The organism is Mycobacterium sp. NGS22 (assembly GCF_059813095.1).
Window position 1 is genome coordinate 1 of record NZ_JCALDY010000007.1, and the last position, 114175, is coordinate 114175.

Here is a 114175-nt window from a genome sequence, read left to right on the forward strand (position 1 = left end):
CTCTCAGTCCTTGTTGCCGGTAAGAGCTTTCGCGTTGGCCGCGAAGTCCGCGAAGGACGAACCGCCTCGGCTGTCCTTGTCGTGGCCCTGCGCCTTGATGGACACGTCGTGCCCCTCGGCGGCTTTGCGCAGCGCACCGACGGTCGCCTGTTCACGCGAGATGTGGGTGAACGGGTCGAACGAGTACCACCGCATGGCGTTCTCGTGGGTCATCTTGTTGATCTCGTCGTCGGGAACATTGTTGAGGGACAACACATCCCACAACTCTTCGGGCGCGCCCGGCCACATCGAGTCGCTGTGCGGGTAGTCGGCTTCCCAGCAGATGTTGTCGATGCCGATCATGTTGCGCAGCGCCACCCCGACCTTGTCGCTGATGAAGCAGGTCAGGAAGTGGTCACGGAAGACTTCGCTGGGCAGCTTGCCCTTGAAGTCCTGGTGCGTCCAGGCGGAGTGCATCTCGTAGGTGCGGTCGGCGCGCTCCAGGAAGTACGGAATCCAACCGGTGCCGCCCTCCGACAAAGCGATCTTCAGGTCGGGGTACTCCTTGATCGGCCGCGACCACAGCAGATCGGCGGCGGCCTGCACGATGTTCATCGGCTGCAGCGTGATCATCACGTCCATCGGGGCATCCGGCGCGGTGATCGCCAACCGGCCCGAGGAACCGATGTGCACGTTCATCACGGTGTCGGTGTCCACCAAGGCTTTCCACAGCGGGTTCCAGTACTCGTCGTGGAAGCTGGGGTAGCCCATCGCGGCCGGGTTCTCGGTGAAGGTCAGTGCGTGCACGCCCTTCTTCGACACCCGGCGCACCTCGGCGGCACACGCCTCGGCATCCCAGATCACCGGGATCGCCATCGGGATGAACCGAGCCGGGTACGCGCCGCACCACTCGTCGATGTGCCAGTCGTTGTAGGCCTGCACCAGCGCGATCGAGAAGTCGTGGTCGTCAGTGGCGAACAGCCGGCCCGCAAAGCCGGGGAACGACGGGAAACAGATCGAGGCCAGGATGCCGCCGGCATTCATGTCCTTGACCCGTTCGTCCACGTTGTAGCAACCGGGCCGGATCTCGTCGAGCCCGGTCGGCTCGATGCCGTACTCCTCCTTGGGCCGGCCGGCGACGGCGTTGAGGGCGACGTTCGGGATCACCGTGTCGCGGAACTTCCACATGTCCGAGCCGTCGGCGTTGTGCACCAGCCGCGGAGCGTCGTCGATGTACTTCTTGGATAGATGATTCTTGAACATGTCCGGCGGCTCGACGGTGTGGTCGTCGACGCTGATCAGAATCATGTCTTCTTTGTTCATGGCTCCCTCGACATTCTCGAATAGATCGTTCTGAGTGCTCGGGTCTGGAACGGGCGGCCCCCAGGCTGGAATCGACGAGCCGCACATAAGCCAAGCTCTTTATAGGATGAAAACTAGCTTCTCATGCAGCGAGAATCAACATCCAGCATAGTCGGCGGGACACGGCTCCGCGGCTTCGCGCACCTGACGACGGGGGCGAATCGACCCCGGGCAGCGGCGACGATCCCGTCGAATCCGGATGACCATGCGCCGACGGCACCGATCCGCTCGCGCCAGGATTGACCAACCGACCGATCCGTGCAAGTCTATTGGTTGGAAATGAGAATAGGATTCTCGCTCAGTGAGAAGAACACCGAGAGGACCGTCGCCGCGATGCGTCTGCCGCCACTGCCCGCCGACCGGTGGGACGAGGCTGTCGAAGGGGCGCTGGCCGTCATGCTGCCCGCCGAACGGCGCAATCCGCGCGACGCCTCCAACATCCTGGCGACCCTGGTCAACCACCCGGTCCTGACCAAGGCGTTCCTCAAGTTCAACGTCCATCTGCTGTTCTCCTCCACCCTGCCGCCACGCATCCGCGAACTGGCCATCCTGCGCGTCGCCCACCGGCGCAAGTGCGCCTACGAATGGACCCACCACGTCGATCTGGCCAAACGGGAGGGCGTGACCGACGCCGAGATCGAGGCGTCGCGCGCACCCGACGTGACCGCCACCGATCTCGACGCTTTCGAGCGCGTGGTACTGGCCGGTGTGGACGAACTCGACGAGCGCTCTGAGTTGTCCGACGAAACCTGGGCAGCGCTCGGCGAGCGCTTCGACGACCGCCAGCGGATGGACTATGTCTTCACGGTCGGCTCCTACACCATGCTGGCCATGGCCCTCAACACTTTTGGCGTACAGCTCGAAAACGACCACGAAGGAAGGTAGAAGTGGCCCACTTCCCCAAGCCAGCCGCCGGCAGCTGGACAGAGAACTATCCCGAACTGGGAACCGAACCAGTCGACTACACCGACTCGATCGACCCGGCGTTCTTCGAGGCCGAACGCGACGCGGTGTTCCGCAAGACCTGGCTCAACGTCGGCAGGGTCGAACGCCTCCCGCGCACCGGCAGCTACTTCACCAGGGAGCTGCCGTCAGCCGGCAAAGGCACTTCGGTGATCATCACCAAGACCAAGGACGGCACCGTCAAGGCCTACCACAACGTGTGCCGGCACCGCGGAAACAAGTTGGTGTGGAACGACTTTCCGCAGGAGGAGACCTCCGGCACCTGCCGGCAGTTCACCTGCAAGTACCACGCCTGGCGCTACAGCCTCGACGGCGATCTGACCTTCGTCCAACAGGAAGACGAGTTCTTCAACCTCGACAAGAGCCAGTTCGGCCTGGCGCCGGTCCGTTGCGAAGTGTGGGAAGGCTTCATCTTCATCAACTTCGACGACAATGCCGCGCCGCTGACCGACTACCTCGGACCGCTGGCCAAGAGCATCGAAGGCTATCCCTTCGGCGAGATGACCGAGACCTACTCCTACCGGGCCGAGGTCGGCAGCAACTGGAAGCTGTTCATCGACGCGTTCGTCGAGTTCTACCACGCGCCGATCCTGCACCAGGGGCAGTACACCAAGGAAGAAGCTGCCAAGATCCAGAAGTTCGGCTACGAGGCGCTGCACTACGAACTGGCCGGACCGCACAACCTGCAGTCGACGTGGGGTGGTCAGGCGCCGCCGTCGGACATGTCCATGGTCAAGCCGATGGACCAGGTGCTGCGCAGCGGTCTGTTCGGCCCGTGGGACAAGCCGGAGATCATCGAAAACCTGGAATTACCACCGGGTGTCAACGTGAAGCGGGTGCCGCAGTGGGGCATCGACTCGTGGCTGTTCTATCCGAACTTCATGCTGCTGATCTGGGAGCCGGGCTGGTACCTGACTTACCACTACTGGCCGACCGCGGTGGACAAACACATCTTCGAATCGTCGCTGTACTTCGTGCCGCCGCGCAATGCGCGGGAACGCCTGGCCCAGGAGCTGGCCGCCGTGACATTCAAGGAGTACGCGTTGCAGGACGCCAACACCCTGGAAGCCACCCAGACCATGATCGGCACCCGGGCGGTCAAGGAATTCCTGCTGTGCGACCAGGAAGTGCTGATCCGCCATCTGCACCACACCACCGCCAACTACGTCAAGGAGCACCAGCGCAATGTCGCTACCGTCTGAATTCGCGGCCCTGGAGCCGTATTTGGATTGGGATCTGGCCACCGAGCCCGAGCGTTACGCCAAGCGGTTGGCCTCGTCGATGTCGGAGATGCAGGACTTCTACGACGTCGCGTTCCCGTTGCTCAACGACGTGATCGCGTACTGCGACAAGTTCCCGATCGACGACTTGCCCGACGATGCCAAGACCCTGATGCACATCATGCAGTCGCTGGTGATGGTGTCGTTCCCGATCGAGGCCTGGAAGCAGCCCCGGGTGCCCGACAGCGGCGCGGCGTGGGTTGAAGTCCTTCGCGAACCGGTGATTTAACCGGTGCTGACGCTCAAGGCCGCCGGGCTGCTCGACGTCGACGCCGGAGATATCGTCCGGCCCGGCATCCTGCGGATCGACGGTGACCGGATCGTCGGCGTCGGAGGTGAACCCGAGGGCGACACAATAGATCTCGGGGATCAGATCCTGCTGCCGGGGCTGATGGACATGGAGGTGAACCTGCTGATGGGTGGTCGCGGCGAGCGGCCGGGACTGTCTCAGGTTCAAGACGACCCGCCGACCCGGGTGCTGCGTGCGGTCGGCAACGCCCGGCGCACGCTGCGTGCCGGGTTCACCACGGTGCGCAACCTCGGGCTGTTCGTCAAGACCGGCGGCTACCTGCTGGATGTGGCACTCGGCAAGGCGATCGACGCGGGCTGGATCGAGGGTCCACGGATTGTGCCTGCCGGACATGCGATTACGCCGACGGGTGGGCATCTGGACCCGACGATGTTCGCCGCGTTTGCGCCGCACGCGCTGGAGCTGACGGTGGAGGAGGGCATCGCCAACGGGGTCGACGAGATCCGCAAAGCGGTGCGCTACCAGATCAAGCACGGCGCGCAGCTGATCAAAGTCTGCGTTTCCGGCGGCGTGATGTCGTTGACCGGTGAGGCCGGCGCACAACACTATTCGGACGAAGAGTTGCGCGCCATCGTCGACGAGGCGCACCGGCGCGGGCTGCGCGTCGCCGCGCACACGCACGGAGCGGAAGCGGTCAAGCACGCCGTTGCCTGCGGTATCGACTGCATCGAACACGGCTTCCTGATGGACGACGAGGCGATCCAGATGCTGGTCGACAACGACCGGTTCCTGGTGACCACCCGTCGGCTCGCCGAGGCGATGGACGTGTCGCACGCCCCGAAAGAGTTGCAGGACAAGGCCGCCGAGATGTTTCCGAAGGCCAAGACGTCGATCAAGGCCGCCTACGAGGCCGGGGTGAAGATCGCGGTCGGCACCGACGCGCCGGCGATACCGCACGGCAAGAACGCCGACGAACTCGTCACCCTGGTGGATTGGGGCCTGCCGCCGTTGGCGGTGCTGCGCGCCGCTACCGTGACGGCAGCGGATCTGATCAATTCCAAAGACCTGGGCAGGCTGGCCGAAGGCATGCTCGCCGACGTCATCGCGGTGCCGGGAAACCCGTTGGAAGACATCACCGTTACCCGTAACGTCAGCTTTGTCATGAAAGGCGGCAAGGTCTATGCCAACCAGAACTGACGATTTGGTCGAGATCCAGCAGCTACTGGCTCGATACGCGGTAACCATCACCCAGGGTGACATCGACGGACTCGTCGGCGTCTTCACCCCGGACGGGACCTACAGCGCGTTCGGCGACACCTACACCCTGGACCGGTTCCCGGAACTGGTGGCCGCCGCACCCAAGGGCCTGTTCATGACCGGCACCTCGTTGGTCGAGAATCTCGATGGCGACACGGCAACCGGCACCCAGCCGCTGTGCTTCATCGAGCACTCGGCACACGACATGCGCATCGGTTACTACCGCGACACCTATCTGCGGACCGCCGATGGCTGGCGGCTGAAAACCCGTGCCATGACATTCATTCGACGTAGCGGGGTGCACGACTCGGGGCGCCCGCACGCCGTCGGTCGCCCTACGCCGTGAATTCTGGCACCGTCACGGTCGAGCAGTTCCGGGCCGATTTGTGCGCGTGGCTCGACGACCATGACCTAACGCCTGGGCCCGACCATTCGCTGCAGGGTCATATGCGGCAATTCGCCCGAGTCAGCGAGGCACTGTACGACGCGGGTTGGATGCGTTACGGCTGGCCGGTCGAAGTCGGCGGGCTGGGTGGGCCCGCTCTGCTGCGCGCGATCGTCGGCGAGGAGGTGGTCGGCCGGCGGTTGGCCGAGCCCGGCCCTTACTCGATGCTGGAGGTCCTCGCCCCGACGATGATCGATTATGCGCCAACCGAACTCGCTGCCGAAATGGTGCCGTTGCTGCTCAGCGGGCGCGAGCAGTGGTGTCAGGGGTTCTCCGAACCGGGGTCGGGAAGCGATCTGGCCTCGCTGACCACGCGCGCCGCCCAGGACGGGGACAACTGGATCGTCAACGGGCAGAAGGTCTGGACCAGTTTCGCGCAGTACTCCACCCGGTGCGTCCTGCTCACCCGCACCGCGCCCGGCCATGACGGCATCACCGCGTTCTTCGTCGACATGGACACACCGGGCATCACCGTCCGGCCGCTGCACACCATGCACGGCGTCGACGAATTCTGCGAGGTCTATTACGACGACGTGGTGGTCCCGTCCAGCCGGATGCTCGGCAAGCCGGGAGACGGCTGGCGCCTGGCGATGGATCTGTTGCCCTATGAACGCTCGACCTGTTTCTGGCAGCGGATCGCCTATCTGTACTCACGTTTCGACGCACTCATATCCGAAGTGACTGCCGCTGACGAATCCGCTTTGGGCGCAGCCTATCTCGCGTTGCATACGCTGCGCTGCCGGTCCCGCGCCACCCAGCACCGGCTGGCCGACGGGGCCAGATTGGGCCCGGACACCTCCATCGACAAGGTGCTGCTGGCCGGCGCCGAGCAGAAGCTCTACGACACCGTGCACGACCTGCTGCCAGGCGCGCTGGAACTCGACGACACGCCGTGGCGGCCCGAGTACCTGTACTCCCGCGCGGCCACCATCTATGGCGGCACCGCCGAGATCCAGCGCAACATCATCGCCCGCCGGCTGTTGGATCTCGGGAAGGAGTGACGGTGTGACCGATCCCGAAGAACTGCGCATGATCGCCGATTCGCTGCGGACCGCGATGAATGCGCATTCCGGTTCGCGACTCGACTCCGCGCTGGCAGAGTTGGGCTGGCTCGACATGCTGGACGAGATCCCCGACACGGCAATACCTTTGGTCTTCGGATTGCTCGGCGAAACCGGCGCGCACGCCTCGGTTCTGAACGACGTCGTAGGGCAGCCGGGTGGCGAGCCGGTGCCGCTGCCCTACGCCGGCGGGTCCTGGGTGGTCTGGGAACGCACCGACCAGGACACGTCAGCCTTGGACGACGACATTCCGATACACCGGGTGCCCACCGGAGAGCCCCTGACGCCCTCGGTGCTGGCCGCGGGTCGACGGGCGCTGGGCTGGTGGCTGGTCGGCACCAGCCGGGCCATGCTGGCGCTGGCCCGTCAGCACGCCCTCGACCGTGTCCAGTTCGGCCGTCCCATCGCCTCTTTCCAGGCCGTGCGGCACCGGCTCGCCGAAACGCTGGTCGCGATCGAGGGCGCCGAGGCCACCCTGCAGGTTGCCGCGGACCATGACGACGAACTGGCCAGCCTGCTGGCCAAAGCCGCTGCCGGTCAGGCGGCGCTGACCGCAGCACGGCATTGCCAGCAGGTGCTCGGTGGCATCGGCTTCACCGCCGAACACCGGTTGCATCGTCACGTCAAGCGGGCGTTGCTGTTCGACGGGCTGCTCGGCAGCTCCCGCGAACTGACCCGCGAGGCGGGGGCGGTACTGCGGCAGCGGGGTTCGGCGCCCCGCCTGGCCCACCTCTAACGCCGAGTGTGAATCCCACGACGTGACACGCCGTCGGCCCGTCGTGAGATTCACACTCGCGCAGGCTGATAACTAATTGCGCGGCAGTCCCAGTATCCGCTCGGCGATGATGTTGCGCTGGATCTCCGAAGTGCCACCTGCGATGGTGCCGGCGAAGCTGCGCGCGTACCGGTCGAACCAGCTGCCGCTGTGGGCGTCGAGGTCCAGCGGCGCGAACTGCGCAGTGACCGCAGGATGTACCAGGCCGTCGGCGCCGGTGGCGTGCAACGCCTCCTCCGAAGCGCGTTGCAGGGCTTCGGATCCCAGCAGCTTGAGCACCGACTGGGCGGGCACGTCCTCCTCGCCGCGGGCGGCACGGGCCGTCGCCGCCGACCCCAGCAGATGCATCGCCCGGGCATCCATCACCAGCGTCGCGTAACGATCCCGTTCCAGCACCCCGGACGGCGTGTAGTCGACCGTCATCTGGTCCAACAGGTTGGCGTAATCCATCCACAGCATGGCGCGTTCGTGGCCCAGCGAACCGGTCGCCACCCGCCAACCGCCGTTGAGGGCGCCCACCAGATTCTCGGCCGGCACCCGCGCATCGGTGAAGAACACCTCGTTGAACTCGACGTCGTCGTGGTCACACACCGACGGAAACGGTCGCCGCACCACGCCGGGTGTATCCGTCGGAATCATCAGGGCACTGATGCCCTTGTGTTTCGGCGCGTCGGGATCGGTGCGCACGAACGTCAGCAACACGTCGGCGTGGTGGGCGCCGGAAGTCCAGACCTTCTGACCGTTGACCACGAAATGGTCTCCGTCGAGCACCGCCTTGGTCTTCAGCGACGCCAGGTCCGACCCCGCGCCGGGCTCGCTCATGCCCAGCGAGGCGGTGATCTCGGCCCGCAGGATCGGCACCGCCCAGCGCCGCTTCTGCTCGTCGGTGCCGAACGACAGCAGCGACGCGGCGATGATCCCCACACCCTGGGGATTGAAGCTGCGGTAGATCCGCCGCCGGGCCAACTCCTCGGCGCACACGTACTGCTGCAGCAAAGTGGCGTTGCGGCCGCCGAATTCCGGCGGATTCCCGGGTAGTAGCCAGCCGTGGTCGAACATTCGGCGTTGCCAGCGCACCGCCCACTCCGGCAGGTGCGAGCACGAGAGCGGCCGCTCGATTCCCTCGGCCCCGTCCGGCAGATGCTCGTCCAGAAACGCAATGAATTCGGCGCGGAATGCCTCGATGTCGGCGTCGAAACTCAGCTGCACGGCGCTCGCTCCTAGCTGTCCAGAGCTCTCCCGAGCCCCTGTTCTCGGAAATCTGCTTCCCAAACACGCGTCAAAGAGAATAGTATTCTCGTCGTGAGGAAGTTACAATCTCCTAGTCACCGTCCGCGAGGAGGTTGAGCACAGCGATGGCGCGGCGTTCTCCGGTACAGTCCAACCATGTTCTCCCAGCGCGACAATCATCTGAGCCGCCCGTGACAAACCCCAGTGAAGAGCCGGCCTGGAAACAGCGCGCCGTCGAACGCTCCATCAAGACCGCGAAATTGCGGGCGGCGCAGCGCGTGCAGCGCTTCCTGGACGCCGCGCAGGCCATCATCATCGAAAAGGGGAGCACGGACTTCACCGTCCAAGAGGTCGTCGACCGGTCGCGCCAGTCGTTGCGCAGCTTCTACCTGCAGTTCGACGGCAAGCACGAGTTGCTGCTCGCCCTGTTCGAGGACGCTCTGAGCCGCTCCGCGGACCAGATCCGTGCCGCGACCGAGAGTCACACCGACGCGCTGGAGCGCCTCAAGGTCGCCGTGGAGTTGCTCTACGAAGCCTCCCGGCCCGACCCCATGGCCAGACGACCGCTGTTCACCGACTTTGCGCCCCGTTTGCTGGTCACGCATCCGACCGAGGTCAAGGTAGCACATGCACCGCTGCTGGCTTTGCTCACCGAGTTGACCGAAGCCGCCGCGGAGGCCGGCAAATTGCGCGCCGACGTCAATCCCAAGCGGGCCGCCGCCATGACCATGCAGACCGTGATGTTCATCGCGCAGTCCAGCGGCGGCGCTGACGAAGATACGGCCCATCCCATCACCGCCGACGAGGTGTGGGACTTCTGCTCACGGGGATTCGCCGGCAAATAATTCCCCGTCGCGGGGCCGGAATTCCACGAGCCCATTTCGCCAATGAGCGAATATCGCACGTTGCTAAATGGACGAGAATGATATTCTCTGATACCAAGAATCGTAAATAGCCAAAATGGATTCCACGTTGACACTCGTTGGTGAGTGATGACAGAGTTCTACAGGCGGCATGACCGCGCTTCCCCGGGGAGCGGGCGCGGTTCCGGCGAGAGGGCAGTTACCCGTGACAGTCAGCGCACCCAACAGCGCACTCAACGATGTCTACTTCGACCCCTACGACGTCGAGCTCAACGCCGACCCCTACCCGATGTTTCGGCGGCTGCGTGAGGAGGTGCCGCTCTACTACAACGAGCAGCACGACTTCTACGCTCTGAGCCGCTTCGCCGACGTCAACGACGCGCTCGTCGACTATCAGACGTTCAGTTCGGCTAGAGGCGCCATCCTCGAACTCATCCGCGCCAACATCGAGATGCCGCCGGGTGTGCTCATCTTCGAAGACCCACCGGTGCACGACATCCACCGCAAGTTGTTGTCCCGCATGTTCACTCCGCGCAAGATCAACGACCTGGAACCCAAGATCCGCGAATTCTGCGCCCGCAGTTTGGATCCGCTGATCGGTACCGGACGTTTCGACTTCGTCAACGATCTGGGCGCGCAGATGCCGATGCGGGTGATCGGGATGCTGCTGGGTGTGCCCGAGGAAGATCAAGAGGCCGCACGCGATTTCGCCAACGCGCAGATGCGTACCGAAGCCGGCAAGCCGATGGAGTTCTCGGCCGAAGCCATGCTCAGCGGCGAGTTCTTCGGGCAGTACATTGACTGGCGCGCGGAGCACCCCTCCAACGATTTGACCACCGAACTGCTCAACGCCGAATTCGAGGACGAGAACGGCGTGGTACGCCGTATGCGCCGCGACGAACTGCTCACCTACATCACGGTCGTATCCGGTGCGGGCAACGAGACCACCACCCGGCTGATCGGCTGGGCGGGCAAGGTGCTCTCCGAGCATCCGGATCAACGCCGTGCGCTGGCGGAGAACCCGGCGTTGATCCCGGCCGCCGTCGAGGAATTGCTGCGCTACGAACCGCCGGCCCCACACGTGGCCCGCTACGTCACGCGGGACGTGGAGTACTACGGCCAAAAGGTGCCCGAAGGCAGCGTCATGATGATGCTCATCGGAGCGGCCAACCGCGACCACCGCCAATTCCCGCCTGACGGAGACGTTTTCGACATTCGGCGGGAGCCGCACCAACACCTGACGTTCAGTGTCGGCACGCACTACTGCCTCGGGTCGGCGCTCGCGCGTCTGGAAGGCCGGATCGCGCTCGAGGAGATCCTGAAGCGTTTCCCCGAGTGGGAGGTCGACCTCACCGAAGCAAAACTTTCCCCGACGTCGACGGTTCGGGGTTGGGAATCCATGCCGGCCGTGCTCGGCTGAGGCCGGTCGAGCCAACTAAGGAGAGAAACATGTCTGGACGTGTAGAAGGCAAAGTCGCCTTCGTCACCGGGGCGGCACTTGGTCAGGGACGCAGCCACGCGGTGCGGTTGGCGCAGGAAGGCGCCGACATCATCGCCATCGACGTCTGTAAGCGGGTCGTGGAGACCAGTCCCATCCCGGCGGCCACCCCGGAGGACCTGGCCGAGACCGCCGATCTGGTCAAAGGTCTCAACCGGCGGATCTTCACCGCCGAAGTGGACGTGCGGGACTACGACGGACTCAAGGCGGCGGTGGATGCCGGCGTCGACGAGTTGGGCCGGCTGGACATCATCGTCGCCAACGCCGGGATCGGTAACGGCGGCGACACCCTGGACCAGTGCAGCGAGCACGACTGGCAGGAAATGATCGACGTGAACCTGTCCGGCGTGTGGAAGACAGTGAAAGCCGGTGTGCCGCATCTCATCAAGGGCGGCAACGGTGGTTCGATCATTTTGACCAGCTCGGTCGGCGGACTGAAGGCGTACCCGCACTGCGGCAACTACGTGGCGGCCAAGCACGGTGTGGTCGGCATCATGCGTTCGTTCGCAGTCGAGTTGGGACACCACATGATTCGGGTCAACACGGTGCATCCCACCCACGTCAGCACCGGGATGATCATGAACGAGGGCACGTGGAAGCTGTTCCGGCCGGACCTGGAGAACCCCGGTCCCGACGACATGGCCCCGATCTGCCAGATGTTCCACACGCTGCCGGTTCCGTGGGTGGATGCCGTGGACATCAGCAACGCGGTGCTGTTCTTCGCCTCTGACGAGTCCCGCTACGTCACCGGTGTCACCCTGCCTGTCGATGCGGGTAGCTGCCTGAAATAGGGTCCGTCCCTATGGGCGGAATTTCTAGCTACGAAGGCCGCGGGGCGGTCGTCACCGGCGGTGCCAGCGGCATCGGCTTGGCCACCGCGACGGAGTTCGCGCGCCGCGGGGCCAAGCTTGTCCTGGCCGACATCGACGGAACCGGTCTGGAACAGGCCGTTGCGCGGCTGCGCGGCGAAGGATTCGAGGCGCACGGCGTGGTGTGCGACGTCCGGCATCTGGACGAGGTCGTGAACCTGGCCGATGAGTCTTTCCAATTGCTCGGGCAGGTCGATGTGCTGTTCAGCAACGCCGGCATCGGCATCGGCGGCCCGATCGCGCAGATGACGCACGAGGACTGGCGCCTGGTGATCGACATCGACCTGTGGGGCGCCATTCACACCGTCGAAGCATTTCTGCCGAGGTTGATCGAGCAAGGGGCGGGGGGCCACATCGCCTTCACCGCGTCCTTCGCCGGACTGGTGCCGAACGCCGGCCTCGGAGTTTACGGAGTTGCCAAGTACGGAGTCGTCGCTCTCGCCGAAGTGCTGGCTCGCGAGCTCACGCCCAACGACATCGGAGTTTCGGTCTTGTGCCCCATGGTGATCGACACCAAGCTGGTGTCCAACTCGGAGCGGATCCGCGGGGCGGATCAGGCACTGGACTCGTCGCCGGACTCGGCCAACGACCTGGGTGCGCTGCCGGCACAGGACGAGACCGTCAACGTCGACAACTTCGCCCGTCTGACCGCCGACGCCATCGCGGCCAACCGCCTCTACGTGCTACCGCACGAGGCGTCCCGGGCCTCCATCCGCCGACGCTTCGAGCGCATCGACCGGACCTTCGACGAGCAGGCCGCCGAGGGCTGGCGCCACTAGCGTGCGGGCGCCCGGCCGATCACACCGTCGGCTTCCAGGTCGGCGATCTCGGTGTCGGTCAATCCCAGCTCGGTCAGCAGTTCGTGATTGTGTTGTCCCAGCAGCGGTGCGGGCCGGGTGTGAAACCGCTGCGGTCCCTCGGATAGTCGCATGGGCACGGTGCTGAGCCTGGCCGGGCCGCACACCGGATGGTCCACGACCTCGAAGAAGTCGCGCGCGGCCAGCTGAGCCAGTTCCGTCTGGCGGTGCGGCTGCATGACCTTGGCCACCGGCACCCCGGCTTCCCACAGCCGGTCGACGATCTCGTCACCGGTGCGGGTCTCACACCAGCGCGCCAGCTGCTTGTCGAGGTAGTCGTGCTGCTCACGTCGCCCCGCCGCGGTGGCCAGCGCGGGATCGGTTGCCCACGAGGGTGATTCGAGCGCCGCGCACAGCCGGTTCCATTGCTGGTCGGTCGCCACCGCGATCGCCACCCAGCTGTCCAGACGACCGAACTCGTCGACGTCTTTGGTTAGGTACAGGTTCTGCGGGGCGGCGGTCGGCCCCCGGTTGCCCGACCGTTGCAGCAGTGCGCCGTAGGCGGAGTATTCGATGAGTTGCTCGGCGGCGATGTTGAGGGCCGCATCCACCATGGCCGCTTCGACCAACACTCCTTGACCCGTGCGGCGGCGGTGTTCCAGTGCCAGCAGCAGCGCGTTGAGCGCGTGCACGCCGGCGTTGGGGTCGCCGACCGAATACGGCTCGAACGGGGTGCGATCGGGGTAGCCGGTCAACCAGCTCACGCCCGAGGCCGATTCGATGACGTAGGCGAATGCCGGGTTGTCGCGCCAGGGTCCGTCGAGGCCGAAGCCCGGCATCCGCATCAGCACCGCGTCGGCCCGAAGGGCCTGCACCGCAGCGAAATCCAGGCCTATCTGATCGAGGACCCGGGGTGTGAAGTTCTCGGCGATCACATCGCAACCGGTGATCAGACGGTGCAGCAGTTCCCGTCCGCGCGGGTGCTGCAGGTCCAGGGTGATGCCCTTCTTGTTGGTGTTGAGGGCGGCGAAGATGGGTGACTTCTCCCACCACAACTCTTCGGTGACGGGTATGCCGGCTATCAGTCGGGTGCCGTCGGGCCGGCGGGTGGATTCGACGTGGATCACCTCAGCACCGAGCATGGCCAGGAAATGTGTGCAGGAGGGTCCCGCCCAGAACGTCGTCAGGTCCAGGACGCGAAGTCCACTCAGCGGCAACGTCTCTCGGCGCCGGAGAGACGGGCGGGCCACCGGGTCGATTTGCCGGTAGCGGGCGGTGTGCTCACCCAGCCGGGGTGCGGGTCCCGGCGGCCGAAGCTGAGCGGGTCGCATCCGGTAGGGATGACCGGGCTGCAAGAACCCATCGCGCGGATTGCGGGTGAACGTGCCCCGCTCGACGAAGTGGTCCAGCGACATGACGTTGGCGCCATTGGCCACCGGTGCATTCGGGATCCGGAAGGCGGTGGCGAGTTCGCGGATGTCGTCCACCCGTTGGCTGCGTACCCAGGCGTAGATCTCGTCGGCATGGATATTGGCCTGCTCGGTGATGGTGAGCGGTGAGTTCTCGTCGATCCACTCCGGGTGCCCGACCATGGCACACAGATCGAACCACTGTTGCGCGGTCCCGCAGCCGAGGTCGACCAGACCGTCCGCCGCGGCGGCCACACCCGGCACTGTGGGCCGCCGCGCATCGCGCCACGGCCGCCCCAGCATCTCGAAGTAGGTGACCGGATAGTAAGTGAGGCCGAGGATCTGGGTCTCCAGCATGGACAGGTCGACGAGTTGGCCGTCGGTGTCGCGCTGGTAGCGCGAGGCCAGGATGGCCGCGCTGGCGTAGGCGCCGGCCAGGTACTCCCCGACCTGCCCGCCGACGAACACCGGCGCGCGGTCGGCCACGCCGCGGCCCAGCCCGATGATTCCCCCGGACCAGGCCTGCAGGGTGAACTCGGTGGCGGCGCGGTCCCGCCACGGGCCGCGTCGGCCGAACGGCGTGATCGAAGTGACCACCAGATGCGGATGACGCTCCCCGATCTGTTCGGGCGGAAAGGCTTCGGCCACGGCCGATCCCGGCGACCAGACCACGGCCTCCGCGGACGCCAGCACCCGGTCGACCAGGTCGATGTCGCCCGTGCTCGCTGGGTCGGCGACGATGCTGGACTTCGACCCGGCCAGGAAGCTGAACAACGCGCCGTCCGTTGCGCCGTCCTTTCCGAGGTCCGCACCCGACGCCGACCAGGATCGCAGCGGATCACCCTCGGGCGGTTCGATTTTGACGACGTCGGCGCCGCCGTCGGCCAGCAGTTTGGTGCAATAACCGCCCGCGATACCGGTGGACAGATCGACCACCGTGAAACCGGTCAACGGCGAATCGACCACTACCGCTTCTTCTTTCGGCCCTGGCCCTTGCGTGCCTTCTTGCTCAACCGCCAGTCGGGCGGAAACTTGTCGTCATTGTCTTTGACCGCGCCGCCGAGACCCCGCTCGATTGCCGCATCGAGGGAGAAGTCGCCGGTGTCGGCCCGGGCAGCGCCGCCGGCCGACTCGAAGAACCCGCCGAGCACACTGCCCAGGTATTCACCCTGGAACTGCTTCATGATCTCGAAGAACGTCTTCTGCATGAACACGGTGTCAGTGGGCCGGTTACGGGCACACGCGAGAGCGTATTTAGCGACCTCGGCTTCGAGTTGCCCGCGCGGCACCACACTGTTCAGGAAATTGCAGTCGTACATCTCCGCGGCGGTGAAAGCCCGTCCAGTGAACACCATTTCCTGGAACTTGCGGATGCCCATGGTCTGCGCCCACCACCACATCCGCGGTCCCCAGCCGTAATACCGGAAGGACGGATGCCCGAACAGCGCATCGTCGCTGGCGATCACCAGGTCGGCGTCGGCGGCCTGATAGAAGTGCCAGCCGTAGCAGTAGCCTTTGGCTTCGACGATGCTGATCTTCTTGAAGTCCTGCAGCCCGCGGATACCGGAGTTCGGATTCGCATACCACTGTCCGATGGCGCCGCCGTGGCGGAACGACCCCTTCGGCGGGTAGGTGACTTCGCCTGCCCCGATACCGAATTCGGCGAGCAACGCCGCCGGGTCCGCCGACTCCTTGGCTGCCATGAACTCCTCGAGGTCGGCACCGGATCCCAGGTCGGCGCCCTCGCCGCGGATCACCACCACCTTCACGTCGTCGTCGACACCGGCGCGGTGCAGCAGGTCGGCGTAGCGCCGCCGGGCAGCGATCGTCGGTGCGTTCAGGTAGTCGGGCCGATCGAAGGTGATGGTGGCGATACGGGTCTCGACGTCTTTGTCATACCGGATGATCTTGGCGGCCTTGCGGTCCGCCTTGTCGGCCATGTTCAACCGTGCCAGGACGGACTGCTGCTCAGCACTTCCGGGCCGTCGCGGGTGATCAGCACCGCTTCGCGTCCGAACACCGCACCGACACCGGGTTCCCAGACATAGCCCGTGACGGCCAACACCATTCCCGGTTCCAGCCGCTCGTCACCGGCTGTGCGCGGCAGCTGAGCGGAGATCACCGGCGGGTCGAAACCCATGCCCAGACCGCGCGCCACCGGCATCGGCGGCGCCGACTCCCCCGCCGCCTGGTAGGCCGCCAGCAGTTCGCCGGCACCGGTACCCGGCCGACAGGCCGCGATCAGCTTGTCCCACAACCGGTCCCATCGCGCGAAGACCGCCGCTGCCCCCGGTACCGACCCGACCGGCCACGTCCTGCCCACCTCGCCGATGTAACCGCGCGCCACGACGCCGGCCGAGAAGGCGACCAGGTCGCCGGTCTGGATCCGGCCGTCACTGTGGGCGCGCCGCCAGGAGTGCTCACGCGAAGTCACCCACGCCACATCCTGATTCGCCGGGGTGCTCACCCCGCCGGCGGCCAGCGCCTCCAGCAACACCCCGGCCAGCGTCTGCTCGGTCACCCCGGCCCGCAGCTCGGAGACCGCGGCGGCCAAACCCCGGTCGGCCACCGCGACGGACTCGCGCAGAGCGGCGATTTCGTCGTCGGTCTTGATGCGCCGGGCCGCGCGCATCGCGAGTTCACCGTCCACCAGCTCGGCGTGCGGAAACGCCGTCGGCAGCAACTGGGCGAAAACCGGTGACAGCGCGTCGGTTCCGACCCGGCGCGCGTCGGCGGCACCCTCGATGCGCTGCAGCGCCGCGATGGTGTTCACCGGGTTCCACGAGATGCCGTACAGGTTCTCGTGCGGGATGTCCTCGGGCACCCCTTCGTCCCAGGTACTGAGCAGGTGGATGGCACCGGTGGCGCGCACCAGTACGCAGGTGGGCCCGAACGGGCGCGTGCCGGCCACCCACAGTTGCGGTGCGCCGGTGACGTATCGGACGTTGGCCTGCCGGCCCAGGACCAGCACGTCGAGGTCGTACTCGGCCATCTGGACCAGCGCGCGTTCCCGACGGCCCAGGCGCAGCGCCCGGTCGTCGGCCAGGACTTCAGTTGCCATAGGGGTCATAGGGGTAGTCGGTCAATATCGTCGAGCCCTCCTCGGTGATCACCAGGACCTCTTCGCTGCGGTAGCCGCCGGTGCCGTCCTCCCACACCACCGGCTCGACCACCAGCACCATGCCCGATTGCAGCACGAAGTTCTCGTCGAACTCGTCGCCCAGATCCGTTCCGATCATGGGCATTTCGGCCGCGTTGACGCCGATGCCGTGGCCCAGGTAGAAGTGCGGGAGCCATGGCCGGGTGCCGTCGTTGGCCGCGATGGCGGCGCGGCCCAAGTCGGCGGCGGTGACTCCGGCACGGGCCACGCCCAGCACCGCGTCCATGATCTGTCGCCATTTGTCGAACTGGGCCTGCTGGCGCGGCGACGGGTCCTGTCCGACGATCCAGGTACGTCCGAAGTCCGAGCAGTAGCCCTGGTAGGTGATGCTGACGTCGGTCCACAGCACGTCGCCCTTGGCCAGCTCGCGTTCGGTGCTCAGCAACGGCAGCGCGAGGTCACCGTGGGTGGTCCACACCCCCTCGGCCCTGCTGTTCGGCATCACCTGCCAGATCGGTTCCAGCATGCTGGCCATCGCCCCGAGTTCGAAGGCGCGGCGCAGGAACCGGCCGGACAGGTCGACCTGGCGGATGCCGGGGGCCAATGCCTGGTGGACCTCGACCATCGCCTCGTCGGTGATCCGGACCGCGGTGCGGATGCAGGCGAGTTCGTCGGGGGTCTTGACCACCTTCGCGGCGCTGACCACGGCGGCCGCGTCGACGGGAGCGCCCCCCGGGAACAACGACTTCCGGGCACGCGACATCGCACCGGTCAACTCGTCGACGGCCACGGTCGAGCCGGCCGGGATCAGCTCGGCCAGACGGCGGGCGAAATCGGCTACGCCCTCGTCGAATTCGAGGTAGACCGGTCCGTGCAGGTGGTCGGTGGGAAGTTCCGACTCGTGCGCGGCACCTTCGCGGAACGGCAGGAACAGGTGCGGCCACGGGTCGTCGACGAGGACCACCGCTACCGGGCGCTCGACGTAGGAAATTCCGGCATCGCCCAGCGGCCAACTCGTCCCGGTGGCATAGACAACGGCGTTGTTGCCCAGCAGCACCAGGGCGTCGACGCCGCGTTCGGCCATCGCGGTGCGCAACCGCGCTCCCGTCTCGCGGCGCAGCCGGGACAGGTCCGGGGTCTCCGGGATGGTCAGACCGTCGGCCGCAAAAGTCGTCACAGGCCCAGGAATTCGGTGATGTTGCCGCTGACGATGCGGGTGGCGCGCTCCGGCCCGACGGCTTCGACGACGGCGGCCAGCGACTTCTCGGAATAGCCGTAGGTGCTTTCGTTGTGCGGGTAGTCACTGGACCACATGACCTTGTCGACCCCGATCCGGTCGATGAGCTCCAGGCCCAGCGGGTCGACCATGAACGAAGCGCTCATGTGGGTGTCCCAGTAGTAGCGGACGTCGTGTTCCAGCGGCCGGTTGAACATGTGCTGATAGGACGCCACCAGATGCTCCGCGTCTTGCAAAGCCCAAGGTACCCAGGCGATTCCACCTTCGAACCAGCCGATCCGCAGACTGGGATGATCGTCGAGGATGCCGGAGAAGAGGTACTTCGCGAACTGCTCCCGGAAGCCGTCGATATTGATCATCATCCCGACGACGACGCTGTTGAACTGGCACGGCGTTTTCGGCGGGGTCTCACCGATGTGATGCGTAACCGGCAGCCCGGCGGCTTCGATCTCGTCCCACACCGGCTTCATCGCGGTGCTGCCGTAGTCGATGATGTTTCCGTCGTCGTCCTTGCCCGGGTTCAGCGGTAGGAGGAATGTCTTGAGTCCCAACGACTTCAACTCGGCCAGTGTCTTGCGGGTGCCCTCCGGGTCCCACCAGTTGATCAACCCGGCGCCGTAGAAGTGACCGTTGGAGCGTTCCTGCAACTCCGCGATGTACTCGTTGTAGATACGGAAGGTGATCTCACGGAGCTTCTTGTCCGGGTAGTGGAACAACGCCAGAACCGCGTTGGGGAAGGCGAGTTCCTTGTCGACACCGTCTTCGCGCAACTCCTGAATGCGCGCTTCGATGTTGGTGCTGGCCGCCCCGGGCAGGTCGTCGTATTGCATTAGCACGGCACTGAAGTCACCGGGCAGGAACGACTGGCCCTTGCGACCCACTTGATACGCGCCGTCCTCGTACCAAATACGGGGTGCCTTGTCCTTCAGGTCTTCCGGGAAGCGCTCGTAGAAGATATCGGCGGCCAGCGAGATGTGATTGTCGGCGGAGAAAACCTCGGTCCCCGCGGGCAGACCCACGTTGCTGCCGATGGCGTGGCCTTTGCGATCCTTGGGTGCGCCAAAGCCTTTCGGTGGGTAGAGCGTGCTTGTCATCATTGACCTCTCTTGGGCTGTGAAAGGGCTTACCAGGTGATCGGCAGTTCGTGCACGCCGTAGGTGAGCCGGTCGTGTTTGAACGGGATCTCCTCGAACGGGACAGCCAACGCCATGGTGGGAATTCGCTGGAACAGGCTACGGAAGACGATCTGCAGTTCCGCGCGCGCCAACTGTTGTCCCACGCACTGGTGCCGGCCGTAGCCGAAGGCCACATGGCGGTCCGCGTTCGAGCGGTGCAGGTACAGCCGGTCCGGTTCGGTGAACGCTTCGGCGTCCCAATTCGCCGGGGCCAGATCGATGATGATGCCCTCGCCGGCGCGGATGACCTCGCCGGCGATCTGGATGTCCTCGCTTGCGACGCGGCGCTGACCGTTCTGGATGATGCTGAGGTAGCGCAGCAATTCCTCCACCGCATTGGCGACGATCTTCGGGTCTTCGGCATCCCGGATGGCCGGCAGCTGGTCGGGATTTTCCAGCAGCGCAAGCACACCGATGCCGATCATGTTGGCGGTGGTCTCGTGGCCGGCCATCAGCAAGCCACTACTCAACTGCGTGGCCTCTTTGAGGCTGAGATCGCCGGCCTTGACCCGTTCGGCCAGATCGGAAACTGCGTCCTCAGCTGGGTTGTCCATCTTGGCCTCGACCAGTTTGGACAGGTACTTGTACAGGCTCATCGCACCCTTGACGGTGTCCTCGCTGGTCGCGTAGCGAGCAAGTCCGACGTTGGCGTGCTCCTGGAACATCTCGGCGTCCTCGTAGGGCACCCCCAACAACTGACTGATCACCAGCGACGGGATCGGCAGGGCGATCGCGGAGACGAGGTCGGCCGGCTGCGGTCCCGCCAACATCTTGTCGATGTGGTCGTCGGTGATCTGCTGAATTGCCGTGCGAAGGCCTTCCACTCGCCGAAAGGTGAAGGGCTTGGACAACATTCGCCGGAAGCGGGTGTGTTCTTCGCCGTCAGAGGTGAAGACCGACCGGGGTCGCTTGTGCACCGTGGACAGCATGCGTTCGTTCCAGTGGGGAAAGCCAGGTATCCGGTCGTCCACGCTGACCCGCGAATCCGAGAAGAGCTCTCGGCACTGTTCGTAACCGGTGATCAGCCAGGGCGTGCTGCCGTCCCAGATCCGCACCCGGGAAAGTGGTTTCGCGTCAGCTAACGACATGACATCCGGCGGTGGGGCGAACGGGCACCCCGCGGCGCGTGCCATCGGATATTCGGGAATACCGGTGTCAGTGCTGTTATCCGTGAGTGTGTCGGACACGGTCACTCCTCGATCTGAATTGCCAGCGCCGGGCAGAAGGCGGCGGCTTTGCGGGCACCCTCGAACTGCTCGGCGGGTGGAGTGGGGTCGAGCAGGACGACGACGCCGTCCTCGTCGCGCTGGTCGAAAACCTCGGGTGCGTTCATCACGCAATTGCCCGACGATGCGCAGATGTCTTGATCGACAGTGATTTTCATATCTTCGGTGCTTCGCTTTCCGGGGTCACGGGAGCCAGCCACAGGCCCACGATCGCGTCGATGAGACCGGTCGCGGCCGCCCGCCAGGACGGGCGGGGCATCGAAGTGCCTTCGGCGAGTGCGCGTTCGAGATCCGCGCAGGTGTGCATCAACAGGTTGCGCGCCATGATGTTTCGCTCGAACCGCACCGCCACCGGCAGGTCCGGCAGGCAGCTGTTGATGCCGTCGATCACCTGGACCAGCGACGACGAGCTCAGCGCGTCCTTGACGACGATGTTGTGGTAGGCGGGATCGGTCATGGCCTGGGCGGCGAACCGGGCATACCAGGTGGGATTGCCCAGATCCTCCAGGTGCTCGGTGAGGGGGCAGACCAGACAGGCCACCCAGTCACGCATCCCCGCGGAATCCGGCAGGCCGGCCACCATCTGCTCGCGCAACTCCTCGACCGGCCCGCGGTGTTTCTGCTCGATCGCGCGCACCAGGTCGGCCTTGGTGCCGAAGTGGTAGCCGACGGCGGCGTTGTTGCCCTGCCCGGCGGCCTCGCTGACCTGACGGTTGGACACCGCGAACACCCCGTGCTCGGCGAACAGTCGCTCGGCGGCGACCAGGATCGCCTCCTGGGTGGAGCTGGCCCGGTCACTGCGCACCGGCCGGCCGACGGTGGTCATGCCGCCCAGTCAACCCCGCCCGGTGCGGTTAAGTCAAGCGATTGATTTAAAGGATCGGCGCCCGCGGAACGTCGATCAGCTCGATGCGGTCAGGTCGGTGGTGGCCGGCCCCTCCAGCAGCGTCCCGTCGGGCGCGAACCGGGACCCGTGCAGCGGGCATTCCCAGGCCCGATCGGCGTCGTTCCAATTGACGATGCCGCCCAGGTGCGGGCATACCGGGGAGACGACGTGTTCGACGCCGTCGACCCGGGACCGGGCCTCGAGATGCCACGGCGGACCGCTGACCACACCGCCTTCGTCGCTGTCGGGGCTGCGGTTGTGCCACCGCGTCGCCGGGGTGACCCAGCCCTTACCCAGGTTGAAGCCGACCTCGAGGTTGGCCTGCAGAGCCGTCGTCAACCCGGCGAGCTCATGCCGGCTCCAGCTGGCGAACGCGCTGGCCCAGTCCATCCGGCCACCGAGGATCCGACTCGACAGCGCCAGCGCCGCGGCAGGACCGTTGGTCATCCCCCACTTGTTGAATCCTGTTGCGATGTAGATCGTTTCGGAGTTCGGCAAGATCGGCCCGACATAGGGCAATTCGTCGATCGGGCTGTAGTCCTGGGCCGACCAGAAATGCGTCTGCTTCGCGCCCGGATAATGCTGGCGGGTCCATGACGACAGTTCTTCCAAAGCCTTGGTCGGGCTTTTCTCCCGGCCCACCGTGTGCCCCGCACCGCCGACGATCAGCAACTCGCCGTCCTTGACCGGCGCATACCGCACCGAGCGGGTCGGTGAGTCGGCGGAAATCATCATCGGCCGAGTGATGGTGCCCGGCACCTGGTAGGCCATGCAATAGGAGCGCTGCGGCTTGACCCGCGCGAAGTAGCCGCCGCGGTCCAGAATCGGCATCCCGGTGGCCAGCACCAACTGCTCGGCGCGCACGTCGACGTCCTGTCGCGACTCATCGTTGACGCGCAGTCGCACACCGTCGCCGCGGGTGGACACGCTGCGCACCCGGGTGCGCTCCACCAGGCGCCCGCCGTGCTCGAGCAGTTCGGTCACCAGCGCGTCCGAGAACTCCATCGGATCGAACTGCGCCTGCTCGGGCAGCCGAACGCCACCGTGGTACGGGAACGGCACGCCGGCGTCGTCCTCCCAGGTGACCGGCAGACCCACCGTTTGGCACGCTTTGAACTCGGCGCGTACCGAGGGGACGCCCTTGGCCGACTGGGCATAGGTGTAGGCGTCCTCCCGCTGCATCGCGACACCGCGCCGTCGGCAGTACTCCAGCACCCACTCCATGCCTTCCCGGTTGCCGTCCACGTAGGCGCGGGCGGTGTCCCGGCCGTGCCGGGGCAGGACCTTCGACAGGTGCGTGGACTGCAACAGGCTGATCTTGGCGGTCGTGTTCCCCGTCGTGCAGGCACCCACCGTCCGGGCTTCCAGCACCAGCACGTCTTTGCCGGCGCGCGCCAGCAGCACGGCGGTGGTCAACCCGGTGATGCCGGCACCGACCACGATGACGTCGGCCGACAACGGGCCGTCATCGAGCCGGCTTGCGGTCCAGGATGTCATTCGATCGGCAAGCCACAGAGAAGTCACGGAGATTTTGTTACCCGCAATCGCCCTCGACAAACGACCTATCGGGTCACAGGATCGGCCTTCCGCCGGTGACTGCCACACGCGCACCAGACACATAACTGGCCTCGTCGGAAGCCAACAGCACGTACACCGGGGCCAGTTCCGCGGGCTGTCCGGCCCGTCCGAGCGGCACGTCGTCCCCGAACGACGCGACCTTCTCGGTGGGCATGGTGGCCGGGATCAACGGCGTCCATATCGGTCCCGGCGCCACGCTGTTGACCCGGATGCCTTGCGGCCCAAGCAGTTGCGCAAGGCTGGCGGACAGATTGGCGATCGCGGCCTTGGTTGCCGCGTACGGCGCCAAGGTCGGGCTGGGAGAGTCGGAGTTCACCGAGGAGCTGCCGATGATCGACCCGCCGGAACTCATGTGCGGCAACGCCGCCTTGGTCAGGTAGAAGTAGGCACCCACATTCAGCTTGAAGGTGTGGTCCCATTCCTCGTCACTGATCTCGTCCAGGCTCTCGTGTGTCATCTGGTACGCGGCATTGTTCACCAGCACGTCGATGCGGCCGAACTCCGCAACCGCCCGGTCGACGACGGCCCGGCAATGCTGCGGGTCGGACAAATCTCCCGGAACCAGCACGCACTTGCGCCCGGCGTCCTCGACATAGCGCGCGACGTCTCGGGCGTCCTCGTCTTCGTTCAGGTAGGCGATCAGCACGTCGGCGCCCTCGCGGGCATAGGCGATCGCGACGGCGCGGCCGATGCCGCTGTCACCGCCGGTGATGATGGCCGCCTTGCCGGTCAACTTGCCCGAACCGGTATAGCTGTTCTCCCCGCAGTCCGGCACCGGGTCCATCTGCGCCTGACTGCCCGGTACCTCTTGCTGTTGTTCGGGAAAACCCATCGCTCAACCCTTCTCAAGCTCGTCGACTCCCCCTGACACTGGCCCAGTAGTAGCCGCTCCCGGACCGGATAAACCCGTCCATGACAGCCGGCGGCGAGGGGTTCTGTTGGCGCCCCGGTATTGCGTTTGACGGCTTGATTCGCGGGTATGTCCGACGGCACTGTTCTTCAGCCAGCAGGAACTGACTCCGCTTCATTTCAGCGGCCCGCTCGGGCTGTCTGTAGTCGTTGCCCTGGAAGGAACGTGGTGTTACGCGTCGCGTCGGTGCCGGCTTCGCACATCTACGTGCGTCACCTCGCCGACCCCACCACCGCCGACGTGACCAGGCTCGACGATCCCGTCCCGTCCGACGGTCGCAAGGTTCCGGGCGGTTGGTGGCCGCCGCTGATGCTGGAACCGGGCTGGGTCAGTGACAACCACGAGCGGTTCGACGTCTTCCACGTCCACTTCGGCTTCGACGCCGTCGGTCCCGAGGTGCTGGCCGAGGTCGTCCAGGAACTCAAGATGCACCGCAAGCCCCTGGTCTACACCGTCCACGATCTGCGTAACCCGCACCATCCCGATCCGGCAGCCCATGCCGAGCAACAGGATGTGCTGATCGCCGCCGCTGATGAGCTGATCACGCTGACACCCGGTGCCGCGCAGCAGATTTGGCGGCGCTGGGAACGTCGCGCCCGGGTGCTGCCCCACCCGCATGTGCTGGACAGGGACCATATCGAGCAGCCTCGGGGACACCAGGAGCGCTTCGTGATCGGGGTGCACGCCAAGAGCGTGCGTGCCAACATGGATCCGTTGGCGGTGGTGGAAGCCCTTACGCGGGTCGTCTCGGACCTTCCCGACGCGGTGTTGCAGATCGACGTGCATGACGAGATCTTCGATCCCGCCAATCATTGGTTCGCCCCCGAGTTCGGTTTCGCCCTGCTGGAGTACCGCCACCATCCGCAGGTGGACGTGCGGGTGCATCCCTACTTCTCCGACGACGAACTCTGGGAATATCTTGCCGCACTGACGGTTTCGGTGCTGCCGTATCGCTTCGGCACCCATTCGGGGTGGCTGGAAGCCTGCTACGACCTGGGCACCGCGGTCGTTGCGCCCAGTTGCGGGTACTACGATCAGCAGCGTCCGTGTGGCGTGTTCCATTGCGATGAAAGCACTTTCGACGAAGCGTCGCTGCATCGGGCGATCCTCGACGCGCACCGGAGATGGGCGGCCGGTGACGCCGCGCCGCGCGCGACATGGACCGAAAGGCTCGCCGAACGGCGCGAACTCGCCCGCGCGCACCGTCAGATCTATCAGGACGTGCAGTTATGACCGCACCGTTGCGCGTCGCGCTGATCGCCTCGAACCGATTTCCGATCCGCCAACCCTTTGCCGGCGGGCTGGAGGCACACGTCTTCCAGTTGGCCCGCGGACTGGCGGCGCGGGGTTGTCAGGTGTCGTTGTTCGCCGCGCCCGACTCGGACCCGGCACTGGATTGTCAGACGCTGGACGTGCGTCCGCTGGGTTTGTCCGAGGCGGCGCGACGTGACGTGTCGATGCCCTCGGGCACGTTCATGGCCGACCACCATGCCTACCTGTCCCTGATGCTGTGGCTGGCCGGCCCCGGTCGCGCGGAGTTCGACGTCATCCACAACCACAGCCTGCACTACCTGCCGGTGGCGATGGCGTCGGCATTGTCGACCCCGATGCTGACCACCGTGCACACTCCGCCGACACCCTGGCTGGAGTCGGCGATCGACGCGTCCGGCGGAACGCAGGCACGCTTCGCGGCCGTTTCGCGGCACACCGCAGCGTCGTGGCAGGATGTCGCCGGTCCGGTCACCGTGGTACCCAACGGCATCGACACCCGGCAATGGCCGCTCGGTCCCGGTGGGCCAAACCTGTTGTGGTCTGGGCGGATAACTCCCGAGAAGGCACCGCATCTGGCGATTGCCGTCGCCCGGAGCAGCGGCTGGCCGTTGACCCTCGCAGGGCCCATCTGCGACGAGCGGTACTTCGCCGAACAGGTGGCACCCCACCTGCGCTGCGGTATCCGATATGCGGGTCACCTGGACCACGATCGGCTGGCCCGGCTGGTCGGGCGGGCCGCGGCGGCCCTGGTCACGCCGACCTGGGACGAGCCCTACGGGCTGGTGGTCGCCGAGGCGATGGCGTGCGGGACGCCGGTCGTGGCCTTCGCCCGGGGCGGCATCCCCGAACTCATCAGCGAGGACTCGGGCCGACTCGTCGACGCCGGCGACGTGAACGCGATGGCCGAGGCCATCTCCGAAGCGGTTCGGCTGCCCCGAGATCGGGTGCGCGAGCACGCCATACGGCACTGCTCGTCGACGGTGATGGTCGGCGCCTACTGCGGTCTGTATCGCGAGATGATCGACGAGTCGACAGGTGAGGCAGATGATCGGCTACTACATCCACCATCAAGGTTTCGGGCACCTGGCGCGAGCCGTCAGTATCTGCGAGCGGATGCAGACTCCGGTGACCGCGTTGACCTCACTCGATATCACCGGGCCGCAGCCCTTTTCGGCAATCGTGAAGCTATCGCGTGACGACGATGCCGAGCAGGTGCGCGAACCCACAGCCCACGGTGCCCTGCATTGGGCGCCGCAACACGATCTGGGATTCACCGCCCGGATGGATCAGATCGCCCGCTGGGTCGCCGACGCGCGGCCGCAGGCCGTCGTCGTCGATGTGTCGGTCGAAGTGGCAACCTTCGTCCGGCTGCTCGGTGTGCCCGTTGTCGTGATGGCGTTGCCCGGCAAGCGGATTGACGCTCCGCACCTGTTGGTGCACCGCATCGCCGACCACATCGTGGCTGCCTGGCCCAAGGCGTTGTGCGTGCCTTCCTGGCTGCGCCCATACGAAGACAAGACCAGCTACGTCGGTGGGATCAGCCGCTTCGAGGGACGCGCTTGCTCCGGTCCCGACCGTGCGCACCGCACCGCCGTGTCGGTCGAGGACATGCGGGTGCTGGTGTTGGGCGGCGCCGACGATAACTTCGGCGCGGCTTTGGAGCACTGTGCCGCAACGTATCCCGAGTTCAGCTGGACCGCGCTGGGCGGCAAAAGCGGTGTGTGGCACGAGGACCCGTGGCCGGCGATCTGCGCCGCCGACGTCGTGGTCAGCCATGCGGGTCAGGGCGCCATCGCCGATATCGCGGCGGCGCAACGGCTTGCGGTCGTAGTCCCCGAGCCGCGTCCTTTCGACGAGCAGCAGGCCACCGCGAAGATACTGAGGCGGCACCGGCTGGCCGTCGTCGCCCACGATTCTCCGGACCAGCGGGCCTGGCCGGCCCTGCTCGCACACGCCAGTGCCGGTGACCCGGTGCGCTGGTGCCGGTGGCAGGTCGACGGGGCGGCGGCGCGCGCCGCCGCGGCCATCGAGTCCACCGCGCAACGATGCAGGCGGGGGGCGGCATGAAAACCGCGGTCGTCACCGCCGTGCACGGCAGGAGTGCACATCTGCGCAGACAGCTCGAGGGATTGGCCAGCGGCACTCGAGCCGCGGACGTCCACGTCGTGGTGGCGCTCGACGATCCGGCGGTCAGCGCAATCGTGGCCGAGGCGGACGGGCCTACCCTCGTCGTGGACTGCGCGGCCGGCAAACCGCTGCCGGTTGCGTTGGGACGCAACCTGGGTGCGCAAACCGCGATTCGCGAACATGCCGAGCTGCTGATCTTTCTGGACGTCGACTGTATTCCCGGCGCCGAACTGATCGAGCGCTACCATGCCGTCGCGAGCCGGCCCGAGCATGCCAACGCCATGTTCTGTGGACCGGTCACCTATCTGCAGCCGCCGCCGCCATCGGGCTACGTCCTATCCGAGATCCGGGCTCACCCTTATCCGCATCCCGCCCGCCCGGCGCCGCCCGACGGGTCCGTGCTGGACACCACGGATTACACCCTGTTCTGGTCACTGTCCTTCGCACTGAAAACCGTTACCTGGCAACGCATCGGCGGATTCTGTGAGCTCTACCGCGGCTACGGCGGCGAGGACACCGACTTCGCGCAGTGCGCGGCCGCCAAGGCAGTGCCGATGCGTTGGGTGGGCGGAGCGCACGCCTTTCACCAATACCACCCGGTTGCCGATCCACCCTTCGACCACCTCGACGACATCCTGCGCAACGCCGCGATCTTCTACCGGAGGTGGGGCTGGTGGCCGATGGAAGGCTGGTTGTCCTCCTTCGCGGCCCGTGGTGTCATACGCCGCGAGGCCAACGGGCGACCCGTGCGCGTGGGCGTGCGTTCACCGATCGGGCGTTGACGAGTGTCTTGGCAATTAATTGGGTAATCCGCGCGGTATCACCGAACGACAGCCCGGGAGTTGAAACATGCCACCTGCCCGTAAGCCCTCGCAATCCGCCCCCCGCCGCGCCAGCGCGACCGGCGCAACCAGCAACGCCGACAGCGACGCCGACCCGCGTAGCCAGCAAGGCAAGTACCTAACCACAGCCCAAGGTGTGCGCCTGCCGGACACCGACCACTCGCTGAAGGCCGGCAACCGTGGCCCCAGCCTGCTGGAGGATTTCCACCTGCGCGAGAAGATCACCCATTTCGACCACGAACGCATCCCCGAGCGCGTGGTGCACGCGCGGGGCGCGGCCGCGCACGGCGTGTTCGAGGCCTACGGCACCGCGTCGGACTACACCCGGGCCGGCTTCCTGGCCCGCAAGGGCAGGAAGACCGAGGTGTTCTGCCGGTTCTCCACGGTGCTGGGGTCACGCGGTTCGGCGGACACCGTCCGCGACACCCGTGGCTTCGCGGTGAAGTTCTACACCGACGAAGGCAATTTCGACTTGGTGGGCAACAACATGCCGGTGTTCTTCATCCAGGACGGCATCAAGTTCCCGGACGTCGTGCACGCCGCCAAGCCGCATCCGGACCGCGAGATCCCGCAGGCGCAATCCGCCCACGACACGTTCTGGGACTTCGTGTCGCTGCACACCGAAGCCACCCACCACGTGTTCTGGAACATGAGCGACCGCGGCATCCCCCGCTCGTATCGCACCATGGAGGGGTTCGGTGTGCACACCTTCCGGCTGACGAACCGGAAGGGCAAGACCAGCCTCGCCAAGTTCCATTGGAAGCCGGTGGCGGGAGTCCATTCCCAGGTGTGGGAAGAAGCGCAGATCACCGCGGGCTGCGACCCGGACTTCCACCGCCGCGACATGGCCGACGCCATCGACGCGGGTGCCTTCTTCGAATACGAGCTCGGCATCCAGGTGATGCCCGACGACGGAACCGAGACCTACGAGGGGATCGACCTGCTGGATCCGACGAAAATCGTTCCGGAGGAACTGGTTCCGGTCACGCTCATCGGCAAGCTGACGCTCAATCGCAATCCCACCAACTACTTCGCCGAGACCGAGCAGGTGGCCTTCCACACCGGCAACCTGGTTCCCGGCATCGAACCCACCAACGACCCACTGATGCAGGCTCGGCTGTTCTCCTACCTCGACACGCAGCTGACCCGGTTGGGTGGACCCAACTTCGCCCAGTTGCCGATCAACCGCCCGCATTGCCCGGTCAACGACATGTTGCGCGACGGGATGCACCAGACGGCGATCCACGAAGGCATCGCGCCCTACCGTCCCAACAGCATCGACGACGGCGAACCCGAGGTGGCCGATGCCGGCAACGGTGGGTATGTCCAGACGCCGCGCGCCATCAACGGCCCGGCCGTTCGGGAGAACCCGACTTCGTTCGAGGACCACTTCACCCAACCGGCGATGTTCTACCGCAGCCTGAGCCGGGTCGAACAACTGCACGTCATCGAGGCGTTCACCTTCGAACTCGGCAAGTGCTACGAGCAGGCGATCAAGGAACGTGAGCTGGAGGTGCTGGCCAACGTCGACACCGACCTGTGCGAACAGGTCGCGGCCGGTCTGGGTTTGCCTGCGCCCAAAGGCAATCCACCCAAAGAGGTGCAGACGTCGGCGGCGTTGTCCCAGGTGTATGCCGAGCCGGGTCCGGTCGACGGCCGCAAGGTCGGCATCATCGCCGACGCGGGTTCCGATCTCGCGGGTGTGTCGAAATTGATCAAGGCGGTGCTGGCCGCCGGCGCGGTTCCGATGCTCACCGCGCCGGTGGGCGGGAAACTCAAGTCGGGACGACGGGTCGAGATCGTCGAGCGTACGTTGCTGACCGCGCGGTCCGTCGAGTTCGATGCCGTGATCGTCGCCGCGGGCACCCAGCCCAGCGGGGACATCAAGTTGGTGACGTTGCTGCAGGAGGCTTTCCGGCACTGCAAGCCGGTGGGCGCCTGGGGAGATGGCGTCGCTGTCCTGGCGCAGGCGGGCATCTCGCCCGACGATCCCGGGGTGCTGGTCTCCGACGACATTGACAGGAAGGCCACCGCCGCTATCTTGGCCGCGCTCGGGATGCACCGGGTGTGGGCGCGCGAGCCGAAGGTGCTGGCGTCGGCGGTCCCGCCGGGCAAGAACAAGAAGAAGTGACGCTGGCCGCTGCCGACGATGCGTGCCATGTCATGTCTCGCGTTTGCGCGACCGGATCACCTTGCCGGCGACCGTCCCGCCGTCCACCGGTAGCACGGTTCCGGTGACATAGCGGGACCGGTCGGTGGCGAAGTACAGCGCCGCCTCTGCGACGTCGTCGGGCGTGCCCTCCCGCTTGAGCGGCCGGTCGTCGCGCATGGTCTGGCGGATCGACGCCTCGAAACGCTCCAGTTGCTCGGCATCCATGCCCTGGGTGGACGACGCCAGGATGGGTGTGGGTATGTTGCCCGGCGCGATGGCGTTGACTCGAATTTCGTAGTGCGCCAGCTCGATTGCCGCAGACTTGGTGAATTGGATGACCGCGGCTTTGGATGCGCGGTAGGTCGCGACACCGCCGCCGGCCAGGATGCCACCGATCGAGCTCACGTTGATGATGGAGCCGCCACCGTTGGCTACCATGTGCCGGGCCGCGTCTCGGGTGCCCACCATCACCCCAAGGACGTTGACCGCCATCACGCGATGGAAATGCGCGAAGTCGTCGTCGAGTAACCGACCGAGCGGACTGGAGATCCCCGCGTTGTTCACCATGACGTGCAGTCCGCCGAACTTCTCGACAGCGGTCGTCACGGCCGCGCCGACCTGTTCGGGATCGGAGACGTCGGTGCGGTGGAACAGCGTGGAGTCGCCCAGGTCGCGCGAAAGCTGCTCGCCCGATTCCTGTTGCACGTCGGCGATCACGACGCGCGCGCCCTCGGCTGCGAATCGCTGCACGATGCCGCGGCCGATGCCCGAAGCGCCGCCGGTGACGATGGCTACCTTGTCCGCCAATTCATTGACCACCCGTCGAGTTAATCGGCGTGACCGGCATTAAGTCAAGCAGTTGATTTAAGATGACGGGTCGCCTTTGGTCTCGGCGGACCGTTGCGCCATGCTGAACGGGCTATCTACTCGGGCGGTGGGAAGGGCATGGCAATGAAGGTTTTGGTCATCGGTGGCACCGGGCTCATCGGCTCGCAGGTCGTCGCGAACCTCAGCGAACTGGGACACGAGGCCGTCGCGGCATCGCCGCGTTCGGGAGTCAACGCCGTGACCGGCGAGGGCGTCGCGGATGCGATGTCGGGCGTGGATGTCGTTGTCGACGTGGCCAATTCGCCGTCGTTCGCCGACGACGACGTGCTGAACTTCTTCACCACCTCGACGGCGAATCTACTGGAGGCCGAACGGGCAGCCGGAGTGAAGAATCACGTCGCCCTGTCGATCGTGGGCACCGACCGGGTGCCGCAAAGCGGCTACCTGCGCGCCAAGGCCGCTCAAGAGCGGCTGATCACCGAGTCCGGCGCGCCCTACTCCATCGTGCGGGCCACCCAGTTCTTCGAGTTCGTCACGGGCATCGCCGACTCCGCATCCGACGGGAACACGGTGCGACTGTCGCACGACGCGGCCATCCAGCCGATCGCCGCCCAAGACGTCGCGGCCGCCGTCGCCCGCGCGGCTGTGAACCCGCCGCTCAACCGCATCACCAACATCGCGGGTCCGCAGCGATACGGCATGGACGAATTCGTGCGCATCGGCCTTGCGGCTCACGGCGATCCGCGCGAAGTGGTGACGGACCCGACGGCTACCTACTTCGGTGCCGTGCTCGACGGCCGCAGCATCGTGCCGGTCGAGGGTGAGGACGTGACCATCTGCGAGACACGCTTCGAGGATTGGGCCGGCACCCAAGGGTGATGGCGGGCTACGGCAACTGAGTCTGCCGCACAGCCTCCTGAGCAAGCTGCACCCGGGAGGTATAGCCGAGTTTGGTGTACATGTGCGTCAGATGCGCCTGCACGGTGCGCGGCGAGACGAAAAGTCGTTCTGCGATGTCCTTGTTCGCCAGCCCCTGGCTGACCAGACGCGCCACGTCGAGTTCGGTCCGCGTCAATGCCGCCCACCCGCTGGCGGGTCGCTTGCGTTCGCCACGTCCACGCAACGCATAGTTGATCGCGTCATCGGCCGACATGGCCGCGCCGTCGCCCCAGGCTTCCTGGAAAGGACTGTCTCCCAGAGTGTTACGGCACGACTCGACCGCCATGACGTAGGCGTCGTCGAACATGGGCAACCGGAACTCGCCGGTGCGGTCGCGGATCACCGCCGCCGCCGCCAGCAACCTTGCGGCATCGAGGTGATTTCCCGCGTCGACAGTCAGTCTGGCCAGTACCTCCAGGATCGCCGGAACCTGCAGACGCCCCTGATTGTCCAGGGCCATCGACAGCGCCTGGTTGGCGTCACGCCGGGCCTGGTCGTTGTCACCGCGATCCACCGCGATGGCGGCGCGGATGCTTAACGCGAACATCTTGTGCCAGCCGGCCATTGTGGCGACGGCCTCGTCAGCCACCGCTTGCGCCTTGGCCAGATCACCCTCGAGATGCGCGCACTGGGCCATCGAGGTGATGGCAACGGATCCGCGCTGCACGGCCGGCAATTCCCAGACCCTGGCACGCAACTCGCGTGCCGAGACGACATCGCCGTCGGCCACCGCCGCCATGGCCATGACGGTGGTCGCCGCCCGCTCCAGCACCACGCCGCCGAGTTCTGCTCCTGCAGTCATCGCCGCGCGACCGACCCGTCGGGCCGCGGCGATCTGGCCGTGATAGGTCAGTGCGCAGCCCTGGCTGACCAGACACAGGAACGCGACCAGGGCATCGCCGTCGGCTTCGCATTCGGCAGCAACCGACCGGAAAGTGTCGATGGCGCCCTCCAAGTCCGCGCACAACATCTGGGCCATGCCGGTCGCCCAACGACACATCTGCGCGTTCGACGAATCGTCGAGCGCGTCGGCAAGGTCTGCCCCCTCGGTGCCCAGCGTCAACGCCGCCACCGGATCACCGGCCATGGCGGCCAGATATGCCCGCCTACCCAGGATCTGACTGAGCCTCCAGTCGTCACCGGTCGACCGGCACAGCTGAATGGCTTCGGTCAGATACGGTGCCGCGGTGTCGAAGTCGAGTCCGGCGATGCAGCCGCATGCGGTGAGTGTCCGGGCCAGCAGTGCGGGGTCGCCCAGTTGGCGGGCAATCTCGACCGACCGGCGAGCCTCGTCCCAGTTTCCGGTGACGATGGTGAGGGAATCCAGCACGGTCCGGTCGGCGATGGCGCGAGCATGTACCGCCGGGTCCATACCGTCCGGGTCGAAGCCGTCGCCATCGAGGACCGCGGCAAACCAGGCCCGTCCCTCGGGCAGACGTCCGCGCCCCTGCCACAGCGGCTGCAACGACGACGCAAGCTGCAGGGCGGTCGCGTTCTCCCCGATCTCGCAGCAGTAGTCGAATGCTGCTCGCACATTGTCGATTTCGGCCTCGACGCGTCCGATGCTGCGCCGGAAGGTATTGCGCGAGGGCGCGTCCAGTTCGGCAGCCAGCGCGGCGTAGTGATCGCGATGCCGACCGCGCACCGCGCCGGCCTCACCGGACTCGTCGAGCTTTTCGACCGCGTAGGCACGGATGGTCTCCAGCATCCGGTATCGCGCACGGCCGGCGATGTCGTCGGCGTGGACCAGCGACTTGTCCACCAACAGGGTCAATTGGTCGAGCACCTGGTAGCGCTGGGCACCGGTCCCGCCGCACACCGCTACCGCGGCGTCCAGGTCGAAACCTCCGGCAAACGCCCCGAGTCGTCGGAACAGAACGCTCTCGCCGTCGGTGAGCATCGAGTGCGACCAGTCCACCGAGGCGCGCAGCGTCTGTTGGCGTCGCACCGCGGCGTGGTGTCCGCCGGTCAGCAACTCGAATCGGTCGTTGAGACTGTCGCGGATGTCGCGGGCCGACAGTGCCCGCATGCGCGCGGCCGCGAGTTCGAGCGCCAGCGGCATGCCGTCCAGACGGCGACAGATCTCTGCGATGGTCTCCGAATTGTCAACGGTGACAGCGAAATCAGGCCGGACACTACGGGCTCGCGCGCTGAACAACTCCACTGCCTCGTCGATCAAGCGCAGCGACGGTACCTGCCAATTCACCTCCCCTGCGGCGCGCAGCGATTCGCGACTGGTGGTCAACAACCGAACGGTAGGGCAACTGCTCAGGAGCGCCACGACGAGCGCGGCGGCGCCTTCCAACACGTGCTCGCAGTTGTCCAGGACGATCAGCGTCTTACGGTCCGCGACTCGGGTGGCGAGGGTCTCGACGATCGACCGTCCCGGTTGGTTGTGCAGACCAACAGCTTGCGCGACGGCTGCCTCGATGAGATCGGGGTCGGTAATGGGAGCGAGGTCCACGAAATAGCATGACGCGCCGACCTCGTCGCCGAACTGCGCCGCGAGCTGGATGGCGAGACGCGTCTTGCCGACACCGCCCGAACCGGTCAACGTCACCAATCGGTGCTCTTCGAAAAGAGTCCTCAATTCCGCGATTTCGCGTTGCCGCCCGACGAAGCTGGTCAGTGGTACCGGCAACGATTGTGCTACACCGCTTTTCGAGGATCGCAACGGCGGAAACTCGACGCGTAGGTCCGGATGGCACATCTGGGCGATGCGTTCCGCGCGGGCGATGTCACGTAGCTGATGACTGCCGAGGTAGGTCAACCACACTCCGGCAGGCAAGTGGTCGATCACCAGCTGCTCGGTCGCTGCGGTGAGCACCGTCTGGCCACCGTGGGCCAGGTCGCGCACCCGGGCGGCCCGATTGATGGTGGGGCCGATGTAGTTCGCCGCATCGCGCAGCTGGATCTCTCCGGTGTGCAGGCCGATGCGCAGGCGCAGCGGCGCGAGCGGCGCACGCTGGATATCCAAGGCGCACGCGATCGCGTCACTTGCCCGGGTGAACGCGATCACGAAGCTATCGCCTTCGCCCTGTTCGACCGGGCGCACCCCGTGATGGACGTCGACCAGCTGTGACAACGTCTCGTCCAGGCGCGTCACCGCGTCGGTCATCTCGGCCGGGCGGTCTTGCCACAGGCCCGTGGATCCTTCGATGTCGGCCAGCAGCAACGTCACCGTTCCGGTCGGAAGTTCGTGCACGCCCAACTCGCTCCACTTCACCGGGGTCCCACTCATGTTAGCCAGCATGCTCCGTGCCGACGTGTCACCACATCAGCACAAATGCGTAGAAAACGCGCTCGCGTGGACGGTGCGGATTTACGCGATCCGACCAATGCTGTTCGCCGGATCGCGCCCGATAGTCGGGATATCCGGACTTCAAGGAGATCAAAATGACCCAACAGTTCTGTCAGACCGCAATCGACACCGTAGTGGCGGGGCACTACGACCGCCGGTTCAGCGACCTCGTCATGGCTCTGGCCGACGAACTCAGCACCGGCGGTGAGCTCGGCGCGGCCATAGCGGTCGACATCGACGGCGAGATGATCGTCGATGTCTGGGGCGGATATGCCGATCAGGCCAGGACCCGCCAATGGGACCGGGACACCATCGTCAACGTCTTCTCCAGTACCAAGAACGTCACGGCGTTGGCGGCACTGCTGCTCATCGACCGCGGCAGCCTGGACCCGTACGCTCCCGTCGCCCGGTACTGGCCGGAATTCGCCGCAAACGGAAAGCAGGACGTCCAGGTTCGCCACTTACTCAGCCATACCTCCGGAGTCTCGGGATGGGAGCTCCCGTTCAGCATCGAAGAGGTCTACGACTGGAAAAAGTCCACCACACAACTGGCCGCTCAGGCGCCGTGGTGGACACCGGGCACCGCGTCCGGGTATCACGCGGTGACCAGCGGCCATCTGATCGGAGAGGTCATCCGGCGAATCTCTGGTCTGACCTTGAAAGAATTCGTGCGTCAGGAGATCGCGGCACCCCTGCGAGCTGATATCCAGATCGGAGCGCGACCCGAGGACGACGCGCGCATCGCCGAGCTGATTCCTCCCCCACCACTCGACGTGCCGCTGGACGCGGTGCCGGAGCACCATCCGATGCGCAAGACGTTCGGCATGCTTGCGCCGAACTCCGAGGCTGCGTTGCTGGCCCAGACGACCGCATGGCGGCGTGCGGATATCGGCGCGGCTAATGGACACGGCAACGCCCGTTCGTTGGTGCAGTCGCTGCGGGCGATCTCGTTGGGCGGCAACGTCGATGGCCGCCATGTGCTTCGGCCGGAAACTGTCGATCTGATCTTCGATGAACAGGCCAATGGAGTTGACCTGGTGCTTGGTATGCCGGCCCGGTGGGGTATCGGCTTTGCTCTGCCCAAGAAGGAAGCAGTGCCGGACATCCCGGACGGCAGGATCTGCTATTGGGGCGGCTGGGGCGGTTCGACGGTAGTGATGGATCTGGATCGTCGGATGACGTTCGCCTACGTGATGAACAAGATGGGGCAGGTCACGTCGGCCGGCTCCGACCGCACCGAGAAATACACCCGCCTGGTGTACCGGGCGCTGAACGGGTCTGCCGTGCAACCACTTTGAGCACGGGTCATTCGGGTTCGTCGTCGTCGGGTTTGAGTGGTTTTTCGGGGTGGTGCATGCAGTTGACGTAGGGGCGGCCGTGGTCGAGATGTTTGGGCGAGATCCATTCGGTTTGGCCGTGGGCGTTCTTGCAGGTGGTGTATTTGCGTAGTTCGACCATGCGGTTATGCGGTCCGCAGGCCAGGGTCAGTTCGTCGATGTGGGTGCGGCGCTTGGCGAACCAGCCCTCCAGATGATGGACCTGGGTCCAGTAGCCCTTGACCGTGCAACCCGGGCAGGTGCACCCCCGCTCTTTAGACAGCAGCACCAGCCGCTGCTCGGGCGAAGCGATCCGCTTGCCGTGATACAGGGCCTTGGTTTTGTCCTTGTCGAACACCGCCAAATATTGGTAAGCGTGGCTGGCTTGGGCGAGCACATCGGTCATCGGCAACAAGGTGCCTCCGGCGGTCAGCCCGTGTCCGGCGCCGGCTTCGAGTTCGGCCAGGGTGGTGGTGATCACGATGCAGGTCGGCAACCCGTGATGGCGGCCCAACTTTTTCGACATCAACAACGCGCGCAGCGCGGCCAGCAGCCCGTCGTGGTTGCGTTGCTCAGCACTGCGCGCATCACGCTGCACCGCCTCCTGCGGAGCGCGCCCGTCGACCGTCGGGTTTTCATCGGCGGGGTTACACATTCCCGGGGCGCCCAGTTTGGCCAACACCGGCTCCAGGGTGGCCCGAAACTGCGGGGAGATCAGCCCACTGATCTTGGACATCCCATCAGCCTGCTGGCGGCCGATGGTGATGCCGCGTCTGCTGCGGGCCCGCTCGGCCTCCTCGGCTTCGTCGGGCACGAAGTCGCCGTCGGGTTTGAGACAGTCCTTGAGGACCCGGGCATATTCGGCCAGCTCATCGGGGCGAAACCCGGTGCCCACCAACACCAGCTTGGCTTCGGCATCAGCACGGGTGGCCGCGTCCACCGCCTCGGGCAGCTTCTTGAAGAACTTCTGCACGATCCCCACCTGCTCGCTGCCGAGCAACCCCTCACGCTCCGCCGCGGCGGTTTGAGCCAGCACCGGCTCCAGCGGCTCACCCGTGAGCGCGCGGCGCGGACCCAAATCCGCGGCGTGGGCGATGCGCTGAGCGGCCTCGGCCTTGGAGATGCGCAACCGATTCGCCAACGCCTCGCGCAACGAACCACCCAGCTCCTCGGCGGTGGCTTCGGCACCGAGTTGATTGATCAACGCGTGCTGGGGCACCCGCGCCCGACGGATCCCCCGCTCGATGCGGTCCATGATCTCCATCCGCCGCGGATTATCCTGCGCATCAAAACTCAACTCGCACAACCGATCCAAAGCATCACCATACGCGACGAGAACCTCCTCGATCTCCGCGTACGTGCTGGCCGGCATACCATGATTCTATTGAGGGGTACCGACAACTTCGGGCGCGGCCGAGAGCAGAATGCAAGCGGCGCAGACAGTTTCGCTCACGGCGAACATTACCGCCGACCGGAGCTATGTTGCCATTTCGAAGTCGCAGCCGCGAGGCGCAAAGATCACGGAATGACCGAAGATCATGAGACGCCGACGGTGCGCGGGTCACGCACCGACGCAAGTTGCGATGTCCGCCCTACCTGAGCAGGGTGGAAGGCGCATTCCGAAAAACCCCACTCGAGTGGACGCAGACAAGGAGCTGTCAATGCCGGTACCGCTGACCAGGCGCGGGTTCATCGCCGCCGGTATCGCCGGAGGATTTGCGGTAGTGGCCTGCGGACGGCCGAGGGCGGCAAGCTCGCCTCTGTCGAATGCCATCGCCGCAGCCGAGGCCGCCCGCCCGCACAGTGGACGCACGGTGACGGTGACCTTGGCCCCGCAGGCGACCAAGGTCGATATCGGCGGGAAGATCGTCGACACGTTCGCCTACGGCGACACCATCCCGGGACCGTTGATCCGGGCGAACATCGGCGACGAGGTCGTCGTGTCGGTCGCCAACAAACTCGACCGCCCGACGTCAGTGCATTGGCACGGCATCGCGATCCGCAATGACATGGACGGTGCCGAGCCCGCCACCCCGAACATCCCGGCCGGTCGAGACCTCACCTACCGCTTCTCCGTCCCGAACTCGGGTACCTACTGGGCCCATCCCCATACCGGTCTCGACGCCGACAAAGGCCTCTATTTGCCGTTCATCGTCGACGATCCAACCGAGCGAGGCCAGTACGACGCGGAATGGATTGTCGTCCTGGATGATTGGACGGACGGAGTCGGCAAGTCCCCGCAGCAGCTCTACGACGCGTTGACCGACCCGAACAAGCCGCCGATGCAGCCGCAACCGTCGCCCGCCACCACATCACCGTCGGCTTCGACCACACCAACCCGTTCGCCCACCACGACTACCCGGACGACCTCGACGACCTCGACGACCTCGTCCAGTCCGGCCAGTCCGACCAGCGGGATGCCGGGAATGCCGGCCTCCGGAGCGGTCGGCAGCAGTACCCTGCTCGGTGGCGACGCCGGGGACATCGCCTACCCCTACTACCTGATCAACGGCAGAATTCCGGAAGCCGCAACGACTTTCACCGCCAAGCCGCGCCAGCGAATCCGGATCCGCTTCATCAACACCGCGTCCGACACCGCATTCCGCGTGGCGCTGGCCGGACATTCGATGACGGTCACCCACACCGATGGCTATCCGGTGATCCCGATGCAGGTCGACGCATTGCTAATCGGCATGGCCGAGCGCTACGACGTCGTCGTGACCGCAGCAGACGGGGTGTTCCCGCTGGTCGCGGCCGCCGAAGGCAAGAACGCCGTGGCTCGCGCGCTGCTTTCCACCGGAAAGGGCGGTCCGCCGGATCCCCAGTTCAGGCCGCAGGAACTCGACCGGCGGGTCGGCACCGTCGACAAGTTCATTGCGGCAACGTCGGTCAACCTCGGCCGACCCGATGGCAACCTGGACTTGCCGGTGGTACTCGGCGGCACGATGGCCAAGTACGACTGGACCATCAACGGCGAGCCCTACAGCAGGACCGAACCGCTGCACATTCGAGAGGGGCAGCGGCCGACCCTGACGTTCGACAACCCGACCATGATGTATCACCCAATTCATCTGCACGGGCACACTTTTCAGGTGGTCCGACCGGACGGGACACTGGGCGCCCGCAAGGACACGGTGATCGTGCTGCCCAAGCAGAAGATGCGCGCCGTCCTGGCCGCCGACAACCCCGGAACCTGGGTCCTGCACTGCCACAACACCTATCACCAGCACGCGGGCATGATGACGCGGTTGGACTACCTCGCGTAGCAGTCGAAGAAGTCCAGCAGCAATTCGTTGACCACCGACGGCTGCTCGATCTGCGGGCAGTGACCGGCGTTGTCGACGATCACCGATGAAGCGCCGGTGATCTGCCCGGCGATCTCGGCGGCCCAACCGGATGGCAACAGTTTGTCGGCGCCGCCTTCGACCACCAATACCGGCACGCCAATGCGCTCATAGGCCCGCGCGCTCGACGGCGTCGCCGGCGGCGCGGCATTGGGCCGGCGAAAGCGTGCCGCGGCCACCGCCTCCCATGCCCCTGGCGCGGTGCTCGACTCGTAGCGCCGCCACACGTAGTCCTCGTCGGCCGGATACCCGGGGTCGCAGAACAGCGCCTCGACGATGTTGCGCATCGCCGGCAGCGTCGCGTCGTACTGCTGCAACGCATCGAAGTGGTGGTTCTGCTGGATCTCCCCGCCGCCGCAGATGATCGCCATGCTGCGCACCGGCAGCAGCGGCGTTTCCGACGTCGCGTCGGTGAGCAGATTGATTGCGCCCATGGAGTTTCCGGCGAAATGCGCCGAATCGATCCCCAGCACCTGGCAGAACCGGGCCACATGCCGGATGCGCATCGCCCGGCTGTTGACGAAGTCGATGACCTTCGCGGACTGACCGAACCCGAGTTGGTCGGGCGCCAGCACTCGATACCTTGCTGCCAGCGCGGGGATATTGCGCTCCCAACCCAGTTCGGCGCTGGCACCGAACTCACCGCCGTGCAGCAACAGCACCGGATCACCCTGTCCCGCCTCGAGATAACTCGTGACGAGCCCGTCGACCTCGACGGTTCGGCGATGAACTTCCATCACTTGATCGCGATCGGGTTGACCGGAGATCCCACGGCGCCGGTGAATCTCAGCGGCGGAGCGATGAGCTGAAACTCGTAGACGCCGTCGGTGGCACAGTCGGCCGCCAGCGCGGTGAGATCCCAATACTCGCCGAGCATCAGGCCCATGTCACGCAGGCACAACAGATGAAAAGGCAGGAACAGACCGTCGACACCGGAAACCGGGTCCTCGACCTGAAGGTTGTCGGCGGCCACGGCGGCAACTTCGTTGTCGTGCAGCCACTGCGCACAACGCCAGTCCAGTCCCGAATAGGGCTCGACCTTGTCCCCGGTCATCAGAAACCTTGTCCACCAGCCGGTTCGGACCAGCACGATGTCGCCGCTCTGGATCGTGACGCCCTGCGCACGGGCCACCTCGTCCAGTTCCTCTGGCGTGATGGGGTTTCCGTGTTCGAGGAACACCTCCGCGCCGCGATGGCGCACCACATCGAGCAACACCCCGCGCGACGTGATGCCCTTGACGTCGACCTTGTCGATGCCGCAGTGGTAGGCCCCAAGACTGGTCACCGAGCCGGCGGGAAACCCGTTGTACAGCTGGTCCTCGTAGTACACGTGAGACAACGCGTCCCACTGAGTGGCGGCCTGCAGCGGCATGATGATCATGTCGTCGTTGAAGCGGAACGGATTGTCGGCGAGGTAGCTGCTCAGCTGATCGGCCGTCGGGTTCTGTTTCCAGCCGGGACCGTATTGCGTCAGGGTATACGCGTCACCCCCGTCGACGGTCATCACGTGAATCGGGTTGTGCCGGAACCCGAATGCTCCTTGCGGCCCCGACGACCCGAAGTCCACTCCGAGCGGAAAGACCTTGCCGTGCCGGACCAGACCGGCCGCCTGCCGGATTTTGTCGGCGGTGATGAAGTTCAAGGTGCCCAGCTCGTCGTCGTCGCCCCAACGGCCCCAATTGCTCAGATCGGCCGCAACGCGGCGGAATTCGGCCATGGTGGCCATCAAGGTCGTCCTTCCTCGAGTTCACGGGCGATGGCAGCGCCGATGTTCCCGCCGTCCACCCACACGACTTGGCCCGAAATATAGCTTGCCGCGCGGCTGTTCAAGAACAGCAGCACCGCGGCCTGTTCCGCCGGATCGGAGACCCGTCCCAGCGGCTTGGGGATGTCGTCGAGGAATTGCGGCCCGTAGGCGGTGCGGAGCTGGTCGAGGATGGGAGTCTCGGTGACACCTGGTCCGGTGCAGTTGATCCGGATGCCCCGCGCGCCGAGCTCCACGGCGCTACGCATGGTGTACAGGATCAGCGCTTCCTTGGACAGTTGATAGCCGGTCCCCAACGCGTCGGGATGCCTTGCGCACCAATCGATGCCATCCCGCATCGTGGGAGTGCGCAACAGGGGCGCGACATCACGCAGATGCTCGCGGTAGCCCGCTGCGGCCAGCGACGACACGCTCACGATCGATGCCCCCGCGGGCATCCGGGGCAGCAGCGCTTCGGTCAGATGCCGCAAACCGAGGAAGTTGACGGTGACGATCAGTTGCGGGTCACCGATTCCCGACGAGACACCGGCGACGTTGAACAGGGCGTCGACGGGTCCGGGGATGGACGCGACGGCCTCGTCGATCGAGGCGGGATCGGCCAGGTCGACTTCGTGGAACTCATCGAGCTCGGCAGCGGGCCGTCGCCGGTCCAGCCCGGTGACCCGGGCGCCGAGTTCGCTGAGCTGGTGCACGACATGCGCACCGATGCCCGACGCGCACCCGGTGACCACGGTGTGACGACCGTCGTAACGCCACAGCTCGTCGATTCGGGTCAACTCCTCAGCTCACTTGCCCTGTTCCTTCAGCCGTTGCGCCGCCTGGACGCGGCCCTCGTTGATCTCGGCCATCGCCTCGGGAATCTCACTGGCGGTGAACTTTCCGCCCCGTCCGGTCGGCAGGCCGCCGAACGAGTAGTGCTCGTCGAACGGCGGGATGGTGGATTCGGGCCGTCGCGCCTCGACCTTCTCGATGATCGGCGCCAGCCGTGTGGCCTTGTCGGCCACGGCCTTGCGGTCACGTTCGATGAACTCCGGCAGCACCTCTTTGCCCATCAACTCGATGGACTCCATGGTTCCCTCATGGCTGCGCGGGTTGAGCAGCAGGATGATCTCGTCCACGCCGCTTTCCTCGTAGCCACGCAGGAATTCGCGCACGGTGGCCGGTGAGCCGATCGCACCGCGGCCGGGTCCGTAGGCCAGCGTGGGGTCCTTCTCGACCTCTTCCAGATAGCGTTCCCAGACCCCGGTACGCCCCGGGGTGTGCACACCGGTCATGTAGTAGTGCATGATGCCGAACGAGAAGAACCCGCCGCCCTTGCCGAGGCGCTCGAGCGCCTGCTCGTCGGTCTTGGCGACCATCATCGACAGGTCGCCTCCGATGGCCAGGATGTTCGGGTTGATCTGCGGGGTGATCGGCACCCCGTTCTCCTCGAACTCCTTGTAGTAGCCGTTGACCCGCTCGGTCAGTGGCCCCGGGCCAGTGTAGGCGAAACTCAGTGCGCCGATACATTTCTGGGCCGCCATCTGCACGCTGGCCGGCCGGGTGCAGGCAACCCAGACCGGCGGGTGCGGCTTCTGCAGCGGCTTGGGAATGACGTTGCGGGCCGGCATCTCGATGTGCTCGCCCTTGAAGCCGGAGAACGGTTCTTCGACCATGCAGCGGATCGAGACCTCGAGCGCCTCCTCCCACTGTGAGCGTTTGTCGGCGGGGTCGATGTTGAACCCACCGAGCTCACCCACTGAAGAGGACTCGCCGGTGCCGAATTCGACTCGCCCGTTGGAGATCAGGTCCAGGGTGGCGATGCGCTCGGCCACCCGGGCCGGGTGATTGACCGCCGGCGGCAGATGCATGATGCCGAACCCCAGCCGGATGTCCTTGGTGCGCTGACTGGCCGCCGCCAAGAACATCTCCGGCGCGGTGGAATGGCAGTACTCCTCGAGGAAGTGGTGCTCGGTGAGCCAGACCGTGGAGAACCCCGCCTTGTCCGCGGCCTCGACTTCGTCCAGGCAGTCCTGCAGCATCTGGCGCTCGTCGTCGGGCACCCACGGCCGCGGCAGGGCGAACTCGTAGAACAGGGATATTTTCATGTTACCTCCTATAGGATCTTGGGGTATTAGTTAAGGCTTGTGCGGCAACGTGTTTCGCCGCGACGAAACCGAAAGTCATGGCGGGTCCGATCGTGGCGCCGGCGCCGGCGTAGCTGCGTCCCATCACCGGTGCGGAGACGTTCCCGACGGCATAGAGTCCGCGCACCACGGTGTCGTCGGCACGCAGCACCCGGGCGAACTCGTCGGTGCGCAGTCCGCCCGAGGTGCCCAGGTCCCCGAGCACGATGCGGAATGCGTAATAGGGCGGCTCGCCCAGCGGATACAGGTTCGGGTTGGGCAGCGTCGGGTCGCCGTAGTAGTTGTCGTAGACGCTGTCGCCGCGGTTGAAATCGTCGTCATGTCCCCGGTGGGCGAGGTCGTTGAACCTGGTGGCGGTGGCCCGAAGTCGTTGTGCCGGAACACCGATCTTGTCGGCAAGATCCTCCCAGGACGATGCGGCCTTGACGACGCCGGATTCCAGCCAGGCGGCGGGCACCTTGCGTCCGGTGGGCACCGGGGCTCCCGGCACCTTCGGGATCGGCAGATGACCGCTGACGACATAGCGGTTGAAGGATCGGTGGTCGGTGATCAACCAGCACGGGATGTGCGTCACGCCGGATTTCTGGCCTTCGATCATCGCGTGACCGAAATCCATGTACGGTGCCGCCTCATTGATGAAACGCTCACCGGCGCCGTTGACGATGAACTGCGCGGGCATCATCCGTTCGTTGAGCATGAATTGCATTCGCCCGTCCGGCCATTGGATGGCCGGGAACCACCAGGCTTCGTCGAGCAGATCGGCGGTTGCGCCCACCTGCTGGCCGGCGCGGATGCCGTCGCCGGTGGCGGCCGGGTTGCCGAAACTCCAGTCCTGGTCGACGACGGGTTGATGCTCTTTGCGCCAGGCCATGTCGTGGTCGAAGCCGCCCGAGGCCAGGATCACTCCGTGGCGGGCCCCGATGCGCCACCGCTCGCCGCCGCGGTCCACGGCCGCACCGATCACCGATCCGTCGGCGTCGGTGAGCAATTCGGTCATCGGTGTGTCCAGCCACAGCGGGATCCCGCGGTCCTTCATTGCCAGCCGCAACCGGGCCGCCAGCGACTGACCGATCGCCGCCATCCGCTCACCGAGGACCCTGGCCCGGACCATCCGCGAGATCAGCTTCAGCAGTACCCCTTTGCCCTCCCAGGACTGCCGGATCCGGTAGAAGGACCGCAATTCCTTCGGACCCAGCCAGATCCCTTTGGGCGCCAACGCCAACGGCGTCAGCAGCCGTTGCTCGTCGTCACCAAGTTCCCGCAGGTCGATCGGCGGCACGTTGATGGTGCTGCCGAGCTCGGATCCGCCGGGCAGCTCCGGATAGTAGTCGGCATAGCCTGGCTTCCAGACGAATTCGAGCCACGGACTGAGTTCTTCCAGGAACTCCAGCATCCGCGGTCCCGACTCGACGTACTGCCGCAGCCGTGCGTCGCTGACCAGTCCGTCGGTGATCCGGCACAGGTATTCCACGACGCCATCCGGTGTCGGCGAGTAGCCCGCCCTGCGTTGAGCGGGTGCCCCCGGGATCCAGATGCCTCCGCCGGACAGTGCGGTCGATCCGCCGAATTGCGGTGACTTCTCGATGACCAGCGCGTCCAGTCCGGACGCGTGCGCGGTGAGCGCGGCCGTCATGCCGCCACCGCCGGATCCCACGACCAGCACGTCCACCTGGTGGTCGAAGTCGTCCGCAGCCGAGTTCACGCCGGCACCGCCGTGCGGATGGCGAAACCGGCGATCAGATCGGCGGCCTGCTTGTAGTAACGGAGCGAGGTGCGATAGGGGCCCGCGGCCGCCAGTGCTGCGAAAGCCGCTATCCAGGTACGGATCTCGTGTGCCGAACTGCCGCCCTCGTGGGTCACGAACGAGTTCGACCATTGGTCCAGATCGGCCAGGTGCCCGCTGTCCAACAGGTCCAGGAAGCGGTGATCCCACGCCGGATTGAGGGGCTGCAGGTCACTGTCTCCGCCGGCGAAGCTCTTGGCCGCTTCGATGACCTGCGTCTGCCGGGCCTGGCGCTGTTCGGTGGTCATCGGTTCGCCGTGCACGATCCGTTGCAGCACCGCCGGGGCGGCCGTCGCCAACGTCGGCACCGGCGGGCTGTGGGAAAGCCCGCCGGACCCGACCAGCAACACCCGCTTGTCCAGCGAAGCCGCGAAATCGCCGACCGCGGTGCCCAAGGCGCGGCACCGGTGCAACGGTCCCAGTGGCACCGCGATCGCGTTGATGAAGACCGGGATCACGGGACAGGCGGTGGCGCTGCCCAACAGTTTCTCCAGCGGCTGGACGGTGCCGTGGTCGACGTCCATGCTGGTCGACACCGCGATGTCGACCCCGGCGCCGAGGATGGCCCGCGCGCATCCACCGGCGATGTCCTCGGCGACGTCCAACGGTCCGGAATGGGTGCCGTAGTCACCGATCCCGTTGGCCTGCAGCCCGATACAGAACGGCGGCATCACCTTGTAGAAGAAGCCGTTGTAGTGGTCCGGGGCGAAGACGACGACGAGTTCGGGGTCGTAGTCGGCGACGAAATCCCGTGCCTGCGCGATCGCGGCTTCGACCTCGTCAAGCAGATCCCGCGGCGGCCCCGGTAGATTCAGCAGCGGGCTGTGGGACATACAGCAAAGAGCCAGTGGCACTGTCGACTTCACCTCCTCGCGGTGTCAGCGCGAGCGCGTCGACGAGGGCGGCACTCAACTCCGGTGAGCGTTGCGCGATGCACGCCCCGGCGATGCACCGGTCCGGGCGCAAGAAGACCACCGATTCCTCGTGCACGTCGAACCAGGCTTTCAGGGCGCCGGACCGGTCCCCCACCACCAGCACGTCGGGGTCGTCGTGCCCGGCCCAGTGCAGCTGGGTCTGCGGCCGCAAGGCTACGAAGCGGGCGCCCAACGCCTTCCAGTCCGCGAAGGCGCGCTCGCCGAGGATGCTGCGCGGGTTGTTGTTCCAGCACAGGACCGCGAACCAGGACCCCAGCACGTCGTCGAGCAGGACGTTCTGCTGCGTGCGGGTATCCACCCGAGGTTGGATGAACAACGTGCCGACCGGCGAATCCAACTGCTGCCCAACGGACTTCGAATGCACCACCGCGCCCTGTTCGTAGCGCGGCATCGGCTTGAACCGCATCTCCAGCACATAGCGTTTGAGGGTCGGCACCACCGACGCCGATCGGATCAGCACGTCACGCGCGGTGGCGACCCGGCGATTCGTCGGTGAGATGACGCGACCCACCATGGTCGACAAATCGATCATCGCCCGCGCGTGCTTGCGTCGTTCCACGTCGTAACTGTCCAACAGGGCGTCCCCGGCTTGACCGTTGACCACGGCGGCGAGTTTCCAGCCCAGGTTCGCGGCGTCCCGGATGCCGCTGTTGTAGCCCTGTCCCTGCCACACCGGCATCAGGTGCGCGGCGTCCCCGGCCAGCAGTATGCGGCCGCTGCGGAAGGCGCCGGCGATGCGCGAGTGGTGGGTGTAGACCCGGCGACGGATCACGTCGACCCGATCGGGGTGGGGCACCATGCGGGCCAGCATCCGGGTCAGGAATGCCGGATCCTCCGCCTGTTCGTCGGTTTCGTGGGCGTGGATCAGGAACTCGAACCGGCGGATTCCGTGCGCGATCGAGATCGACGCGTACGGACGTTCCGGGTCGGCCCCGACCTCGCTGTTGGGGTGGCCCAACGGGTCGTTGGCGATGTCGACGACCAGCCAACGGGTGGGTGACGTGGTGCCGTCGAAGGACACACCCATCATGCCGCGCGTGGCGCTGCGCCCGCCGTCGCAGCCGACGACATAGCGTGCCTGCACTATCGACCCGCCGCCGAGTTCGGCGGTCACCGAATCGTCGGTCTGCGCGCAAGAGATCATCGGGTGTCCCCAGCGCACCTGCACATGTTCGAATCGTGCCAGACCGCCCAGCAATTCGGCGTCGACCAGTGGTTGCACGAAGCCGTTGCGCTTGGGCCAGCCGAATCGCGCGTCCGGCGGCGCCATTTCGGCGAGCACCCGGCGTTTGCGGTCGTAGAACCGCAGGATCTGGTTGGGCACGGTGTGCGGAAGCACCTGGTCCACCAGTCCGATCGACTGGAAGGTGCGCAGCGCTTCGTCGTCCAGCCCCACGCCGCGGGGATAGTCGATCAGGGTCGCGCGTTCCTCGACGATCAATGTGCGAACACCTTGCAGGCCAAGGATATTGGCCAGGGTCAGACCGACCGGGCCGGCGCCGACGACCAGCACGTCGAAGTTCTCGACGCCGTCCTGAGCCGGTCCGGTGCCATCCATCAGCGGCCCAGCAGGAAGTCGATGTGCAGTTGGTTGAAGGTCTTGGCGTCTTCGTACTGCGGCCAGTGACCGCACCCCGGCATCACCTCGAAGCGCGCGCCGGGGATCATCGAGGCGATGCGTCGGCCTTCGGGCACGTCGGCGGTGGGGTCGTCGCTGGTCCACAGCACCAGCGTGGGCGCGGTGATGGCGCCGTATTCATTCGGCCCCAACAGGTTTCGATCCCGGATCTCCGGATCCTGCAGCGCCATGATGTCGCGCATGGCGGCCACGAAGCCCGGTTGCCGGTAGATGCGCTGCCGGCTGGCGACCAGGTCGTCGTAATCCCTGGTCTTGTCGGCCATCAGCCATTTGATCCGCGCCTGCACGGTCTCCCAGGTGGGATCCTCGGCGGCGGCCATCGACAAGGTGATGATGCGCTTCATCACCGCCGGGTCGGCCTGGGAACCGCCCGCGGTGTTGAGTACCAGGCGCTCGATGACGTCGGGGTGGTCGATCGCGGCGCGCGCGGCCACCCAACCGCCCAACGACTCGCCGCTGAGCCTGATCCGGTCGGCACCGATCGTGCGTACCACGGTCATCAAATGTTGGACGTAGTGCGGGATTTCGAGCGGGTGACCCGGTTTGTCGGTGTATCCGTGCCCCAACATGTCGATCGACCAGGTCCAGAAGTGCTCGGCGTGCGCGGCCAGATTCCGGACATAGGCTTCGGCGTGACCCCCGGAACCGTGCAGCAGGATCAGCACGGGCTGGCTCGCGTCGCCCGCCCGCAGATAGCGGGTGCGTACCCCTTCGGCGTCGAGGTACCCCTGCTCGAAGGGCACGCCCTGCAGGTCGCTCCACACGCTTTCGAACTCGGCCACGGTTCCTTCCGCAGAATTTTATGTGCTAATATCGCACGCTAATGTGCGTTATTTATAGAGCTTGGCTTTCCTGCGAAGGTCTGTCAAGACCGTGACGGGTTCGCAGACGCTGGCCAGGGGCCTCACCGCGCTGCAGTTGGTCGCGGCGTCGCCGACCGGGCTCACCATGCAGGAGGTCGCCGACCAGGTCGGTGTGCACCGAACCATCGCCTACCGGCTGTTGGCCACGTTGGCGCAGTTCCGGCTGGTGACCAAGGGTGAGGACGGCCGCTATCGGCCCGCGGCGGGTCTGGCCACCCTCGGCGCATCTTTCGACCACAACGTGCGCCAGCTGTGCCTGCCGACGCTGCGCGGGTTGGCCGACGAGCTCGGCACCACCGTGTCGCTGTTGGTGGCCGAGGCCGAGGAGCAGGTCGCGCTGGCGGTGATCGTGCCGACCCAGGTGCCCTATCAGCTGGCGTTCCACGAGGGCAGCCGGTATCCGCTGGACCGCGGCGCGGCGGGGATCGCGCTGCTCGCGAGCATGCCGCCCCGGCCGGGAGAACGGGAGCTGGTGACCGGCGCACGTCAGCGCGGCTGGGTGACCACTCACGGGGAGATCGAACCGAACACCTACGGCCTCGCGGTGGCAGTGCACCGGCCGGCGCCGTCGCCGCCCACCTGCATCAACCTCATCTCGCACCGCGAAGAAGTGGTGATGCGCGGCAAGGACGCGGTGATCCGGGCCGCGCAGAAGTTGTCCACGCTGTTGAGCTGAAGGGACACGTGTTATGCCAGAACACAATTGGGACGACGAGTACGACGTCGTGGTGCTCGGCAGCGGCGCCGCCGGCTTGACGGCCGCGTTGATCGCGGCGGCCACCGGTGCCTCGGTGCAGGTTTTCGAGAAGGCGGCGACCGTCGGCGGCACCACCGCGGTGTCCGGTGGCATCGCGTGGATCCCGGCGCACAACCGTTGTCCCGACCGGGAATTGACGGTTGCGGACGCATTGCAGTACCTGCACGCTCAGTCGTTCGGTTCGATGGACGACGAACTGGTGGAGACGTTCGTGCGGACCGGTCCGTCGATGCTGGACTTCGTCGAGTCGCACAGCGCTCTGCGTTTCGAGGTCGCGGCGGGTTTTCCCGATTACCAGCCCGAGCTGCCCGGCGGCCAGCCCGCCGGCGGCCGTTCGCTGGGTGCGGCGCCCTTCGATCTCAGTCAGCTGGGTGACTGGGCGACCCGGATCACCGCCTTCCCGGCCGACTGGTCGAATGTGGGTTTCGACGCCGAAACCCGGGCGCGTCTGCACGCCGACGTCGACGCGCAGGGCGAGGTCTGTGTGGCCGGGACCGCGCTGATCGCCGGGCTGCTGAAGGGCCTGCTGGAGATGGGGGTCGAACCGTGCACCAGCGCGCGGGCCACCGAACTCATCACCGACGCCGACGGTGTTGTCGGCGTGCGGGTTTCCCGACCGGAACAGACCATGGACGTTCGCGCGCGCCGCGGGATCATCCTGGGCACCGGCGGTTTCGAATGGGATCCGTTGCTGGCGCAGGCTTTTCTGCGTGGGCCGATGCACGGCGCCGTGTCGCCGCCGAACAACACCGGCGACGGGTTGCGGATGGCGATGGCACTGGGGGCGGACCTGGCGAACATGGGTGAGGCGTGGTGGGTGCCGATCGTGCAGATCCCCGACGACACCATCGAGGGCAGGCAACGCAGCCGCAGCGTGCGACTGGAACGGACCCGCCCCCGCAGCATCATCGTCAACCGGACGGGTCGGCGGTTCGTCAACGAGGCCGGTGAGTACAACTCGATGGCCGGCGCGTTCCAGTACCTGCACCCGGGTAAGGGCTATGTCAATGACCGGGCCTGGATGGTCTTCGACTCGATTCACCTGCGCGAGTACGGTTTTCTCGGTGTCGCGCCGGGCGAAGCGGTTCCGGACTGGTTCTGTGAGTCGGCCGATCTCGTCGAACTGAGCGCCAAGACCGGCATCGACGCCGACGGATTGGCGGCCACCGTCGAACAGTGGAACCGCAATGTGACCGCGGGCGCGGACCCCGACTTCGGCCGCGGCTCCAGCGCCTACGACGGCTACTGGGGTGACGAACGCGCCACGACGCTGGCCGGAAAGACGTTGGGACCCATCGACACCGCGCCCTTCTACGCGGTGCCGATCAGTATCGGGTCGATGGGCACCAAGGGCGGCCCACGCACCGACCCCGACGGCCGGGTGCTGCACGTCAACGGTCAACCGATCGCCGGGCTGTTCGCCGCGGGCAACGCCATGGCCGGCGCGACCGGTCGCGCCTACGGCGGCGCGGGCGGAACCATAGGTCCGGCAATGGTTTTCGGCTACCGCGCCGGCTACGCGGCCGCCACGGGCGAATCCGTCAAAGCTTGAAAGCGGCTCAGTCCGGCGGCGGTGCGAGCAGCCGCTCGGCCGCCCGGTAGGGGTCGTCGTGGCCGTCGACGACGGACTCCGCGAGTCGATCCAAGTCGGTGCGTGACCGCAGCCGGGTCTGCGCCAACGACAGGATCTGCGCGCGGGCCCGGGCCAACCGACGGGCACGGTTGTCGGCCCGGTGGTGTGCGTCGATCGCGGTCACCAGGTCGGTGAGACCGTCGCCGCGGGCTGCGACGAGGCTGACGATCGGCGCCTTGGTCTCGGCCCGCAAGTCCCGCACAGTCTGCTCGGCGCCGTCGCGGTCGGCCTTGTTCACCACCACGATGTCGGCGACTTCCAGCAGACCGGCCTTGGCGGCCTGCACCGCGTCACCGGCCCCCGGGTTGAGGATGACGATGGTCGGGTCGGCGACGGCGGCGATCTCGATCTCGGACTGGCCCACGCCGACGGTCTCCAGCAGCACCACGTCGTAGCCGATGGCGCCCACCAGCCGGATGGCGGCCGGGACCGCCGCGGCCAGGCCGCCGAGATGACCCCGGCTGGCCACCGAGCGAATCAGCACATCGGAATCGTTGATGTGGGCCGTCATTCGGATGCGATCACCCAGCAGTGCGCCGCCGCTGAACGGCGAGGACGGGTCTACGGCCAGCACGGCCACCCGGCTACCGCGCTCGCGGTAGGCGCCGACCAGAGCGCCGATCGTCGTGGACTTCCCTGCGCCCGGCGGGCCGGTGATACCGACAACCCGGACCGGTTGCACCGGGCCGATGCCGGCCAGCACCTCGTCACGCCGCTCACTTTCGACGAGGCTCAGCAGGCGGCCGGCGGCTCGCGGAGAACCGCTGCGCGCCTTGGTGATCAACTCGGTGACGTCCACGGCGGCGCTTACCCGGTAGGCACTTCGAAGATCACGCCTGCAGGCACAACTCTCTCCACTTCGGGTCACACGGCACCGGCACGAGAACCACATTCTCTCAGTCGGAGAGCCGTAGTTGCAAGGCGGCTTTGCGTCCGCTCGCGCAAGAGACAATTGTGGCAGCGTGAAAACGATAGAGGTCCCGGGCGGCCGGGTCTGGTTCAAGCGGGTGGGCAGCGGGACGCGCCAGCCGCTGCTGGTAGTACACGGCGGCCCGGGACTGCCGCATTACTACCTGAGTTCGCTGGAGCGCCTGGCGGACGAGCGTGAAGTCGTCTTCTGGGATCAGCTCGGGTGCGGTAATTCCGAGCACCCGTCTAACCCCGGACTATGGACCATGCAGCGGTCGGTAGCCGAAATGGACTCCGTCATCACAGCTCTGGAACTCGACGGCTTCCATCTCTTCGGGAACTCGTGGGGTGCGATGCTGGCGCAGCAGTACGTGCTGGATGTGCCGTGCACGGCGGTCAGCTTCACCATTTCCAACAGTGCCGCGTCCATACCGGTGTTCGCCGACAACGTGATTCGCCTGAAGGCGGAATTGGATCAGGCCACCCAGGACGCGATCGACCGTCACGAGGCCGCCGGCACCACGGATTCCGCCGAGTACCGTGCCGCGGTGACGACGTGGAACCAGACATACCTGTGCCGCAAGCTGCCGTGGCCGAAGGATCTGTTCGAGGCTTTCCAGAACATGGGAACCGAGATCTTCGAAACGATGTTCGGACCCAGTGACTTTCGCATCGTCGGGACCATCCGGGACTGGGACGTCGTCGACCGGCTCACCGAGATCACGTTGCCGACCCTGCTCCTGTCCGGCAGGTTCGACGAGTGTTCACCGGAGCACATGCGTGAGATGCACCGACTCATTCCAGGATCGCGCTTCGAGTTCTTCGAGCACAGCGCGCACCTGCCCTTCATCGAGGAGCCGGACCGCTTCGATGCGGTGATGCGCGATTTCCTGCGACAGCACGACAGTTGACGGCCGCCCGGCGGTTGAAGTGCTCCGAGGTGCGGGTACAGACCACGCATGATTGGCTGCTTGCCATGAAGCTGCGACGAAATCGGAACAAGGGGGGCGCGTCGATGAAGCGTGACGTAAGGGCGAGTCTGCAAGTCACTGTCACCGACCCCACGGCGTTGGAGTTCCAGGTCGCCGTCGCACGACTGCCGGGCCTTGAGATCCGCGAATCGTTGACCGCGACCCTGGACGGCGACCCGATCTCGTTGCGGGAGATCACCGGCGAGTACGGCACCCGGATTCACTCGGTCGAGGTGGGGACCGGGGATCTTCAGCTCGAGTACGAAGCCACCGTCACCGGGCGGGCAGAGCCGCCGCCGGTCAGGGACATCGAGGTCTCGACCTATCTACGGCCGAGCCGCTACGCCGAGGCCGACAAGTTCTTCGGTTTCGCGGCCACCGAGTTCGGCCAGTACACCAACTCGGCGACGCTGCTGGAGAAGGTGTCCTCCTGGGTCGGGACGAGGCTGAAATACGTTCCGGGATCGAGTGATCCGATCGACGGCGCGACCGACACACTTTTGGCCGGCGCCGGGGTGTGCCGTGACTACGCTCATCTGGTCATCGCGCTGTTGCGTGCGGTCAACGTCCCGGCCCGGCTGGTATCGGTGTATGCGCCGGGCTGCGACCCGATGGACTTCCACGCCGTGGCTGAAGCGTTGATAGACGGACAGTGGCAGGTGGTCGATGCCACGTGCCTCGCGCCGCGCCAGGCGATGCTGCGAATCGCCACCGGCCGCGACGCCGCGGACACCGCCTTCCTGGACAATCACGGCGGTGCGATCGACCTGACCAAAATGGAGGTCACCGCCGTCAGCGACGGTGCGCTGCCCCGGGATTCGGTAGAGGACCTGGTGTCTCTGGGCTGACACCCACGGCGTTCTGGCGTGCTCCACGCCCTCGGTGTTCGGTGTGAAACCTTGGCGTTGATTGTGAAACGAGGGCTTTCGGTGTGAGCCCAGGGTGGGAAAATCGGCGAGATCCCGCCCAGGCTTCACCCGCAAAGCCCACACTTCACGCGCAACGCCCAGGCGTCACCCGCAACGCCCACGCTTCACGCGCAAGCCGCCGCTCAGTTCTTGCCGGCGTTGAGCTTGCTCACGATCGACCGGAAGTCCTCGGTGACGAACGACTGATGCTCGGCCGACAACGCGTAGTCGATGCTGGCCAGCACGGCGCGCTCGAGGTGGATGTTGAGCACCCGCTTGGTACTTTCCACCGCCTGCTGCGGCAGCTCGAGGATCTTCTTCGCGGCGGTGATCGCGTCGGCGACCGGGTCGTCGGAGACATGGTTGGCCAGGCCGAGTTCGACGGCCCGCTCGGCCCGAATCCTGGTGCCGGTCAACGCATATTCCTTGGCCAGTAGCAGGCTGATATGCAGCGGCCAGGTCAGCGGTCCCCCGTCGGCGGCCACCAGGCCGACCTGTACGTGCGGGTCGGCCAGGAACGCGTCCTTGGCGATGTAGACGATGTCGCTCAGTGCCACCAGGCTGCACCCCAACCCGACGGCGGGCCCGTTCACGGCCGCTACCACCGGGATTCGGCAACGCGCCATGCCCAGCACGATCTCGCGTCCGTCCCGGATGGTCTTGGCACGCAGGTCGGCGTCTTCGGCCAACTCGGCGAGATATGCGAAATCGCCGCCGGCCGAGAAGGCCTTACCCGCCCCGGTCAGCACCGCGGCACGGGCGGAGGGGTCGTCGGTCAGGCGCTGCCACAACCGCGCCAGCCCGACGTGCAGATTGTCGTTGACCGCGTTCAGATCGTCCGGCCGGTTCAAGGTGATGATCCGCAGCGGCCCGTCGGCGCGCACGTCGATTTCGCTTGGCATGTCGTACATGTCAGACTCCCAGTCCCAAGATTCTCGAGGCAATGATGTTCTTCTGGATTTGCGAGGTCCCGCCCATCACGCTCTGCGCGCGGCTGTACAGGTACGCGCTGAGCAGGTCCGGGTCCCGGGTGCCGGCGACGGACAACGCCGCATGCCCGACGGACTGTTCCACCCAGGTCATCAGCAGCTTGTCCAGCGACCCTTCGGGACCGTGGGAAACTCCGTCCAGCTGTTCGGAGAGCCGCCTGCGGACATGGTGGGTCAGCATCTGCGCCTGGACGGCCGCCCAGGCCACGTCGTCGTCGACCGGGCCTTCGGTCTGCGCCACCAGTTGCGCGACCAGCTTGTTGTAGCGCGCCGCGTAACCGAGGGTGGACGGTTCACGCTCGTGCCCGACGACGGTCATCGCGACCGCCCAGCCGTCACCCGGTGCGCCGACCATCCGGTCCGCCGGGACGCGGGCGCCGTCGAAGGCGACCTGGCCGAATTCGTTGGTGACGCCATTGATCATCCGCAGCGGACGTTGTTGCACGCCAGGCTGTTTCATCGAGACGATGAACGCCGACAGACCGCGGTGACGTTTGGCGTCGGGGTCGGTGCGGGCCAGCAGCAGACACCAGTCCGCGACGTCGGAGTAGCTGGTCCAGATCTTGTGCCCGTTGATCACGTACTCGTCACCCTCACGGATGGCGGTGGTGGTCAACGACGCCAGATCCGAACCCGCGCCCGGCTCGCTGAAGCCCTGACACCAGCGCTCGGTGCCGTTGATGATGCCGGGCACAAAGCGTTGCCGCAGTTCGTCGCTGCCGTGCCGGCCGATCCCGATCACCAGGTAGCCGACACTGGGTCGGGGCGGGGCGCCGGCGCGCGCCAGTTCTTCGTCGACGATGACGTCGTAGACCGCCGGCAGTTCCCGCCCGCCGTACTCACGCGGCCACGACAGCCCGAAGAACCCTTCTTCGTAGAGTGCGCGGTGCCAGTCCGCCTGGCGAGCCCAGTACTCGTCGCCTGATCCGCCGAACTGTTTGGCGTGCAACGAAAGCCAGGACCGCAGCCGGTCCCGGAACTCGGCTTCCTCCGGTGAGTCACGAAAGTCCACGGCCGACCTCCTTCAGGCTGACCGGCCACAGCTCGGTCGATGTCAGCGCCCGGCGCAGATACACGTGCACCAGGCATTCCCAGGTGTTGCCGATCCCACCGTGCACCTGCACCGCGGTCTCGCAGACCGTCCGGGTGGCGCGGGCGCAGTAGACCTTGGCCACCTGCGCCGCCCGGATCGCTTCGTCGGGTTCGAGTTCGTCGACGGCCCATGCGGCATGGCGCAACACGCTCACCGAGCCTTCGATCAGCGCGAGACTTTCGGCCAGCAGGTGGGCGACGGCTTGGTACGACCCGATCGGTTTGCCGTACTGCTCACGGATTTTCGCGTAGTCGCAGGCGACGGCGTGCGCGCCCCGCGCGTCTCCGACCAGGTCGGCCGCGGTGACCACCAGCGCCAGCGCCCGCCACCGGTCGGCGGCCTCGGCGGGTACTTCGCCCAGCGGCGTCGCCGCTTTCTGCAGGGACGCGTAGGCCCGGGTCAAGTCTGCGCCGTCGTCGCCGCCGCCGACGGGGACCGAGAGAACCATGTTGCCCGACAACAGCAATGCCCGGTCACAACCGCGCGCGTCGATCGCGCGATCGTCGACGGCGACCGTCGTCACCGACGCGTCGACGTCGAGGTGACGCGCCAGGTCGTCGGCCAGCACCGGACCCAGAAAGGGTGCGTCGACCAGTCGCCGTCCGAATTCCTCTGCGACGATGGCCACTTCGACGCCGGATGCCCCGTCCGAGCGCAGCGACCGCCACCCGGTGAGTCCGATCTGCTTGTCCAGCCGGGCAATTCGGCCTTGGTCAGCGAGGTCCTGGACCGCGCCCGGACCGAGGTCGTCGGCCATTTTGGCGGCGGCGTCACGTAATTGCTGCTGTTCAGCCGTCAGACGTACATCCATAGCTCTCCTTGAGCGCTCTGCGTAACACCTTGCCCGAGGGCAGGCGAGGAATGTCGGGGACGAACACCACCCGGCTGAGCCGTTTGTACGACGCGAGTTTCGCGTCCACCCGGGCGGTGAGTTCGGCAGCATCCAGCGGCATATGGGTGGCCACGGCCGCGATCACGGCCTCACCGTTGGCGCCGTCGGGCACCCCGAAGACCGCGCAGTCCCGCACGGCCGGATGCCCGTGCAGCACGGTCTCGATCTCGGCGGGCGCGACCTGGAATCCGCGCACCTTGATCATCTCTTTGAGGCGGTCGGTGATCCGCAACCAACCGTCGTCGTCCACCGAGCCGACATCCCCGGTTCGATACCAACCGTCGTCGAACACCTCTGCGGTCGCCGCGGCGGGCAGATAACCCGCCATGATCGAGTCCGACCGCGCCTGGATCTCCCCTACCTCACCCGGTGCGACCGGCTTTCCCGTCTCCAACGACACCACCCGGATCCGCACGCCGGACACCACGCGTCCGACCGAGTCGAGTCGGGCACCGTCGACGGGATTGCATGCGATGACGGGTAACTCGGTGGTCCCATACGCGGGCACCCAACCCACGCCGGTGCGCCGGGTCACCGTGTCGGCGATGCTGGCGGTGACCGGCGTTGCACCCCACATGATGTAGCGCAACGAAGACAGGTCGTAGGACTCGAGGTCGGGGCGCGAGGCGATGGCCAGCGCGATGGGCGCGACGGCCATTTCGACTGTGATGCGGTCGGTTTCGATGTGCCGCAGCATCTGTTCGACGTCGAACCGGCGGTGCAACCGCAACCAGGCTCCGGTCCGCAGCGCGGTGAGGATGTTCAGCAGGCCCAGGATGTGCGATGGCGGGGTGGCGACCTGGATGCGGTCGCGGTCGGTCAACCCCAGCGCCGCCCGCCAGTGCCGCACGGCGGCGTCCAGCGATGCGTGGGTGTGGCGCACGGCTTTCGGCAGTCCCGTGGTGCCGGAGCTGAACACCAGTACCGCGTCGCCGGCCGGCGCTGCCGGGCTGACGGTGTCGCCGGGACGGAGGGGTTCGTCCAGGTGCAGCATCGGCATCAGGCCGGCCAGCACCGGATGGTCGCCGACGGCGTGGGCCGGCTCGGTCAGGGCGAGGGCATGCTCGACCTCGTCGCGCTTCCAGGCTGGGCTGACCAGTACCGCCGCCGCCCCCAGTCGCCAGATCGCCTGGACGGCGACGACGAACTCGGGTCGGTTGGACGCCATCACCGCCACTCGCCCGCACGCGCGCACACCACGTTTGCGCAGGGCGGCGGCCAGTGCGTCGGTCTGCGCGTCGAGTTCGGGCAGGCTGAGTCGCCGCTCCTCGAACGCGAGCACGGCCGACTCGGTCACTCGTCCTACCTTCTTGAGAAGATCCTATCGTGTAGTGAGAATAGTATTCTCTATAGTGAAGAACGCAAAGTACGGGGAGGTGTGCATGACCGAGGCCGGCATGGTGACGATTCACCTCGAGCGCAAGAAAGCGTCGGTGCCGCTGGTCCCCGGCGAGACGTTGCTGGAAAGCGCGCGCCGGGCCGGTCTGGATCCGCCGTTCAACTGTGAGGCGGGCAACTGCGGGACCTGCATGGCCCGACTCACCGTCGGCACCGCGACCATGCGGGTCAACGACGCCCTCGACGACGACGAGGTCGACGACGGCTACATTCTGACGTGCCAGGCCGTGCCGGACGCGGCACCGATCACCGTGCAATACGAATAGCAACTACGGGGGACGCCCGATGGCAAGAGGGATCATCTACGTCGAGACCTACCCCAGTTCGCCGGATCGCGAGCAGGAGTACAACACCTGGTATGACGAAGTCCACCTGGGCGAACTCGTGGCGCTGCCCGGCATCACCGGAGCGCGCCGGCTGCGGCCGGTCGACGGCAACGGACCTTACGTCGCCCTCTACGAAATCGAGGGAGACGATCTGCAGGCCATCCTCCGAGGCATGAACCGCGCCAAACTGACCATGTCCGGTGCGCTGCAGCTGGATCCGCCGCCGATACCGCGGCTACTCAAGGTGATCACCGACCACCATCCCGAGGGCTGAATCACCGAGTGTGCGTCACTCAGTCAACCGCGGCGCGGGCCGGTACTCGGGCCGGTAGCCCGAAACGTGAATCGGGCTGCCCACCAAGCGCATATCGCCGGCGGAGACGATCACTTCCGGAGTCGCCTCCAACGCCTCGGGCAACGTCCGGACGGCGGCGGCAGGCACTCCGAGCGGACGCAACCGCGCTTCCCAACTGACGGCGGTGTCGGTGGCCAGCATCGCGGTCACAACGGCCAGCACCTCGTCGCGCCGCGACACCCGCTCGGCCATCGTCTCGAAACCCCCGATACCGGCTTCGTTGGCGAACGATTTCCAGAATCCGTCGTGCGTGATGAACAGCGCGAGAAATCCGTCTGCGGTCGGAAAGAGCTGCGCAGGAACGTAATACGAGTGCGCGCCGTACGGACGGCGGCGGGGTTCGGTGCCGTCGTTGAGATAGGCGGCGGCGTGATAGTTCAGCTGAGAGAACATCACGTCGCGCAGCGACACGTCCACCTGCCCGCCGCTGCCGGAGATGATCTTGGCCAGTAACCCGATTGCGGCCGTCATTCCGGTCGAGTTGTCGGCCGAGGAGTAACCGGGCAGCGTCGGCGGGCCTTCGGGGTCACCGGTCAACGCGGCGATGCCGACACCGGCCTGGACGACGTAGTCGAACGCCGGGTCGTCGCCGCCGTTGAGCCCGAAGCCGGTGATCGCGACGCACACGATCTTCTCGTTGTGAGCACGCAGTGCCTCATACGTGAGACCCAGGCGCCGGATCGCCGACGGCTTCAGGTTCACCAACAGCGCATGCGACTGCGCGACGAGCTCACCCAACTGTTGTTGTCCCGCTTCGGAATTCAGGTCCAGACAGATGCTGGACTTGTTGCGGTTCAGGCTGGCGAAGTAACTGTCGCCCACCCCGCGGGAGATCTCGCCGCCGCGCGGCTCGATCTTGGTGACCTCGGCACCCAGGTCGGCCAGCAACATGGTGGCATACGGTCCGGCCAGCATGGTGCCGACCTCGAGGATGCGAATTCCGGCCAGCGGCGCGCCGGCAGTCACCGCAGTTCCTTTGCCAACTCCGCGATCATCTCCCGGGTGCGACGCTTGGAGGCGACGAGTTCGTCGCGGTTGTCCCCGATCGGCAGCAGCCGCACCGACAGGTCCGTCACGCCGGCGTCGGCGAAGCGGCGCATCCGGCCCAGAATCTGTTCCGGGTCGCCCGCGGCGCACAGGTCACCGACATCCCGGGCGTCGCCTCGTTCCAGCAGCCGCTGGTAGTTCGGCGACACCTCGGCCTCACCCAGGATGCGGTTGGCCCGCTCCTTGGCCGCATCGACTTCGCTTGGCGCACAAAGACACACCGGGATACCCGCGATGATCCGCGGTGCCGGGCGCCCGGCATCCGCGGCCGCCTTGGTGATCTTCGGCGCGATGTGGTCACCGATCGCGCGCTCGTCGGCCATCCACAACACGGTGCCGTCGGCGAGTTCACCGGCGATCTGCAGCATCACCGGTCCCAGCGCGGCGACCAGCACCGGCATCGGCGGATCCGCGGCCAGCACCGTCGGATTGTGCACGGTGAACGAATCGTTCTCCACGTCAACGGGTCCCGGCCCCGCGATCGCGGTGTTGAGCACCTGTAGGTAGTCACGGGTGTAGGCGGCCGGCTTCTCGTATGGCAGGCCGAGCATGTCCCGGATGATCCAGTGGTGCGACGGCCCGACGCCCAGCGCCAACCTGCCGCCGGTCACGGCATGAATCGAGAGCGCTTGTCGGGCAAGTGCAATCGGATGCTGCGCCTGCAATGGCACCACGGCGGTACCCAGCTCGATGCGCGAACTGTGCGCAGCCATCAGCGACACCATGGTCAGACAGTCGAAGTCGTCGGGTACCTGCGGCATCCACGCGGTATCCAGGCCCGCGGACTCCGCCCACTCGATGTCGGAGGCCAGCTTTGTCACCTTGCGGGCCATGTCGCCACGCTCGGCGCCGATCATCACTCCGATGCGCACGGTTCCTCCAAAACCGGTTCGGGCGTGCCCGTCAACGCGCGGATGTCACGCACCAGCGTCTCCAGCGACGTCCCGGTGGGGAACACCGCCGCCGCGCCGGCGGACAGCAGCTTGGGCACGTCGGCGTGCGGGATGGTGCCGCCGACTACGACGGCGATGTCGGCTGCGTCGGCGGCGCGCAACGCCTCGATGGTCCGCGCGGTGAGCGTCAGGTGGGCACCGGAGAGGATGCTCAGACCGACGACGGCGACGTCTTCCTGCACCGCGATCGACGCGATGTCTTCGATGCGCTGCCGAATACCGGTGTAGATGACCTCGAAGCCGGCATCCCGCAACGTACGGGCGACGATTTTGGCGCCGCGGTCATGCCCGTCCAGGCCCGGCTTGGCGACCAGGATCCGCGCGGCCATCTAGAACACCACCGGCTGCTGGAATTCGCCCCAGACCGCCTTGAGCGTGGTGACCATCTCCCCGACCGTGCAGTAGGCGTTGGCGCAGTCGATCAGCCGGTGCATCAGGTTGTCCGTTCCCTCGGCACCCCGTGCCAACGCGGCCAGGGTGGATTGCACAGTGGCACTGTCCCTTTCGGCCTTGACCTTGGACAGACGCTTGAGTTGCAGATCGCGGCCCTCGGCGTCGAGTTCGTAGGTGACGACGTCGGGCTCGGGTTCCTCGGAGACGAAGCGGTTGACCCCGACCACCGGCCGGGTGCCCGCTTCGATGTCCTGGTGGATGCGGTAGGCCTCGTCGGCGATCAGCCCCTGCAGGTAGCCGTCCTCGATCGCGCTGACCATGCCGCCGTGCCGTTCCAGGTCGGCCATGATCTCGATGATGCGTTCTTCGGTCGCATCGGTCAGCGCCTCGACGAAGTAGGAGCCGCCCAGCGGGTCGGCGACCTGGGCGACACCGGTCTCGTAGGCGAGGATCTGCTGGGTGCGCAACGCCAGCGTGGTGGAGTCCTCGGAAGGCAACGCGAAAGGCTCGTCCCAGGCCGCGGTGAACATGGACTGGACACCACCGAGAACCGCCGCCATGGCCTCATACGCCACGCGCACCACGTTGTTCTGTGCCTGCGGGCCGTACAACGACGCCCCACCGCACACACAGCCGAACCGGAACATCGATGCCTTGTCCTTGGTGGACCCGTAGCGGTCCCGGACGATGGTGGCCCAACGGCGCCGTCCCGCACGGTATTTCGCGACCTCTTCGAAGAAGTCGCCGTGCGTGTAGAAGAAGAACGAGATCTGCGGCGCGAACTCGTCGATGCTCATCCGGCCGCGTTCCACCACCGTGTCGCAGTAGGTGACCCCGTCGGCCAACGTGAACGCCATCTCCTGCACCGCGGTGGCTCCCGCGTCGCGGAAGTGCGCGCCGGCCACCGAAATGGCGTTGAACCGCGGCACCTCGGCCGCGCAGAACTCGATGGTGTCGGCGATCAGCCGCAGCGATGGTTCCGGCGGCCAGATCCAGGTGCCGCGCGATGCGTATTCCTTGAGGATGTCGTTCTGGATGGTGCCGGTCAGCTTGGCGCGCGGGATGCCCTTTTTCTCGGCGGCCGCAACGTAGAACGCAAGCAGGATCGCCGCGGTGCCATTGATCGTCATGCTGGTGCTCAGTTTGTCCAGCGGGATGCCGTCGAACAGGATCTCGAAGTCGGCCAGTGTGTCCACCGCGACGCCGACCCGGCCGACTTCCTCGCCGAAGTCCGGATCGTCGGAGTCATACCCGCACTGGGTCGGCAGGTCGAGCGCGACCGAGAGTCCGGTACCGCCCTGATCCAGCAGGTAGCGGTAGCGGCGATTGGACTCTTCGGCGGTGCCGAAGCCCGAGTACTGGCGGAAAGTCCACAACTTGCCGCGGTATCCGGACGCGAAGTTACCCCGGGTGAACGGGAACTCCCCCGGCGGCGGAGGTTCGGTGCGTCGGTCCCCCGGGCCATACACCGGCGCGAGCGGTATGCCCGACGGGGTCTGGGCTGCGTTATCCATCGGTGAATAACGTACTTGCAAAAAAAGAGAATGCCAATACCATAGTGCTGACCTGCCCAAACACCGCCGCGCGAGGTTGCGGCGAGCCACTGCAGGCATCCTTTTAGCCCCGTTTGGTTCGCCTCGAATGGACGCTGCGGCGGCCACCCGACGTCGAATCTTGATCCACAATGCGAACAACTCGGCGCGGTACTGGCTCTCCACCGTTCAAATAGCGAAAACACATGTGAAGCTGGGCACATCGAGCCGAGCCTGAATGCCACCGAACCGATCGGCCGTGACCCGCAGCTACGTGCGCAAACGCGCCAAAACTGGCCTTCGAACCTTGCCCGGCTGCGCCGCACGGCGCCGCTGCGCTGATCCAACAGGTGTATAGGCTCAATTCGGCGCCTGGAAAACAAGGGCGCGGAACAATGTGCCCCCGCTATTGGTTCGTCTTCGGCGGAAACCCTTTAGCTCTACGAAAAGAGCCGACCTTGCGCTGCACTTCTGCCCTGTCCTTTCGGCGACTGGCGCCCTGGATGGCCGCCGGCGTCGTGTCCTTCGGCGCCCTGGTCGCATCACCGGGAGGTCCGGCGCGAGCGCTCGCCGATCCGGAATGCCCGGACGTCGACGTCGTATTCGCCCGCGGAACCTTCGAGGCGCCCGGTGTCGGCGCAACCGGGCAAGCCTTTGTCGATGCCCTCAACGCTCGACTCGAGGGTAAGAACGTGGCCGTCGACCCGGTCGATTATCCCGCGTCGCTGGACTTCGCCCGGGCCGTCGACGGCGTAGCGGATGCCAGCACGAAGGTGGAGGCCACCGCGACGAACTGCCCCAACACCAAGATCGTGCTGGGTGGTTACTCGCAGGGCGCGGCGGTCGCCGCGTACACCACCTCCGACTCCGTTCCCGACGGCGTGACCCTCCCGGACGGCTTGTCCGGCCCGATGCCGCCCGCGGTGGCCGCCAAGGTCGCGGCGGTGGTGCTTTTCGCACCGCCGTCGGAGGGGTTCTTGCGTGTGGTCGACCGCAGCGCGCCGCCTATCAACATCGGTCCGCTCTATGCCGCCAAGACCATCAGACTGTGCGCTGAGGGCGATCCGGTGTGCTTTCCGGGCGGACGTAACCGCGCCGCGCACAGCACCTACCGGGACAACGGGATGGCCAACCAGGCCGCCGACTACGCCCGCAACGCCATCGCTTCCCGCTGAGACCTCATGCGCGGCAAAGGATTTCACCGTTAGGGATCGCGAACCACCCGTCCGGTGACGCGGCCCAGGCCCGCCAGGCCACCGCGATCTCTTCCAGTTCGGCCGTGCTGGCCGTCGCCGAGTCCACCAGCTGACGCGTCAGGTCCGATTGCAGGATGCGGTCGGCCCACATGCCGCCCCACCACTGGCGGGATTCGTCAGTTGCGTAGCACCACAGGCTGCCGGTCGGGGTGACGTCGGTGAAGCCGGCCCGCAGCGCCCAGGACAGCAGGTAGCGTCCCGCGTCGGGTTCACCGCCGTTGGTGCGTGCCGCGCCGCGGTAGAGCTCCCGCCACCGCTCGAGTTCCGGGATGAGCGGGTACCAGATGAACCCGGCGTAGTCGGCATCCCGGGCGGCGACGACGCCGCCGGGCGTGCAGACCCGCTTCATCTCCCGCAATGCCTGCACCGGGTCGGCGACGTGTTGCAGCACCTGGTGGGCGTGGACGACGTCGAACGTGTCGTCGGGCAGGTCGAGCGCATGCACATCGGAGGTGACGAAAGCCACGTTGTGCAGTCCGCGCGATTCCACCTCGGCCCGTGCCAGGCTCAACGCTGCTTCGGTCTGCTCGACCGCCGTCACCAGTCCCGGCGCGACCCGTACGGCGAAGTCGGCGGTGATAGTGCCGGGGCCGCAACCGATGTCGAGCAGCGAACGCCCCGGCCCCAGGTGTGGCAGCAGATAACCCGCCGAGTCCGCCGCGGTGCGCCGACGGTGACCGCGCAGCACCGATTCGTGGTGGCCGTGGGTGTAGGTGGCGTGACGCTCGTCCATGGTTGTGGAACCTAATGCCAGACGATGCCGGCAACCAGACCCGCGTGCGGTCACGGCGGTTCGGCGATGGCGCTTGCGGCGACTCAGTTGACCGGCACGTCGAGGATCGGCCGCTGCACCCCGGCGCCGGGGCCGTCGAAGTGCCACCACTCGCCGGAATAGACCTCGAGTCCGCCGTACTTCATCGCGTCCCGCAGCCGGACCCGGTTGGCGTAGGCGGCTGCGTTGACATCCTGCGTCGCGAATGCCGTTGCGCGCGGTGTGAAGTCGTCGAAATCGGTACCCATGTCGGCCACGCAGGCATTCCGTGCCCGCCGCGGGGTCGGGCAGGGCTGCTGCGTGCTGGTGAAGGTCACGTCGACCGAGCGTGCGGCCACGTGGCTGGTTGCATACGGTCCGGGGCGGGCCACCCAGGCCGGGTTGGGCACCACCTGATAGAGCTTCGCCTGCACGTCGTGCGGTCGGTAACAGTCCCAGAAGACCAGCAGTTGTCCCGCCGGGCGCAACGCGGTGGCGGCCGCCGCCAAGCCACGCGCCATGGACTGGTGGACCAGGCAGCGGGCGTCGGACGGATAGAGCTGGGTATGCGTGAAATTGTCTGTGGTGGCATAGCGCAGGTCGACGATGGCGTCGTAGACGACGCTGCGTACATCGACAAGCCCGGCGGCTGCGGCCTGCGGGCTCACCGGGGGCACTTCGGGTCCGACGGGAGCCGTCGTGCCGGCCGGGCGCACCGCCAGCCTGGTGTCCGGGCGAGCGTGATGCGATGGCGCACCACACCCCGCGACCAGGCACATGAGTGCCGAAAACAGCTGGACTCTCCGGATACGACCCATGGTCTTATTGTCTCGTCGCCGGTGCCCGGATTGGTCAACCGACGCGATCGGTAGCTATCTGCAGGATGGCCCGGGCGATTTGTTCGGCGGGCTCGAGCCCCAGCACCCCGACGGACATCAGCACTGAGGACTTTTCGCGATAAACGTGGCTCCACGCGTTGGCGTTGATCCGCACGGTGGCGGAATCCGGGTGGTCGAGAGTGAACTGGTAGTGCGGATCGTGTAAATCCGCACAGGCCTGCAGCGACATCTCCAGCTGGTGCAGAACCCCACGCGCCATGCCGGGGTCCGGATAGATCGCGACGGCCTGGCTGACCGTTTGGATCATGGCGGGCCCGCCGGGTTTGAGGTCGTCGGTGATCCCGTGGTAGCCGGCGCTACGGAACTCCGACCAGCCGCTGCCGAATGTGACGTCACTGATCCCCGCGGCCCGGCAGGGTCCCGGAGCGCTGAGGTCGCTGGGTGGCGGTTGGCGCAAGTCCGCATGCGAATGCGCGGTGAGTTCTTCGTAGTTGGCGATGCGGCGGACGTCTTCGATGCTGACGATCAGCGAGTCGGCACGCGACACCGCGACCGTCGGCTGGGCGGAAGGGTTCTGCTGCGAGCATGCCGTGACCGCAGCAACCAGGCAGCCGACAAACAGCGACAAACCGCCGCGGGCAACTGGTGTCCTGGGCAAATCAACCCTTCGCGTCGAGGCTCCGGCCCACATCCTACGGGCGCGTCCGGCCGGTGTCGGCCGGCGCGGCGCGCGCCGGAGTTAGAGTCGCATGTGCCCAAGATCAGCGCCTCGTCGGTGGAGGAGCACCGCGAACAGGTCCAACGACGAGTCTTCGAGGCGTTCGCCACCCTGATGGCCGAACAGAGCTTCGACGCGATCACGATGGCCAAGCTCGCCGCGGCCGCCGACATCGGCCGTACGGCGATCTATCACCACTTCGCGGACAAGGAAGCGGTGGTCGTCGCTTTCGCCTCGCACGAGACGAGTCGCTACATCGATGGGCTGCGCGGAGAGTTGGCCGACCTCGACGACCCGGTCGAGCGACTGAGGATCTACATCCGCCATCAGTTGGGCGCCGGCGAGCAATTCCACATGGGTCTCGGCTCGCAGCTCTACGGTGCGCTGTCGCACGACACCATGCGCGCCATCCGCGACCACGTGGTGGCGATCGAGGATGTGTTGCGCGAGATCCTGACCGACGGCGTAGCCACCGGCCAATTCGTGATCGAAGACGAGGCCGCCACGATGTCGTTGCTGCACGCCTGCCTGGCCCCCCGCGAGTTGCCGACGGCCGCGATCGAGCGCTTCGTCCTGCGGGCGCTGGGTGCCAACCCCTGACGCAGGACATCGGATCGGCCCTGTGCTATGTTTCCTGACAGATTGTCAGGATCGTTTTGACATTCTGTCAGACGCTTTGAGCAGTAGCAGATCATCGGGAGCCGAACAGTGACAGTGAGCACCGCCGAGGCCGTCCGCCCCTTTTCCGTGGCGATGAAGGAAGGGTCGATAGCCGAGCACGAAGCCGCCGAGCATTCGCCGTACGTCTCCGAACTGCTCTCCGGCCGCGTCAATCGGCAGGGCTACGCCGACTACCTGCTGCGGTTGCGCATGATCTACGAAGCGTTGGAAGAAGCCGTCCGGTCCCGCCGCGATGACCCGCTGGTTGCCGCCGTCTACGACCCGGCGCTCGAGCGCCTCGCCGCGATCGACGCCGACTTGGAGTACTGGTCACCGGGCGCCGTCCCCGCCGTCGACTCGCCCGCCGCCCGCGCTTACCGCGACCGGCTGGCGAACGCCTCCTGGGGCGGTGCGCTGGTGGCCCATCACTACACCCGCTACCTCGGCGACCTGTCCGGCGGGCAGGCGATCGGCAAGATCCTGGACCGGACCTTCGGTTTGGACGGCGCCGGATTGTCGTTCTACGAGTTCCCGGTGCGGGCCAAGCCGTACAAGGACGCCTATCGCGCCCGCCTGGACGGACTCGGCCTCGACGCCGGGCAGATCGGTCGCGCGGTAGACGAGGTGAAGGTCGCCTTCAATCTCAACCAGTCCCTGTTCAACGAATTGGCGACCAATCTGCCGGCCTATCGGCGCTGAAAAGGATGCGAGCGTAACGCTGCGGCGAAACTTACCCCTCAACTTTTCGCCGCAGCGTTACGCTCGTTATCCGCCTCTTCGCTGCCGCATAACCTTTGCGGCAGTGGGCTTTTCAGCCCTGCGCCGGACTAGCGGAACAGCCGGGTCCGGGTACGGCGGCCCGTCATCGCCTCGTAGACGGCAATGAACACGACGGCCAACCCGACGCCGATGAAGAACGGGATCCAGGCGATCCCGCCGTTGGCGTTGGCGTAGCCGAAGTGGCCGGCCACGGCCGAACCGAGCAACCCGCCCGCAGCACCCAGCAGAACCGTCATCAGCAGACCGACATTCTGCCTGCCCGGCATGACCATACGCGCCACGAAACCAATGATGGCACCGACGATGAGGGCCATGACAATCGTTCCGATCATTTCGACTCCTGTGCTTGAACGGCGCTCCCGACGAGCACCTCCTGGACTGCGGGTTCCCCGAAGTCGACGGCTTATAACACAGATGTGCACCCAATTGCCTTCGCGGCAAGCGTTGCGCCAGAAGGGTTTGAATGCCGGCACGCGGGGTAATCGCGAATCGTTCAACATACGTTTATCAGGAGTCAGCGCATGATCACCCCCGTCTGCCCCGCGTGCGGTTATCCGACGTTGAAACCCGCTCTGTGCGCCTTCTGCTGCCCGGGAGAAGTGTTCTCCGGGGATCGCGTTTTCGGGGCGTCATCGATGATGTCGACGATGTCTCGCGCACAGGGGTGGACGGCTGCCGGCGACTCGAATCTGGTTGGGCCGGTAGCAAGCTAGTCGGGGGTCGCCGCGCTACGGTTGCCTCATCAACAGATCGATGCTCGGCCGAATTGATGCGACGGCTGGTTCTGGGTCGGCGGGTCCATGACAGAGGCAGGTGAGCGACCGATGGCTCGCTATGCCAGCATCCTGTACCCGGCGGAGGCCGCGTCGAACGGAGCGGAAGCGGCACCCGATTGCCTCTCCGATCTGCACCTCGACGAGATCATCAACACGGTGACCGCGGCCGGAGATGCCGGCGAAGGCGTCGACCGCTTCTTCCGTCTCCCGCTGCACGATCTGGCTGCCGTCGAGCACCGCCATCAGGTATTCCGGGATCTCGAGCGAGACGAGATCCGCCAACCGATCTCGACTTTCGTCGCCGGTATGCAAACCATGCGCGACCGCGATCAACAAGCCAAAGAGCTTCGTCACCCGCTGCAGCGGCAAGGCTGGCTTCTGTCTGCCGTCCAAACCTATTGCGACGCTGTGCTATTGCTGCAACAACAACTTGTCCGGGCCGGCCCGTCGTCGTGCGGACTGCGCGACTTCGTGCGCTACCTCACCGGATATGTCGACAGCCCGGCGTTCCGCACGTTGGTAGGAGACAGCGAGGCCGCCCGGGCGAGCCTGCACGACGTCCGATACACCGTGCACATTCAGGACCGGCGGGTGCATGTCGAGAAGTACTCGGCCCAAACCGATTACACCGTAGGGGCCGTCGCGGTGTTCGAACGCTTCACCGCCGAGGAGACCACCGATTACCACGTTCCGCAACAGGACACAGCCGACATGAACCATGTCGAACGACAGATCCTGGAGTGCGTCGCAAAGCTCTACCCGAACGCCTTCGCCCAGCTCGACGCATTCTGTCGCCGCAACGAGCACTTCACCGAACCGACGATCATCCGGTTCGACCACGAAATCCGTTTCTATTCATACTATCTGACGTTTGTCCGGCGCATGACCGGCGCGGGACTGGTCTTCAGTTACCCCGACGTCACCGCCGAACCCGGGAACTTGTCAGCCGAGGGCGCCGTCGACCTCGCGCTGGCGATCAAGTCCGACAAACCGCCACAGATGCTGGTGGGAAATGATTTTCGCCTCGAGGGAGCGGAACGGATCCTGGTGATCACCGGTCCGAATCAAGGCGGCAAGACCACGTTCGCCCGAACCATCGGGCAATGTGTCTATCTCGCCTCGCTGGGTTGTCCCGTTCCGGCCGCACGCGCCAGGTTGACACTGCCCGACACGATCTACACTCACTTCGAACGGCAGGAGCACCTCTCGACCCTGCATGGCAAGCTCGAGGACGAACTCGTTCGGATCCATGACATCATGTCCCGGGCCAGCGCCAGCAGTCTCATCATCTTGAACGAGAGTTTCTCGTCGACCGCCCTGCGCGACGCCCTCCTCATCGCAACCAGAGTGGTCAACAGGATCATCGAAATTGGTTGCACTGCGGTCTATGTCAGCTTCCTTGACGAATTGGCCAGTCTGGATCCCGCGTGCGTCAGCATGGTCGGGGAGGTGGCGCCGCACGATCCAACCCAACGGACCTTCAGGTTCACCCGGCGACCCGCGGACGGCTTGGCGTATGCGGCCGCGCTGGCGAACAAGTACGGGCTCACCCACGAGGTGCTGCGGCAACGGATCGACCGGTGAAAGTCCGCCTGCTGCATCCCGATTCGGATCTCGATCTGAAGCCTCGGTTGCCGTGGCGGCTGAGCGTCCTCACCGAAGAAGACCTGGAACTCGGCCGGCTCTACGATGCCATGGCCGGCAGCGACCCTTATCTACTCGAAACCGCGCAGAAAGTGGTTCCGCTGACGGTGACCGAGCCGGAGGTGATCGTCTACCGCCAACGGGTGTTGGCCGACGTCCTTGCCAATCGCGCTGTGGTGCAACAAATGTATGACATCGCGTCCGAGGTCGACGGGATCCAACTGCGGCACAAGGTGTTCCTCGGGGGTCTGACCTCCGGGAATTCGGCATTGATCCTGCGCCGTTCCGTCCGGATCCTGGAACTCCTCATGACCACCCTGCGGCAATTGCGCAACGTGTCGGACCGATCGGCCGGACGGTTCCAGTCCACCGGCTTTCGGCAGTTGTTCGGGATGTTCGCCGAGCAGCTGTCCGACGACTATCTGGTCGGGGCCGCGGAGTATCTCAGCGAGCTCAATCTGCCGCGCGGTGTCCTGCTCAGCGCCCAGCTCGGACTCGGCAACAGGGGCGACCGGCACGTGCTTCATCAACCGCCCCGGCGCAACCGGTGGGGCAAGCCGTTCGGCGCGCCCGGCGACGGCTACGGATTCGTCGTCGACAAGGACGACATGGCCGGGGAGCAGGCTCTGGACAAACTCGCGGGTCAGGCAGTCGACGACGTCGCCAGTGCGGTCACTCAGGCGGCCGAGCATTTCCAGGTCTTCTTCGGGCGGCTGCGCATGGAGGTGGCGTTCTACCTCGGATGCCTGAACCTGCACGACGTCCTCGCCAAACGCCAAGTGCCGCTGTGCTTTCCGATGCCGACGCCGAACGGGACGGCGACGTTTCACAGTCGCGGCCTGCGCGACGTCGCGCTTTGCCTCGCGACCACCAAGACCGTCACCGGGAACGACGTGGACGCCGACGGCAAGACACTGATCGTCATCACCGGCGCCAACGAAGGCGGTAAGTCGACATTCCTGCGCAGCGTGGGCGTCGCGCAGCTGATGATGCAAGCGGGGATGTTCGTCGCCGCAGACGAATTCAGCGCTGACGTTCGCGACGGGGTCTTCACCCACTTCAAGCGGGAAGAAGATGCCACCTTGCGGCGCGGGAAGCTGGAGGAAGAACTTGCCCGGATGAGCGCGATGGTCGAACACATCGGGTCGGCGTCGTTGCTGTTGTGCAACGAGTCCTTTGCCTCGACCAACGAGCTCGAGGGTTCGCAGATCGCGCGGGGCATTGTGCACGCGATGGTCGAGAGCGGAGTCCGGGTCTTTTTCGTGACTCACCTATACGACCTCGCGCACAGTCTGTTCGCGCGGCGCCATCCCGGCGATCTGTTCCTGCGCGCGGAGCGACGTCCGGATGGCGTGCGGACGTTCCGGTTGTCTCCGGGAAAGCCGGAACCCACCAGCTACGGCGAGGATTCTTTTCGGCGGATCTTCGGCCTCCCGCCGCCAGAAGCCGCGACCAGCGGGCACTGAAGACACGTTTTGCCGGCCGCGGTCTTGGGATACTCGTGAATCAATCGATCCGGCGCGGAGGTGATCCGAATGAGTGCCCGCAGCGGTGGCGATCTGCCCAATCCCCAAGAGCGTGCCGCTCGGGCCGGCCGGCGGATCGAGGAACTTCAGCAGAGGCGCCTCGACCTGGCTGCTGGAAAGCCGGCGTCGCCGGATTCGGTCGACCGGGCCCGGCGGCACGCGGCGGCCGCGATGGAACGCGCCGAAGACGCGCACCGGGCCGCAGCTGAAGGACATGAGGCCGCCGCGCGTGCACACGAGCGGGCCGCCAACACTCTGCAGCGGGCGGTCTGGCAGGGACGGGACGATGCTCGCTCACTGCAGGATGAAGCCGACGAACACTGGCAGGCCGCCGAGAACAACCGCCTGGAAAGCCACGCAGCGCGGTCGAAGGCCGAAGATCCGGGCCGATCGTCGTCTGCCGGGTAGTTCGCTGATCCGCCTCCGGACAACCTTTTGGCGTGGGCGTGATGGTGAGGTGGCCAGGGGCGGGATCGAACCGCCGACCTTCCGCTTTTCAGGCGGACAGGATGGCCACTGACCTGCGGTTTATCTGAGTCTATGCGTCGTATGCGCCGCGTTGAGCAGGGCTGACGCTTTCAGCCTGTCCGGCGAACGGACATAAACCGGACACGGTGCTTGCACTCCTGACCACGAGCTTCGAACGCTGCCGCTTGCGATGTGGGCAGCCGCGGAGCTCCGGGGAGCAGGCACCCCGATGCCTAGCATCGCATCATCAACTGCCGACTCGGCACCGTCGACAGGCGGCTCGACGTTTGTGCCTGACGGCCCGTCATTTGGGCCCGGTTCTTCGGGTGCCTCGGTTGACGGGAGGTCGCGAGCACCCGAGGCCGCCAGGCCGCAGGGCGCGAGAGCGACAGCGGTCGGCTGTACGTCGACCGAGGCACCCGGCCTAGCCGCGGCCGCGGCCGGCGGGCTTGTTATATGTGCCGAAACTGTCCGCGAGTCGGTCGACGACGGTATCGCGACGGGCGAGCTGCGGGCGATCGACGCATTGGGGCTGCGGTTCCCGGGTCCGGAGATGGTCACTGCGGCTGCGGCATTATTCGAGCCGGCGGCACGGTGGGCTTGCGGTCCTGGCAGTCGAGGCACCGAACCTGAATCGGGACGTTTTCGCATCACCGTCGGTCCTGGCCTCGTGCGGCTCGGGTGGACCAATCCCGTCCGCGCAGACAAAGCCTCTGAGCGGACCGTTGGTCATCACCAACGTGACGTCGACGATGCCAAGCTGCGAATCAGCGACGATCTCGCCCGTACAGGCGTGAACGATGATCAGGCCGTCGTGTCTTTGACACGACGGAGTCCTACGGGAAGCGACCAGTACGGCACGGGCGGTGTCATCACCGAATGGTCCCGGAAGTCACGGTCGTCGATGTGCCGCACCTTCGCCGAACTCGACTACACCCCGCTGGTTGAATCAGGTCGCGTGCCAGCCATGGTGACACTCACCTACCCCGGCGACTGGGAAGCCATTGCTCCCGACGGGTCCAGCGTGAAGCGGCACATGGTGTTGTGGCGCAAGCGCTTTCAGCGAGAATACGGCGAACCAGCGCGCTACATCTGGAAGCTGGAGTTCCAGCGCCGCGGCGCTCCACATATTCACTTGTGGATGGCACCGCCGATCTCGCCTGGACGATCCGGCCGCGGCTTCGCACAGTGGTTGTCCGAAACGTGGGCTCAGGTCGTCGACCACCCCGACGCCGAGCAGAAGGCGCGGCACCGGCTCGCGGGCACCGCCATCGACGTCCGCAACGGGCTGAAATCCTGCGACCCGAAACGCCTCGCGATCTACTTCACCAAGCACTCATCACCAAACCTAAACGGCAACAAGGAATACCAGCACATTGTGCCGGAACTCTGGCGGCAACCGGGCCGCGGCCCTGGCAGATTCTGGGGCGTGTACGGACTCAAGAAAGCCATCACAGTCGTGGAGGTAGCACAGGACGCGTACCTCGCTGCGCGCAGAATCGTGCGGCGGTGGTCGCGTAGCCAGGCGGTGTACGGCGATTCGAGGAGCCGCTTTCCCACTGCCGTGGTGCCGCGCACTGCTATTCGCGTAGTTCCCCGCGCCAACCGCAATACCGGCACGGTGACCCACCGGCGGGTCCACCGACGACGAACGCTCTGCAATCAGGGCGGCTTGGCCGGCGGATATGCACTCGTAAATGACGGTCCGGCATTCGCCGTCAAGCTTGCGCTCGCAATAACGTAGGCGGCTACTTCGTATTCGCCGCGCGATATCTACTTCCGGCGTAAAAATGTCTGGACGACGCCTTTCAGTTCAGCGGTCTTGTACTTGGTGGCACCGGTCAGATCGATTGCTCTGTCCTTCGCCGCGTCGGCCAGATCCGCGGCCTTGTCCTTGGCCGTCGCGGCGCCTTCTGTTCCTGTTGCACGCATTTTGTCCACGGCTTCGCCCACGGCCTGCCGCCACCGCTTCTCGTCGTTGGTCTGCGCGCCGGACTCGATGCCGAAGCGGTCGCGAAATGTCACGACACCCGTCGCGATCTCTTTGCTCGACCGCACGGCAGCTGGCGCGTCGCGCGGATTGAGCAGCACTTTGGAGTTCGCGTTGCGGATCGTCTCATTCATTTGGGTCAGTAATCGGGCGGTGCTGCTCGAGATGAGGTCCAACCGCTTCTGACGGGCCTTGGCAAGGCCTAGCCGGTGGCTGTCGAGATCCTTGGGCGCGGAGTCGAGCACACGATCAAGCTCCAGCATGGCCACGCCATCCTGCAGGTGAAAGCAGCGCGCTAGCACCGCTAGCCATTCACGTACCGCGGGCTCTGCCTCCTCAGCTGCCTTGGCGATCTTGCCCGGGTTGCCGTTCGTCTCCAATTTCCCGGCGATGGCGTCAAGTTGGCGTATCGCGTAAGCCTGTGTTTCTGCGAGTACCGAGGAACTTAACTGGACCTTTGACCAGGTAATCTCCGAGACCCGCCCGACCTGTTCACGGACAGTCAGCGCTTCCTCAATTACTAGGTCGACGCCGATAATCCTGGCGAAAACCGCGTCTTTCTGGTTGCGCAGGATGTTATCGACCTTGGCGTTGATCTCCTGGAGATACTCAACGATCTGGTCCATCTGCTGCTGCATCGCCTGCTGCTGCATCATCGCCGACAGCGCGGACAGCGCTAACGGACCACTAAGCAGCTTCGTCGGGGCCTGAGCGATCTGAAGCCATTGCTTGACCTCACCAGGCTTCCCGATCATCGCGTGACTGACACCGGGGGTCTTGGTCGCCATCAGCCCGTACTGCTTGACAGCCCGCGCCGACTCGGCAGTCAGCTTGACCCAGCGTCCCGAGTTCGCGGCAACCTCCGAACCGACTCGCAGTGCCATCCCGCTTGTGCCAGCGAACTGCGAAAGCCGGCGGACATCCAACTCTTTCGATGGCGCCGCGCTGAGGCCTTGGTCGACTAGGAAGCGCTCTACATCGGCCGAGTTACCGATTACGGCCAAACCGTCGCCATCGGAAACAAGCTCGATCTCGTTGCCCATCATTTCTCCGTCGAATCGAAGCCATCGATCGGGCCTCTCGGCTCGCTTTGTTAGACGCTACCGGCGAGGCCTGACAGCCCGCGAACGATCGAGGCCACCCCGCCGGCATCGTTGCGCGGCAGCATTCTGAAAAGGCGCAAATTCGCTGTCCACGGAACCCAGCGCAGCGCCTGTGAAATTGTATTCGTTCGGGTGTGGCGATAAGGTGAATACGGATCTTAGGGTTCAAAGATGGCCCCTCAACCACATTCCGGTCCATCAGGACGACGACCGCCAGCCTGGCAACATTGGGTGCTCAACGCGCTGCACGGCTTCGATAGGCGCACCATCGACGACTGGGCAGCGCTTATGAACAACGACCTCCAACGGTCCGGCGGTGCCTCCCCAATGCAGACAGCTCAATACACCGTCGATGCGCTGCTTTACGTGGACAGGCTCCGCTCGGCTACCGCAATGCTTGCTTCACACGGCAATCCTGCAGGGCGCCACCAACTGGCTGATGTCGCTCTCGACTTGAAGTCCGCTGTCGACGGCTTGTGTGAAGCACGAGACCAACTACTGAAAGCTGCTGGCGCCGAACGGGTTACCGACGATTAGTGTCGGGAAATCGACATTGCAGATGGAGAGCCCAACGCCTGCCGCCATTTTTCGTAATTTTCGTAACTATGATACGATTAGTCTCGTCCCGAGGGTGAGATGAAAGGAAGTGAGACCCATGAGCACCGCCTCCGCGGAGATTGTCAGCCCGGTTCCGGCCGATGCCAATGGGCTTGCCGATGTCCTGAGCTTCATCGAGGCGCACGAAGCCCGTCACGGGACCTCTCCTGAGCCTGCCTTCTTCCTGTCCGGAGCGAGCGAACACGATCGCGTCGAACTGACCGAACAGCTTCACGAGATCCTCAAGCGTGCCGTCCATGCCCTCAGCCACGGCCAGTCGATCAGCATCCTGACCCGCGACCAGGAAATCTCCACCCAGCAGGCCGCCGAGATCCTCGGCCTGAGCCGCCCCACTGTAGTTCGCCTCATCGAAGACGGCGAGTTGCAAGCGCACGTGCCCGGCGCAGTCCGGCGCAAGCTCCGGCTTACCGATGTCCTTGCCTACCGCGAGGAGCTTCGTGCCCGGCGCAACCGGTTCATTACAGAGAGCTCGGCGGAGTTCGCGGATGCCGACACCGACGAGGTTGCCGAGTTGCTCGCCGAGGCGAAACGCAAGCGTTGACCGTCCGCGGGGTTTGAAAGACTCCCTACGTGTATCGCGCTGTCCTCGACACCTGTGCCCTAGTGCCGAACCTTCAGCGTGACTTCCTGTTGCAGCTTGCCGCCGAGGGGGCTTACGCGCCCGTGTGGGGGTCTGGGATCCTATTCGAACTGGACTATGTACTCGCCGGCCTGCACAAGAAGCGCGGGATCAGTGATAGCGCGAGCCGCCGTCAGCACCTTTTCGATCAGCTCAGGGGTGCGTTCCCGGGCTCGGAGGTCCAAGCCCCTAAAGACCGTGAATACAACTACCGGCTCAACGATCCCGATGATGGCCACGTCGCCCACGCCGCAATCATCGGCAAAGCCGATGCCATCGTCACCGACGATGGACGTGCCGGGTTCAGCACAGCACGCGTACTCGTGGAGGCGGACATCGAGACTGTGCACTCACATCAGTTCGCCGCCAACACTGTGTCGGCGCACCCGCGTGCGGGCGTCCGCGCGTTGCGAGAGATGTCGAATCGCCGAACCAACCCGCCGCAGACCCCGGAACAGATCCTTGAACTGCTGGTGGCACGACATAGCATGACCGAGGTTGCCGAGATCCTGATGCCGCTGCTGGCGGAGGACACTCAGCGTCCCGGCTGACCAACCTCGATCAACGTCACGCGACTGAAATTCACACACCTAAGACCGGACAAGAACCGGATGAATCAAACTACCGACCGAGTGCATGACCCGTGTCTATGCAGCTAGAACATGGTGGCCAGAGCCGAGATCGAAGCGGGTGCGAACTCAAACTCAACCCGGTCCGAGGTGCTCGCGGACAACCGCGAGGTCCCGTGCGCGGTCACGGGCGATCCGCTTCGACTTCACGGTGAAGGCGGACTTCTCGATCACGATGAGCCGCATCCCATGTTCGGGGATCTCGGTGCCCTTGCGTTCGTCGTAGCGGCGGCGTTGCTCGCCGCGACCGACCCCGGATACGGTCTGTCGCCGGTCAAAGAACGCCACCGCTTCTGAGTGCTGCTCCTCCTGGAACTCCACGACCAGCCCCAGGCTTGGCCAGTACCCGTCAACGGGGAGCTCCATACCGCGCGGTCGCGATGGTGACGGGTCTCCGCGCAGCCAGTCGAACCGCTGCTGGCGCCGTCCCCGAATCCCAAGGACCTCGTCGCACAAGTCTAGGACGTAGTGCTCGTCGGAGTCGGCGCGGCGGGCCATGGTGCGATCGTCTCACCGGTACTCGCCCGGCTTGCCCACGCCCTGTGGATCACCCCGCCGCGCGCCGCTTACTGGCTGAGTCCGGGGCACGGCGACTAATCTCGCTGTGCATGAACTTCGTCGTTGCTCGCCGGTTGGAGAAGTGGCCGAACGCCGAGTCCCGCGCCGAAGCCGCCCACATGCTGGACAGTGGTGCCTCTCTGGCCGAGGTTCTGCGCCGCTACCCCGACGCGGTGCCCAACCGGTGGAGGGGCAAACCCGTCGAACCGGCCCGCCGCGTGATCTACGCGTACTACGCGCTGCTGCAGGAGATCCAGGGTGAACCCGACGTCGACCCAGTCGACGCCGCAACGGTAGAAAAAATCATCCAGGATGAGGGCATCGCGCTGGCCTGCATCCGCAGCGGCAGCGCGCTGACTCGGTATAGGAACGAGTGGCCGCCGTTGGCCTGGTACCGCAGCCAGGCTCCGGACAGCTGGAGGAGCGAGTACAAGGTCCTGCTGAGCGCGGGCTCACGAGAAAACTGACGTCGCACGGAAGCAGTGGTGCGCCCAGCCGCGCATGACGTCTCGGATTACGGTGTGCTGATGCGGTGGTACGCGCGCCCCGAGACAAGCGGCGCACGGCTGAACGTCGCGCCTCAGCTCGACTCCTGGGACCGGGCTGACAATCGCAGCCAGGTGCAGCTGGGGAAGTTCCTGGACGAAGTGGACACGCTGCTCGTGGCGTCGAGGGTCGATTGCCCGTGGGCCTTGCGGCTCGACGTCGCCTTGGCACCGCACCTGGACCTCCTGGACAAGCGGGACCTCGACAACTACGCGAAGCCGCTAGCCTCCCGTCTGACCGATGGCAGGCTCATGTCGGTCTGGTGCACCAAGCGCAGCGGTGGGCACTCCGCTGTGCGGATCGAGGCAGCGCGCGAGGTTCCCGCACCATCGATCGGTGTTCTGCACGCTACGACGACCGCCTCCTGGGACGGACCCGCGGCGAAGGAGCAGATCCGCTGGGCAATAGTGGATGCCCCGGAGCTGCCGGATGGACCAGTCAGGCTCGAACTCGCCTTCACCGTCGGGCCTAGCAGGAACTGGCTGAACCTCTGGAAGCCGACCATCGACTCACTGGGTGCCCTCCTCGGCCATGAACACCCGTTTCGCCCGTGGAACCCCCGCGACGGCAGGATCACCGAGCTGGGCATGCACCTCGACATCGATCCGTCGCTCCGATACGAAGTCCTCCTCGGCATCGCAGCTCGACCCGCCGTGGCGGCGCCTCCGGAAGCCCGGTAGTCCGTGTGACTGCCCACCGCTGCTACCCGGCCTCGAACCCCCACGTGATCGCGCAGGCGAGACTCGGTGAGTAGTACGCGCGGTAGGCCGTCTTCCTGAACCGCAGCGAGCCAGGGTGCTCCGGGAACAGCAGGTAGGGCGGCGCCGGCGTCCGGTTGCGTGGCTTAGCGAATGGCCATGGCAGACGGTGCGCATCTGGGTACCGCGCCGTGAGCACCTTCTCCGCGTCGCTGCCGAGGCCGATGATCAGCCGCGGCCCGACGACGTCCAGCTCCTCGTGGAGGAAGTGCAGGCAATTGTCGATCTCGTGCGGATGCGATCGCCGGTCGTCGACGGGGTGGCAGTGCACCACGTTCGTGATGAACAGTTCGCCCTTGTCCCGGCTGGCGATCTCCAGAGCCCGGTCGATGTAGATCCCGCTGCCGCCGGTGAACGGGATCCCCGACGCCATGCACTTGCGGCACAAGGATTGCCCAACGATGGCGACGGGTGCGTGCGCCGATCCGTATCCCGGTGCTGAAGCGGTCACGCCCGGCTCGTTCATCCCCGGGCACTGCCGGCACGTGCTAATCCGGTTTGCGATGAGGTCCAGCCGCCGCCGTCTTTTGTCAGTCGCCATGGCGCGATCGTCTCACCGGTGACCGACACCGCAAGGTCGATCGCGGAAAGTCTCCCGTTCCGCCACCGTGTCACAGGCCTATGCGACGCTTGCGCGCATGCCCCACACCGCAGAACAACTGCAATCCCTCGTCACCGCCTGCGAACAGTTCCGCGGCTCCGAGGCGCCGGACGGCTACCCGAACAGCCTGGCGCTCTGCGTGATCGACAGCGTCCAATCAACCGGGGTGAGGTACCCGAGCGTAGGGAAGGTGGTCACCCGCTACCGCGCCTACCGCCGCGGCCGCGGCGGCGAGCCGAACACCGACGGCACGCCGGAGTTGCTGGCCACGTTCACGGAGACCGGCGGCCCGGACGGGTGGGCGTCGGACATCGGCAACGGGCACCGCACCTCCACCCGCGTCGGGGCGCCGCTCAAGGCCGCAGCGATCCGCGACGTCGCCGAGGTGCTCACCGCCGAGGGGGTCACCACCGCTGCGAATCTGCGCGACGTGGCCGGCGACGAGGGTGGCTTCGCCGCGCTGCGCAAGCAGTGGTGCGGCGTCGTAGGCCAGCGGAGTGGGATCACATGGCGTTACGCGGGGATGCTCGCCGGGACGCCGGGTGTGAAGCCCGATCGCATGATCTGTCGGTTCGTGGCGGACTCACTGGCGCTGCGCCGGACCAGTGTGGGCGCGGAGTTCGCCTACGGAATAGTGACGGCCGCGGCGGCTGAGCTGAACATGTCTTCGACCGCCCTCGACCATGCGATATGGCGGTTCCAGCGGGGACGAAAGTAGACCGGTCCCCTCTCACCCGGCCGGCAGGATCTCCATCACGTCCCACCGGTCCTTCCACTCGGCGATGCGGGCCACCGGGATCGCGTGGTGGGTGCTCGCGTCATTCTTGACGCGGTGGCCGCCCGAGTTTGCGAGGTACTTGGTGTGCGCTGTGTGGATATCGTTCTCCATCCACCACTGCGGCACGATGTAGAACTCCGGGTATGCCTTTCCGAGGTCGACGAGCACCCAGTATTTCGTCTCGACCTCGGGTGCCCTCCGCTTCTTGCCGCGCTTCGTGCTCGTCTGCCATGTACCGGCCGTCTTCGACTTGACCTGGATGCTGATCACGCGGTCGTGGTTGGCGTCGCTGGCCAGCAGGTCGATGTCGTGCATGTTCCCGGAGAACGTCACGGCGTAGCCACCGCGCCGGTGGATCTCGGCAGCGACGAAATGCTCCCCAGCGGAGCCGACCTGCTGGGTTGTGAGCTTGGGACGTTTGAACGCGGCGATCACGGGTTGACCGTATCGCCAGGCGCGGAACCTGGCGACGATTCGGACATTCCGCCGAGGCAGGCCCGCTCGACCGCAGCACACTGCGCCCGCACCTCCGGTACCGTCGGCGACAGCTGGTACGCGTGGTGGTGACAGAAGCCGCTCAACTGGTGCCAGGCGTCGATGAGCGCCGGACCCGCCGGTGTGTTGTCGAGCGACTTGAGCACCGCCAGTCTCGCCCTCGCGGTCCCGACAACTACCTGGACTCCTGTCAGCTCTGCGCAACGGGCGTCGATCAGGTCCTCCACTGCGCGCCGCGCGAGGAACGCCGCCAACCGGGCGGAGTTGCCCAACGCGGTGCGGTCCGGCGAGTCGAGGAGTTTGTCGGCCCGTGCGAGCAGGACCTGGGCATCACTGGTCACCGGCCCTCCACGATGTCGCGGACGGTGTCGCGGAGATCGCGGATGCTGCCGCGGTCCAGCTTGGCCCCGCGATGGGTACCCGACGCGGAAATCGCCAGTGTCGGGAACCTGTGCGTCCGATAGGACTTCCAACCAGACACGTCCCCATCGGCAGCTCCGGTAACGGTGAGCGCCACCCTCCGCTGGGTGGTCTTCGCCTCCTCCCACGCGGTGTCGGTCTCGTGGTACGGAACGCCGGCCTTCGCGCGTTCGCCGAAGTAGCGCTGGTGTGCGGCGGCTTCGATCGCCATCCGGAACAGGCCTGGTGCCGCCTTCCGCTTGATCAGGTCGTCGATGTCGTCGTCGAGGATGAGGGCCTCGGCGTCAGCGATATACCGGTCTGCGGGTAACTCGTTCGCCTTCACCACGACCAGCGACCCCTGCTCGCGGGTGACGTCGAGCAACTGTGCCGGCACCGATCGTGCGCGGATCGCAGCCGGCAACCGGTCGTCGTGCGAGAACACGATCACCTGCCGCGTCTTACCGAGCTCGACAAGCACGTCGAGGAACCCCGCAATCTTGGCGGGGTCCATCGCTTGGATCGGGTCGTCAAGCACCAGGAAGCGGAATGGGCTCGCGGGCGTGGTGGCACGCGGGATGAACATGGCGAGCGCCAATGCGTGCAGCTCGCCTTGGCTCATCACGGTCAGCGCGCCGGTCGACACCCCGTCCACAGCGCCGTCGACGACGACGTGGCGGCGGTTGGCCACTCCCTCGAGGCTGATGCTGCCGATGTCGACGTTGCTCTCGTGCCGCATTCGCTCCCAAAACTCACCGGTCTGTTCCACCATCGGCGCCAGGCGCCGCTCCCGCAGCGTGTCGGCGGCTCCGCGCAAGCACTTCAACGCCCGCTTGACCTGCTCAAGGCTGGCGTCGTCCTTGCGCGCCGCGGTCTCCAGCTCGACCCAGGAGACGATCGCACCAGCGATGGGCGCCCACGCGTCCTCCAGACTGTTCGCGCGCTCCGCGGCTTCCTTGCGCAGCGCCGCGGCCGCCTCGTCGAGTTCCAGTGCGGCCAGCTCGACGTGGCCGGGCCGGTCGGCGAAGGAGTTCGGTGCGGTGCGCGCGCTCTTCAACGCCGCGTCGAACGGCGCCAGCGCGGCCAGGTCAACTCCCTCGACCGCGGCGACACCACCGACCTCTCCGAAGAAGTCATCGGCCGCCGAGCGGGCCTGCTTCAGTCGCTGCGCCAGGGCCTGGTGCTTCGCGGTGCTCGCTTCGGCGACCCTCAGGCGTTCCTCGGCCGCGGTGCGCCAGGCGCCATCGAGAGTCCCGGTCTCGCACACCGGGCAGGCCCCGTCTCCGGTGTCGGCATGCAGGTGCAGCGCGTCGCGCAACAGTGCCGCCCGTGAGGTGAGGGCCTTCACCGCGGAGTCCGCCTCGGCCGCGTGCGCGTCGATGGCCGCGCGCAGCTCATCGGCGACCTCTGTGGCCTTGGCCAGCTGCGGGACCTCGATCGCCGCGATCCGACGCAGCTTCGCGATGATGGCGGCCTGGTCGGTCGCCGTGCCTAGCGTTGTCGCCTTGATCGCGTCGAGGTCGTAGGGCACCCGCGCGGTGAGCTTCTTCACCTGTTCCGCGCGAGTGTCGGCGACCTCGCTCAGGGAGTTACGCAGGCGGATACGGGCGTCGTTCGCGGTCTTGCGAGCCCCACCGAGACGCTTCTCGGCGTCCTTCAGTCGGCCCTCGGCCGCGGCGGCGTCGTCGAGCCCGAGCAGCGAGTCGAGCGCGTCGTACAACGCGGCTTGCCCCTCCTCGAAGACCCCGCCGAGTTCGTCGTACGACATCAACGGCCGGTGAGTCTTGAGCGCCTGATCCCAGCCGAGTGCGGCAACGGTCTCTTGCTTCTGTCCCTTGATCTGCGACCACCGTTCGGCCGCGTTCAGCTTGCAGCCCGGCGGCCAGTCCACACCGACGGTGGCGACGGTGCCGGTGCGGTCGTCGTCGGGTTCCATCGCGAAGTCGACCTTGATGGATGCCGGTTCGCCGGCATGCAGGTTCCGCCACGACGCCTGCCAGTGCTGCCCTTTCTTGGCCTCCCACCGGTAGCTGGTGCCGGTGAGCGCGTACTCCAGCGCCTCGGCGAAGCTGGACTTGCCGGAGCCGTTGCGGCCGCTGATCACTGTGATCCCGCGGTAGGGGTTCACCTCTAAGGTGGCGCGCCCGCCTATGCCGCGGAACCCCGACACCGTGATGGAACGGAGGAAAGCGCGCAGCGGCGGCGGAGCGCCGGTCGTCTCGGCCCTCGGCTGCTCCGGTGGCGGTGCGTCCCCACCGAGCTGATCGGCGAACTCGTCGTCTCCCCGCATCGCCGCGGCGACGAGGTAGACGGTCTCGTCGGCAACCGCCTCGTTGTCGGCCAGTAGCTCCCAGACCTCCGCCTCGACCGAGCCGCCGAGCCCCGCAGCGTCCACTGTCACGCCCCCTCACAACCGGATGTGCACACGCAGCTTTGCACACAGGCATGACAGAGCCGGTGGACAGGACTGCCGCCCAGCGGTTAGGCGGCCAGAAAGATCACAGATCCAGCACAATCAATGCTGGCAACATCCGTGCGTCACGGTGTCGACCTAGCCTGACGCCGTGGCGGGGGCACAGTCCATCAAGTCGGCGGACCAGATTGGTCGTCTCGGTGTCATGTACTTGCGGTCCCTCCTCGCGCAGGCCGGCGTCGCGCATGCCGAGACATCCAGCGGCGAGGACCACCTGGCGGTCGACATGACGCTGGAGTTCATCGCTGGCGGTGTCCGGGTCCAGATCAAGACCGGCACTAAGGCGACGAACAAGGACGGCAACCTCACCGTGCCGGTGACCGAAGCCTGGAAAACGAAGTGGTCGACAGCTCACGTTCCGGTGTTCCTGGTGTACGTCCGCCTGGAGAAGTCGACGCCGACCGAGTGGATTGAGCACCCTGACCGGCACACCGTTGTCCACGCGCGAGCGCTGTGGGCCCGGGTGAACTCGGTGAAGGGCAAGAGTGTCAGACTGCCAGCGCACAATCGGCTCACTGCCGAGACCTTCGCAACGTGGGCCGGCGAGTTCGACCAGCCGAGTGAGTGGGGAAAGGCGGCGAGCGCGTGACCTTAACAGCGCATGACCGTGTCGTCCGCTACCTCGCCGCGACTGGCTGGCTACCGCCCGATGAGATCGGCGAAGTCGGGGGCCTGTGGCGCCACCCGACGTCACAGCACCTGTTGCCGGTACCGAACGAGTTGGTCGAGGGTGGCATCGACTGGCAAGTGATCGCGGAGCGCGTCGGGATGCTCGAAGGTGCAACCGCCGCCGATGTGGTAGTGCGGCTCGGCGGCGAAGCGGTAGACATCGCCAATCTGCGTGCGGCCAAGGACCTCGTCATCCGCGACACAATTCCCTACGCCGCGGGCGTTACCCTCGTGCAGTCGAGCTGGACGATGCTGCGGTCCTCGGCAACGACTGCTCTGGGACAGCGGGCGCTGATCCGCAACTACAGCAAGTCCGGCGACAAGCTGATCGCCTCCGCGCGGATGGCTCATACGCGAAAGGGATCGTTCATCATCCCGATCGTGTTGCCGCTCAGCGAGCCGACCCCCGCCAAGAAGCAGGAACCACCGACTCTGCCGGACATGGGCATCACCACAGTGCCGGAGCCTCCCGAGCGGCGTGTCATGCGCACCTTCGCCGAAGCGCTCGCGACGTTGGACAGGGAGGTCCTTCAGCCGGAGCGTGAGCCCCGTGCCAGTGTCGACCCGGACCTGATCCGTTCAGGCGTCAGCCACCAGTTCGTGGCCGCCCTGCACCGGGTGCTCACCGAAGAGTCCGTCGAAGAGTTCAGCGCGGCCTTCGAGTGGACACCATTGGGTGGACCCGCCCCGAAGGGTGTCTCTGCGGTGTCGGTGCCTGCCACGGCGAGTGAGCGCATCGGGAACGTGGCCCGACGTCTGAAATCGCGGACCACGCCGCGAGTGGCGGAGCAGTTCGTCGGACCGATCCAGGGTGTTCACCGTGACCATGACGCCGACACTGGGAGGGTGACGGTGGAGATCGCCCGCAAGGGCCGGACCACCAGCGTTTCCGTCAACGTGTCCCCCCAGGTACTGGACGAGGCGTGGCAGTGGGCGCGCGAGCGCAAGACAGTCGTAGTCAACAGCCGGGTGCACAGCACCCGCGAGGGATTGCAGGCCGTTACTCAGGACGCCGTCGCCCCGCTCATGTTGGACGCTCCAACCGGCTGATCGTCACCGGCGTGGGCTTCAGCGCGCCGCGTTGGTACGTGCCGCGTCCAAGCGACGGTGGATCATCGACAAGGTTCCCAGTACGTCGAGCGCGTCCTGCTCGGACACCTCCCAGACCAGCCGTGGCTCGTGAGCGGCTGGGTTCCGAAACGCGGCGAAGATTCCTTCAGCCAGGAGCGCGACACCTTGCTGCTCGTTGCGTTCGGTGACTGTCGTGCACGCGGTCAACAGCACGCGCGGCGACTTGCCTCCCAGTGCCGCCTGCACTAACGCTCGCCCATCCTCATCAACCCCGGACTTCTCTCGCAGCCGGGCACCGAGTCCCTTGACCGCCTCGAACACGGCTTCGTAGTGGTCCTTCCGCAACAGCTCCTCCCGGCAGTGGCGTATGACCTCCGGGTGTGCGCGGCGCTCCTCCAACAACTTGCGCAACCGCTCGCTTCGGGCAGACGCTTCGGACGCGGTGGTGGCGGTCTTCGCAGAGCCGATGCGCCCGTCGTCGCGGACACGGTAGCCCGACAGCGACAGCACCTGCGTCAGCTCGTCACGAGCCACTGCGGCCTTGGGTTGGCGATCCCAGACCATGTCGGGTTTCATCGCCGTGGTGATGACGGCCAGGATCGGGCGGCCATCCCCCTGCGAGTACTGCTTCTCCTGCATGCTGGCGGCGAGGCGCTTCCACTTCGTCTGGCCCTCGCCAAGAGGGTCCGGCATCCCCACCGACGCGAGGATCCGTGTCAGCTCGGGTCCGGTGTACAGCTCGCCGATGATCCTGGCGATGTTCTCGATCGAGCCGTGGCCGAATGGTGCAATGGTGCTGGCTGCCATCGGGGCAGGCTATCGCCGCGGGCCGACAGAACTCACGACACGCGTACCCCCTTGATCCCTTAGTCTCGGCCGCCTCCGCAGCCTAGGCTCTTTGACGCACGCGCCGATAGGTAGGGGGAACAATGGGTTCGATCCACGAGGTTATGGACGCGTTCCGTCAAGCGCCATCGAACTCGGAACGCGGGACCAAGTTCGAGAAGCTCATGGTCCGCTACTTCGACCTCGATCCGCTGCTGTCGCAGCAGTACGGTGAAGTGTGGCGTTGGATAGATTGGCCTGGCCGGAAAGGTAAGCCCGACACAGGAATTGATCTCGTTGCTCGGGAACGTGACAGTGGTGAGTACACGGCGATCCAGTGCAAGTTCTACGAGCCAACGCACACGCTGCGCAAAGAGGACATCGACTCGTTTTTCACCGCGTCGGGTAAGAACCCGTTCAACAATCGGATCATCATCTCGACAACCGACCGGTGGGGAAAGAACGCCGAGGACGCCCTCGAGGATCAGACGATTCCTGTGCAGCGGATCGGCCTGGCGGAGATCGCTGACTCGCCGATCGACTGGGACATCGCCTGGGTAGACGGCGACCTCCAGATCGACGTCTCCGAGGCGACCCGTCACGAGCCGCGTCAGCACCAGGCCACCGCGATCGACAAGGTGTTCGCGGGTTTTGCGGCCGGCAACGACCGCGGCAAGCTGATCATGGCGTGCGGCACCGGCAAGACGTTCACCGCGCTGAAGATCGCCGAGCGCACCGCAACTGAAAACAGTGGCAGCGCAAGGATTCTGTTCGCGGTCCCGTCGATCTCCCTGCTGAGCCAGACGCTGCGGGAGTGGACGGCGCAAACACAGTTGGACCTGCGTGCATTCGCTGTCTGCTCGGATACGAAGGTGTCCCGCGCGGCGGAGGACATCAACACCTACGACGTGGCGATTCCAGTGACCACGAACGCGGCGACGCTGGCACACGAGATGGCGCACCGCAAGCGCGCCAAGGGCCTGACGGTGGTGTTCACGACCTACCAGTCGCTGTCCGTCATCGCGGATGCGCAGAAGTTGGGTGTAGCGCCGTTCGATCTGGTGATCTGCGACGAGGCGCACCGCACCACCGGCGTCACGCTTGAGGGCGCCGACGAATCGAACTTTGTGCGGGTCCACGACGCCGACTACCTGCACGCCGACCGTCGCCTCTACATGACGGCGACACCTCGCATCTACGACGAGACCGTGAAGGCGAAGGCGGACGAGCATTCCGCCGAGATCACCTCTATGGATGACGACACGAAGTACGGCCCTGAGTTCCATCGCTTGTCCTTCGGAGAGGCCGTGGAGCGGGGCTTGCTCACCGACTACAAGGTCCTCGTGCTCACCGTGGACGAGGAGATGGTCGCGGCGCCCCTACAGGAGCAGCTGGCGGGCGGGGAAGGGGAGCTGCGGCTCGACGACGCCACCAAGATCGTGGGCTGCTGGAACGGTCTGGCCAAGCGCGCTGGAAAGACCCCGGACGGTCAGGGTTTCGCACCAGGCGAGCCCCCGATGCGCCGGGCTGTGGCGTTCGCGAAGGATATCGCCGCGTCGAAGCAGGTCGCCGAGTTGTTCCCGAAAGTCGTTGACGCGTACCGGGAGATGCTCACCGACAGCCAGGACGACGGCATCGACATCAACACCACGAACCTGGACCTCGCCGTGCAGGTGCGCCACGTCGACGGCACCTACAACGCATTGGAGCGGAACCGCGAATTGCAGTGGCTCAAGGCCCCGCTGCCCGAGAACGAGTGCCGCATACTGTCGAACGCGCGGTGTCTGTCGGAGGGCGTGGACGTGCCCGCTCTGGACGCGGTGATGTTCCTACACCCCCGCAACAGCGTCGTCGACGTCGTGCAGTCCGTGGGCCGGGTGATGCGCAAGGCTGACGGAAAGGACTACGGGTACATCATCTTGCCGGTGGCAGTCCCGGCCGGGATCTCGCCGTCACAGGCCCTCGGCGACAACCGCCGCTTCAAAGTGGTGTGGCAGGTCCTCAACGCTCTCCGCGCGCACGACGATCGGTTCAACGCGATGGTGAACTCGATCGCCCTCAATGCCGTGAACCCCGGCGCCGACACAGGCCACGGTTCGGATCGGCTGCTCGGCGGTCACATCGGACCGACCATCGACAACCCCGAGACGTTCGCCGCCGAGGGATCGACATCCATGACGGGTGGCGGCACCGAGCCCGTCGACCCCGCCACGGGCGTCGTCGAAGGCGGTAGTACTGGTGGCGGTGAGCTGGCGCAGCAAATGGCACTGTTCTCGCTGTCGGAGTGGCAGGAGGCGATCTACACCCGCATCGTCGACAAGGTCGGGACGCGGACGTACTGGGAGGATTGGGCGAAAGACGTCGCGGACATCGCCGCGGCCCTGACTGCCCGGATCAAGGTCCTGATCGACGGAGCCGACCCAGCGGTAACTGAGGCGTTTGCCAAGTTCCACAAGGGTCTTCAGGACAACCTCAACGACTCCATCACCCGTGACGACGCGATCTCGATGCTCGCCCAGCACCTGATCACGGCACCGGTCTTCGATGCTTTATTCGCAGGCCACGAGTTCGCGGTACACAATCCGGTGTCGAAGACGATGCAGGCGATGGTCGACCAGCTCGGCGGGGCCGGTTTGGAGGCCGAGACCGAGCACCTCGAAGGCTTCTACGACTCGGTGCGGATCCGCGCCTCGGAGGTCACCACCGCAGACGGCAAGCAGCAGGTGATCGCGGAGCTGTACGAGAAATTCTTCAAAGTCGGCTTCGCGAAACAGGCTGAAGCACTGGGCATCGTGTACACGCCGGTCGAGATCGTCGACTTCATCCTGCGCGCAGCCGATCACGCCTCGCGCCAGGCCTTCGGCCGAGGTCTCACCGACGAGGCCGTGCACGTCCTCGACCCTTTCACTGGTACGGGCACGTTCATCACTCGGCTCATGCAGTCGGGCCTGGTCCGCCCGGAAGACTTGGCCCGGAAGTACGCTAGCGAGCTACATGCGAACGAAATCATGCTGCTCGCGTACTACATCGCCGCGGTGAACGTTGAGACCACTTACCACGCTCTGACCAAGACCGAGTACAGCCCGTTCGAGGGCATTGTCCTGACGGACACTTTCCAGATGACCGAAGACGATGACTCGATGGACACGGAGATGTTCCCGCAGAACAACTCTCGGATCGTCAAGCAGCTCGCCGCGCCGATCCATGTGATCGTCGGGAACCCGCCCTATTCGGTGGGGCAGACCTCGGCGAACGATATTAACGCCAACCTGGCCTACCCGACGCTCGACAAACGGATCGCCGAGACGTACGCGAAGAGGTCGACGGCTACCAGCCAGCGCACGCTGTACGACTCCTACCTGCGGGCGTTCCGGTGGGCCACGGATCGCGTCGGTGACCACGGCGTCGTCGCGTTCGTCTCCAACGGCGGGTGGATCGACGGCAACACAGCCGACGGCATCCGCCTGTCCTTGGCCGACGAGTACAGCCGGGTCTACGTCTACAACCTGCGGGGGAACCAGCGCACATCTGGCGAACTGTCGCGCAGGGAGGGCGGCAAGGTCTTCGGCTCTGGCAGTCGGAACACCGTTGCCATCTTCATCGGTGTTAAGAACCCCTCCAGCACCGCACCGTGCGAGGTCCACTATTTGGACATCGGCGACTACCTGTCCCGCGAACAGAAACTGGAGATCGTCGCGGCTGGGCGGATTGAATCCCTTGAGTGGCAATTGATCACGCCGAACGAGCACGGCGACTGGATCAGCCAACGCAGCGGTGAATTTTCCTCGTGGCCGATGATCGGTGACAAGTCCGGTGGGCTGGCAGTCTTCGGCAGCTACTCACTCGGACTCGCCACAGGCCGCGATTCATGGTGCTACAACTACTCGCGCACGGTGGTTGAGGCGAATGTGCGGCGGATGGTCGACTTCTACAACGGCCAAGTCCTCGGGTTCGAGACTTATTGCGAGCGAAACCGGATCACTGACCGGAAAGCTGCGGTGGACAAGTTCATCGACAACGACCCCACGATGATCAGTTGGAATCGCAACGCCAAACAGGATCTCGCGAGCGGAAAGCGCTACACCTACGAATCTCAGTCACTGATCAGTGGCTCGTACCGGCCGTTCCAGTCCCAGCACGTGTATTTCAATCGGCAACTGAACGCGATGCTCTACCAACTGCCATCGATGTTCCCGACGCCGAATCACAAGAACTTCGGCATCCTGCTGACCGGCCCAGCGTCGCACTTCGAGTTCACACCGTTCATCACGGACCTTCTGCCGAACCTGCATTTGCTTGACACGGGTCAGTTCTTTCCGCGCTGGACCTACCAGAAAGTCGAATCTGGCTTCGGCACAATTGAGTTCGACACCCCGTCAGGCGAGGTCGACGATTATGGCTATCGCCGCGTCGACAACATTACCGACACCATCCGCGCCCTGTACCAAGAGGCGATCGGTGACCAGATCACTAAGGACGACATCTTCTTCTACGTCTACGGACTGCTGCATGACCCCGCCTACCGCGAGACGTACGCCGCGGACTTGAAGAAGATGCTGCCGCACATCCCAACTCCCGACTCCCGGAAGCGATTCGAGCAGCTTGCAGTGGCGGGCCGGGCGCTGTCCGACCTGCACATCGGCTACGAGTCCGTGGAGCCCTACCCAGTCACCGTGGAGCTCAAGCCGGGCGCTGACCCGGACAGCCACGACACTTGGCGGGTATCGAAACTGAAGTGGGCCAAGCGCAAGGATCCGGAAACAAGCAAGAACGTCGATGACCACACGACCTTGATCTACAACGCGAAAGTTACGATCAGCGGCATCCCGGAGAACGCGGACCGGTACATGCTTGGACCACGCTCCGCGCTGGCGTGGATCATAGACCGGTACCAGGTCAAGACCGACAAGTCGACCGGCATCACAAACGATCCTAACGACTGGTGCGACGAGCATGACGACCCGAAATACATCGTCGATCTGATCGCCAAGGTGACGACCGTCGCGGTGGAGACGATGAAGATCGTCGACGGGCTCGCGAAACCGGATAGGAGCCGACGACTGGGCTACGTTTCGGATTAAGGCTTGTTATCGGTCCACCGCGATAGCTTCCAGCCATGGTGACCTACATGTTGAGCGAGTCCAGCGAGGACTGGGTGCTCTACGACAATGAAGGCGGAACCGCGCTATTGCTCGGCGATCTCAATACCGTGCTGCTCGACGCGGCAAAAAGAGATGCGTGAGAACGGCGATTCCGTACACGGCGGGTGGAACGTCATGCGCGACACCAAAGTGCAGATACTGCGGGTCCTCCCAAGTTAGGCACGAGCTGTCACACGCGCAGGAGATTCACACCATCATGCGCCCGCGACTGCGGCACATCCTCGAATGCGTCCAGAACACGCGTGCCGAACGCGGGAACCATCGCCACCTGCACTTCTTCCTTTGTCATCCAACGGATTTCACAAGCCTCCTCAGTGGCGTGGGGCTCACCACCGGTTGGCCTGCAGCGATACACCAACGCGACGATTCCGTGGGTCAAGTTCTTGTAGACGCCTGTGAGACGCTCGACGGTGACCTCAAGGCCGGTTTCTTCGAGCACCTCACGCCGAACGCCGGCCTCGAACGACTCGTCGAGTTCCAGGACTCCCCCCGGCGCCTCCCAGTGGCCGTTGTCTTCGCGCTTGATCACCAGGACGCGGCCATCGTCGCGGACCACGATGCCGGCGACGCTGACCGAGTGCTTCGGTGTGGCTGCCATGCGCAAGACTCCTCTGCGGCCGACTCGATGTAGTGACAGGGGACGTGTCGTTTCCCTAGACTAGTCGCCTAGACATGCACGGGAAGGCTCTCAGGTGCTGCAACTTGGCCAGATTGACCGGGCAGACGATAAGCCGCCATATCGGCAGATCGCCAGCATGTTGCGTGACGCCATCATCTCTGGCCAGCTAGAAGCTGGCGGACGCCTGCCCTCCGAGGCCGAGTTAATCGAGCATTTCGGGGTCGCGCGGATGACAGTCCGCCAGGCAGTGCAAGAACTGCGCACCGAAGGCCTGGTGATCTCCGAGCACGGCCGCGGCGTATTCGTGCGACCCGCTCCCCCAATTCGGCGACTCGCATCCGATCGCTTCGCCCGGCAACATCGCGCCAACGGCAAAGCGGCATTCACCGTCGAAGCGGAGAAGTCCGGCTACACACCTCAAGTCGACAACATCACCGTTTCCCGTGAGAGGCCGGATTCGGTTGTGGCCGAACGGCTTCGACTGACTGCAGATGACGAAGTGGTGGTTCGGTCCCGACGTTACCTCGCCGACGGCAAGCCGGTCGAAACGGCAACCTCATACATTCCTGTCGCATTCGCCAAGGGCACCAAGATCGAACAGACCGACACGGGGCCAGGTGGCATCTACGCGCGCCTTGAAGAGGCTGGCCACAGCCTCGCGCGGTTCACCGAGGAGGTCGGCGCCCGAATGCCCACTCCCGAAGAACGCCGTGCCTTGCAGCTCCCGCCAGGGGCGCCTGTTCTCACCGTGGTTCGGACTGCCTATGACACCAAGGACGTGGCCGTTGAAGTGTGCGACACCGTAAAGGTGGCATCGGCCTACCTGCTGGAATACGACTTCTCAGCGCGCTGAACGTCGCGAAACGACCAAATGAGTCAGAACGCTTGACTTACTCCTCTAGACGACTAGGTTAAGTAGTTATCTAGTCCAATCGCTCGAAAGGTTCCGCAATGTCGATCCCCAAATGGCTCCAGATCGGTCACGACCAGGTGTTTTCCCTCGGCGCGTTCCTCGTATCCGAGGTGACGCCCATGATCGACTTCGACAAGTCCTCCGGCGAGAACCGCGTCCAAGCGAGGGATCGCGATACCGGCTTGCCGATGTGGCAGGTCGAAGTGCTTGACGGTGACCCGGCGGCACCGAAGCGCAGTCGGACGGTGACGGTGAAGTTCGCTGCACCGACGCAGCCGTCTGCGCCCGCCAAACCCAGTGGGACACCCTTCACCCCAGTGGTTTTCGACGGGCTCATGGCGCTGCCGTACGTTGAGCGGTCGGGCGACTTCTCCCGGATCGCCTGGTCGTTTCGAGCCTCTGGTATGAGGGCCCCAGGCAAGCCATCGGCCAGCGCAACGGCCAGCCGGGAATCGGCATGAATCCCGATCCGTACGCACCACTCGATCCCGACACCCCGTTCCGGCTCGACCACGTCCTGAATTTCTTGACCAGTCTCGGCCTCTGGGTGGCGATCGTCGTAGGAGTCAGCGCCGCCGCCCTCATCTCCTGGCGACTGCACTCTCCCGAGACGTACGAGGAACGATTCGCAACACCGACCCAACTTCTACGCTGGCGACTCTGGGCTTACGTCTCCTGGCACAGGCTCTGCAAGCGCTGCGGCCTATCCGCCTCCGAGCAGATCACTCGCCGCAACAAAGAAGGCCAGCAGGTCACCTCCACCCGCTGGTTTCATCCAAAGCTGTTGAGAACAGACGTGTCTCACACCACCCTGCGGCTCATAGTACGGACAAGGATGGGACAGACTGTGGAAGACCTGGAGCGGGCCGTTCCTGCCATCCGTGACGCTGCTGGTGCACATTCGGCGCGGGCGGTTGTCGTCTCGCCCGGGACGTTGCGAATCGAGCTTGTCATGCGAGAGCAGTTGTCGACGGTAGGTCACGCAGCGCCGACAACGGCGGTCGCAGCAACATGCATCAAGCTCGGGCGACGCGAGGACGGTTCCGCCTGGACGCTCCCACTGAGCGGACGACACACCCTCACCGTGGGCTGCTCAGGCTCAGGCAAAGGTTCCCTCTTCTGGGGCATCGCCTGCGGCCTCGGCCCTGCTGTGGCCGCCGGGTTTGTTCATCTGATCGGAATTGACCTGAAGTACGGCATCGAGTTGTCGACCGGCGCAGGGCTATTCGCCAAGATTGCCACCACAGAGGCCGACGCCGTCCAAACCCTTGCTGGGCTGGAGAAGCTGATGGACAAGCGCGGCCACGAGATGGCGGGCAACACACGCGAACACAGGCCGACCACGGCCTCACCCCTCCTCGTGCTGCTGATCGACGAGCTGGCCGGGATAACCGCGTACATGAGCGACCCAGCCCTTCGCAAAGAAGCCGCCGCCTCGTTGTCACGGATCCTCACCAAAGGTCGAGCGCTGGGAATCGTGGTCGCCGCGTTCCTGCAGGACCCTCGCAAGGAAGTGCTGCCTATGCGAGGACTGTTCACGCAGACCGTCGCGCTTCGACTGCGTTCCCGCGACGAAGTCACGATGGTCCTCGGCGATGGGCTGGCCGACAAGGCTCCGGCACACCGAATCAGCCCCGACAGACCGGGTACCGGCTACGTCATCGCCGAGGACGGCCACGCGACGAAGGTCCGATCCGACTTCTGGTCCGACGATCAGATCCGCATCACTGCAAGGCAATACGGGAAATCAAGGACCACCGGAGGGCGGAGCAGTGAATGACTGGTCCATTTCCGAATCAGCTAACGGGTTGCCCCGCAGCCGCACGCGGTACGAGTCAATCCACGCAGCGAGGTGACGCCATGGTGATTCACGGCCTCCGGGAGGCCCTCGTCGCTAGCGGCAATTTCCCAGAACTGCTTACCGCCGACCAGGTTTCAGCGCTCCTAGGCGTTTCTGCCGCGACACTCAACCGCTGGGCCGCACTCCGCGAAACCACCGGTGAACAGATCGGCCCACCCTGCTACACCCTGTCCGAGCGGGTACGCCGCTGGGACTGCGCAGAAGTCCGATCCTGGCTGAAGCAGGTGCGCCGGTAATGGCCGGCAACACCCCTCGCGGCATTCGAAAGCGCCTCAACGCAGCCGGCCAACCCCGATACCAAGTCCGCTACCTGATCCGTGATCCGGACGCTCCATCGGGCTGGGTCGAAACGTCGGCCACCTTTCCGACCCTGCGCGAGGCGAAGGCGTTCAAATCCGAACGTGACAACGAAGCCGCGCTCGGTGCACGTCGATTCGACCCACGCCTCGGACGTACGCCGCTGAACCGGATCTGGACGCAGTTCTCCGATTCCAAAAAGCCCGCGGTGTCGCCGAAGACCTGGAGCGGATACGTCCAACACTGGGAACTGCGAATCGCCCCCCGGTTTGGTCACATCCCCGTCGACGAAATCACCCGCGCCGACGTCCAGTCGTTCGTTGGCGGCCTGACGGTTGGCCCGTGGGCAAAGGTTTCCACGCTGCGTCTCATGCGCTCGATTCTCGACGTCGCCCACCAAGACGGCCGCATTCACCGCAACCCCGCCCTCGGCGTCTCAGCGGGCCGCATTCCCGAGCGGGATCGTCATCGCTACCTGACCGCACACGAGGTCCAGAAACTGGCCGATGCCTGCGGAGACCAGGGCGACGTCGTGACCATCCTCGCCTACACGGGCCTGCGCTGGTCCGAACTCGTCGGCCTCCGCGTCAAGGACATCAACCTTGCCGCCCGACGCCTCTTCGTCCGGCGGGCCGCACCCGAGGTTGAAGGCCGAATTGTCATCGGTCCTCCGAAGACCCGCGCTGGCATCCGAACCATCCCGCTCCCGCAAGTCGTGGTCGACATCCTCGCCCGGCGCATCAGCGGCCGCGCTCCGGACGAATCAGCGGTCACCTCATCCAACGGAACAATGCTGCGATCCAACAACTGGCGCCGCCATACGCACTGGAATCAAGCCCTTGAGAAGACCGACCTGGCTCCGCTAACTATCCATGAGCTACGCCACACGTATGCCAGCCTGGCCCGTAAATCGGGGGCAGACCTGCGCTATGTCCAGAAAACAATGGGTCATTCCACGCCCACCGTCACCGCGAATATTTATAGCGATCTCTACGCCGACGAACTAGACCAAGTGGCAACCAACCTCGATCACCTTCACACGACTGAGATTTCCGCACCAACGACCGGACAATAACCGGACGAATCAAACCATCCACCGAGTGCATAATCCGTGTACAAGCAGGTCAAACCTGGTGGCCAGGGGCGGGATCGAACCGCCGACCTTCCGCTTTTCAGGCGGACGCTCGTACCGACTGAGCTACCTGGCCGGAAGCCGGCAGGCAGTGTGTGCCTCGCCGTGCTGGCGACCCTGACGGGACTCGAACCCGCGACCTCCGCCGTGACAGGGCGGCGCGCTAACCAACTGCGCCACAGGGCCTTGCTGTGCTGCTACTTGCTCCACACTGATGCGTCGCAAGTACCCCCTACGGGATTCGAACCCGCGCTACCGCCTTGAAAGGGCGGCGTCCTAGGCCGCTAGACGAAGGGGGCCAGAACCGAATCTCTCCGGGGCACTCGCAACGAATTCAACGTTGGGAGCCAAGTCAGCTTAGGGCACCCCGGGCCTAATCCTCAAACGAGGCCGTCCCGGATCCTCAAACGACCGGTCGACGGCTACGCAGTATCCTGTGTGTCCACGCCCCTATAGCTCAGTCGGTAGAGCTACGGACTTTTAATCCGCAGGTCCCAGGTTCGAGCCCTGGTGGGGGCACCGGTCATCACATCATCCGAGGGCCTCTCGGCATCGGTTGGGGGCCCACGCCGCACGGCTGCCCCGGAAATCGAACGCTCCGTTTTCATTCGCACCCGCTTGGTTATGCTCGCGGCTATGCTTCCGGACGTGAATCCCGCTGAGGTCCAACCCAACGCCCCCGTAGCCCTGGTGACTTTGGAAATCCGTCACCCCGCAACCGAAGCCCTCACCGAGTCGACAGCCCGAGAACTCAAGCAACGACTCATCGCCGACCTGCCGATCGAACGTGCCGCCCAGGACGTCCAGTGGGGCATGACCGCCCCGGGGCAGCCACCGCAACCCGTCCAAGATCGCTTCGTCCGCTACTCCAACCGCGAGAACACCACCGCCGCATCGCTGAAGAACCAGGCGATCGTCGTCGAGACCACCGCGTACACCAACTTCGACACCTTCCTGGACATCGCGATGCGCGTGGTCGACGCGCGCTCCTCGGTCACCAACCTGGTGGGCATCGAGCGCATCGGCCTGCGCTACGTGTTGGAGATCCGGGTTCCTGCGGGCGTCGACGGCCGCATCGAATGGACGAACTGGATCGACGAGAGCCTGCTCGGCCCGCAGCGTCTGGCTCCCGGCGGCCTGACCCTGACCGAGTGGCAGGGCGCGGCCGTCTACCGCGAGGCGCAGCCGGGCAAGTCGCTGATCGTCCGGTACGGACCGGGAGTGGGCCAAGCGCTCGACGCCCAATACCACCTGCGCAGGGTCACCCCCGCCGGGACGGGCCAGTTCTTCCTGATGGACATCGACAGCTTCTGGACACCGCCCACCGGCACGATTCCGGAGTACAACCGGGAAGCGCTGGTCTCGACCTACCGGGATCTGTACGCACCGGCGCAGACGGTTTTCCAGGACATGCTGACCACGCGCCTCAAGGACGAGCTGCTCCGCAACAGCCAGTAGACCGGCTACCCCTCGCGCACCGCGCTGCTGTAGGTCACGTCGGCGAATGCTTCCGCGAGTTCGTCGTCAGGGTAGGCAAAGCCGTTGGCTGCGTGCAGTTCCTTGGTGGTGTGCGACGACGTCTGCCAGCCCTCCCCGGACAGGTGGTCCAGGATGTGGCTGCGCTCGGCGTGGTAGACGAGGTCGTTGAAGTCGACCTCGAAGCCGAGTTCAGCCATCCGGTCGTGATGCTCGCGCCAGCGCGGATCCTGGAAGATCCGGGTGTCGGGAACGAACTCGAAGGCCAACCGGCTGCCGGGGGCGCTCAACGCGGTGATGTTGTCGAACAGCGCATCCTGGGCGTCGTCGGGCAGGTAGACCAGCAGCCCTTCCGCGCTCCATGCCGACGGCGCCTCGGTGTCGAACCCCGCGGCGCGCAACGCGGACGCCCAGTCGTCGCGCAGGTCCACCGAGACGGTCCGGCGCTCGGCGGTCGGCTCGGCGCCCAGTTCGCCCAGGGTTTCGGTCTTGAACTCGATCACCTCGGGCATGTCGACTTCGTAGACGACGGTGCCCGCCGGCCACGGCAGTCGGTAGGCACGCGCGTCCAGTCCGGACGCCAGGATGACGACCTGGCCGATACCGCCGTGGGTGGCGTCGAGGAAGAACTGGTCATAGAACCTGGTACGGCAGGCCATGCCTTTGGCCATCCGCTCGGGGTCGAACTCGGACTCTTCGGTGACCGGGATCTCCCCGTTCACCAGCCGGACATAGACGTCGATGCCTACCGCGCGCACCAGTGGTGCGGCATACGGATCCTCGATGTAGCCATGTTCAGACGAAAGGGCCCGTTGCGCGGCCACCATGGTGGCTGTCGCGCCAACGCTCGTAGCAAGGTCCCATCGATCCCGATCGGTACGCACCATCCAACTCCCAACAGCAAAAAATATAGACAATCTAGTTAATATCACAGCTTCGGCTGTGTCCTCTCGGACTACCCTGCGACCTGTGACCGACTTCGCCCAACGCACCATCGACCTCGCTCGCCGCAACGTCGCCGACGGCGGCCGTCCGTTCGCGACGGTGATCGTCAAGGACGGCGAAGTGCTGGCCGAGAGCGCCAACCAAGTCGCTCAGACCAACGACCCGACCGCGCACGCCGAGATACTGGCTATCCGCGATGCGTGCACGAAACTGGGCACCGAGCATCTCGTCGGCACCACCATCTACGTGCTGGCTCACCCGTGCCCGATGTGCCTGGGCTCGCTGTATTACTGCTCCCCCGACGAGGTGGTGTTCCTGACCTCGCGCGACGAGTACGAACCGCACTACGTCGACGACCGTAGATACTTCGAGCTCGCCACCTTCTACGACGAGTTCGCCAAGGACTGGCGGGACCGTCGGTTGCCCATGCGCTACGAGGCCCGCCCGGATGCCGTCGACGTCTACCGGTTCTGGCAGGCACGCAACGGCGGCCAACGCACCGCGACCGTCGTACCGGGCGACTGACCATCGGGCATTGACACCGTGCCCTCCCATGGAACTATTATCTGCGTATGCATGCAGATAATAGACCTCTGCGGCTTCCCGATGACCAGGCTGCGCTGGTGGTCGAGATCTTCCGGATGCTCGCTGACACCACCCGGGTACAGGTGCTGTGGTCGCTGGCGAATCACGAAAGGTCGGTGAATGAGCTCGCCGAGCACGTGGGCAAGCCCGCGCCGTCGGTGTCGCAGCACCTGGCCAAGCTGCGCATGGCGCGACTGGTCCGCACCCGTCGCGAGGGCACCACGATCTTCTACAGCCTGGAGAACGACCACGTGCGTCAGCTCGTCATCGACGCGGTCTACAACGCCGAACACGCCGGACCCGGAGTTCCGCGCCATCACCGCGGCGAGGGCGGTCTGCACGCCGTGGGGGACGGGGTTCACCCGCCGACTGTGAATCCTGCGACGCGACACGCGGATTCAGCGTCGAGAGATTCACACTCGGCGCGTAAGTAAGGAGCAAGAAATGTCAGAACACAGCCATGACCAGCCGCACACGCACGAACACCAGCACGGCGACGTCACGCATACCCACGAGCACACCGCTCACGACCACGAGCATGTCACCCACGAGCACCCGCACTCACACGACGACGGCACCGAGCACACCCATGAGCACGTGCACCAGTCCGGACTGGACGACGTGCACAGTCACGCGCACTGAGGGATCAGACGTTCGGGCAGTAGTGCTTCGGGTCGCCCCGCTCGTCCAGCGGGGGAAGGTTGCGTGCCGCCGTCTGCGGCAGCGGCGCATCCGCGGCGATGCGGCCGGAGGCGCGGTCGAGGCCGGCCCGGGCCCGCGGGTGCTTGCGGTACCGGGGCGGCACGCACGAGAAGACCAGCCAGACCAGGTTGCCGAAGCGCCGGTGCAGCCATTCGTCGCGCCGTGACCAGGTGAAGCCGAGCCGCTCCCGGACCGCCGGGTGGTAGAAGCCGACCGTCAGCCAGACGAACAGAGGCCGGGACAGCCTGGTCAGGCCGCCCCACAACCATTTAGGCAGCCAGGGCGCGATCGGCAGCTTGTCGTACAAGGTCAGGTCCAGCACGGCCCGCGTCGCGTAGTTGTCCTCTAATACCTCGCGGCACATGTGATCCCAGTAGTCCTGGAATTCCTCCCAGGACTGCGGCACCGGCCGCATGCTCATGCCGTACATCCGATACCACTGGACGTGTTCGTCGAACAGTTGCCGCTTCTGCGCTTCGGTCAGCCCGCCGCCGAACCGTTCGGCCACCAGGATGGTGCCCATGAAGAACGTGCTGTGCGCCCAGTAGAAGACGTCGGGGTTCAGGGCGTGGTAGCGACGGCCCTGCTCATCGACGCCCTTGATGTCGGTGTGGTAGTCGCGCACCTCAGCCCCCGTCTGAGGGGCCCGGTCACCGTCGAACACCACCCCGCCGATCGGGTACAGCGACCGCATCACCCGCGGCAGGGGCTCCCGGAAGAAGGTCGAGTGATCCTGGACGGCAGCGCCCAACTGCGGGTGCATGTTCTGCATGGAGCCCGCGAACGGACCTTGCAGGATGCCGCGCCAGTCGCCGAAGTACTTCCACGTCAGAGACTGCGGGCCGAGCGGCACCGGAGGCGCTTCGTAACCCGGCGACGACACCGGGCACCCGGCGGCCACGCCGTCGGATGGCGCGGGCGGGGCCACTTCGCTGGGCTCGGAATTGCCGCTGGTCTCCGGGCAGGCAGCGGACGTATCTTGGGTCACTGGTGAAATCCTCGGTTGTCAGCAATTCTGACCACACACGTTGTCAGAATCGATCTTAGGAGCGAAGTGCAGGGCAGTCAACGGCGGGGCCGCTGGTCGGGCGTCCCCCTGGAAGACCGCCACGCCCTGCGCCGAGACCGATTCGTCGCCGCCGGCGTCGAGTTGCTGGGCGGGGAGCATGGCCCGGCGCTCACGGTGCGCGCCGCCTGTCGTCACGCCGACCTCACCGAACGCTACTTCTACGAGAGTTTCACCGATCGCGAACAGTTCGTCCGGGCGGTTTACGACGACGTCTGCACCCGCGCCATGGACGCGCTGACGTCGGCGAAGACACCGCGGGAAGCCGTCGAGCGCTTTGTCACCCTGATGGTCGACGATCCGGTGCGCGGACGGGTGCTGTTGCTGGCACCCGCGGTCGAACCGACGCTGACCCAGTCCGGTGCGGCATGGATGCCCACCTTCATCGATCTGCTGCAACGCAAGCTGTCCCGCATCGCCGACCCGGTCGTCCAGAAACTGGTCGCCACCAGCCTGATCGGTGCCCTCACCGGCCTGTTCACGGCGTACCTGACCGGGCAGCTGGGCGCCAGTCGCGAACAGTTCATCGACTACTGCGTCGACATGCTGCTCAGCACGGCGGCCAGCTACGCGACGCTCGCCTGAACCCGCTGAATGTGACCTCGCCGTGATGCGCCACACCGTCGGCGAAACTTGATGCTACTGATAGGCACAGATATATTGACTGCAACCCGACGACACAGATAACTGGAGGCGTCATGTCAGCGGAGCTGACCAACCTGCAGCTTTTGCAAGAACTCGAACCGGTGGTCGAGACGTACATCAACCGGCACGAGAAGATGCACAAGAACTGGAACCCGCACGACTACATCCCGTGGTCGGACGGCAAGAACTTCTACGCCCTCGGCGGCCAGGAATGGCATCCCGAGGAAAGCAAGCTCTCCGACCTCGCCCAGGTGGCGATGGTGCAGAACCTGATGACCGAGGACAATCTGCCGTCCTACCACCGCGAGATCGCGATGAACTTCGGCCTGGACGGAGCCTGGGGTCACTGGGTCAACCGCTGGACCGCGGAGGAGAACCGGCACGGGATCGCGCTGCGCGACTACCTCGTGGTGAGCCGCGCGGTCGACCCCGTCGAGCTGGAAAGACTGCGCATGGAGGTGGTCAACCGGGGGTTCAGCCCGGGCCAGAACCACCAGGTGCGCGAAGATCTGTTCGCCGAGAGCCTGTTCGACTCGGTCATCTACGTGACCTTCCAGGAGCTGGCGACGCGGATCTCGCACCGCAACACCGGCAAGGCGTGCAACGAGACCGTCGCTGATCAGCTGCTGGCCAAGATCTCGGCCGACGAGAACCTGCACATGATCTTCTACCGCGACGTCAGCGAGGCCGGCTTCGCCGCCGCGCCCAACCAGGCGATGAGGTCGCTGCACAAGGTGCTGCGCAACTTCCAGATGCCCGGCTTCCAGGTGCCGGAGTTCCGCCGCAAGGCGGTGTTCATCGCCGTCGGCGGCGTCTACGACCCGCGCATCCACCTCGACGAGGTCGTCATGCCGGTACTCAAGAAGTGGCGCATCTTCGAGCGCGACGACTTCACCGGCGAAGCTGCCGCCATGCGGGACGACCTGGCGCTGCTGATCAAGGAACTCGAGCAGTCCTGCGACAAGTTCGAGGTGTCCAAGCAGCGCCAACTCGATCGGGAGGCCCGTACCGGTAAGCGAACCACGGCCTTCGAGCTGCACCAGACCACCGGCACGCTGACCATGAGCGGGCGGTAGCCGGCCGGTGCGCATCGGACCCATCGAGCTGGCCAGCCCGGTGGTGCTGGCCCCGATGGCCGGCGTGACGAACACCGCCTTTCGCACGCTGTGTCGCGAGCAGGAGCTGTCCAAGGTCGGCACGGTCAGCGGCCTCTACGTGTGCGAGATGGTGACCGCGCGGGCGCTCGTCGAGCGCCACCCGGTCACCATGCACATGACCACGTTCGCCCCGGACGAATCCCCACGCTCGCTGCAGCTCTACACCGTCGACCCGGACACCACCTACGCCGCGGCCAGGATGATCGCCGACGAGGGACTGGCCGACCACATCGACATGAACTTCGGCTGTCCCGTGCCCAAGGTGACCCGGCGCGGCGGCGGGGCGGCCCTGCCGTTCAAGCGGCGGCTGTTCGGCCAGATCGTGGCCGCCGCCGTGCGCGCCACCGAAGGCACCGACATCCCGGTGACGGTCAAGTTCCGCATCGGGATCGACGACGAGCATCACACCCATCTGGACGCCGGCCGGATCGCCGAAGCCGAAGGCGCGTCCGCCGTCGCCCTGCATGCGCGTACCGCCGCGCAACGCTATTCGGGTACCGCCGACTGGGACCAGATCGCCCGGCTGAAGGAGCAGGTACGGACCATCCCGGTGCTGGGAAACGGCGACATCTACGACGCCAGCGATGCGCTGGCCATGATGGCCGCCACCGGGTGCGACGGCGTGGTGATCGGCCGCGGCTGCCTCGGCCGGCCCTGGCTGTTCGCCGAACTGTCGGCCGCGTTCACCGGCAGCCCGGCACCGGTCCCGCCGAACCTCGGCGAGGTGGCCGACATCGTCCGCCGCCACGGCGCCCTGCTGGCCGCGCACTTCGGCGAGGACAAAGGCATGCGCGACATCCGCAAGCACATCGGCTGGTACCTGCACGGCTTCCCGGCCGGATCCGATCTGCGTCGGTCGTTGGCGCTGGTCAAGACGTTGGACGAACTCGACGACCTGCTGGGACAGCTGGACGGCGCCGCGCCGTTCCCGGCGGCGGGCAACGGTCCGCGCGGCCGGCAAGGCTCACCGGCACGGGTGTCGCTCCCGGAGGGCTGGCTGGACGACCCCGAGGACTGCCGGGTGCCCGAGGGCGCCGACGTCATGCACTCGGGCGGCTGAGGGCGGCTGATGGCGGCCGAACCGAGACCCTGCTGAAATCGCGTCTCGGCCGAGAAATCAGTACGATGTGAGCCTTACTGCTTTTTTGCGCGGCGCTGTCTGAAGTGCTGCGCTGACGTGCGCGCACATTCGGAGGCCAGGTAAGACATGAGTGACGGCGACACAGGCGCCACTCCTGGTCCTCGGCGCAGTTCCGACGGCACTGAGGACCGGCTTACCGCAAACCCGCATCCATTGCCAGGCGCCGCGCCGTGGGAACGGTTTTCGGCGCCGTCGGTCGACGAAGATCTGAGCCGGTGGTCGCCCAAGGCGCAAGATGCCCACGATGAGGAGCGTCCAGAGGAGTCCGGCACTCGCCATGACGGCCCGCTGAGTGTCGCCGAACTGATCGCCAGACTCGGCGCCACGGTTCCCGACCGGCCCACTCCGCACCACGTCGCGGAGGAGCCCCACGAATCCGCAGACCCGGAAGACCCGGAAGCGCACCCGGAAGCAGACCCGGCACCGGAGTCCGCCGAACTAACCGACGACCTGTCCGACACGCAGGTTTTGCCGATCCCCGCGTATTCGCTGCAACTGCTTTCGGAATTGCCCGATCTCGGGGCGGCCAACTATCCGCACGATTCCGACGACGACGCCATCGGACCCGAGCCGGGTTCGACGAAGACGCAAAGCCGGCGAGCCTGCGAGACCGCCGAGGACCGCGCCCCAAAGACGCGCGAACCGAAACGGCGATCCCGTCGCCGCCCGGCCATGATCGCCGGACGTTCGGCGGCAGCCATCATCGCGCTGCTGTCGTTGGTGTTGACCGGCGCCGCGTACCAGTGGAGTGCGTCGAAGAACAATCAGCTGAACACCGTGAACGCGCTGGACCCGCAGTCGGCCGACATCGTCGACCCCAACGCACAGTACGGCGACGAGAATTTCCTGATCGTCGGCATGGACTCGCGGCTGGGGGCCAACGCCAACGTGGGCGCCGGTGACACCGAGGACGCCGGCGGCGCCCGGTCGGACACGGTGATGCTGGTCAACATCCCCGCCGACCGCAAACGCGTGGTCGCCGTGTCGTTCCCGCGTGACCTGGCGATCAACCCGATCCAGTGCGAAGCCTGGAACCCGGAAACGGGCAAGTATGGCCCCATCTACGACCCCAAGACCGGCAAGACGGGTCCGCGCATGGTGTACACCGAGACCAAGCTGAACTCGGCGTTCTCCTTCGGCGGCCCCAAATGTCTGGTCAAGGTCATCCAGAAACTCTCCGGGTTGAGCGTGAACCGGTTCATCGCCATCGACTTCGTCGGGTTCGGCCGGATGGTCGAGGCGCTCGGCGGCGTCGAGGTCTGCAGCACCACGGCGCTGCGGGACTACGAGTTGGGCACCGTGCTCGACCACGCCGGTCGGCAGGTCATCGATGGGCCCACCGCGCTGAACTATGTCCGCGCGCGCCAGGTCACCACCGAGAGCAACGGCGACTACGGCCGCATCAAGCGCCAGCAGCTGTTCCTGTCCTCGCTGCTCCGCGCGATGATCTCCGAGGACACGTTGATGAACCTCAACAAGCTCAACAACGTCGTCAACATGTTCATCGCCAACAGCTACGTCGACAACGTCAAAACCAGGGACCTGGTCGAGCTGGGCCGATCCCTGCAGCACATGGCGGCCGGCCACGTCACGTTCGTCACCGTGCCGACCGGAATCACCGACCAGGACGGCAACGAGCCACCCCGGACAGCCGACATGAAAGCGCTGTTCACAGCCATCATCAACGACGATCCGCTGCCGTTGGAGAACGACCACAACGCGCAGACCCTGGGGACTTCGCGTACGCCGGGCACCACTTCGGGACCCTCTACCACCAAGAAGACGCCCGAGGCGGCCCCGACCAACGAGACGCACCGCGAGCAGGTGGTGACCACCTCCCCGCAAGAGGTCACCGTGCAGGTCTCCAACGGCACCAGCACCTCCGGTTTGGCGGCCACCGCAGCCAGCCAGCTCAAGCGCAACGGTTTCAACGTGATGACACCCGACGACTATCCGAACACGCTGAAGGCCACCACGGTGTTCTTCTCGCCCGGCAACGAGCAGGCTGCCGCGACGGTCGCCGCGGCGTTCGGCAACTCCAAAGTGGAACGGGTCACCGGAATCGGTTCGGTGGTCCAGGTGGTGATCGGCCCGGACTTCAGCGCGGTGAGCGCCCCGCCGCCCAGCGGATCCTCGGTCAGCATACAGATCAGCCGCAACTCCGGCAGCACGCCGACCAGGCTGCCCGAAGACCTCACGGTGACCAATGCGGCCGACACCACCTGCGAGTAGTCGCCCACGTGGTGCTTAATCACAATTCGGCGTTATAGAACGTAGTCTTTACCCATGCGCACCGCTTACCATGAGCAGCTCACGGAACTCTCCGAGCGGCTCGGCCAGATGTGTGGCCTGGCGGGGATGGCGATGGAGCGGGCCACCCAGTCCCTGTTGCAAGCCGATCTCGTGCTGGCCGAACAGGTGATCACCGACCACGAGCAGATCTCGGCGCTGAGCACCCAGGCCGAGGAGAGCGCCTTCGTCCTGTTGGCGCTGCAGGCCCCGGTTGCCGGTGATCTCCGGTCCATCGTGAGCGCGATTCAGATCGTGGCGGACATCGACCGGATGGGCGCGCTGGCACTGCACGTCGCCAAGATCGCCCGCCGTCGGCACCCGCAGCACGCACTGCCCGAAGAGGTCAACGGGTACTTCGCCGAAATGGGGAGAGTCGCAGTCGAATTGGGCACCAGCGCGCAAGAGGTGCTGCAGACCCGAGACCCGGAGAAGGCCGCGCGGATCCGCGAAGAAGACGACGCGATGGACGACTTGCACCGGCACCTGTTCAGCGTGCTGATGGACCGGGAATGGAAGCACGGGGTGGCGGCCGCCGTCGACGTGACCTTGCTGGGCCGGTTCTACGAGCGTTTTGCCGACCACGCGGTCGAGGTCGCCCGCCGGGTCATCTTCCAGGCCACCGGCACGATGTAGGACGCTCAGCCGAATCGGCCGGAGATGTAGTCCTCGGTGGCTTTCTGGGTCGGGTTGGAGAAGATCTTCTCGGTGTCGTCGATCTCGACCAAGCGACCCGGTTTGCCGGTGGCCTCCAAGTTGAAGAACGCGGTCTGGTCACTCACCCGGGCGGCCTGCTGCATGTTGTGGGTCACGATGACGATGGTGTAGTCCTGCTTCAACTCGCTGATCAGTTCCTCGATCGCCATGGTCGAGATGGGATCCAGCGCCGAACAGGGCTCGTCCATCAGCAGCACGTCGGGTTGTACCGCGATGGCACGCGCGATGCACAGTCGCTGCTGTTGCCCGCCGGACAATCCGCCGCCGGGCCTGTCCAACCGGTTCTTCACCTCGTCCCACAGGTTCGCGCCGCGCAGCGAGTGTTCGGCGGTCTCGGCCAGCAGCTTGCGGTTACGCACGCCCTGCAACTTCAGGCCGGCCACCACGTTGTCCCGAATCGACATGGCCGGGAACGGATTCGGCCGCTGAAAGACCATCCCGATCGCCCGGCGCACCCCCACCGGGTCGATGCGCGAGCCGTAGATGTCCTCGTCGTCGAGCAGCACGCTGCCCTGGACCCGCGCACCGGGGATGACCTCATGCATCCGGTTCAACGTGCGCAGCACGGTCGTCTTGCCGCAGCCGGACGGGCCGATGAACGCGGTCACGCTGCGCGGCAGAACCGACAGCGACACGTCGGCGACCGCGTGGAACGACCCGTAGTAGATGTTGACCTCTTTGAGGTCCAACCGTTTGGCCACGTAAAACAGCTCCTGCCTAGGTTCTCTTCGGGCCGAAGATCCGTGCGACCACCCTGGCCCCGATATTGATCATCGCAATCAACACGATCAATGTCAGCGCGGCACCCCACAGTCGGTCGGTCGGGACGGAACTGGTGCCCGCCCCGGCTGTCGTCTGGTCATAGATCATGCCGGGCAACGTCCCCATGTAGTCGCTGGAGACGTCGAAATTCGTGGCGTGGAAATAGCCGACCAGAACCAGCAACGGCGACGTCTCACCCAGTACCCGACCGAGCGCCAGCAGGATCCCGGTCAAGATGCCGGCGCGACCGGTGGGCAGCACCACCCGGGTGATGGTCCTCCACTTCGGTACCCCCAGAGCGTAGCTGGCTTCACGCAGGTCCTCCGGGACGCTGCGCAGCATCTCTTCGGTCGCCCGGGCGATCACCGGCAGCATCAGCAACACCAGCGCCAACGCCGCCGCGAATATCGAGCGGCGCAGGCCCAGCACCGCGACCCACACCGCATAGACGAACAACGCCGCCACGATCGAAGGAAGGCCGGCCAGGATGTCGACGGTGAACGTGACCAGGCGGGCCAGCCGGCTGCTGCCGCCGTATTCGACCAGGTAGATCCCGACCAGGACACCGAATGGGACAGAGATCACCGCACACACCAGACCCAGCAGCAGGGTGCCCACGATGGCGTGGTAGGCACCCCCGCCGGTCTCGACGGCCGTCCTGCCCTCCTCCGAGTTGATCCACCAACTGCTCACCGTGAGCGCCTTGAATCCGCGCAGCAGCACCGAGGACAACACCCACAGCAGCGATGTCAACGCGATCACCATCGACAGGCAGACCAACACGGTGGCCGCCGTGTCGGCGATGCGACGGCGCCGGCTGAGTCCGGAAATCCTCCGCCATTTCAGCGGACGGTCCAGCATCGAGGTCATTGCGCTCTCCCGGCGTGCGGCCGGGTCACGGCTCGGCGGGCCCGCGCGTTGACCACGAAGGTGAGTGCGAACAGCACCAGGCCCGCGGCCATGTACGCACCGACCTGGTACTTGTTGTCGAATTGGGGTGCGTTGGCGGCGATCTTGGTGGCGAACGTGGAGCCGCCGTCGAACAGTGACCACCCGAATGCCTCCCGGGTGCCGCGCAGGATGATCAGCAGCGCGACCGTCTCACCCAGAGCCCGGCCCAAGCCCAGGATTCCGCCACTGACGAAGCCGGATCTGCCGAACGGAAGGACGGTCGTCTTGACCACTTCCCAGCGGGTGGCGCCGAGCGCCATAGCGGCCTCGATGTGGTCCTGCGGTGTCTGCACGAACACTTCGCGGGTGACGGCGGTGACGATCGGCAGGATCATCACCGCCAAGACCATCCCGCCGGTGAAGATGGTGCCGTCGCTCACCGATGCGCTGCCGGTTGCGAACAGAAACCAGTGCCCCAGATGGGTATTCAGCCAGATCGCCAGGGGACGCAGCTCGGGCGCCAGCACGTGCAGTCCCCAGACGCCGTAGATGACGGACGGCACCGCGGCCAACAGATCGACGGTGTGCGACATCGGTGCGGCCAGTTTGCGCGGGGCGTACTGGGTGAGATAGATCGCCACGCCCAGCGCCACCGGCATGGCCACAACCAGGGCGAACACCGACACGAACAGGGTCACCTGCAACTGTTCGGCGATGCCGAACCGCATCGCGGCGGCGTCGGAGGTGACCCAGCGGCCGCCGTAGGTGAAGAAGTTCTCCCGGTTGCGCACCAGCGCCGGCACCGCCCGCCACAGCAGGAAGATGCCGATCGCCGCGATCAGCGCGACCATCAACCCACCGGCACCCTCCGAAATCCGTCGGAAGATCCGATCCCCCACGTGCCGGCCGGATTGGCCGAGCAGGCGGCCCGAGACGGCCGGCGGCACGGCGACGACCTCGCCCGAGCCTGCGTCGGCTGGGTCTGGCGTCACTGTGATCCCGTCAATTCCCCGTCACCGCGGCCCGGCGGAGCCTCGGTCGCCATGTCACCGCAACCCGTCGATCGCGGTGACCAGGCGCGCCTCGACCTTATCCGGCGGCCGCGTAGGCCGTGTCGACGCTGTATACGGTGAAGTCCGTCTTCTCATAGGTGCGCACCGCGGCTTTGTTGTCGGATTCGACGTAGAGCAGCGCCGTGGGATCAGGCCGGTCGGCCAGTCGCCGCGCCAGCGAGGCCAGGCCGATCGACGTCAGCGCCTGACCCAGGCCCCGGCCCTGCGCCGCAGGATCCACACCCAGCACGTAGACCTCCCCCAACCCGGCCGGGTCCGGATGCACCTTGGTCCAGTGGAAACCCAGCAAGGTGTCGTGCTGATCCTCGAAGGCCAGGAACAGGCCGTCCGGGTCGAACCACGGCTCGGCGCGCCGCTCGTCCAGCTCACGTTCGGTCCAGCCACCCTGTTCCGGATGGTAGGAGAACGCGGCGTTGTTCACCCGCAGCAGTTCGGCATCGTCGTCCGGGCCGGCGTAAGTGCGGATCCGCAGCCCGTCCGGGATCGTCGGCTCGGGGACATCGCGCAGCGGGCGCCGCATCTGCAACAGTTCCCGAACGGCGACCAGACCCAGAGCCGACGCGGTGGCTGTGGCCGACTCGAGCGTGCCGTGCGCCCAGAACTGGTTGCCCCGGCCGGTCTTGTGCAGCGCCGCGCGCGCCAGCGCCGCACCGATCCCCTGACGCCGATGCCGGGGGTGCACCACCAATTCGGCCATCGCGGCGGCGTCCTCGCGGGACGGGCTCAGGTTGAGGTAACCGACAATGGCGTCGCCGGCATCGGAAGCCAACAGGTGCTCGGTGCGATCGTGCGCCAGTTCGCGCAGCACCTGTTCACCGACGGGCGCCACCGCATCGAATTCCGTTGCGGCACTGATGATATCGCGGACAGCCTGCTGCTGGCCGGCGGTCAGGGCCGGGCGCCAGTCCAGCGTCGTCACTGGGTGCGCAGCGGGTCGGGAAGGGGATCGGGGGCACCGTCGCGGTTTACCTCGGCGTCGGCGTCGGCGTCGTCGGGCTCGGTGGCCGCTACCCGGCCGCGCGCGGGTCGCACCGCCTTGTAGCCGACGTTGCGGACCGTGCCGATCAGCGCTTCGTGCTCGGACCCGAGTTTTGCCCGCAGCCGCCGGACGTGGACGTCGACGGTGCGGGTGCCGCCGAAGAAGTCGTATCCCCACACCTCGTGCAGCAACTGCGCGCGGGTGAATACCCGGCCGGCGTGCTGCGCCAGGTACTTGAGCAGTTCGAACTCTTTGTAGGTCAGGTCGAGCGGGCGACCCCGCAAGCGGGCCGTGTAGGTGCCCTCGTCGATCACCAGCTCACCCAGGCTCACCTTGCCGATGCTCTCCTGATCGGCCAGACCTCCGCGGCGCCCCACTACCAGCCGCAGCCGGGCATCGATCTCGGCCGGTCCGGTGCTGGGCAACAGGATCTCGTCCAGACCCCAGTCGGCGCTGACCGCCACCAGACCGCCTTCGCTCACCACCGCCAGCACCGGCACCGCTCGGCCCGCGGTGCTCAGCAGGCGGCACAGCCCGCGCGCCGCCGAGAGATCGTTGCGCGCGTCGACGAGCACGGCGTCGGCGTTACCCGCCTCCAACAGTGAGGACGCCTCCGCCGGCGCCGTCCGCACGGAATGAGGGAGCAGCGACAGCGACGGCAGGACAGGATCGGAATACAGCTCCGAGGTCAGCAGTAGTAGTTCCAACAAGCCCCTCCAGCGTTGTGGGCAAGGCCTCCAGATTCATCGCGACACATGACGTTAGCGGCCAGAACATCTAACGATAACGTGCAACGTGGCTTTTGGCCTTCCGACGTGGTCTTTCGCACCTACCCCATACCGCCGGAACCCGCCGGTGCCGCTTGCCGGGCACGGCCTGCCACGGCGGCCGCTGCGCTGTGCGTCGCTCCCTTCCCCCCGGCAACCGGACGGTGTTGCCGCGCCGGGCGCGCGACGCCCCTACCGGGACCGATGCCGGATGCGACCGCGCTTTGGAACCGGGATGCGACACCACCGAATCATCGAACCCTCGGTGATTGTCACCCCGACTGTCGACGGCTCGGCCGGTGTCGCAGCCGTGCGAGGCGTTGTGACCAAAGCAACACGGCCGACGAGCGGTGTCACAATGACTCGGTGCGCAGGATCCTGGTCGGTGCGGCCGCCGTGACGATCGCCGTCGTGCTCGGCGCGTTGAGCGTCGACTACGGCGCGAGCATCTTCGCCGAATACCGCCTCTCGGCTGCCGTCCGCAGAGCCGCCGACCTGGAATCGGACCCGTTCGTGGCCATCCTGGCCTTCCCGTTCATCCCGCAGGCGATGCGCCAGCACTACAACGAACTGGAGATAAAGGCCAGCGGCGTCGATCAACCGGGGGTCGGCCGGGCCACCCTCGAGGCGACCATGCATTCGATCGGGCTCACTGACTCATCCTGGCTGATCAGACAGGACGCCAAGCTGCCGGTGCGCGAACTGGAAAGCCGCATCATCATCGACTCGGTGCATCTGGGCCGATATCTGGGCATCACCGACCTGATGGTGGAGACGCCGCCCCAGGAGTCCAACGACGCCACCGGCGGAACCACCGAGTCTGGAATATCCGGCAGCCACGGGCTGGTGTTCAGCGGCACTCCGAAATCGGCGGCTTTCGATCACCGGGTCAGCGTCTCGGTAGACCTGTCCATCGCCTCGGATGATTCGGCGACGCTGGTCATCACCCCCACCGGCGTGCTCCTCGGCCCAAACACGGCCGACCAGGTTGTCCCGGACGACAAGCGGACGGCCGTGCTGCGCGCGTTCAGCGGCAGGTTGCCCGGCCAGAAGTTGCCGTTCGGAGTGGGACCGACCACCGTCGGGGCCCGCGGCTCCGACGTCATCATCGAAGGCATCACCTACGACGTCGCCGTCCGGCTGGTGGAATTCAAACAGTCGTGAATCGGCCGGTTGGCGGCCGTAATGCCGTTGTTGGCTTCATCACTGTGTCATTGGGTAAGCTGTCCGACGTGTCAGCCCGCACCGAGCTTCTGCTCTCCAAGTGCCGCACAGTCGATCTGTGCCGCACCGCGGGTTGTTGCTGTTGCTGTAGCTGCTGAGTAGCCGCGCCTTTCTGCGCAGCACTCGGAGCAGCCCGGAGCTCTCACCGCGGCATGTCTCCTTACGCGCAACAGGCATACCTAGGAGTAAATCCGTGTCGAGCACCGATACCACCCGAGTGCGTGGACGTCCGCGCCAAGCGGTCAGGTAGTGCCCGAAATCCATCAATAGAAATCGAAAGGATCCACCATGGCACGCTCCGACGTCCTGGTCTCTGCCGACTGGGCGGAGAGCAACCTGGATGCCGAAGACATCGTCTTCGTCGAGGTCGACGAGGACACCAGCGCTTACGACGGCGGTCACATCCCCGGCGCGATCAAGCTGGACTGGCGCACCGACCTGCAGGACCCGGTCAAACGCGACTTCGTCGACGCCGAGCAGTTCTCCAAGCTGCTGTCTGACCGCGGCATCTCCAACGACGACACCGTGATCCTCTACGGCGGCAACAACAACTGGTTCGCTGCCTACGCGTACTGGTACTTCAAGCTGTACGGTCACCAGAACGTCAAGCTGCTCGACGGTGGCCGCAAGAAGTGGGAACTCGACGGCCGTCCCCTGTCCAGCGACGCCGTCAGCCGACCGGCT

General features: G+C 65.8%; 109 protein-coding genes, 5 tRNA genes and 2 pseudogenes (1 of these 116 cut by a window edge). 60 read left to right on the forward strand and 56 right to left on the reverse strand.

The features are described 5' to 3' along the window. Nucleotides 1-3 precede the first annotated feature (3 nt). Nucleotides 4-1302, reverse strand: a complete 1299-nt coding sequence (locus tag AC5Y47_RS08240) for an amidohydrolase family protein (RefSeq protein WP_499943430.1) — start codon at nt 1300-1302, stop codon at nt 4-6. Between the two features lie 372 nt (nt 1303-1674). Between AC5Y47_RS08240 and AC5Y47_RS08245 the strand changes: the two genes are divergently transcribed. The 7 genes from AC5Y47_RS08245 to AC5Y47_RS08275 are packed head-to-tail and all read left to right on the forward strand — an operon-like array spanning nt 1675 to nt 7333. Beyond that, nucleotides 1675-2226 (forward strand): carboxymuconolactone decarboxylase family protein, encoded by a 552-nt coding sequence (locus AC5Y47_RS08245; protein WP_499943669.1) that lies wholly within the window; start codon nt 1675-1677, stop codon nt 2224-2226. Nucleotides 2227-2228: 2 nt separating this feature from the next. After that, the gene (locus tag AC5Y47_RS08250) at nt 2229-3506 is read left to right on the forward strand and encodes an aromatic ring-hydroxylating oxygenase subunit alpha (RefSeq protein ID WP_499943431.1); all 1278 of its coding nucleotides are present in this window, start codon (nt 2229-2231) and stop codon (nt 3504-3506) included. Beyond that, entirely contained in the window at nt 3490-3813 is a 324-nt protein-coding gene (locus AC5Y47_RS08255; protein ID WP_499943432.1) for a hypothetical protein, read from the forward strand. Before AC5Y47_RS08250 ends, AC5Y47_RS08255 begins: the two co-directional genes overlap by 17 nt. Before the next feature lie 3 nt (nt 3814-3816). After that, complete coding sequence (locus AC5Y47_RS08260) at nt 3817-5031, forward strand: metal-dependent hydrolase family protein (RefSeq protein WP_499943433.1); 1215 nt, start codon at nt 3817-3819, stop codon at nt 5029-5031. Further along, nucleotides 5015-5437 carry a nuclear transport factor 2 family protein gene (locus AC5Y47_RS08265; RefSeq protein ID WP_499943434.1) on the forward strand — a complete coding sequence of 141 codons (423 nt, stop codon included), beginning with the start codon at nt 5015-5017 and terminating at the stop codon, nt 5435-5437. The genes AC5Y47_RS08260 and AC5Y47_RS08265 overlap by 17 nt, the downstream gene beginning before the upstream one ends. After that, a complete protein-coding gene (locus AC5Y47_RS08270; RefSeq protein WP_499943435.1) occupies nt 5434-6537 on the forward strand; it encodes an acyl-CoA dehydrogenase family protein in 1104 nt (367 codons plus the stop codon). Before AC5Y47_RS08265 ends, AC5Y47_RS08270 begins: the two co-directional genes overlap by 4 nt. A 28-nt stretch (nt 6538-6565) precedes the next feature. Further along, nucleotides 6566-7333: an acyl-CoA dehydrogenase family protein gene (locus tag AC5Y47_RS08275; protein ID WP_499943670.1), complete on the forward strand. Its 768-nt coding sequence runs from the start codon at nt 6566-6568 to the stop codon at nt 7331-7333. A gap of 72 nt (nt 7334-7405) precedes the next feature. Here AC5Y47_RS08275 and AC5Y47_RS08280 read toward each other — a convergent pair whose 3' ends face one another. Then, on the reverse strand, nt 7406-7831 hold the full coding sequence (locus AC5Y47_RS08280; protein WP_499943671.1) for an acyl-CoA dehydrogenase family protein: 426 nt from the start codon (nt 7829-7831) through the stop codon (nt 7406-7408). Nucleotides 7832-7927: 96 nt separating this feature from the next. After that, nucleotides 7928-8581 (reverse strand): annotated as a pseudogene (locus tag AC5Y47_RS08285) (acyl-CoA dehydrogenase family protein); the annotation flags it as partial. Between the two features lie 212 nt (nt 8582-8793). Here AC5Y47_RS08285 and AC5Y47_RS08290 point away from each other — a divergent pair. The 4 genes from AC5Y47_RS08290 to AC5Y47_RS08305 all read left to right on the forward strand — a co-directional run bounded on the left by AC5Y47_RS08290 (nt 8794) and on the right by AC5Y47_RS08305 (nt 12611). Continuing rightward, entirely contained in the window at nt 8794-9447 is a 654-nt protein-coding gene (locus AC5Y47_RS08290; protein WP_499943436.1) for a TetR/AcrR family transcriptional regulator, read from the forward strand. A 223-nt stretch (nt 9448-9670) separates the two neighbouring features. Then, a complete protein-coding gene (locus tag AC5Y47_RS08295) occupies nt 9671-10885 on the forward strand; it encodes a cytochrome P450 (protein ID WP_499943438.1) in 1215 nt (404 codons plus the stop codon). 29 nt (nt 10886-10914) lie between these two features. After that, nucleotides 10915-11754 carry a mycofactocin-coupled SDR family oxidoreductase gene (locus AC5Y47_RS08300; protein WP_499943440.1) on the forward strand — a complete coding sequence of 280 codons (840 nt, stop codon included), beginning with the start codon at nt 10915-10917 and terminating at the stop codon, nt 11752-11754. Nucleotides 11755-11765: 11 nt separating this feature from the next. Beyond that, the gene (locus AC5Y47_RS08305; protein ID WP_499943441.1) at nt 11766-12611 is read left to right on the forward strand and encodes an SDR family NAD(P)-dependent oxidoreductase; all 846 of its coding nucleotides are present in this window, start codon (nt 11766-11768) and stop codon (nt 12609-12611) included. Here the strand turns inward: AC5Y47_RS08305 and AC5Y47_RS08310 are convergent. The 10 genes from AC5Y47_RS08310 to AC5Y47_RS08355 form a co-directional block, all read right to left on the reverse strand. Continuing rightward, a complete protein-coding gene (locus AC5Y47_RS08310; RefSeq protein ID WP_499943442.1) occupies nt 12608-15004 on the reverse strand; it encodes a CaiB/BaiF CoA transferase family protein in 2397 nt (798 codons plus the stop codon). The two genes, AC5Y47_RS08305 and AC5Y47_RS08310, sit on opposite strands and share 4 nt — an antisense overlap. Continuing rightward, nucleotides 15004-15978, reverse strand: coding sequence for an enoyl-CoA hydratase/isomerase family protein (locus AC5Y47_RS08315; RefSeq protein ID WP_499943443.1), 975 nt, complete (start codon nt 15976-15978; stop codon nt 15004-15006). The genes AC5Y47_RS08310 and AC5Y47_RS08315 overlap by 1 nt, the downstream gene beginning before the upstream one ends. A 2-nt stretch (nt 15979-15980) precedes the next feature. Then, entirely contained in the window at nt 15981-17099 is a 1119-nt protein-coding gene (locus AC5Y47_RS08320; protein ID WP_499943444.1) for a M24 family metallopeptidase, read from the reverse strand. Then, entirely contained in the window at nt 17089-18315 is a 1227-nt protein-coding gene (locus AC5Y47_RS08325; RefSeq protein ID WP_499943445.1) for a M24 family metallopeptidase, read from the reverse strand. The genes AC5Y47_RS08320 and AC5Y47_RS08325 overlap by 11 nt, the downstream gene beginning before the upstream one ends. Then, nucleotides 18312-19469, reverse strand: coding sequence for an amidohydrolase family protein (locus tag AC5Y47_RS08330; protein WP_499943446.1), 1158 nt, complete (start codon nt 19467-19469; stop codon nt 18312-18314). The genes AC5Y47_RS08325 and AC5Y47_RS08330 overlap by 4 nt, the downstream gene beginning before the upstream one ends. 29 nt (nt 19470-19498) lie before the next feature. Next, entirely contained in the window at nt 19499-20737 is a 1239-nt protein-coding gene (locus tag AC5Y47_RS08335; protein ID WP_499943447.1) for a cytochrome P450, read from the reverse strand. A 2-nt stretch (nt 20738-20739) separates the two neighbouring features. Next, nucleotides 20740-20934, reverse strand: a complete 195-nt coding sequence (locus AC5Y47_RS08340; RefSeq protein WP_499943448.1) for a ferredoxin — start codon at nt 20932-20934, stop codon at nt 20740-20742. After that, the gene (locus AC5Y47_RS08345) at nt 20931-21602 is read right to left on the reverse strand and encodes a TetR/AcrR family transcriptional regulator (RefSeq protein WP_499943449.1); all 672 of its coding nucleotides are present in this window, start codon (nt 21600-21602) and stop codon (nt 20931-20933) included. The genes AC5Y47_RS08340 and AC5Y47_RS08345 overlap by 4 nt, the downstream gene beginning before the upstream one ends. 75 nt (nt 21603-21677) lie before the next feature. After that, nucleotides 21678-23186 carry an FAD-dependent oxidoreductase gene (locus AC5Y47_RS08350; RefSeq protein ID WP_499943450.1) on the reverse strand — a complete coding sequence of 503 codons (1509 nt, stop codon included), beginning with the start codon at nt 23184-23186 and terminating at the stop codon, nt 21678-21680. A 46-nt stretch (nt 23187-23232) separates the two neighbouring features. Beyond that, nucleotides 23233-24072 carry a glucose 1-dehydrogenase gene (locus AC5Y47_RS08355; protein WP_499943451.1) on the reverse strand — a complete coding sequence of 280 codons (840 nt, stop codon included), beginning with the start codon at nt 24070-24072 and terminating at the stop codon, nt 23233-23235. A gap of 264 nt (nt 24073-24336) precedes the next feature. Between AC5Y47_RS08355 and AC5Y47_RS08360 the strand changes: the two genes are divergently transcribed. The 5 genes from AC5Y47_RS08360 to AC5Y47_RS08380 all read left to right on the forward strand — a co-directional run bounded on the left by AC5Y47_RS08360 (nt 24337) and on the right by AC5Y47_RS08380 (nt 30522). Further along, nucleotides 24337-25383, forward strand: a complete 1047-nt coding sequence (locus tag AC5Y47_RS08360) for a glycosyltransferase family protein (protein ID WP_499943672.1) — start codon at nt 24337-24339, stop codon at nt 25381-25383. After that, nucleotides 25380-26618, forward strand: a complete 1239-nt coding sequence (locus AC5Y47_RS08365; RefSeq protein WP_499943452.1) for a glycosyltransferase family 4 protein — start codon at nt 25380-25382, stop codon at nt 26616-26618. Before AC5Y47_RS08360 ends, AC5Y47_RS08365 begins: the two co-directional genes overlap by 4 nt. Then, the gene (locus AC5Y47_RS08370) at nt 26602-27489 is read left to right on the forward strand and encodes a glycosyltransferase (protein WP_499943453.1); all 888 of its coding nucleotides are present in this window, start codon (nt 26602-26604) and stop codon (nt 27487-27489) included. The genes AC5Y47_RS08365 and AC5Y47_RS08370 overlap by 17 nt, the downstream gene beginning before the upstream one ends. Beyond that, nucleotides 27486-28331, forward strand: coding sequence for a glycosyltransferase family 2 protein (locus AC5Y47_RS08375; RefSeq protein WP_499943455.1), 846 nt, complete (start codon nt 27486-27488; stop codon nt 28329-28331). Before AC5Y47_RS08370 ends, AC5Y47_RS08375 begins: the two co-directional genes overlap by 4 nt. 67 nt (nt 28332-28398) lie before the next feature. Then, the gene (locus tag AC5Y47_RS08380; RefSeq protein ID WP_499943456.1) at nt 28399-30522 is read left to right on the forward strand and encodes a catalase; all 2124 of its coding nucleotides are present in this window, start codon (nt 28399-28401) and stop codon (nt 30520-30522) included. 30 nt (nt 30523-30552) lie between these two features. On the opposite strand, the gene AC5Y47_RS08385 is transcribed toward AC5Y47_RS08380, so the two are convergent. After that, nucleotides 30553-31362 (reverse strand): SDR family oxidoreductase, encoded by an 810-nt coding sequence (locus tag AC5Y47_RS08385; RefSeq protein WP_499943457.1) that lies wholly within the window; start codon nt 31360-31362, stop codon nt 30553-30555. A gap of 132 nt (nt 31363-31494) precedes the next feature. On the opposite strand from AC5Y47_RS08385, the gene AC5Y47_RS08390 reads away from it, so the two are divergent. Continuing rightward, nucleotides 31495-32250 carry an SDR family oxidoreductase gene (locus AC5Y47_RS08390; protein WP_499943459.1) on the forward strand — a complete coding sequence of 252 codons (756 nt, stop codon included), beginning with the start codon at nt 31495-31497 and terminating at the stop codon, nt 32248-32250. A gap of 7 nt (nt 32251-32257) precedes the next feature. On the opposite strand, the gene AC5Y47_RS08395 is transcribed toward AC5Y47_RS08390, so the two are convergent. After that, nucleotides 32258-35551, reverse strand: a complete 3294-nt coding sequence (locus tag AC5Y47_RS08395; protein ID WP_499943460.1) for a helix-turn-helix transcriptional regulator — start codon at nt 35549-35551, stop codon at nt 32258-32260. Nucleotides 35552-35706: 155 nt separating this feature from the next. On the opposite strand from AC5Y47_RS08395, the gene AC5Y47_RS08400 reads away from it, so the two are divergent. Beyond that, nucleotides 35707-36909, forward strand: coding sequence for a serine hydrolase domain-containing protein (locus AC5Y47_RS08400; RefSeq protein WP_499943461.1), 1203 nt, complete (start codon nt 35707-35709; stop codon nt 36907-36909). 7 nt (nt 36910-36916) lie between these two features. On the opposite strand, the gene AC5Y47_RS08405 is transcribed toward AC5Y47_RS08400, so the two are convergent. Continuing rightward, entirely contained in the window at nt 36917-38299 is a 1383-nt protein-coding gene (locus tag AC5Y47_RS08405; protein WP_499943462.1) for an HNH endonuclease signature motif containing protein, read from the reverse strand. A gap of 289 nt (nt 38300-38588) precedes the next feature. On the opposite strand from AC5Y47_RS08405, the gene AC5Y47_RS08410 reads away from it, so the two are divergent. Next, nucleotides 38589-40193 (forward strand): multicopper oxidase family protein, encoded by a 1605-nt coding sequence (locus AC5Y47_RS08410; protein ID WP_499943463.1) that lies wholly within the window; start codon nt 38589-38591, stop codon nt 40191-40193. On the opposite strand, the gene AC5Y47_RS08415 is transcribed toward AC5Y47_RS08410, so the two are convergent. Genes AC5Y47_RS08415 through AC5Y47_RS08450 form a run of 8 tightly spaced genes read right to left on the reverse strand, consistent with a single transcriptional unit; the run spans nt 40181 to nt 49301 of the window. Further along, nucleotides 40181-41008: an alpha/beta fold hydrolase gene (locus tag AC5Y47_RS08415; RefSeq protein ID WP_499943464.1), complete on the reverse strand. Its 828-nt coding sequence runs from the start codon at nt 41006-41008 to the stop codon at nt 40181-40183. The genes AC5Y47_RS08410 and AC5Y47_RS08415 overlap by 13 nt on opposite strands. Next, complete coding sequence (locus AC5Y47_RS08420) at nt 41008-41997, reverse strand: cyclase family protein (protein ID WP_499943465.1); 990 nt, start codon at nt 41995-41997, stop codon at nt 41008-41010. Before AC5Y47_RS08420 ends, AC5Y47_RS08415 begins: the two co-directional genes overlap by 1 nt. After that, nucleotides 41997-42812: a coniferyl-alcohol dehydrogenase gene (locus AC5Y47_RS08425; protein WP_499943466.1), complete on the reverse strand. Its 816-nt coding sequence runs from the start codon at nt 42810-42812 to the stop codon at nt 41997-41999. Before AC5Y47_RS08425 ends, AC5Y47_RS08420 begins: the two co-directional genes overlap by 1 nt. Nucleotides 42813-42821: 9 nt before the next feature. Then, nucleotides 42822-44123: an LLM class flavin-dependent oxidoreductase gene (locus AC5Y47_RS08430; RefSeq protein WP_499943467.1), complete on the reverse strand. Its 1302-nt coding sequence runs from the start codon at nt 44121-44123 to the stop codon at nt 42822-42824. Between the two features lies 1 nt (nt 44124). Next, on the reverse strand, nt 44125-45864 hold the full coding sequence (locus AC5Y47_RS08435; protein ID WP_499943468.1) for an FAD-binding protein: 1740 nt from the start codon (nt 45862-45864) through the stop codon (nt 44125-44127). Further along, on the reverse strand, nt 45861-46778 hold the full coding sequence (locus tag AC5Y47_RS08440; RefSeq protein WP_499943469.1) for a 3-carboxyethylcatechol 2,3-dioxygenase: 918 nt from the start codon (nt 46776-46778) through the stop codon (nt 45861-45863). Before AC5Y47_RS08440 ends, AC5Y47_RS08435 begins: the two co-directional genes overlap by 4 nt. Continuing rightward, a complete protein-coding gene (locus tag AC5Y47_RS08445; protein WP_499943470.1) occupies nt 46726-48438 on the reverse strand; it encodes a bifunctional 3-(3-hydroxy-phenyl)propionate/3-hydroxycinnamic acid hydroxylase in 1713 nt (570 codons plus the stop codon). The genes AC5Y47_RS08440 and AC5Y47_RS08445 overlap by 53 nt, the downstream gene beginning before the upstream one ends. Continuing rightward, nucleotides 48438-49301: an alpha/beta fold hydrolase gene (locus AC5Y47_RS08450; protein WP_499943471.1), complete on the reverse strand. Its 864-nt coding sequence runs from the start codon at nt 49299-49301 to the stop codon at nt 48438-48440. Before AC5Y47_RS08450 ends, AC5Y47_RS08445 begins: the two co-directional genes overlap by 1 nt. 91 nt (nt 49302-49392) lie before the next feature. Between AC5Y47_RS08450 and AC5Y47_RS08455 the strand changes: the two genes are divergently transcribed. Together AC5Y47_RS08455 and AC5Y47_RS08460 are read left to right on the forward strand one after the other, a co-directional pair. After that, entirely contained in the window at nt 49393-50058 is a 666-nt protein-coding gene (locus AC5Y47_RS08455; protein ID WP_499943472.1) for an IclR family transcriptional regulator, read from the forward strand. A gap of 13 nt (nt 50059-50071) precedes the next feature. After that, complete coding sequence (locus AC5Y47_RS08460; protein WP_499943473.1) at nt 50072-51691, forward strand: FAD-dependent oxidoreductase; 1620 nt, start codon at nt 50072-50074, stop codon at nt 51689-51691. 7 nt (nt 51692-51698) lie between these two features. Here AC5Y47_RS08460 and meaB read toward each other — a convergent pair whose 3' ends face one another. Beyond that, complete coding sequence (gene meaB, locus AC5Y47_RS08465; RefSeq protein WP_499943474.1) at nt 51699-52571, reverse strand: methylmalonyl Co-A mutase-associated GTPase MeaB; 873 nt, start codon at nt 52569-52571, stop codon at nt 51699-51701. Nucleotides 52572-52734: 163 nt separating this feature from the next. Between meaB and AC5Y47_RS08470 the strand changes: the two genes are divergently transcribed. Both AC5Y47_RS08470 and AC5Y47_RS08475 read left to right on the forward strand, forming a co-directional pair. Next, complete coding sequence (locus AC5Y47_RS08470) at nt 52735-53592, forward strand: proline iminopeptidase-family hydrolase (RefSeq protein ID WP_499943475.1); 858 nt, start codon at nt 52735-52737, stop codon at nt 53590-53592. A 104-nt stretch (nt 53593-53696) separates the two neighbouring features. Further along, nucleotides 53697-54500 (forward strand): transglutaminase-like domain-containing protein, encoded by an 804-nt coding sequence (locus AC5Y47_RS08475; protein ID WP_499943476.1) that lies wholly within the window; start codon nt 53697-53699, stop codon nt 54498-54500. A 203-nt stretch (nt 54501-54703) separates the two neighbouring features. On the opposite strand, the gene AC5Y47_RS08480 is transcribed toward AC5Y47_RS08475, so the two are convergent. From AC5Y47_RS08480 to AC5Y47_RS08495, 4 genes are read right to left on the reverse strand one after another with little or no spacing between them, the layout of a single operon-like run. Then, nucleotides 54704-55471 carry an enoyl-CoA hydratase/isomerase family protein gene (locus tag AC5Y47_RS08480; protein WP_499943477.1) on the reverse strand — a complete coding sequence of 256 codons (768 nt, stop codon included), beginning with the start codon at nt 55469-55471 and terminating at the stop codon, nt 54704-54706. 1 nt (nt 55472) lies between these two features. Next, entirely contained in the window at nt 55473-56561 is a 1089-nt protein-coding gene (locus AC5Y47_RS08485; RefSeq protein ID WP_499943478.1) for an acyl-CoA dehydrogenase family protein, read from the reverse strand. Next, complete coding sequence (locus AC5Y47_RS08490) at nt 56548-57453, reverse strand: acyl-CoA dehydrogenase family protein (protein ID WP_499943479.1); 906 nt, start codon at nt 57451-57453, stop codon at nt 56548-56550. The genes AC5Y47_RS08485 and AC5Y47_RS08490 overlap by 14 nt, the downstream gene beginning before the upstream one ends. After that, nucleotides 57431-58831, reverse strand: a complete 1401-nt coding sequence (locus AC5Y47_RS08495) for a class I adenylate-forming enzyme family protein (RefSeq protein ID WP_499943480.1) — start codon at nt 58829-58831, stop codon at nt 57431-57433. The genes AC5Y47_RS08490 and AC5Y47_RS08495 overlap by 23 nt, the downstream gene beginning before the upstream one ends. Before the next feature lie 85 nt (nt 58832-58916). Here AC5Y47_RS08495 and AC5Y47_RS08500 point away from each other — a divergent pair, with 85 nt between their 5' ends. Further along, nucleotides 58917-59198 (forward strand): 2Fe-2S iron-sulfur cluster-binding protein, encoded by a 282-nt coding sequence (locus AC5Y47_RS08500; RefSeq protein WP_499943673.1) that lies wholly within the window; start codon nt 58917-58919, stop codon nt 59196-59198. 19 nt (nt 59199-59217) lie between these two features. Continuing rightward, complete coding sequence (locus tag AC5Y47_RS08505; RefSeq protein ID WP_499943481.1) at nt 59218-59532, forward strand: hypothetical protein; 315 nt, start codon at nt 59218-59220, stop codon at nt 59530-59532. Nucleotides 59533-59547: 15 nt separating this feature from the next. Here AC5Y47_RS08505 and AC5Y47_RS08510 read toward each other — a convergent pair whose 3' ends face one another. The 4 genes from AC5Y47_RS08510 to AC5Y47_RS08525 are packed head-to-tail and all read right to left on the reverse strand — an operon-like array spanning nt 59548 to nt 63520. Continuing rightward, complete coding sequence (locus AC5Y47_RS08510) at nt 59548-60528, reverse strand: CaiB/BaiF CoA transferase family protein (protein WP_499943674.1); 981 nt, start codon at nt 60526-60528, stop codon at nt 59548-59550. A 47-nt stretch (nt 60529-60575) separates the two neighbouring features. Further along, nucleotides 60576-61532, reverse strand: coding sequence for an LLM class F420-dependent oxidoreductase (locus tag AC5Y47_RS08515; RefSeq protein WP_499943482.1), 957 nt, complete (start codon nt 61530-61532; stop codon nt 60576-60578). Then, the gene (locus AC5Y47_RS08520; protein WP_499943483.1) at nt 61517-61942 is read right to left on the reverse strand and encodes a cobalamin-dependent protein; all 426 of its coding nucleotides are present in this window, start codon (nt 61940-61942) and stop codon (nt 61517-61519) included. The genes AC5Y47_RS08515 and AC5Y47_RS08520 overlap by 16 nt, the downstream gene beginning before the upstream one ends. Then, the gene (locus AC5Y47_RS08525) at nt 61943-63520 is read right to left on the reverse strand and encodes a methylmalonyl-CoA mutase family protein (protein WP_499943484.1); all 1578 of its coding nucleotides are present in this window, start codon (nt 63518-63520) and stop codon (nt 61943-61945) included. 521 nt (nt 63521-64041) lie between these two features. On the opposite strand from AC5Y47_RS08525, the gene AC5Y47_RS08530 reads away from it, so the two are divergent. After that, nucleotides 64042-64713, forward strand: a complete 672-nt coding sequence (locus tag AC5Y47_RS08530) for a cutinase family protein (RefSeq protein WP_499943675.1) — start codon at nt 64042-64044, stop codon at nt 64711-64713. A 4-nt stretch (nt 64714-64717) separates the two neighbouring features. Here the strand turns inward: AC5Y47_RS08530 and AC5Y47_RS08535 are convergent, their stop codons facing one another. The 3 genes from AC5Y47_RS08535 to AC5Y47_RS08545 form a co-directional block, all read right to left on the reverse strand. Next, nucleotides 64718-65527 carry a class I SAM-dependent methyltransferase gene (locus AC5Y47_RS08535; protein WP_499943487.1) on the reverse strand — a complete coding sequence of 270 codons (810 nt, stop codon included), beginning with the start codon at nt 65525-65527 and terminating at the stop codon, nt 64718-64720. Between the two features lie 83 nt (nt 65528-65610). Next, nucleotides 65611-66324 carry a M15 family metallopeptidase gene (locus AC5Y47_RS08540; protein ID WP_499943676.1) on the reverse strand — a complete coding sequence of 238 codons (714 nt, stop codon included), beginning with the start codon at nt 66322-66324 and terminating at the stop codon, nt 65611-65613. Nucleotides 66325-66397: 73 nt separating this feature from the next. Further along, the gene (locus AC5Y47_RS08545) at nt 66398-67042 is read right to left on the reverse strand and encodes a sensor domain-containing protein (protein WP_499943489.1); all 645 of its coding nucleotides are present in this window, start codon (nt 67040-67042) and stop codon (nt 66398-66400) included. Nucleotides 67043-67135: 93 nt separating this feature from the next. Here AC5Y47_RS08545 and AC5Y47_RS08550 point away from each other — a divergent pair, with 93 nt between their 5' ends. Both AC5Y47_RS08550 and AC5Y47_RS08555 read left to right on the forward strand, forming a co-directional pair. Then, nucleotides 67136-67702 carry a TetR/AcrR family transcriptional regulator gene (locus AC5Y47_RS08550; RefSeq protein ID WP_499943490.1) on the forward strand — a complete coding sequence of 189 codons (567 nt, stop codon included), beginning with the start codon at nt 67136-67138 and terminating at the stop codon, nt 67700-67702. Nucleotides 67703-67810: 108 nt separating this feature from the next. Beyond that, nucleotides 67811-68461, forward strand: coding sequence for a biliverdin-producing heme oxygenase (locus tag AC5Y47_RS08555; protein ID WP_499943491.1), 651 nt, complete (start codon nt 67811-67813; stop codon nt 68459-68461). Nucleotides 68462-68589: 128 nt separating this feature from the next. Here the strand turns inward: AC5Y47_RS08555 and AC5Y47_RS08560 are convergent, their stop codons facing one another. Further along, a complete protein-coding gene (locus AC5Y47_RS08560; protein ID WP_499943492.1) occupies nt 68590-68874 on the reverse strand; it encodes a GlsB/YeaQ/YmgE family stress response membrane protein in 285 nt (94 codons plus the stop codon). Between the two features lie 492 nt (nt 68875-69366). Here AC5Y47_RS08560 and AC5Y47_RS08565 point away from each other — a divergent pair, with 492 nt between their 5' ends. From AC5Y47_RS08565 to AC5Y47_RS08575, 3 genes are all read left to right on the forward strand, one after another. Then, the gene (locus AC5Y47_RS08565) at nt 69367-70902 is read left to right on the forward strand and encodes a MutS-related protein (RefSeq protein WP_499943494.1); all 1536 of its coding nucleotides are present in this window, start codon (nt 69367-69369) and stop codon (nt 70900-70902) included. Continuing rightward, a complete protein-coding gene (locus AC5Y47_RS08570) occupies nt 70899-72428 on the forward strand; it encodes a MutS-related protein (RefSeq protein ID WP_499943495.1) in 1530 nt (509 codons plus the stop codon). Before AC5Y47_RS08565 ends, AC5Y47_RS08570 begins: the two co-directional genes overlap by 4 nt. A gap of 69 nt (nt 72429-72497) precedes the next feature. Continuing rightward, the gene (locus tag AC5Y47_RS08575) at nt 72498-72896 is read left to right on the forward strand and encodes a hypothetical protein (RefSeq protein ID WP_499943496.1); all 399 of its coding nucleotides are present in this window, start codon (nt 72498-72500) and stop codon (nt 72894-72896) included. Between the two features lie 50 nt (nt 72897-72946). Here AC5Y47_RS08575 and AC5Y47_RS08580 read toward each other — a convergent pair. Beyond that, nucleotides 72947-73011 (reverse strand) — tRNA-Phe (locus AC5Y47_RS08580). 615 nt (nt 73012-73626) lie between these two features. On the opposite strand from AC5Y47_RS08580, the gene AC5Y47_RS08585 reads away from it, so the two are divergent. Continuing rightward, nucleotides 73627-74700 (forward strand): rolling circle replication-associated protein, encoded by a 1074-nt coding sequence (locus tag AC5Y47_RS08585; RefSeq protein ID WP_499943497.1) that lies wholly within the window; start codon nt 73627-73629, stop codon nt 74698-74700. Nucleotides 74701-74729: 29 nt separating this feature from the next. Here AC5Y47_RS08585 and AC5Y47_RS08590 read toward each other — a convergent pair whose 3' ends face one another. Continuing rightward, the gene (locus AC5Y47_RS08590; RefSeq protein WP_499943498.1) at nt 74730-75989 is read right to left on the reverse strand and encodes a hypothetical protein; all 1260 of its coding nucleotides are present in this window, start codon (nt 75987-75989) and stop codon (nt 74730-74732) included. 291 nt (nt 75990-76280) lie between these two features. Here AC5Y47_RS08590 and AC5Y47_RS08595 point away from each other — a divergent pair, with 291 nt between their 5' ends. The 4 genes and pseudogenes from AC5Y47_RS08595 to AC5Y47_RS08610 form a co-directional block, all read left to right on the forward strand. Then, a complete protein-coding gene (locus AC5Y47_RS08595) occupies nt 76281-76586 on the forward strand; it encodes a hypothetical protein (RefSeq protein WP_499943499.1) in 306 nt (101 codons plus the stop codon). Between the two features lie 118 nt (nt 76587-76704). Next, complete coding sequence (locus tag AC5Y47_RS08600; RefSeq protein ID WP_499943500.1) at nt 76705-77208, forward strand: helix-turn-helix domain-containing protein; 504 nt, start codon at nt 76705-76707, stop codon at nt 77206-77208. Nucleotides 77209-77237: 29 nt separating this feature from the next. Continuing rightward, nucleotides 77238-77837, forward strand: coding sequence for a PIN domain-containing protein (locus AC5Y47_RS08605; RefSeq protein ID WP_499943501.1), 600 nt, complete (start codon nt 77238-77240; stop codon nt 77835-77837). Further along, nucleotides 77837-77926 (forward strand): annotated as a pseudogene (locus tag AC5Y47_RS08610) (site-specific integrase); the annotation flags it as partial. The gene AC5Y47_RS08605 and the pseudogene AC5Y47_RS08610, both read left to right, overlap by 1 nt. A 64-nt stretch (nt 77927-77990) precedes the next feature. On the opposite strand, the gene AC5Y47_RS08615 reads toward AC5Y47_RS08610, so the two are convergent. Next, nucleotides 77991-78413 (reverse strand): hypothetical protein, encoded by a 423-nt coding sequence (locus AC5Y47_RS08615; RefSeq protein ID WP_499943502.1) that lies wholly within the window; start codon nt 78411-78413, stop codon nt 77991-77993. A gap of 110 nt (nt 78414-78523) precedes the next feature. Between AC5Y47_RS08615 and AC5Y47_RS08620 the strand changes: the two genes are divergently transcribed. Next, nucleotides 78524-78940 (forward strand): hypothetical protein, encoded by a 417-nt coding sequence (locus AC5Y47_RS08620; RefSeq protein WP_499943503.1) that lies wholly within the window; start codon nt 78524-78526, stop codon nt 78938-78940. Between the two features lie 60 nt (nt 78941-79000). After that, the gene (locus AC5Y47_RS08625) at nt 79001-79699 is read left to right on the forward strand and encodes a hypothetical protein (RefSeq protein ID WP_499943504.1); all 699 of its coding nucleotides are present in this window, start codon (nt 79001-79003) and stop codon (nt 79697-79699) included. A 22-nt stretch (nt 79700-79721) separates the two neighbouring features. On the opposite strand, the gene AC5Y47_RS08630 is transcribed toward AC5Y47_RS08625, so the two are convergent. After that, nucleotides 79722-80228, reverse strand: a complete 507-nt coding sequence (locus AC5Y47_RS08630; protein WP_499943505.1) for a uracil-DNA glycosylase family protein — start codon at nt 80226-80228, stop codon at nt 79722-79724. Nucleotides 80229-80415: 187 nt separating this feature from the next. Here AC5Y47_RS08630 and AC5Y47_RS08635 point away from each other — a divergent pair, with 187 nt between their 5' ends. Then, nucleotides 80416-81096, forward strand: a complete 681-nt coding sequence (locus tag AC5Y47_RS08635) for a DUF8548 family protein (RefSeq protein ID WP_499943506.1) — start codon at nt 80416-80418, stop codon at nt 81094-81096. A 12-nt stretch (nt 81097-81108) separates the two neighbouring features. Here the strand turns inward: AC5Y47_RS08635 and AC5Y47_RS08640 are convergent, their stop codons facing one another. The 3 genes from AC5Y47_RS08640 to AC5Y47_RS08650 are packed head-to-tail and all read right to left on the reverse strand — an operon-like array spanning nt 81109 to nt 84451. After that, nucleotides 81109-81591: a hypothetical protein gene (locus AC5Y47_RS08640; protein ID WP_499943507.1), complete on the reverse strand. Its 483-nt coding sequence runs from the start codon at nt 81589-81591 to the stop codon at nt 81109-81111. After that, entirely contained in the window at nt 81588-81992 is a 405-nt protein-coding gene (locus tag AC5Y47_RS08645; RefSeq protein WP_499943508.1) for a hypothetical protein, read from the reverse strand. Before AC5Y47_RS08645 ends, AC5Y47_RS08640 begins: the two co-directional genes overlap by 4 nt. Beyond that, on the reverse strand, nt 81989-84451 hold the full coding sequence (locus AC5Y47_RS08650; RefSeq protein WP_499943509.1) for an AAA family ATPase: 2463 nt from the start codon (nt 84449-84451) through the stop codon (nt 81989-81991). The genes AC5Y47_RS08645 and AC5Y47_RS08650 overlap by 4 nt, the downstream gene beginning before the upstream one ends. A gap of 163 nt (nt 84452-84614) precedes the next feature. Between AC5Y47_RS08650 and AC5Y47_RS08655 the strand changes: the two genes are divergently transcribed. Both AC5Y47_RS08655 and AC5Y47_RS08660 read left to right on the forward strand, forming a co-directional pair. Further along, nucleotides 84615-85112, forward strand: a complete 498-nt coding sequence (locus AC5Y47_RS08655) for a DUF4365 domain-containing protein (protein ID WP_499943510.1) — start codon at nt 84615-84617, stop codon at nt 85110-85112. Further along, nucleotides 85109-86242: a hypothetical protein gene (locus AC5Y47_RS08660; RefSeq protein ID WP_499943511.1), complete on the forward strand. Its 1134-nt coding sequence runs from the start codon at nt 85109-85111 to the stop codon at nt 86240-86242. The genes AC5Y47_RS08655 and AC5Y47_RS08660 overlap by 4 nt, the downstream gene beginning before the upstream one ends. Nucleotides 86243-86260: 18 nt before the next feature. Here the strand turns inward: AC5Y47_RS08660 and AC5Y47_RS08665 are convergent, their stop codons facing one another. Beyond that, complete coding sequence (locus AC5Y47_RS08665) at nt 86261-87070, reverse strand: TIGR02391 family protein (protein ID WP_499943512.1); 810 nt, start codon at nt 87068-87070, stop codon at nt 86261-86263. Between the two features lie 122 nt (nt 87071-87192). Between AC5Y47_RS08665 and AC5Y47_RS08670 the strand changes: the two genes are divergently transcribed. Both AC5Y47_RS08670 and AC5Y47_RS08675 read left to right on the forward strand, forming a co-directional pair. Continuing rightward, a complete protein-coding gene (locus tag AC5Y47_RS08670; protein ID WP_499943513.1) occupies nt 87193-92169 on the forward strand; it encodes a DEAD/DEAH box helicase in 4977 nt (1658 codons plus the stop codon). 35 nt (nt 92170-92204) lie between these two features. Beyond that, nucleotides 92205-92330, forward strand: coding sequence for a hypothetical protein (locus AC5Y47_RS08675; RefSeq protein WP_499943514.1), 126 nt, complete (start codon nt 92205-92207; stop codon nt 92328-92330). 89 nt (nt 92331-92419) lie between these two features. Here the strand turns inward: AC5Y47_RS08675 and AC5Y47_RS08680 are convergent, their stop codons facing one another. Then, a complete protein-coding gene (locus AC5Y47_RS08680; RefSeq protein ID WP_499943515.1) occupies nt 92420-92848 on the reverse strand; it encodes an NUDIX hydrolase in 429 nt (142 codons plus the stop codon). Between the two features lie 94 nt (nt 92849-92942). Here AC5Y47_RS08680 and AC5Y47_RS08685 point away from each other — a divergent pair, with 94 nt between their 5' ends. The 5 genes from AC5Y47_RS08685 to AC5Y47_RS08705 all read left to right on the forward strand — a co-directional run bounded on the left by AC5Y47_RS08685 (nt 92943) and on the right by AC5Y47_RS08705 (nt 97015). Further along, nucleotides 92943-93722 (forward strand): GntR family transcriptional regulator, encoded by a 780-nt coding sequence (locus AC5Y47_RS08685; protein ID WP_499943516.1) that lies wholly within the window; start codon nt 92943-92945, stop codon nt 93720-93722. Nucleotides 93723-93820: 98 nt separating this feature from the next. Beyond that, complete coding sequence (locus AC5Y47_RS08690; RefSeq protein ID WP_499943517.1) at nt 93821-94243, forward strand: plasmid replication, integration and excision activator; 423 nt, start codon at nt 93821-93823, stop codon at nt 94241-94243. Next, nucleotides 94240-95562 carry an FtsK/SpoIIIE domain-containing protein gene (locus tag AC5Y47_RS08695; RefSeq protein WP_499943518.1) on the forward strand — a complete coding sequence of 441 codons (1323 nt, stop codon included), beginning with the start codon at nt 94240-94242 and terminating at the stop codon, nt 95560-95562. The genes AC5Y47_RS08690 and AC5Y47_RS08695 overlap by 4 nt, the downstream gene beginning before the upstream one ends. Before the next feature lie 80 nt (nt 95563-95642). Then, nucleotides 95643-95879, forward strand: a complete 237-nt coding sequence (locus AC5Y47_RS08700) for a helix-turn-helix transcriptional regulator (RefSeq protein WP_499943519.1) — start codon at nt 95643-95645, stop codon at nt 95877-95879. Further along, entirely contained in the window at nt 95879-97015 is a 1137-nt protein-coding gene (locus tag AC5Y47_RS08705; protein ID WP_499943520.1) for a site-specific integrase, read from the forward strand. Before AC5Y47_RS08700 ends, AC5Y47_RS08705 begins: the two co-directional genes overlap by 1 nt. Nucleotides 97016-97071: 56 nt before the next feature. On the opposite strand, the gene AC5Y47_RS08710 is transcribed toward AC5Y47_RS08705, so the two are convergent. From AC5Y47_RS08710 to AC5Y47_RS08720, 3 genes are all read right to left on the reverse strand, one after another. After that, nucleotides 97072-97148: transfer RNA gene (locus AC5Y47_RS08710), tRNA-Phe, on the reverse strand. Between the two features lie 33 nt (nt 97149-97181). Beyond that, nucleotides 97182-97258 (reverse strand) — tRNA-Asp (locus tag AC5Y47_RS08715). Between the two features lie 40 nt (nt 97259-97298). Next, nucleotides 97299-97371, reverse strand: a tRNA-Glu gene (locus AC5Y47_RS08720). 147 nt (nt 97372-97518) lie between these two features. Here AC5Y47_RS08720 and AC5Y47_RS08725 point away from each other — a divergent pair. Both AC5Y47_RS08725 and AC5Y47_RS08730 read left to right on the forward strand, forming a co-directional pair. Further along, nucleotides 97519-97591 (forward strand) — tRNA-Lys (locus AC5Y47_RS08725). Nucleotides 97592-97708: 117 nt separating this feature from the next. Continuing rightward, entirely contained in the window at nt 97709-98530 is an 822-nt protein-coding gene (locus AC5Y47_RS08730; protein ID WP_499943521.1) for a TIGR04255 family protein, read from the forward strand. Between the two features lie 5 nt (nt 98531-98535). Here the strand turns inward: AC5Y47_RS08730 and AC5Y47_RS08735 are convergent, their stop codons facing one another. Then, entirely contained in the window at nt 98536-99435 is a 900-nt protein-coding gene (locus AC5Y47_RS08735) for a class I SAM-dependent methyltransferase (protein ID WP_499943522.1), read from the reverse strand. Nucleotides 99436-99517: 82 nt separating this feature from the next. On the opposite strand from AC5Y47_RS08735, the gene AC5Y47_RS08740 reads away from it, so the two are divergent. The 3 genes from AC5Y47_RS08740 to AC5Y47_RS08750 are packed head-to-tail and all read left to right on the forward strand — an operon-like array spanning nt 99518 to nt 100720. Further along, nucleotides 99518-100018: a nucleoside deaminase gene (locus tag AC5Y47_RS08740; RefSeq protein WP_499943523.1), complete on the forward strand. Its 501-nt coding sequence runs from the start codon at nt 99518-99520 to the stop codon at nt 100016-100018. A 47-nt stretch (nt 100019-100065) separates the two neighbouring features. After that, nucleotides 100066-100512: an ArsR/SmtB family transcription factor gene (locus tag AC5Y47_RS08745; RefSeq protein ID WP_499943524.1), complete on the forward strand. Its 447-nt coding sequence runs from the start codon at nt 100066-100068 to the stop codon at nt 100510-100512. A 10-nt stretch (nt 100513-100522) separates the two neighbouring features. Next, the gene (locus tag AC5Y47_RS08750) at nt 100523-100720 is read left to right on the forward strand and encodes a zinc transporter Slc39a7 (protein ID WP_499943525.1); all 198 of its coding nucleotides are present in this window, start codon (nt 100523-100525) and stop codon (nt 100718-100720) included. A gap of 4 nt (nt 100721-100724) precedes the next feature. Here the strand turns inward: AC5Y47_RS08750 and AC5Y47_RS08755 are convergent, their stop codons facing one another. Further along, nucleotides 100725-101768, reverse strand: a complete 1044-nt coding sequence (locus AC5Y47_RS08755; RefSeq protein ID WP_499943526.1) for an oxygenase MpaB family protein — start codon at nt 101766-101768, stop codon at nt 100725-100727. 66 nt (nt 101769-101834) lie between these two features. Here AC5Y47_RS08755 and AC5Y47_RS08760 point away from each other — a divergent pair, with 66 nt between their 5' ends. From AC5Y47_RS08760 to phoU, 5 genes are all read left to right on the forward strand, one after another. Beyond that, complete coding sequence (locus AC5Y47_RS08760; RefSeq protein WP_499943527.1) at nt 101835-102431, forward strand: TetR/AcrR family transcriptional regulator; 597 nt, start codon at nt 101835-101837, stop codon at nt 102429-102431. 113 nt (nt 102432-102544) lie between these two features. After that, nucleotides 102545-103567, forward strand: coding sequence for an acyl-ACP desaturase (locus tag AC5Y47_RS08765; protein ID WP_499943528.1), 1023 nt, complete (start codon nt 102545-102547; stop codon nt 103565-103567). A gap of 7 nt (nt 103568-103574) precedes the next feature. Further along, nucleotides 103575-104708: a tRNA dihydrouridine synthase DusB gene (gene dusB, locus AC5Y47_RS08770; RefSeq protein WP_499943529.1), complete on the forward strand. Its 1134-nt coding sequence runs from the start codon at nt 103575-103577 to the stop codon at nt 104706-104708. A gap of 147 nt (nt 104709-104855) precedes the next feature. Next, nucleotides 104856-107021 (forward strand): LCP family protein, encoded by a 2166-nt coding sequence (locus AC5Y47_RS08775; RefSeq protein ID WP_499943530.1) that lies wholly within the window; start codon nt 104856-104858, stop codon nt 107019-107021. 54 nt (nt 107022-107075) lie between these two features. After that, nucleotides 107076-107714, forward strand: a complete 639-nt coding sequence (phoU, locus tag AC5Y47_RS08780) for a phosphate signaling complex protein PhoU (RefSeq protein WP_499943531.1) — start codon at nt 107076-107078, stop codon at nt 107712-107714. A gap of 5 nt (nt 107715-107719) precedes the next feature. Here phoU and pstB read toward each other — a convergent pair whose 3' ends face one another. The 5 genes from pstB to AC5Y47_RS08805 form a co-directional block, all read right to left on the reverse strand. After that, on the reverse strand, nt 107720-108496 hold the full coding sequence (gene pstB / locus AC5Y47_RS08785) for a phosphate ABC transporter ATP-binding protein PstB (RefSeq protein WP_499943532.1): 777 nt from the start codon (nt 108494-108496) through the stop codon (nt 107720-107722). A gap of 16 nt (nt 108497-108512) precedes the next feature. After that, entirely contained in the window at nt 108513-109427 is a 915-nt protein-coding gene (gene pstA / locus AC5Y47_RS08790; protein ID WP_499943534.1) for a phosphate ABC transporter permease PstA, read from the reverse strand. After that, nucleotides 109424-110395, reverse strand: a complete 972-nt coding sequence (gene pstC, locus AC5Y47_RS08795) for a phosphate ABC transporter permease subunit PstC (protein ID WP_499943677.1) — start codon at nt 110393-110395, stop codon at nt 109424-109426. Before pstC ends, pstA begins: the two co-directional genes overlap by 4 nt. 142 nt (nt 110396-110537) lie before the next feature. Further along, a complete protein-coding gene (mshD, locus tag AC5Y47_RS08800) occupies nt 110538-111440 on the reverse strand; it encodes a mycothiol synthase (RefSeq protein ID WP_499943535.1) in 903 nt (300 codons plus the stop codon). Continuing rightward, nucleotides 111437-112210: a winged helix-turn-helix transcriptional regulator gene (locus AC5Y47_RS08805; RefSeq protein WP_499943536.1), complete on the reverse strand. Its 774-nt coding sequence runs from the start codon at nt 112208-112210 to the stop codon at nt 111437-111439. Before AC5Y47_RS08805 ends, mshD begins: the two co-directional genes overlap by 4 nt. Nucleotides 112211-112633: 423 nt before the next feature. Between AC5Y47_RS08805 and lmeA the strand changes: the two genes are divergently transcribed. Further along, nucleotides 112634-113431 carry a mannan chain length control protein LmeA gene (gene lmeA / locus AC5Y47_RS08810; RefSeq protein WP_499943537.1) on the forward strand — a complete coding sequence of 266 codons (798 nt, stop codon included), beginning with the start codon at nt 112634-112636 and terminating at the stop codon, nt 113429-113431. 348 nt (nt 113432-113779) lie between these two features. Beyond that, nucleotides 113780-114175: the beginning of a sulfurtransferase gene (locus AC5Y47_RS08815; protein ID WP_499943538.1), read on the forward strand. The gene runs 438 nt beyond the window's last position; the window shows 396 of its 834 coding nt (coding positions 1-396); it begins with the start codon at nt 113780-113782; its stop codon lies off the right edge, out of view.

Excerpts from the sequence above, each read along its gene's own strand:
- AC5Y47_RS08525 (WP_499943484.1), bottom strand. The coding sequence starts at position 63,520 with ATGGATAACGCAGCCCAGACCCCGTCGGGCATACCGCTCGCGCCGGTG.
- AC5Y47_RS08355 (WP_499943451.1), bottom strand. The coding sequence starts at position 24,072 with ATGGGTTTTCCCGAACAACAGCAAGAGGTACCGGGCAGTCAGGCGCAG.
- AC5Y47_RS08420 (WP_499943465.1), bottom strand. The coding sequence starts at position 41,997 with ATGGCCACCATGGCCGAATTCCGCCGCGTTGCGGCCGATCTGAGCAAT.
- AC5Y47_RS08365 (WP_499943452.1), top strand. The coding sequence starts at position 25,380 with ATGACCGCACCGTTGCGCGTCGCGCTGATCGCCTCGAACCGATTTCCG.
- AC5Y47_RS08315 (WP_499943443.1), bottom strand. The coding sequence starts at position 15,978 with ATGGCCGACAAGGCGGACCGCAAGGCCGCCAAGATCATCCGGTATGAC.
- AC5Y47_RS08430 (WP_499943467.1), bottom strand. The coding sequence starts at position 44,123 with ATGAAAATATCCCTGTTCTACGAGTTCGCCCTGCCGCGGCCGTGGGTG.
- AC5Y47_RS08330 (WP_499943446.1), bottom strand. The coding sequence starts at position 19,469 with ATGACAAGCACGCTCTACCCACCGAAAGGCTTTGGCGCACCCAAGGAT.
- AC5Y47_RS08245 (WP_499943669.1), top strand. The coding sequence starts at position 1,675 with ATGCGTCTGCCGCCACTGCCCGCCGACCGGTGGGACGAGGCTGTCGAA.
- AC5Y47_RS08390 (WP_499943459.1), top strand. The coding sequence starts at position 31,495 with ATGAAGGTTTTGGTCATCGGTGGCACCGGGCTCATCGGCTCGCAGGTC.
- AC5Y47_RS08520 (WP_499943483.1), bottom strand. The coding sequence starts at position 61,942 with ATGGCCGCGCGGATCCTGGTCGCCAAGCCGGGCCTGGACGGGCATGAC.
- AC5Y47_RS08745 (WP_499943524.1), top strand. The coding sequence starts at position 100,066 with ATGCATGCAGATAATAGACCTCTGCGGCTTCCCGATGACCAGGCTGCG.
- pstA (WP_499943534.1), bottom strand. The coding sequence starts at position 109,427 with ATGACCTCGATGCTGGACCGTCCGCTGAAATGGCGGAGGATTTCCGGA.
- AC5Y47_RS08300 (WP_499943440.1), top strand. The coding sequence starts at position 10,915 with ATGTCTGGACGTGTAGAAGGCAAAGTCGCCTTCGTCACCGGGGCGGCA.
- AC5Y47_RS08400 (WP_499943461.1), top strand. The coding sequence starts at position 35,707 with ATGACCCAACAGTTCTGTCAGACCGCAATCGACACCGTAGTGGCGGGG.
- AC5Y47_RS08730 (WP_499943521.1), top strand. The coding sequence starts at position 97,709 with ATGCTTCCGGACGTGAATCCCGCTGAGGTCCAACCCAACGCCCCCGTA.
- AC5Y47_RS08395 (WP_499943460.1), bottom strand. The coding sequence starts at position 35,551 with ATGAGTGGGACCCCGGTGAAGTGGAGCGAGTTGGGCGTGCACGAACTT.
- AC5Y47_RS08565 (WP_499943494.1), top strand. The coding sequence starts at position 69,367 with ATGGCTCGCTATGCCAGCATCCTGTACCCGGCGGAGGCCGCGTCGAAC.
- AC5Y47_RS08600 (WP_499943500.1), top strand. The coding sequence starts at position 76,705 with ATGAGCACCGCCTCCGCGGAGATTGTCAGCCCGGTTCCGGCCGATGCC.
- AC5Y47_RS08500 (WP_499943673.1), top strand. The coding sequence starts at position 58,917 with ATGACCGAGGCCGGCATGGTGACGATTCACCTCGAGCGCAAGAAAGCG.
- AC5Y47_RS08635 (WP_499943506.1), top strand. The coding sequence starts at position 80,416 with ATGCCCCACACCGCAGAACAACTGCAATCCCTCGTCACCGCCTGCGAA.
- AC5Y47_RS08705 (WP_499943520.1), top strand. The coding sequence starts at position 95,879 with ATGGCCGGCAACACCCCTCGCGGCATTCGAAAGCGCCTCAACGCAGCC.
- AC5Y47_RS08620 (WP_499943503.1), top strand. The coding sequence starts at position 78,524 with ATGAACTTCGTCGTTGCTCGCCGGTTGGAGAAGTGGCCGAACGCCGAG.
- AC5Y47_RS08345 (WP_499943449.1), bottom strand. The coding sequence starts at position 21,602 with ATGACCACCGTCGGCCGGCCGGTGCGCAGTGACCGGGCCAGCTCCACC.
- AC5Y47_RS08590 (WP_499943498.1), bottom strand. The coding sequence starts at position 75,989 with ATGGGCAACGAGATCGAGCTTGTTTCCGATGGCGACGGTTTGGCCGTA.
- AC5Y47_RS08320 (WP_499943444.1), bottom strand. The coding sequence starts at position 17,099 with ATGGCAACTGAAGTCCTGGCCGACGACCGGGCGCTGCGCCTGGGCCGT.
- AC5Y47_RS08255 (WP_499943432.1), top strand. The coding sequence starts at position 3,490 with ATGTCGCTACCGTCTGAATTCGCGGCCCTGGAGCCGTATTTGGATTGG.
- AC5Y47_RS08765 (WP_499943528.1), top strand. The coding sequence starts at position 102,545 with ATGTCAGCGGAGCTGACCAACCTGCAGCTTTTGCAAGAACTCGAACCG.
- AC5Y47_RS08680 (WP_499943515.1), bottom strand. The coding sequence starts at position 92,848 with ATGGCAGCCACACCGAAGCACTCGGTCAGCGTCGCCGGCATCGTGGTC.
- AC5Y47_RS08775 (WP_499943530.1), top strand. The coding sequence starts at position 104,856 with ATGAGTGACGGCGACACAGGCGCCACTCCTGGTCCTCGGCGCAGTTCC.
- AC5Y47_RS08475 (WP_499943476.1), top strand. The coding sequence starts at position 53,697 with ATGAAGCGTGACGTAAGGGCGAGTCTGCAAGTCACTGTCACCGACCCC.
- AC5Y47_RS08510 (WP_499943674.1), bottom strand. The coding sequence starts at position 60,528 with ATGCTGGCCGGACCGTATGCCACCATGTTGCTGGCCGACCTGGGTGCC.
- AC5Y47_RS08340 (WP_499943448.1), bottom strand. The coding sequence starts at position 20,934 with ATGAAAATCACTGTCGATCAAGACATCTGCGCATCGTCGGGCAATTGC.
- AC5Y47_RS08460 (WP_499943473.1), top strand. The coding sequence starts at position 50,072 with ATGCCAGAACACAATTGGGACGACGAGTACGACGTCGTGGTGCTCGGC.
- AC5Y47_RS08240 (WP_499943430.1), bottom strand. The coding sequence starts at position 1,302 with ATGAACAAAGAAGACATGATTCTGATCAGCGTCGACGACCACACCGTC.
- AC5Y47_RS08575 (WP_499943496.1), top strand. The coding sequence starts at position 72,498 with ATGAGTGCCCGCAGCGGTGGCGATCTGCCCAATCCCCAAGAGCGTGCC.
- AC5Y47_RS08750 (WP_499943525.1), top strand. The coding sequence starts at position 100,523 with ATGTCAGAACACAGCCATGACCAGCCGCACACGCACGAACACCAGCAC.
- AC5Y47_RS08695 (WP_499943518.1), top strand. The coding sequence starts at position 94,240 with ATGAATCCCGATCCGTACGCACCACTCGATCCCGACACCCCGTTCCGG.
- AC5Y47_RS08380 (WP_499943456.1), top strand. The coding sequence starts at position 28,399 with ATGCCACCTGCCCGTAAGCCCTCGCAATCCGCCCCCCGCCGCGCCAGC.
- AC5Y47_RS08700 (WP_499943519.1), top strand. The coding sequence starts at position 95,643 with ATGGTGATTCACGGCCTCCGGGAGGCCCTCGTCGCTAGCGGCAATTTC.
- AC5Y47_RS08540 (WP_499943676.1), bottom strand. The coding sequence starts at position 66,324 with ATGTGCCTGGTCGCGGGGTGTGGTGCGCCATCGCATCACGCTCGCCCG.
- AC5Y47_RS08625 (WP_499943504.1), top strand. The coding sequence starts at position 79,001 with ATGCGGTGGTACGCGCGCCCCGAGACAAGCGGCGCACGGCTGAACGTC.
- AC5Y47_RS08690 (WP_499943517.1), top strand. The coding sequence starts at position 93,821 with ATGTCGATCCCCAAATGGCTCCAGATCGGTCACGACCAGGTGTTTTCC.
- AC5Y47_RS08275 (WP_499943670.1), top strand. The coding sequence starts at position 6,566 with ATGATCGCCGATTCGCTGCGGACCGCGATGAATGCGCATTCCGGTTCG.
- phoU (WP_499943531.1), top strand. The coding sequence starts at position 107,076 with ATGCGCACCGCTTACCATGAGCAGCTCACGGAACTCTCCGAGCGGCTC.
- AC5Y47_RS08505 (WP_499943481.1), top strand. The coding sequence starts at position 59,218 with ATGGCAAGAGGGATCATCTACGTCGAGACCTACCCCAGTTCGCCGGAT.
- AC5Y47_RS08670 (WP_499943513.1), top strand. The coding sequence starts at position 87,193 with ATGGGTTCGATCCACGAGGTTATGGACGCGTTCCGTCAAGCGCCATCG.
- AC5Y47_RS08560 (WP_499943492.1), bottom strand. The coding sequence starts at position 68,874 with ATGATCGGAACGATTGTCATGGCCCTCATCGTCGGTGCCATCATTGGT.
- AC5Y47_RS08535 (WP_499943487.1), bottom strand. The coding sequence starts at position 65,527 with ATGGACGAGCGTCACGCCACCTACACCCACGGCCACCACGAATCGGTG.
- AC5Y47_RS08675 (WP_499943514.1), top strand. The coding sequence starts at position 92,205 with ATGGTGACCTACATGTTGAGCGAGTCCAGCGAGGACTGGGTGCTCTAC.
- AC5Y47_RS08405 (WP_499943462.1), bottom strand. The coding sequence starts at position 38,299 with ATGCCGGCCAGCACGTACGCGGAGATCGAGGAGGTTCTCGTCGCGTAT.
- AC5Y47_RS08265 (WP_499943434.1), top strand. The coding sequence starts at position 5,015 with ATGCCAACCAGAACTGACGATTTGGTCGAGATCCAGCAGCTACTGGCT.
- AC5Y47_RS08490 (WP_499943479.1), bottom strand. The coding sequence starts at position 57,453 with ATGGATGTACGTCTGACGGCTGAACAGCAGCAATTACGTGACGCCGCC.
- AC5Y47_RS08735 (WP_499943522.1), bottom strand. The coding sequence starts at position 99,435 with ATGGTGCGTACCGATCGGGATCGATGGGACCTTGCTACGAGCGTTGGC.
- AC5Y47_RS08440 (WP_499943469.1), bottom strand. The coding sequence starts at position 46,778 with ATGTCCCACAGCCCGCTGCTGAATCTACCGGGGCCGCCGCGGGATCTG.
- AC5Y47_RS08305 (WP_499943441.1), top strand. The coding sequence starts at position 11,766 with ATGGGCGGAATTTCTAGCTACGAAGGCCGCGGGGCGGTCGTCACCGGC.
- AC5Y47_RS08615 (WP_499943502.1), bottom strand. The coding sequence starts at position 78,413 with ATGGCCCGCCGCGCCGACTCCGACGAGCACTACGTCCTAGACTTGTGC.
- AC5Y47_RS08375 (WP_499943455.1), top strand. The coding sequence starts at position 27,486 with ATGAAAACCGCGGTCGTCACCGCCGTGCACGGCAGGAGTGCACATCTG.
- AC5Y47_RS08280 (WP_499943671.1), bottom strand. The coding sequence starts at position 7,831 with ATGCTGTGGATGGATTACGCCAACCTGTTGGACCAGATGACGGTCGAC.
- AC5Y47_RS08665 (WP_499943512.1), bottom strand. The coding sequence starts at position 87,070 with ATGGCAGCCAGCACCATTGCACCATTCGGCCACGGCTCGATCGAGAAC.
- AC5Y47_RS08410 (WP_499943463.1), top strand. The coding sequence starts at position 38,589 with ATGCCGGTACCGCTGACCAGGCGCGGGTTCATCGCCGCCGGTATCGCC.
- AC5Y47_RS08530 (WP_499943675.1), top strand. The coding sequence starts at position 64,042 with ATGGCCGCCGGCGTCGTGTCCTTCGGCGCCCTGGTCGCATCACCGGGA.
- AC5Y47_RS08480 (WP_499943477.1), bottom strand. The coding sequence starts at position 55,471 with ATGTACGACATGCCAAGCGAAATCGACGTGCGCGCCGACGGGCCGCTG.
- AC5Y47_RS08445 (WP_499943470.1), bottom strand. The coding sequence starts at position 48,438 with ATGGATGGCACCGGACCGGCTCAGGACGGCGTCGAGAACTTCGACGTG.
- AC5Y47_RS08415 (WP_499943464.1), bottom strand. The coding sequence starts at position 41,008 with ATGGAAGTTCATCGCCGAACCGTCGAGGTCGACGGGCTCGTCACGAGT.